The following is a 115,343-nucleotide window of genomic DNA, read 5'->3' as shown; positions in this document are numbered from 1 at the left end:
CTGAATAAAGAACGGGCCGAGAACGCGGCATTAGCCGCCAGGGACTTGCTGGCTCGAGAGCTGCATGATGGCATTGCACAGTCGCTGTTTCTTCTTTCGGTTAAGATGGACCGTGCAGAAATTCGCCAGAAGGGTGCGCAGGAGCAATCAGACTTTAAGGAGATGCGGAAGCTGGTCCATGAGGTCAACAGGTATGCAAGACAGGCTATTGCGAATCTGCGGTTCCCGGCGCAAACAGATGAGAAGCTGTATGAGGATTCTCTAAAATCGAGGATTGAGCATACGGCAAAGGAAGCGTTCCTTCATCCGGTCATCATATGGTCCATTCCTGACGAATCTTTTAACGCCAAGGAAAAGGTGGAGCTGCTCGCATGCATCCGCGAAGCGCTGCTCAATATTCAAAAGCATGCCCACGCAGAACAAGTCTCGGTGACCGGCAGTGGAGATGAATTCGCTTGGACCGTACGGATTGATGATAACGGAAGAGGCACAGAGCTTGATCCTTTTCAGATGAAGGACAGATACGGTCTCCGGATTATGAAAGAACGGGCAGGGGAGCTGCATTGGCAGGTTAATTTTATCTCCTTGCAGCGGGGAAGCAGAGTTGAAATTCGAAAAGGGGCTGATATATCGTGAATAATTTTCGGGTATTGATCGCAGATGATTCGGCACATGCTCGTGAAGCTGTACATGAGATCCTGGCCGCTGATGCCTCGTTTGAGATCATCGGGCTGGCCCAAAGCGGAGAAGAGGCGATTTCCCTGACGGAAAGCCTTATGCCGGATCTAATCCTAATGGATATCCAGATGCAGGGAATTGGCGGGCTGGAGGCGACCCGTCAGATCAAACTGCAGTATCCGTACGTCAAGATTGTCATTATCACCGTCTCAGATGATGCATCACATCTATTTGAGGCTCTAAAACAGGGGGCGCAGGGATATTTGCTTAAAAATTTATCTCCTTCAACCTGGATCGAGTATTTGCGTGCCATTATGAGTGACGAAGCGCCGCTCAGCCGGGAGCTGGCCACGCAAATTCTAAGAGAATTTCCACTGGTGGTGAAAAGTCCGGAGCATCATGAGACACTGACCAACAGGGAGCGGGAAATTTTGAATTGGGTTGCTTCAGGATTGACCAATAAAGAGATTGCTGCAGAGCTGCATATTTCAGATCAGACGGTAAAAAATCATCTCAAGAACATTCTGCAAAAGCTGCATCTTGAGAATCGGGTTCAACTTACACGTTATGCCCTGGAAAAAGGTCTCGTCGGACGAAAGCCGGGCTTGTTTACCAAGCTGTGGAAGGAATAAATCAAAACGACCCCCATTATTTTCTAAGCAGCAAGGACAGGAAGCGTATGCTTTCTGTCCTTTTTTGTCGTCCGCTTATCTGGATGAAATTGTCCATATATGGAAATAATAAGTTCATCGAACAACAGGGGGGAGGCATATGTCCAGGAAGTTACGGCAGCAAAACAAACGATCGAAAGAGGAGCGCCCAGAAACTCAGCAAAACATCCCCCTCTCGCCGGAATTGAAGGAAAACCTGCAAAAAATCAAGGACGATATGGGGAATAGCGAGGATCTGATTATCCGGGAAGTGGAAGAAGAGCATCTAAGGCTTCAAATGGCCTTTGTTTATATAGATGGACTGGTGGATACAACCTCAGTATCAGAGTTCACGATTCAAACGGTACTGGATGAGACCAGCATGCTGACCAGGTCTGAGGAAGAGCCAGGCATTGATGAGCTTATCAAGGATTTTAAGCTAAGGGCATTTTCTGTTGGCGAGATCACGAAAAGCTCTGATTGGGAAAAAATCTATGCGCAGCTTCTCTCAGGCGATACGATTCTTTTTTTGAATGGAAGTGAAGAGGTCATTATCGCGGGTACCCGGGGCGGCGAAAAGCGCTCCGTAACCGAACCTACCTCCCAGACGGTCATCCGCGGACCAAGAGAAGGTTTTACGGAATCGATCCGAACCAATACATCCCTGCTGCGCCGGAAGATCAAGAGCCCCAAACTGTGGCTTGAGGAGATGCAAATCGGTGAAGTGACGAAAACAGAAATTGGCATCATGTATATTCAGGGCATCGTTTCCGAGGAGATTGTAACAGAGGTCCGGAAGCGTCTGTCCAACATTCATATCGATGGCATCCTTGAATCCGGCTATATCGAAGAACTGATTGAGGACACGAATTTCACCGTCTTTCCTACGGTATATCATAGCGAACGCCCTGATGTGATTGCTGCGAATTTACTGGAGGGCCGGGTTGCGATTATGGTGGACGGCACGCCTTTTGCACTGGTTGTACCGAGCACATTTAATATGTTTTTTCAATCTGCAGAGGATTACTATAACCGGTTTGATGTCGGAAGCCTGATCCGGGTGCTCCGTTTCATTTCTTTTTTCATCGGACTTCTCCTGCCATCTTTATATGTGGCGATCATTACATTCCATCAGGAGATGATCCCGACCCCATGGTTGATTAAGCTGGCTGTACAGAGGGAGGGGGTTCCATTCCCCGCATTTGTAGAGGCCGTTATTATGGAGATGGTGTTCGAAATTCTCCGTGAAGCGGGAGTGCGGATGCCAAGAACCGTCGGTAATACGATCTCCATCGTTGGTGGTCTGGTACTCGGTCAAGCCGCTGTTGAGGCAGGGATTGTATCCCCTGCGGTCGTTATTGTTGTCTCCCTGACAGCGATTGCCAGCTTCGTATCACCTGCATATAACATCGGAATCACAGCAAGAATTCTGCGGTTCCTGTTTTTATTTGCTTCATCTTTCATGGGTATTTTTGGCATGGCTTGTTTACTGCTGATTATGCTGCTGCATTTATGCAGTCTAAAATCCGTGAACGTGCCATACATGGCTCCATATGGACCTTCGATTCTCTCAGACATGAAGGATACATTTATTCGTGTTCCCATGAATTTAATGAAAACCAGACCTAAAATGCTCAGTAAAAATAACCCAGTCCGATTCCGTAAAGATAACGACGTGCTGCATCGTGAGACAATGACGGAGAATACCGCAGATGTATCCTCTCCCAAGGGTCAGCCTTCTGATTCGACTGTTGAACACAATAAGAGGGACTCTGGACCATCCGAGCAACCAAAGGAGTGACCTTCACTATGCTGCAGCGTTTATGTCTAGTCATGGCTTCTATTATCATGCTGCTGCCACTGGGCGGTTGCTGGGACAGCAAATATCTGGACGATCTATCTATTGTCGTTGCCATAGGCATCGATGAGGATCCAAAGAATGAGAAGAATATCCGCGTGACCCTCCAGGTAGTCGTTCCTAATCAGGTTTCCGATTCCCAAAGCGGCGGAGGTAAGGAAGGCATACCTGTGACTAACTATATAGGGACGGGTTTATCGCTAATTGATACATTCCAGAATATGTCGGCTCTTACATCAAGGAGGTTCTATTTTTCACATAATCAGGTCATGATTATCGGTGAGGGACTGGCACGTAAAGGCATTAAGGATATGTTCGATATGGTTGACCGTGATCCGGAAATTCGGACGGATTTCGATATGCTGGTTGCTAAGAATGGTAAAGCGGAAGATATTTTAAAAACGATAACTTCCATGGAGAAAATACCCGTTCAGCAAATTTACAGCATGATTAAAACCTATCATCAAAGAGTGGGCGCCATATATCCGGTTACGGTCAGAGAGTTTATTCAGTCCATTCAAAGTGATAAAGAAGACCCGGCTATTCCAAGTATTGAGCTGATCGGGGACGCAAATGAAGCACAAAAAAAATCAAACACGGAGCAAATCGAGCCTGAAAACTTTCTCCGGATGGATTCCATGTCCATTTTTAAGAATGGCAAATTGATTGGCTTTTTAGGTAAGGAAGATTCGAAGGGACTAACCATCGTAAAAAACAAGCTGGAGCGGATGATTATTAGCATCCCGGTAGGCGAAAACCAAAAAGTTTACATAGCGCCAATACACAATCAGACCAAAGTGAAAGCCGTTTTCCACAATCATAAGCCTGTCATCGTGATTAAAGTGGAACATAAAACTTTTGTCCTGGACAACAAGAGCGCCAACGTTCAATTACAGGATAACGATCAAATCCACTGGCTGGAAAAAGAAGCGGAGAAAATTCAACGCAAACTTATTCTCAAAAGCATGTCGAAGCTTCAAGAAATGAAAAGCGATCCAGCCGCTTATGCGAAACACGTGTATCAAGCAAATCCTAAATACTGGAAGAAGAACAAAGATGACTGGGATTCGATCTTTCAAGATATACCTACACGGGTAGATGTGAGCATTACCATCGTCGGAACAGGTATTCGGACCAGATCCTATATTGGTGAGAAATAAAAACAGGGAACATGCCGTGCGACTGGAGGTGGCCGAAGTGAGTTCATGGATTGGCATTGTGATTTCGGCCTTGCTGACAGGGATCATTCAGGGAAATTATTTGCGGCGGAACGGTAAGTCCCAGGATTTTATCTTTGCCACACTAATCCTTGCTGCAGGTGTAGCACTATACTTGCTCCTGCTGTTTGATGCGCCTATTCCAACATTGACGCATTTGATAGACGGGATGCTGGAGCCTCTATATAAACCGGTAGCAAAATGGCTCATGGAAGGGACAGAAAATGGATAAAGCAAAAATTACGTCCGCTCAGTTTGCGATCCTTATGTACATGTATATTTTGGGGGAAGCAGCGATCGTCCAACCGCATACGATAGCAAACATTGCAAGATCAGATGAATGGTTCACCATGGTTCTGTCTATCTTCGTTCAGCTGGGTTTTGGATGGCTTTATATGAAACTGTCATTCACATACCCCGATGAGACCATTATAGAATACAGCCAGCGTATCCTTGGAAAAGGGGCCGGGTGGGTGCTCGGTTTCATTTATTTACTCTTTTTTATTATTCTTGTTGCTTACATTCTGCGTGTGATAAGCGGGTTTCTTGGATCCGTTATCCTCCCCAGATCTCCGCTTGATATCATCGGTTTGGTGTTTATGATTCCAGTGGTGTATGGTGTATTTTTGGGACTGGGCGTGATCGGCAGAGCAACCGAAATACTGCTTCCTATAGCTGTGTTTGTTTTTATAGTATCTTCAATGATGCTTGTTCCGAAAATTGATGTCGACAACCTATTGCCGATTTTTCCGGATGGGATTATGCCTTCGATTAAAGGCCTCTACTCAATTATTGGATTCCCAACCATGGATGTGGTCGTGGTCTTGATGCTGGTGCGTTTTATTGTGGACAAGAAAAAAACAAAAAAATACTTTTATATCACTTCAGCCGCTGCGCCCTTTACCCTAGTAATCATCGCCTTGTATACGATATCGGTTCTCGGAATCGAGGAGACCATACGAGCTCCTTATGTTGTATACGATTTAGCCAAAGAAATTAGAATCGAACGGATCTTTGAACGCGTAGAAGCCTTAGTAGGAATCATTTGGATCAGCACGACTTTTGTTAAAATAACACTCAGCTTTTACGCGGTCACGATCTCAGCAGTTCAGCTATTTAAGCTTACTTCTTATAAATATGCGATCATACCTTTTCTGTTTTTGACCCTGCCTATGTCGAAATGGATTGTAAACAACCCGGCCGAACTTGAGTATTATCTGGGCTATGTATATCCGATCTTCGCATTCTTTCCAAGTTTTCTGTTTCCTGTTCTGCTCCTGGTAATAGGTGCTTTGAAAAATAAAAAGCAAAAAAGCAGCGGGGATGAAGGGCATGGTCAACCAGAAAAGACAAAGAGTCCGTCTACCGAATAATCGGTCAAGAGGGACTCTTTTCATAATTGTTGGTTTTGACTATCCGATAATAATCCGGCCTTCGGGATAATTGTATAGGTCCTTCTTCCGATCGCGGGAGAGGGCATATACCAGTGTCAGCGGGCCAATCCGGCCAAAGAACATCAGACATATAATCCAAACCTTGCCGAGGGCGGACAAATGCGTTGTCATCCCCATGGAAAGACCGGTTGTTCCGAAGGCTGAGGTGGATTCGAACAGAATGGTCATAAAATCCTGATGCTCTGTAATGGACAAAAGCATAGAGAACAAAATAATCAGCAGTAAGGACAGGAGCGTCAGCGTGATGGCTTTGTAGACGACATCCTTGGCAATTCTTTTCCGGAACAGGACTACGTCTTCACGTCCCCGGATCATGGCGTATACCGCACCCAACAGGAGCACAAAGGTCGTGATTTTAATCCCGCCGCCGGTTGAACCCGGAGCAGCCCCCGTAAACATCAGCAGAATTAGCATAAACTGCGTCGATTGACGGAAGGCTCCAATATCCAGAGTGGCAACACCGCCGGAGCGGGTGGTTACCGACTGGAACATGGAAGCAAGAAATTTGCCTCCGGCATGCAGTGGCTTGAGCGTACTTGGATTGCTAAATTCCATAGCGAATATTACAAGTGTGCCAATAACGATGAGCAGCAGGGTTGCCGTAAGAACGACTTTACTATGCAGCGAGAGTTTACGTGTATTCGGAAAGTCAATGAGATCCGATAACACGATAAACCCGATTCCCCCCAGAAAAATGAGCCCCATCATGACAATATTGATGAATGGATCTTGTACAAAAGGCACCATTCCGCTGAAAGGACCGTTTATGGTTCCCATCAGGTCGAACCCGGCATTATTAAACATGGAGATACTATGGAAGATGCCGAAATACGCTGATCTTCCCAACGATAGATGAAGCGAAAAGAAAAAATGAACTGCGAGAAGTAACGCTCCGGCAAGCTCGACCAGCAAGGAATACAGAATTACCTTTTTAACCAGCCGAACCACACCATCGATCGTGCCATGATTAAGAGCCTCTTGCAGAATCAGCCTCTCGCGCAAGGAAATCCGTTTGTTCAGTACCAGGGCAATCAGGGTGGCCATGGTCATAAAGCCGATTCCGCCAATTTGTACAAGCATTACAATGACGACTTGTCCGAAAGCGGAGAATGCTGTCCCTATATCCAAAACGGTCAGCCCGGTTACGCAGGTGGCCGAGGTTGCCGTAAATAAGGCGTTCAGGAAAGGAATCCTTACTCCGGTTACAGAGGATATTGGCAAGGACAAGAGAAAAGTTCCGAGCGTTATGATCAGAAAAAAGCCGATGACCAGAATTTTGGCTGGTGTTAGTATACTTTTGGTAATTTTCTTCGTTTGAATTGTACGTCACCTTCTTCAACAAGCATTCTCCATATTGTACCCAATTATTTGCCGATTGTCTTGGCTGAAGAACGAATGATGAGTTCGGAAGGTAAGATTATTTTTCTGGCTTCAGGTACAGCGCTTCCTTGAATCCGCTCGACCAGCAGCTGAATCCCCATGGCACCGAATTGATATGCAGGCTGGGCAGCGACAGTCAGAAACGGATCAAGTGCGGAGGACAGATCAAGATCATCAAAGCAGACGACCGACATGTCTTCAGGTACGCGGATTCCCCGTTGTCTCAACGCATTAATGACCCCAACAGCCAAAAAGTTGTTTGCCGCAAAAATGGCAGTCGGAGGAGAAGGCTGCTCCAGTAAATGCAGGAGCTGGTCTTCATCTTTATATTCACGGTAGCTTTTATGAATGACGAGCCTATCATCCAGAGCGATTCCGTGGAGCTGGAGTGCTTCGGCATATCCCTGGTAACGTAAACGAGCGGTGGATACATCCAGCGAACCGTTAACGAGAGCGATTCTGCGGTGGCCAAGGCTGATCAGATAATCAACAAGATTACGTGCACCTTGCTTGCTGTCTCCTGAGACGATATCGGATTCAATACCAGGTACTGCCCTGTCCATGATCACAAAAGGAATGTTATGGGCACGTAGCTTCTCTAAATGTTTCAGGGAATGATCCCCTGCAGGGGCAAACAGTACGCCGTCTACACGGGTTGAGAGAATCATGTCTACATAATCCTGCTCCTTGTCGTAATCCTCATCACTGTTGCCGAACAGCAGGCGGTAGCCCAGCTTTTTGGCGCTGTCTTCAGCACCGCGGGCCAGACTTGTATAAAACGGATTGGTAATGTCCGTAATCAGCAGGGACAAAATCTGCGTTTGCTGGAGCACCAGACTGCGTGCATTAGAGTTGGGGATATAGTTAAGCTCTTCCATAACCTTTTTGACCCGTTTGCGTGTTTGTTCACTGATTCGTCCTGTATTGTTGATGACCTTTGAAACCGTCATTGCGGAAACGTTGGCCTTTTCTGCAATATCATAAATGGTAACCATGCATAACCCCTTCTTCTATCTGTATTGTTCTAATCCTAAAGAAAATACGGATTGACAGCAACCGTTTTCATTGCTATTTTAAAGTTATCGATAACCTCATTATACAATAGTTAAGACAAATTAGACTACAGCAACCATGCAGCTCTCATTTTGTGAATATGACGAAAGAACTAATCTTAATGATCATTTTTTCTGAAGCAAAGCGAATGCTGCATTCATTTTAGTATTAGGGTTATCGATAACCCTAATTGAACAGGGCATGATTCCCATCAACTTATTCATGAGGAGGAAGAAACAGTTATGACAACAAAAGACGCTAGATGGAAGCAGGATTTTCCTAAGATCGGCATCCGCCCGACCATAGACGGAAGAAGAAAGGGCGTACGTGAATCGCTTGAAGATATGACAATGAATCTGGCTAAGGCGGTTTCTTCTTTTCTGAGCGAGAATCTCCGTTACCCGGATGGATCCAAAGTAGAGTGCGTGATTGCTGATACTTGTATCGGCGGTGTTGCTGAAGCGGCTGCCTGCGCAGATAAGTTCTCTAAAGCCGGAGTTGGTGTTTCGATTACCGTTACTCCTTGTTGGTGTTATGGTACGGAAACGATGGACATGGACCCGGCTATTCCCAAAGCGGTATGGGGCTTCAACGGTACGGAAAGACCGGGCGCAGTCTATTTGGCTGCTGTATTGTCGGCTCATGCGCAAAAGGGTCTTCCGGCGTTCGGCATCTATGGCAGAGATGTGCAGGATCTGAATGATCCGTCCATTCCTGGGGATGTGCAGGAGAAGCTGCTCCGCTTCGCAAGAGCGGGTATGGCGGCTGCGCTGATGAAAGGCAAATCCTATCTTGCCATTGGCTCCGTTTCTATGGGGATTGCGGGTTCCATGATTGATCCGGATTTCTTCCAGGAATATCTGGGCATGCGGAACGAGTACGTGGATATGTCGGAAATTACACGCCGGGTTGAGGAAGAAATCTATGATCCTGAAGAATATAAGATCGCCATGGCTTGGGTGAAGGAAAACTGCAAGGAAGGCCCGGATAACAATCCGGAAGACATTCAAACCTCGCGCGAGAAGAAAGACAAGGATTGGGAAATGGTTGTGAAGATGACGCAAATCGTCCGTGATTTGATGGTGGGGAACAAGCGTCTTGAAGAGCTCGGCTTTGCTGAGGAAGCAATGGGACATCATGCGATTGTTTCCGGCTTCCAGGGACAACGCCAATGGACGGATCATTTTCCGAACGGTGATTTCCATGAAGCTATCCTGAATTCCTCCTTTGACTGGAACGGCATCCGTGCTCCTTATCTGGTAGCAACGGAAAATGACAGCTTGAACGGGGTATCGATGCTGTTCGGCAACCTGCTGACCAATACAGCCCAAATCTTTGCGGATGTTCGTACTTATTGGAGTCCGGATGCGGTGAAGCGCGTAACAGGTCATGAGCTGACAGGTCCGGGTGAAAACGGACTTCTGCATTTGATCAACTCCGGTCCGGCGGCACTTGATGGCACGGGTGAGCAAATGATAGATGGCAAGCCTGCGATGAAACCATTTTGGGAAATTACCGAGGAGGATGCGAATAACTGCCTGAAGGCAACGTCCTGGCGTCCTGCAGCGGTCGAATATTTCCGCGGCGGCGGTTTCTCCTCTGACTTCCTGACCCGTGGCGGCATGCCTGTCACGATGTCTCGTCTGAATCTCGTGAAGGGGCTTGGACCTGTTCTTCAAATTGCTGAAGGCTACACTGTCGAGCTGCCGGAGGACGTGCACGATAAGCTTGATAAGCGTACGGATCCAACATGGCCTACGACCTGGTTTGCACCAAATCTGACGGGAGAAGGATCCTTCAAGGATGTATACTCCGTTATGGATAACTGGGGTGCAAACCACGGAGCTATCAGCTATGGCCATATCGGCGCGGACTTGATTACACTGGCCTCCATACTCCGGATTCCGGTAAGTATGCACAATGTAAAAGATGAACAAATTTTCCGTCCAAGAGCATGGGGAATGTTCGGAACGAATGATCCGGAAGGTGCAGATTACCGTGCATGCAAGAACTTTGGACCGATGTACAAGTAAACCTGCTAATTGAGGTGATGAAGTGAGTACACAATCATTGCAGATGATGGCGGTGGATTTCGGAGCAAGCAGCGGCAGAGCGGTAACCGGTCATTTTGACGGGGAGCGGCTGTCTATTCAGGAGGTTCACCGTTTTGACAATGAACCGGTTCAGCTGGGCGATAGACTGCATTGGGATTTCCTAAGACTGTTTCATGAGCTCAAGCAGGGAGTTGTGAAGGCCAAGCAGCAGCTTGGCCGCACTCCCGCCTCAATAGCCGTTGATACCTGGGGTGTGGATTATGGTTTGGTTGATCCTAAGGGACGTCTGATCGGCAATCCGTACCATTACCGGGATTTACGGAGTGAAACAGCAATGCAGGAGGCTCTGAAGCTGATTAGCGAGTCTGAACTGTATGCACGAACCGGCATTCAATCTTCCAGTATAAATACGGTGTATCAATTGTTTGCCGAAGAGCATCTGCGGTTCGACCAAAACGCAAGTGATCGGCGGATGCTGTTTATGCCGGATTTATTCCATTACTATCTGTCTGGCGTCATGGCCAGCGAATATACGATTGCCAGTACAAGCGGGCTGCTCGATTCAATGAAGAGAGAATGGAGCACGCCGGTTCTGGATGCGCTCTCGCTTCCTCAATCGCTGTTTAACCCGATTGTCATGCCTGGAACACGGCTTGGTGCGCTTCGTTCAGATATCTGCGGAGAGCTGTCAGTCGATGCTATGCCTGTAATTGCTGCATCCGGTCATGATACGGCTGCTGCCGTCGCCTCGATTCCAGCAACAGACAGCCGTTATGCCTTCATCAGCAGCGGTACCTGGTCGCTGATGGGAATTGAGCTGGATGAGCCGATTTTGACAGAACGCAGCAGGCAGCTTTTATTCAGCAATGAAGGCGGTGCGGAAGGAAAGATCCGAATGCTCAAAAATATCATGGGTCTCTGGCTGCTTCAGGAATGCCGACGTACCTGGGCGATGGAAGGAACGCAGCTCGGTTATGCTGAATTAACGGAAATGGCGCAGCATGCCCCGGTTAATTCAAGCTATGTGGATGCGGGTGATGCAGTATTTTTGCCGCCGGGAGGCATGCCGCAGAGGATTCAGGAATACTGCCGTACCAGTGGGCAGCCGGTGCCGCAGTCGCGTCCGGAAATCATCCGCTGCATCCTTGAGAGTCTGGCGTTTAAATACAGACAGACATTAAGTGAGATCGAAGAGCTGACAGGGGAGCATTTAGAACATATTCACATGGTGGGCGGAGGAATCCAGAACCGCCTGCTTTGCCAGCTGACCGCGAATGTAACTGGTAGAACCGTGATCGCAGGGCCTGTAGAGGCAACCTCCATCGGTAATTTGATGATGCAGGCGAAGGCTCACGGAGAAGTGAAGAATTTGGCGGAGATCCGCGAGGTTGTCCGTCAATCCTTCCCTCCTGAAACTTATGTTCCCGAAGATGCGGATCAATGGGAAGAACGTTACCAGCAGTATTACCAGCGGATTGTGCTTCAGAAAATGAAGAACTAAGAGCGGAGGCATTTGAGTCCGCGTGCAAACAGACGATAGGAGAGTGTATGGAGAGATGACTCAATCACTGGAACAAAAAGTACGGGAAGAACTGACACTGTATGCCCGCAAGACGGTTGCCAAAGGTCTTGTCGTAGGTCCTGGAGGTAATATCAGTGCGAAAGCAGGTGATTTAATGCTGCTGTCGCCAAGCGGTTTTGCCTTGGAGGATATTGAACCACATCAATGGATTCGCGTGGAGATCGAGTCCGGAAAAGTATTAGATACAGAAGTCCGTCCGTCATCGGAGGTACTGATGCATCTGTATGCTTACCGCGAGAATCCGGATATCCAGGCTATTGTGCATACACATCCTGCATATTGCATTGCATTAACGCTGGTTGCTCAGGAGCTGCCGATGTTATTCCCGGACCAGGCTGCTTTGGTGGGCGAAGTAACTTTCGTGCCGTATGTTCTGCCAACCACGGATATGCTGGCTGATGCGGTAGCTGCCAAAGTGGGACAGCATAATTCGATTTTGCTGGAGAATCACGGGCTTGTAACGACAGGGAAAAATCTGCGTGAAGCTTATTACCGTACAGAGGTTGTTGAAGAGAGCGCGAAAATATATCTCGCTGCCAAAGCTGCCGGTACGCCAAAAGCGCTTACGGACGCGGAATACAAAGAGATCCAATCACTCGAAAGTGAAGCATACAGAGTGCAGCTTTTACAAAAATTACAGTGAATTATAATTAAACAGTGCTGAATACTTGACATTATTCTTCTTCATCCTGTAATGTATGGAAAAACAAACTTGAGAGTTTGCTATACACCATGAAAAGCTGTGACCAAGACCCTAAGTTCATTGAACCCCCGTTGTGCTTCAAGAAAAGCAGCCTTCTGCTTGAAGGTTATGTGAACGGTATGAGCTTCCCAAACTTGCGAGCTGCCGGATGAAAGAATCTGCAGATTCGAGTAATCTAGGCCGGGAGAAGCCCGTTATTTTAATTTCAGAATGGCTTCGTGCTGCAATGAACAGGCGAATCTATGAAATACAGGGTAGTACCACGAACACATTCGTCCCTTAAAGGACGGATGTGTTTTTGCATATAAAATCTCATGAATATGGAATTTAAAATGTTTATTTTATTTACATACCTAAGTCAAATCAATCTTTATATAAAGCTGATAACAAACCATAAAAAGCACTATATTTTTTATTGTCTCTTAGGCTTTACAGTGCTAAAATTCTAACAAGCTCAGCGCTATTCTTAAAAATTATAATAGAGAGTAAGCGGATTATCATTTGAAGGGGTGCAGGACATGAAGAAAAAGACTTTTAGCAAGCTGCTGATCAGCTTATTCGCAGTGGCAGTAGTTGCAACGGGATGCTCAAGCGGGGGAAGCAAGGCACCAGAGAAGAAAGTTGTGGAAGGCGTGCCTGATAAGATTGCCAAAGACGATCAGGTCAAAATCATGGTGGTTCGTAAAATTGGCGGAGATGACCATACAGCTCAGTTCCTGGCTGGTGCCAAGCAGGAAGGGACATCCATGGGTTTTGTAGTGGATACATTCTCGGCTAACGGGGATACCGCAAAGTTCCATGACGCGATCTCACAAGCGCTTGAAAAAGATTATGATGGATTTATCATCTCTCATGGTGACGATGCTGCAACGGTTGAAGATGTGAAGAAAATTACGGCTAAAGGGCTTCCGGTTGTAGCGTTTGACTCCAACCCGGACCTCGCGAGTGTGCAAGGCGTGACTCTTACCTCCCAGGATGATGAGAACCTTGCCAAGCTGGCATTGACTCAAATGAATGATGAGCTTAAAGGCCAGGGCAAAATTATTTACCTTTGGGTAGATGGTTTCCCTCCGATGGTACGACGTAACGCCGTTTATAAGGAATTTATGACTGCGAACCCAGGAATTCAGGAAATCGAGCGCTTCGGGATCGCGTCGGCAGATACATCCGTACAAACGCAAAATGCCGTTTCGGCCATGCTTACTAAACATAAAAAAGGTGAAATCAGTGCGATTTTCGCGACTTGGGATGCCTTTGCGATCGGTGCAGCGCGTGCAGTGAAAGAAGCGGGGCGCGATGAAGTTAAAATCTATGGTATCGACGTTTCCAACGCAGATCTTCAGATGATGCAGGAAGACAAGAGTCCATGGGTATCTACCGCCGCCGTAGATCCAAAAGTAATCGGACAAGTTGATGTTCGTATGCTTGCGAAGAAAATCGCCGGTGAAGAAGTACCGCAGACCTATGACCTTGCTGCCACATTGATTACTCAAGACAAGCTGAAGACTTCTGCCGAAAGCGTAAACATGGTTAATCTTGCAAAAGTAATGCCTGGGTGGGGAGTAAGCGATGCTTTTGAGGAACCTTGGATGAAGAGCTTGAAAGAAGCTTACGCCAAATAGGAAAAACAGTCTGGGCTGAATAAGCAAAGCGACAGGTATGGGGAAGTGCTGCATGACGGCACTTCCCATACTTGTGATGAAATCCTTTCTAGAAGGTGAAGAGATGGGCGAAGCCAAGCAAATAAAGCTGCAAATGAAGAAGATTTCCATTGAATTCCCGGGCGTTAAAGCACTGGAAAATGTTGATTTTCTGACGACGACAGGAACTTCACATGCATTGATTGGGGCGAACGGTGCTGGGAAATCCACACTGATGAAGGTTTTGTCCGGCGCATACGGCCATTATACAGGAGAAATTTATATTGATGATGAACCGGTACATATTCGTAATCCGAAGGATGCGAAGGATCTGGGGATTCAGATCGTTTATCAAGAAGTTGATACCGCACTGGTTCCTTATTTAACGGTAGGCGAAAATATTATGCTCGATTATACCGTGAATGATATGGGCAAAAAACAGATTGTCTCTTGGGGGCATATTCATAAACACGCGAAAGAAATTCTGGAGAAGATGAATGTCAAGGTTTCTTCCAAAAAGCTGGTCAGTGAACTGACACTGGCAGAGAAGCAGATGGTGCTGATTGCAAGAGCCATTTCCAAAACCTGCAGGTTTCTTATTCTGGACGAACCGACAGCACCTTTAAGTCATTCGGAGACTGAAGAGTTGTTTCGTATTGTCAGGGATCTCAAACTGGAAAATGTCGGCGTGATTTTCATTTCCCATCGTCTGCCTGAACTGTTCGAAATTTGTGACGATATCACCGTCATGAGAGACGGAGAATTTGTTGTACAAGAGAGCATTCAGGATATGACTCAAAATCAAGTCGTGGAATATATGTTAGGCCGAAAGCTGGGAGATCAATTCCCTAAGATAGACATCCAAAAAGGTGAAACTGTATTTGAAACGAAGAACTTTAGTGACGGAGAAAAAATCAGGGACATCCACATTCATGCCAAAAAAGGCGAAATTATAGGCATAGCAGGCCTGGTAGGAGCAGGAAAAACAGAGTTGTGCAAAGCGCTGTTTGGAATGGGGAAGTCGAACTCCGGTGATGTAACCTTGCATGGAAAGAAGCTGCGCCTGCGTAGTCCGGACGAAGCGGTAAGACAGGGCATTGCACTTGTTCCCGAAGAGAGGCGCAAAGAAGGTGTATGGGTAACTGAATCGGTTACTACCAATATCACTGCCGTCAACCTGAAAAATTTCTGTACGATGAATACATTCTTGAACTTCAAGAAGGAAAACAATGCAGCTCGGGAAGTCATTCAGAACTTGGGGATCAAGACCCCGAGCGAGAATACGAGAGTTCAAAACCTTTCCGGGGGAAATCAGCAAAAGGTAGCCATCGGAAAATGGCTCATGACGGATGCTGACGTGTATATCTTCGATGAACCAACCAAAGGTGTCGATGTTGGAGCAAAGAAAGACATCTTTGAATTGATATTCCAGCTTGCGCAGAGGGGGAAATGTATTATCTACGCTTCCTGCGAATTATCGGAAATGATAGGTATTACAGATCGCGTGTATGTACTTTATGACGGAATGGTTGCCAAAGAACTGCTGACATGCGAAACCAATGAAGAAGAAATATTGTTCTACTCAACGGGAGGAAGGTAAGTATGAATACAGCCAAAACAATCCAAACCTCAAAGACTCCCAAGTCATTTGGATTTTTTGATTTTCTATATAAATATGGCACCCTGATCACGATTGGTCTTCTTATTATCGTCTTTGGGGTGATGTCAGACAGTTTTCTGCAGCCTTCCAACATCGTCAATATTCTCCGTTCCATCTCGATCGTTACGATTATTGCGATTGGGATTACCATTTCCTTGTCCGTAGGCGGATTTGACCTCTCTGTCGGCTCGGTGGCTTCCCTTGCCAACGCACTCGTGATCTCGATGTTCGTGTGGCATGGACAAGGCGTATGGATGAGCATCATTTTGACGATTTTAATCTGTTTATCCGCAGGGATAATCAATTCGTTTATGATCGTCAAGCTGAAAATACAGGATATGCTGCTGACGCTGGCCATGATGTTCGTATTCCAGGGTATTGCTCAAACCTATACCAAGGGAGCAACCCTATCTCAAAACATGATTATGCCGGACGGATCCTTCTCGACGGGAATCATCAGTCCCATCTTTGCGAAGATCGGTCAAGTTCCATGGATTATTATTATCATGCTTGTCGTGGTTGTTATCGTCCATATATTCTTGAAGTATACCAAGCATGGTCGTTATATGTACGTAATAGGGGGGAATATGGAGGCGGCCAAGCTGTCGGGTATCCCTGTCAATAAATACCGCATTGCTGCGTACCTTTTATCTGCGGCTTTCGCTGCAATCGGCGGGATCATGCTGGGTGCCCGCGTCATGACTGCTGAAGTGAATTCGGGAGCCCCTTACTTGATGGATTCCGTAGCCGCAGCCTACATCGGATTCGCAGTACTGGGTGCAGGCAAACCCAATGCGATAGGTACTTTTGTCGGTGCCGTTCTGATCGGTATTTTGCAGAATGGGCTGGTTATGTTGAGCGTTCCTTATTATGCGATGGATATTGTCAAAGGTACGGTGCTAGCCTTCGCACTTGCAATTACTTATTACAAATCTAAATAGTATAGGGGAGTTCGATTCTTATGCGTGAGTACAATGAATATTTCACGATGGACGAAACCGATGTTTTGGATTATGCCGTGACCCGGCTGAACGTCTTTGATCAGGATGCCAAGCTTTCTTGCAAAGAAATTGGTGACGGCAACCTGAACTATGTGTTCCGTATCATTGATTCTGCCAGCGGCAAGTCCATGATTATCAAACAAGCAGGTCCTGTTGCGCGAATCTCGGCAGACATCAAGGTATCCACGGATCGCAACCGGATTGAAAGCGAAATCCTGAAGCTGCAGAATGAGCTGGCTCCGGGGTTGGTTCCACAAATCTATAACTATGATCCGGTGATGAACTGCTGCGTAATGGAAGACTTGTCCGATCATGATATTATGAGAAAAGCACTGCTAGAGCACAGACAATTTCCGCTCTTTGCAGATCATATCTCCACCTTCATGGTGAATACGCTGCTGCTGACATCCGATGTGGTGATGGATCATAAAGCCAAGAAAGATTTGGTGAAAAGCTTCATTAATCCCGATCTTTGCGAAATTTCTGAAGATTTGGTCTACACGGAGCCATTTTATGACTGCCCGCGGAATGATATATTTGAACCCACACGTGAGTTTGCACAATCCTTTTTATGGGATGATGAGGCGCTGCTGCTCGAAACAGCCAAGCTGAAATTTGAATTTATGAACCATGCGCAGTCACTGCTGCATGGGGATCTTCATTCAGGATCTATTTTTATTAAAGAAGATTCAACGAAAATCATAGATCCGGAGTTCGCCTTCTATGGGCCTGCAGGTTATGATATAGGTAATGTGATTGCCCATCTGCTGTTTGCCTATATTAATGCGGACAGTGTGATAGAAAATCCGGCGGCAAAGGAAGCGCAGAAAGCATGGCTGCTTTCCAGCGTGAAGGATGTCATTAACATGTTCCGAGAGAAATTTCTGAAAATGTTCCAGGAAAGGGCAACAGACCGTATGGCACGGATCCCTGGTTTCGATCGATACTATCTGAATCAGATCATTCAGGATACCTCGGCTGTGACGGGATTGGAACTGATCCGCAGAACACTCGGACTGGCTCACGTAAAGGATATTACCAGCATAGCGGATGCCGATACCAGAGCGGATGCAGAGAAGCTGTGCCTGCGGATGGGGAAAGCGTTCATCATGGGGCGCTCAGGCATGTTGACAGGTGAGGATTTCATTCAGGTAGTTGCCAAATATATAGATTCGAGAGAAACAGATCTGTAAGGAGTGGGACTTGCAATGGACAATAATTCGACTGAATTCAAGATGATCCAATCTGTCGTGTTAGATGATGCGAATGATACGCTAATCATTCTGGATCAAACCGTTCTGCCGAATGAGAAGGTGTTCCTGCATTTAAAAGAAATGAAGGATATATGGGATGCTATATATAAACTAAAAGTGCGCGGAGCACCGGCGATCGGAATCGCAGCAGCCTATGGCTTGTATCTGGGTACAAAAGCATCTCAAGCGAAAACCTATGAGGAACTGCACAAAGATTTTGCTGAAGTAAAGTCTTTTCTTGCATCATCAAGACCTACAGCGGTTAATCTGTTCTGGGCGTTGAACCGTATGGAGAGCCGCCTTCTTCAGGAAGCGGGCAAATCCTTAAGCGAAGTGAAGGAAGCGCTGCGTCAGGAAGCTGAATGGATTCGTGAGGAAGATGAGCAGGTGTGTGAGAGCATCGGAAAACATGCGCTGTCTTTGCTGAAAGAAAACTGGGGAATTCTGACCCACTGCAATGCCGGAACGATTGCCACAGCCAAGTATGGCACGGCATTGGCCCCAATATATTTGGGTCAGGAACAAGGGTATAACTTTAAGGTATATGCCGACGAGACCCGTCCACTGCTGCAAGGCGCGCGTCTAACGGCCTGGGAATTACAAGAAGCCGGCGTTGATGTCACGCTGATCTGTGATAACATGTCATCGATCGTGATGAAGGAAGGCAAGGTGCAAGCTGTATTGGTAGGATGTGACCGAGTCGCAGCCAACGGGGACACCGCGAACAAAATCGGAACATCAGGAGTCGCCATCCTGGCGAAGCATTATGGCATCCCGTTCTATGTATGTTCGCCGCTTTCGACGATTGATCTGGAGTGCAAGACCGGAGATGATATCCATATTGAACTGCGTTCGGATGATGAAGTGACCAGCCAGTGGTATGAGAAACCGATGGCTCCAAAGGATGTACATGTGTATAATCCTGCTTTTGATGTGACGGATCACTCCCTGATTACGGCCATTGTTACACAGAACGGTATTGCTTACGCACCATTTGAAGAGAGTCTGCCGAAGATGTTTGACCAAAAATAATATTTCGCAGCTTAACTCAAAAATCCCGCCTTCTCCGTATCGCATAGACGATTTCGGAATAGGCGGGATTTTTGTGAATACTTGACATCATTCTTCATCATCCTGTAAGGTATGGAAAAACAACCTTGAGTTTGTTATAAACGAAAAGCTGTGACCAAGACCCATAGTTCATTGAAAGTCCATCGTGCCCCAGAGAAGAAACCCTTGGCTGTAAGGTTTCGCACATGCTATGAGCTTCCCTATCTTGTGAGCTGCCGGATGAAAGAATCTGCAGATTTGAGTATTCCAGGCCGGGAAAAACCCCGTTAAGTTGACCATGAGGATAGCTATGTACTGCTAAAGGGCAGGCGAGCTGTTGAATAAAGGGTGGTACCACGAACATATTCGTCCCTAGACCGGGGTGGATGTGTTTTTTTTGTATCCGAAAATAAGGGAGATGAGATTTATGAGACAAAAATACATGCTGCTTCCAACACTCCGAGAAGCTCCATCCGAGGCGGAAGCGGTGAGTCATCAGCTGCTGCTACGGGGAGGTTATATAAGGCAGCTGGCTGCGGGAATATACAGCTATTTGCCGCTCGGATATCGTGTTCTGCATAAGCTGGAACAGATCATCCGGCAGGAAATGGGTACCTCCGACTTTGAAGAGCTGCTGATGCCGGCCATGCAGCCCTCCGAGTTGTGGGAGCAATCTGGCAGATATACAGAATACGGGCCGGAGTTGATCCGGCTTGAGGACCGTCATGATCGTGGCTTTGTGCTTGGTCCAACCCATGAGGAGATTATAACCTCGCTTGTGGCAGCAGAAGTGAATACCTATCGAAAGCTGCCGCTGCGGTTATATCAGATTCAGACCAAGTTCCGGGATGAACGTCGTCCCCGTTTTGGTCTCTTAAGGGGCAGGGAATTCCTGATGAAGGATGCCTACTCGTTTGATGCGGATTGGCAGGGTCTGGACGAAGCATATCAATCCATGGTTCAGGCATACCGCCGGATTTTTGAAAGATGCGGTTTGCGGTTTAAGGCAGTCGAGGCCGAGGCCGGTTCTATCGGCGGGGAAGGCGAGACACTTGAATTTATGGCGCTTGCTGATATTGGAGAAGATACAATCGTCACCTGTTCAGCATGTGATTATGCGGCGAATCTGGAAAAGGCGATATTTTATCAACAAGAAAGCCCAGCTTCTATGGATGTAAAGGTTCCGGATATGGAGGAAATATACACTCCAGACATAAGAACCATTGAAGAATTAAGTGCTTTTCTTAACGAGAATTCCCAAGCATTCCTGAAAACCATGGTATATATGGCGGACAACCAGCCGATCGCGGTTGTGGTGCGGGGAGATCATGAGGTCAATGAATTTAAGCTAAAGAATGCACTTGGAGCATCGAATGTCGAGCTGGCCGATCTTCAGACAGTGGAGAAACTGACCGGTGCACCGCATGGCTTTGCGGGACCGGCTGGCCTGGATATCCCTGTCTACTTAGATTTGGGAGCCGCATCTGTCGTTGATGGCATTGCAGGAGCAAACCGAAAGGACTATCATGTTCGCCATATCCATGCTGGCCGAGATTTCAAGGCTTTAAAGACTGGGGACTACCGGAATGCATCAGCAGATGATTGCTGCCCGCATTGCGGACAGAAGCTGCTTTTCAGCCGCGGCATCGAGGTTGGTCATGTCTTCAAGCTTGGAACGAAATACAGCAAATCGCTTGATGCAAAATTTACGAATGCGGACGGCAGGGAAGAGCTGATGATTATGGGCTGCTACGGGATTGGTGTATCTCGCCTGATGTCTGCTGTAGCTGAGCAGTATCAATCGGAGACCGGAATCTTATGGCCGCTTCAATTATCTCCGTTCCAGGTCCATATCATTCCTGTATCCATGAAGAATGAGGTGCAGACGGGACTGGCCGAAGAACTTTACCGGAAGCTCAAGCTTGCAGGAATCGACGTCATTCTGGATGACCGTGATGAGCGTCCTGGTGTGAAATTCAAGGATGCTGATCTGATCGGTGCTCCATTGCGGATCATCGTAGGAAAAGCCGCTGCAGAGGGCCAGGTTGAATGGCTGAACCGCTTGAACGGGAGTGAAAAGGAACAATTGGGCGTTGAAAAGGCCTTGGAGCTCGTCCATGCCATTTGTTCCGCTTCGGAAGCTGGACTATAATTGAAGAAGAACAGGTAATACGGGAGGAAAAACAACATGAAGATCAGATCGGCAGTACGCGAAGATGCGAAGCAAGCAGCTAGATTGCTGTATGATGCCCTGCATGATGTCGCTCATCAGCTGACAGGAGAAGAACGTGAACAGGATGCGGTTCAGGTGCTCGAGCAGTATTTTGCCGCAGACCAAGGGCGTCTTTCTTATCATCAGGCCATTGTCCAGGAAGTCGAGGGTCAGGTTGCTGGCGTGATTATCGCCTACGGCGGAGATGAAATCGCAGAACTGGACCAACCCATTCTGGAGCGGCTGCGCTCCATGAAGAATGATCCGGATCTCAAGCTGGATAAAGAATCGGATGAAGATGAGTTTTATATTGACACATTATCGGTTTCACCGAAATTCAGCGGTAAGGGTATCGGGACCAAGCTGATCCATGCGGCCGAAGAAAGAGCCAAGGAACGCGGCTATAAGAAAAATGCCATGGCTGTTGTGACGGATAACAGCAGAGCCTACTCATTGTATCTTCATCTCGGTTATGCAGTGGACAAAGAAATTATGATTAACGGCCATGTATATTACCATATGGTCAAACAGCTATAAGTCAGCGCTAGAATAGAAAGACCCGATCCCCAGTGGGCCGGGTCTTTCTATTCTAAACAAGGGGGTTGCTTATTCCCAATCCTCTCTTGTGATCGCAAATAGCTGATGATCCTCCCAGACTCCATTGATGCGTAAATACCTTTTGGCGAGTCCTTCACTCCGGAAGCCCGCTTTTTCCAAGACGCGCAGCGAAGGCGTATTTTTAGGCATCACGCCGGCTTGAACGCGGTGAAGACCCAGCTCTTCAAAGGCATACTGGACACAAAGACGTACAGCCTCAGTCATATAACCCTTTCCCTGATGATCCTGACCTATAAAATAGCCAAGGTTTGCATTTTGAAATGGACCGCGGGCGATGCCCGTCAGCGCAGCTCTGCCGACCAGCTCGTTCGAATCGGTTAAGAAAATTCCGAACAAGTGGGATGAGATCAGATCTTTATCACCGAGTCCGGTTTGAATGTCTTTTTCCTGTCCTTCCACCGTAAAATAAGACGCATCGCGGATCGGTTCAAAAGGTTGCAAATACTCATGATTATGGAGTCTGAGATCCAGCAGAGCTTGAGCATGCTCAATATGTAAGTGCTGCAAATAAACTTTTTCGTTCCGGTTATTTTGCATAAACAGTTATCCTCCGATTCTATTAGAATATGCCGGAAGAAAATTATATTCCCTCATTTATAAAATTACAAATCTATTGATTCAGCAGGCCGACCATCATGCTTTCCATGATTTGGGCGTCTACCTCGTCATGCCTTTTTGATAGGATAGAAGAAGTGAATTAGAAATCTTTTATTCTATATAAAAAGAGAGGCATCCCCTTGAAAATAAAAAATAGAGTTTTGACTGTGCTGATGGCGTCTGCACTCCTATTCGGAGCATTCGAAGGCGTTTCTGCGGCAGCTCAATCAACCACATTGCCGTTTGACGATATCGCTGGCAGCTTTGCCAAAAAGGAAATCACAGAACTTGTAAAAGAAGGTGTCGTAGACGGAACGGGCAACCGCAAATTTGAGCCGAAGAAGAATGTGACACGCGCCGAATTTGTAACTATGGCGGATCGATTGCTGAAACTTGCACCGGTAAATGCCGATATGCCATCTTTCGGCGATGTTTCCGCGAAAAGCTGGTATTACGGCTGGGTCGAAGCTGCCATCCAGCTTGGAATCGTGGAGGGTAAGAGCAAAACCCAGTTTATGCCGGCTGCCCGGATTACCAGACAGGAAGCGGCTGTGCTCATTGTACGCGCCCTGAAGGTAGACCCCGGTACCACCACAGGAGGTAACTTGCCGTATGTGGATTCCGGTGAGGTTGCACCCTGGGCAGCTCCTTACGTGCTGGCGGCACGCACGCTTGGTCTAATGGAAGGAGCTGGCGGCAAATTTCGTCCGGCGGATACGATGACCCGGGAAGAAACAGCGGCGGTTCTGGACAGAGTGCTGCAGGATAAAGTATGGTCGAAGGCGATTCACAAGACAACGAATCTTGGCATCCAGGTTGGCTGGCAGAACGGACTCACAACCTCCCAATTTATAGAGAAAATCAAAAGCACCAACGTCAATACGCTGGTTCCCCGTTGGTTTTTCCTGGAGAATGCACAGGTTCCTATTTCAAATCATGCAGACACCAGCCTTTCAACCTGGGCTAAACAAAATAATAAAAAAATATGGGCGATGCTCGGGAATCATTCAGATTCGGCTTTGACGCATCAAATTCTTTCAGATGAAAGCAAACGGAAAACAGTCATTCAGAAGCTGATAAGTTATGTAAAGACCTATGGATTGTCTGGTATCAATATAGATTTTGAAAATGTCAGTCCGGAGGACCGGCTTAACCTCACGGCATTTATTTCGGAGCTTGGTACGAGCCTGCGCAGTGCCGGGGCTGTATTATCCATCGATGTCTCTCCGGATCTGGGAACGGACTGGACGGAAGCCTTCGATTATGAGGCACTTGGGCGTTATACGGATTACGTGGTGTTAATGGGCTATGATGAACACTGGGACGGTGATCCAATTGCTGGATCCGTATCATCGCTGCCTTGGGTTGAATCAGCGACCAACCGTTTGCTTTCTGTGGTTCCAGCCTCTAAGACCATCCTGGCACTACCTTATTATACGCGGGATTGGACCTTGCAATCCGGTGGAGCTGTATCCGAAGAGCTATCTCTGATTCAGCAGGGACAGCGCATTCGTTCCGTTTATTATAACCGGACATGGGATGCAGGGCTTGGACAGTATGTTGTTACTTACACTCGTCAGGGCAGCCAGCATCGAATTTGGGTGGAAGACGGCCGTTCCCTCGGGCTAAAGACGATGATGGCAGCAAAGCGCGGCGTGGCGGGATTTGCCTATTGGTATATCGGAGCAGAAACGCATGATATTTGGGCGAGTTTATACAATGCGACCCGATATTCGTCGTACTAAAGACGTCTCTACAAAAATATAAGTCCATATGCTGTTCGTTACATGCATCTTGCTTATAAAATAAGGCTCCGTCCATTTCAGGACGGGGCCTTATTTTACTAGGAATTGCCGACTTTTATGCGCGAATTTTCATTCTAAAAGGAAGCGTAAACAAAAGTATATTAAAAGTAATCAATTATCTCTTTGAAGCAAGCGATAAGTTACCTAATGTTACAGTAGAGTCATTGAATGATGCTTTCGTTTTTTATGCTGACCCTGGAAAGGAGGAAATGACGTCAAGTGAAATCATGACAAAAGTTTTATTTTAAAAAGGAAATTGTTCATGGGATGTGTAATTCTGCAGTTATTTTTCTTACTCAAGAATTGAAAGGGAGCTGGCCTTGATGAGATTGAATACAAGATGGGGAGCTATTGTAATGAGCGTGGTCCTATTATTGACATGGGTTCCGGCCGCACAAGCAAAAGAACTGGTTCCAACCATACAAGCCATTCAGACTGGAGATCCTGACCCGGCAGATGGCATAGAACTTAAGGATCCGGCAGAGGCCTCACAAGAACCTGAAGGTGAGACAGAGCCGCCAGCGGTGAAGCCGGAAGAAACGGAAGACCCGGAAGATCCGGTAGTGGAAACAGAGGAGCCGCCAGCACAAACGGAAGAATCACCAATGCCGGTAGAAGCAGGTTCGCCGGAGCTTCGCAATCTTGCTGCTGGACTTCATTATGAATGGTCGGAGGAACCGGAAGCGGCACATCCGGATGATGGCAATAAGCTTACAGATGGGATACACGGCGAATTGAATATGTCAGATCCAGCTTGGGTTGGACAGCTTCATAAGAAGACACGGGAAGTCGTGTTCGATTTAGGCGAGAAAAAGTCGGTCGCGAATATTAAAGCTCATTTTCTGCAGGATTATCCGACGAATTCGATCCTTGTACCCCTGACGGTCTCCATGTACGTCTCTGACGACAAAGAAAATTGGGGGCTGCTTTCTAACAATGCTACCCAGCTTCTCTGGGGAGATGGACCACCAAGAGATGAGACCTTTGAGTGGAAAGGAAGCAGGGATGGAATCAAAAGCGGGAATTTGAACGCGCAGATGGCTTATGCCCGTTATGTGAAAGTAACCTTCTCCATGCATCCTACAAATTGGTGCTTCATTGATGAGATCGAAATTTGGGGTACAGACGGAAAGGTTGAAGGGGCGGAATCGGTTCCTGCGGAGCAGCCGGGATTTTTACAGCCGGGAGCAGCAACGGCGGACATTCACAATCTTGGCCTACTTTATAACGGACAATACGCGAATGATAAGGGAACCTGGACAAAGGAGCGGATTATTCCGAACATCAGTTATGTGGATCAGTCCGGAAAACCCACAGATTGGCTCTTTGATGGTATCCTTTATCTCGGAATTACGTCACCATCCGGTCATGATTATGGCGGAAGCGCGAATTTGGAGGATTGGAGATGGTATCTGGATAAAACATTTGCGGAAACAGGCGATATGCAGCAGCTAAATGAAGCGACCAAGGAAGTCGGATCCGAGCTGAATCAGCCTGATCATAAGGAAAAGGTTGTCTTAATGATTCCGGATCCAGGCGAAAGCATCAAAGATTTCGGCGACGTTGATGGTGATGGTGTTTCAGAGAGTTTTAACAATTCAGCAGTCGGAAAAGAGAAAGCGCTTGCAAATAGAGAAAAGGCGGTTCAATGGTGGTTAAGTGAAGTAGAGAAGAGATGGGGGGAAGAGAATTACTCCAATCTTGAACTCGTTGGCATGTACTGGCTGGAAGAACAAATCAGTACGAGTGAGACGGGACCGGATTTGCTACGTTCGGTGAGTACGAAAGTCCATGATATGAATCTGAAATTTTTCTGGATTCCGCACTTTTTGGCGTATAAAAGCTACATGTGGAAGGATGTCGGGTTTGATGCCGTTGCCTTCCAGCCTAACTATTTCTTCGAGGAAATGGGCTATGACCGTCTGGAGGATGCTGCAAATATAGCTAAGCAGTACGGGATGTCCAATGAACTTGAATTTGATGATCGGATGCTGACCGATGGCGTATTCCGCGAGCGTTATATCGATTACTTGAACAGCGGCGTAGAAACAGGTCTTATGCAGAACGGGTTCAAAGCTTACTATCAAGGCAATAATGCCGTACATGATTCAGCAGTGAGCACGGATGCTGCAACGCGTATTATGTATGATTGGTTGTATCAGTTCGTGAACGGGACCTATCAAATCAACAATGCTGCCCCGCCGGAGGCGGTGGTGCATATGAACGGGCAAACGCTCCAAACCGGAGCAACCGTGCCGGATACAGAGCCGGTTCAGTTTGCATGGGAAGTCAAAAATGATGATGGAAGCGGTCTAACTAAAGTAACAGCTACGTTTGATGGTAAGGCTTACACTTCCGGAACCGTTATTGATTTGGCCGGGAAGCCAGGCAAGCATGAACTGATCATCACCGTAGCAGCTGGCAAATCCCAAAAATCCTCGTATGTGATCGAAGCGTCAACCAGTGCTGTAGGTATGAAAACGTTAGTTAACCGCTTTGAGGAAAAGAAACAGTTCAAGAATGCAGAAGCGGCACGCTCACTGAATAATTATTTGGAAATGATGAAACGCTTCGAGGGCGTTGATCAAGCGCAGGTTGTCACCTATTTAAAGGGATTTAATGCGAAGTTGGACCTTATGAACAAGGATATGATGATTTCAGATGAAGCCTACAACACGCTGAAGGAGGAGGTCTATTACCTCGCTGGAAATCTGGCTCAGAATAAAGCTGTGGAGGCATCCTCAGTCGAAGGGTCCAATCCGAATTATGCACCCGGCAAGGCAGTGGATGGATTCCCGTCCACAAGATGGGCGAGTGATTACAAGGATAATACCTGGTACCAGATCGATCTCGGGGAAGTGAAGGAGATGGATTCTGTTAGAATCGATTGGGAATATGCCCGTGCTAAAACATACAGACTCCTCGTATCTGATGATAAGCAAAACTGGACCTCTGTAGTGAAGGATCATGATGGAGTCATTACAGCGCGTGACGGAAAAGAAACGGTTCATTTTGACCCGATCAAAGCGAGATACATGAAATTTCAAGGCATAGAAAGAGCCACGGACTACGGATATTCTTTTTATGAATTTGGCATATACAACCTCTCGGGTGGCGGGGACGTTAAGAACATAGAAGGCATGAAAGCTGTGATTGATGCAGCATCTAAAAAAGTGACCATTGATGGGCTTGTGATGAATGGCGAACTGGCCAAAGTGAATTTACAGGTGCTTGATCCCCAGGGCAAGATTCAACGCGCGGCTCAAACAACGAGTTCAGAAGCCGGAAGCTTCCATTTCGAATTCACACTTACCGGGGATGTAGAGGGAACCTATGTAGCGAATTTGTCCACGGATGATATGAGCATGCCTGTAAAAGTAACGTTTGAATACAAAAGAGTCCCTGCAGGGGGTGACGGCAACGGCGGAAATACTGGAAATAACGGAAATAACGGAAATAACGGAAATAACGGGAACAGCGGTGGGGGAGATGGAAGCAATGGAGTTTCAAACATTCCGGCCGCTTCGGGTTCAGAAGGATTTCAGCTGCAAAAGGATGGTTCAGTGAAGGCTGTATTCAGCTCCAAGCTGGATACGGATGGAAAAACAGCTGTCAGCACTGTAAGTGAGCAGGATATGCGAAAGGCATTGTCACTAGCAAAATCAGATCCTGATGGTAAGCTGAAGGTGACACTTGAGCTTAAGAAAAATGGAGATGCAGCAAAGTATGCAGTGGATCTTCCGGCAGCATTTTTGTCCGGCTATCCTCATTTGATCCTTGAGGTGATCACGCCAAAAGCAGCCGTGCAGCTATCCGGTGAGCTGCTTGCACAATCAACAGGGATCGGCAAGCAGCTGCGACTTGTCATTAGTGAGCGGGAGCGACAATCTTTGGACCAAGCTGCACAAGCTCAAACAGGCAGCAGACCGATCATAGGGCTGGAGATGATGGCGGACGGGAAATCCATTCCATGGAAGAATGAGAAGACACCCATGACGGTCACGATACCGTATTTACCTGCCGGGCGTGAGGACACTTCAAGAATCGGAGTTTTGTCGATGAATGAACAAGGCATAGATTCAAAGATGAAGGGAACAACCTATTCCGAATCCGGCAATTACGTCCGCTTCCAAACAGACCATACAGGTGTATATGCCGTATTTTACGAACAGCCTGCATCGCAGTTTACAGATCTCGACCGCCATGCGTGGGCCAACGAAGCGGTTGAGAAATTGGCTGCTCTAGGCATCGTCAAAGGAACATCGGCGGGGACATTCAGTCCAGCAGAGCAGGTGAGCAGAGCAGACTTTATCTTAATGTTGATTAGAGCGCTAAATTTGAAGGCGGCTGGAGCAGATGCATTCACAGATGTTAAGCCTCAGGACTATTACTATGAGGCTGTAGCTGCAGCGAAGCAGCTCGGCATTGTTACAGGCACGGATGGCGGCAGGTTTGAACCGAGCGTAAAGATTACAAGACAAGATATGATGGTGATGGTAGAACGAGCAGTCCAGGCATTGAAAAAGGCAGAGATCGAAGGAGATCTGGCAGAGATTGATGGCTACAAGGATGCTAACCAAGTATCCACTTATGCCAAAGGCAGTATTGCAGGTATGATCAAGCAGGGTCTGATTCAAGGTGATCATGGAATGATCCATCCAACCAATAAGACGACCCGTGCTGAGGCAGCTGTATTCCTGTACCGGTTATTGAAATTCCTTTCAGAATAACTGCCTGACTGTGGCAGTATTACATCATAAGCAAAAGACGTGTATTGGATTTGCTGATCGTTACCAACGGTCAATCCAAGCACGTCTTTTTGCTTTTGCAAAGGAGGTTTCGTCTTGAAATTAAATATATTAAAAATATATTGAATAATCAGTTCAATTAAAATAGAATATGTATAGGCTGGGATAATAAGGTAAATGGGGGTTCGAGTAAATGCATATTTTGGATATGTCATTCAAAAGAAGTACCTATCAAGTGGAGTTATACAGCTCACTGATATTCGAAAGTGCTCTGGGTATTGCCGCGGTTACGAACGCAAGACTGCATGAATCTATGGACAAACCTGCATCCTACTGGCAGCTGCTTCGGGATTCTGTATCCGGTGAGCTTGCACAGAGGCTGGAATTCTGTGAAAAGCATCAGACGTGGAAGATGTTACTTCAGCTGCTGCATACACATCCGTTTGCTTCAACACAAGAGTTTGTGGATTTTGTCTGGTCTTTGGAGGACTCGCATTTCAAATTTTTAGTACTTCCTTATTTGGAGAGCGGACAGGAAGCAGTTCGGCTCAAGTCGGCACATGGCGATCATGAGGCTGCCGAAGAGTTGATCCGTGCCTGTCAGGGACATCCGTTTTTCCCGGAAATGATTCAGACGGTCACCGGAAATGATGCAAACGTCTTAAAACGCCATCTTACGTCTTTGCTTCAGCTTTGGGATCAGGAAATTACGTTTGCAGAGGCTGAAGAAAAGAAAGGGATTTTGGAACGTGACTTGATCATGAAAAAGAATCTGCTGCGAAGCTGCACGCCTGAAGAGGTGGTTCTGCGGGCTGCTGGAGTCGAGTATAAGCCTGAAGCGGGTGTCAGCCGGGTGCTTTTGATTCCGCATGTGATTTACCGTCCTTGGACGATTGAAGCCAATATGAAGGAGACCCAAATTTTCTATTATCCCGTCAGCGAGGCAAGTCTAACGCCAGAAAATGATCTATATCAGCCTCCCGGCGAGCTTATTCAATTATATAAAGCCTTAGGAGACGATAAAAGGTTGCGTGCGTTAAAGCTCATTTCCGAGCAAGACCGTTCACTCAAGGAACTCACTGAATTGCTGGGTATGGGTAAGACTACCGTACATCATCATCTGGCCATTTTGCGAGGGGCGGGACTGGTCCGTGTAAAAGAGGGCAGCTATTCGTGGAACCAGAGTTCACTGGATCATCATGACCAAGACCTGCATCGCTTCCTGGGTGTGGCATATAAGGAACAATAACTCCCGTATGGAGGTTGAATCGTGAGCAGAACTTGGAGCGGGAATCTTGGATGGCTGTGCGCCGACCAGATGCGCTCGGCCTTTGCTGGAACATTCGGAACGTTTATTCTATCGTGGATGCTGTACGAGTTGACCGGATCCAAAATGGCGATGGGAGGTTTATGGCTCCTCAACATAGCAGGGCAGTGGCTTGTACAGTGGATTGCAGGCCCGTTCATTGACCGGTGGAAACGGGTGACGGTAATGAAAATATCCGATACGATACGCGGAACTGCCTATTTATTTGTCTGGCTGATGTGGATAGCGGGCTATAGAGAAGCATATATTTTATGGATAGGCTCTTTTATGAGTTCCATTCAGATCTACGACGCTGCGGCGGGAGCACTTATCCCCAAGCTGGCGGCTGCCGACCGGCTTGTACGTGTCAATGCAGCCCTCTCGGGCACGGTACAGCTTGTAAGAGTCCTAACACTGCCTGCAGCGGGGATATTGACGGGGATTTTTACCTCTGAAGTATTATTACTGCTGATCATGATGCTTTTTATAGGTGCATGGATATCCGCTGCTTACATACAGGAAAAACCTCAAACTTCCGGGGGACGCCGCACCTGGAAAGGTAGCTTCAAGCAGGGATTACAGATCTATCAACGGAATAAAATCCTATATGGACTCGCGCTTCTCATATCGGTAACCAGCTTTGGCGTTTTCGCGACTCAAGCGATGTACGTTCCGTATGTAACAGGATTGCTGGGCGGTGGCCCGCTTGATTACGGTTTGTTTTCGGCGGCTTTTCCTCTTGGATATGTTCTTGGCAGTATCATTGTCGGCCGCCTGCGTGAACCTGGTGCATATCTGTATGTCATCATGAGTGCTGCGCTGTTTGGCGGTGGAATAACTTATATTCTGCTTGCCATGACAAACCGGATCACGCCTGCACTTGTTATCGAAATGGCGGCAGGAATCATGATGCCATTCTGGAATGTATACAGTAATACGCTGTATTACAGAATCGTCCCGGAAAATGTACTGGGACAAGTTCTTTCAGTCCGTTCCATGCTGACACGGGCAATGACTCCATTTGGCGTGATGTACGGGACATACTGTGCTTCTGCTATTGGATTGCCTGAGCTTTTCATTTCAGTGGGCGTCCTGATCTGCTCGGTTTCAGGTGCAGGGATTTTGATATCAGGCGTAGCAGCAAAAAGGAGCGCCAGACAGACACAATGGATGTTGAAGAATAAACTTGATGGTTGAAGACAAGATATCTGTTAGACAGGTATTTTGATGAAAAGAGGTCTGGTAAATGGATACCGACAACGAGCAGCAGATTCACTACGGAGACGATTATCACTACATACCGGCTACGTCCGTTGCGAGTGGCAAAGGTGTTGAACTCCAAGCAGATGTGTATGCCTTCACCACTCAAATTGTCAATCTCGTGGCTATCGGTTTACCTGGAAAGGATTCATTTGTGCTGGTGGATGCAGGCATGCCCAACTCAGCAGATGAGATCCTAGCCATGACTCGTGATCGTTTTGGACCGCATTCACGGCCCAAAGCCATCATCCTGACACACGCGCATTTTGATCATGTGGGTGGCCTTGTGGATCTGATTCGGGAATGGCAGGTTCCTGTGTACGCTCATACAGAAGAGCTTCCGTATCTGACTGGTGAGAAAAGCTATCCTAAGCCGGATCCGACGGTTGAAGGGGGGATGCTGGCTAAGCTGTCCTTTGCTTTTCCCCATGAGCCGCTGAAGCTCGGTTCATGGGTGCATTCCCTTCCTGATGATGGGAGCGTGCCGGGGCTGCCTGACTTCCGCTGGATGCATACGCCTGGCCATACGCCCGGTCATGTTTCTCTCTTTCGGGAGAAGGATCGGATGCTGATCGCCGGGGATGCTTTTATTACGGTGAGACAAGACCAACTATACAGCGTGCTTACACAGAAAATGGAGATCAGCGGTCCACCTCGTTACTTCACACCGGACTGGGACGCGGCACATGAATCAGTGAAGAAGCTTGAGGCGCTGCGGCCGGCATTTGCCGTCACAGGCCATGGCAGTCCGGTTTCAGGTGAACAGCTGATGGATGGACTTCATATGTTGGCACAACGCTTTGGCGAGCTTGCCGTACCCGATTATGGCAAATATGCACGTCATAAACACTAAAGTCAGGGAAGCATTAGAAGCCTTTGGGAGGCAAGAGCAGCATACTTTCCCATATGGCTTCTTTTTATGGAATATCATTTTTCATCAAGGGGGGATGCTTGGATGTCCGCTAAGACATGGATCATGTATCTGTCGCTGCTGCTTCTAAGTACGCTGTTTGCTATTCTCGTCGATGTATTTACGGTGGTCCGAAGAACAGGTTATTCAGGTAACGGCAATCCCGGCATGCTGCTGCTGTATCCTGGTTGGGCCACGCTGATGATGTTGATGTTGTTCACGTTTGTCATTGCGGTACGGTATTTTGATATCCTGCAGGACTATATTGCAAAGTTGTCATATCATTCACTTATTCCAATCCTGTCCGTAGGCACACTTTTCTTATCTCTCTTCCTGGAGCTTCGTAAAATCAAACTTACACTCGCTTCCCTCCGTCATAACGGCGACGAGGAGTCATTGATCCAGGTTCTTGGCCCCGTAAATATATACACCAACTCACTTTTCTATAACATGTATATTTTATTGTTTTGCTTCTCTTTAGCTACCCTTGGCGGTTGGTGGGTTGTCCAAAAAAGAAAAAATTGATTCCGGATCGAGAAGAATCCTTAACCTCTTATCTATGGATAATCTTTAAAATAGAGTCAAATTCACTTTTCGATAGAAATCTGAAATGGTGAAAATGATTCTTGCAGGAGAGTTAAGCATTTTAGGAGATTAAGGAGGATTATTCTTGAAAATACATAGGTGGACCATGCTAGCGGCGGCTATACTGGCTATTTTGTCCCTGCTTTTATCTGCTTGTTCTTATAACGGTTCTGATCAAACGGCTTCTTCAGGAGAAGCCCGGATCGTGAAAATGACACAGACAGCATCTAACATTACAGCAGATCAACACTTGACCCTTCAAAAAAATTCGCCGGTGCTCATCAATAACCCGGTCAGTAACTACGATATTCCGGTCATTGATTTTGTGACGGATAACACTGGATTTGCTGTTAAAGAGAAGTATGGCGAATCATTGACACTGATCGCGACGAAAGACGGTGGAACGAGCTGGGCCGAAAAGAAACTGCCGGGTCAATTCGTACGTAGTTTGGATTTTATAAATTCCAATACCGGTTGGCTGCTGATTGAAGAAGGATGCTCATTAAAAAATGGCATGACCGCTTGCTCGAAGCTTCGTTTATTAAAGACACAAAATGGCGGCACTGCTTGGACAACCCAGTGGCAGGCCAGTTCAAAAGAGGACCGTACGCATAGCTTCACCAATTTGCGGAGATTGTCTTTCCAAGACTCCAAAAACGGTGTGATGCTGGCGAATGGCAATTTATACGTTACGAGCGACGGAGGTTCCCATTTTAAGGCGACAGCTTTTGGATTAAAGGATTTTACGCCGCTATCTATGAGCTTTCCGAAAGGCCAAACCGGCTATGTTACGGGGAAAGTCGGTAAGGATGCGGGGAAACTCGTAGTACTGAAAACTTCTAACGGAGGCCGTACATGGCAGAAGCAGCTGGAGATAACGGCGAAGGAATCTCCGCTTTCCAGTCTCGGAATTCAATTCATGAATGAGAATACCGGTTGGCTGCTAACGAATGACACGGGGATGATGAGTGGAGAGATTTACCGGACGACCGATGGAGGCAAGCACTGGAAGACAATGAGTACCCAGCGGACAGGGCGCCCAACACCGACAGATATCCAGCTTGCTGATGCGGATATAGGCATGATATCGCTTCATCCGGGTGCAGGTCCGATTGAAGGTGGTATTTGGCTGACGAAGGACGGAGGCAAAAGCTTTACGAGTGTCGCTCCGAATCATGTCACTGCTGTTAATCAGCTGCAAATGCTGTCTGCAGACCATATTTGGGCAGCAGCGGATGATATGAATAAATCCGGGTATCTTCTTCATTCCAGTGACGGAGGGAGAACATGGAAACAGTCCTATCCGAAAGCGTATCCTTTGGCTCAGCCAACAGAGGGTATGTCTCTCGTTGACGCCTATAACGGGTATGCAATCGGTACGCAGCTCGACAGCAATCAGGTATTTCTAGTCGTGGATGATCATCCATTTCCTCAAAACGTAAATTTTGATGATATAGATCATCTTTATTTTGCTGACCTGAAGCATGGATGGGTTACATTTTATCAGGGAATGGCAGAAACGAAGGATGGCGGGCGCAGCTGGACCGTGCTACAATAAATTGTTGTTAGCATTGTACCGGAAAGGAAGCATCATGAGAAAAACTGCACCGATACCTACCGCTTTACCATTAATTATCGGCATCATCGCCGTTTCTTTTTCATCTATTTTTGTAAAATGGTCCTCTGCACCCGCATCCATCCAAGGCATGTACCGGCTTCTGTTTACTGCGCTGCTCATGCTGCCGTTTATCAAGCCGCATCTTGCAGAGCTGAAGTCGCTTCCCTGGAGAAAAATACTGATGCTGTCTGCATCCGGATTTTTCCTGGCGCTGCATTTTTTGCTGTGGATGGGATCACTCAAGCTGACGACCGTGTCGAGCTCGACGATTATTCTGGCGCTGGAGCCTGTGTTTATCGTCATCGGTGCATTCTTTATTTATAAGGAACGCACGTCATCGTTTGCGATGTTCGGCATGGGAGTCGCCATTGTCGGAGCCGTTCTGATCGGTTGGGGAGATATTGGCGTTTCCCGTACCAACCTGATTGGAGATTTACTGTCCGTATTCGGCACATTGGCGGTTTCCGTTCATATGCTGATCGGTCAGAAAATGGTGACGCAGGTATCTTCCTTTGTGTACAGCTTTGTCGTGTTTCTATCTGCTACGATCGTATTTGCTCTATATAACCTGATTGGTGGAATTTCGTTTACGGCATATCCGGGTAAGGATTGGTGGATGTTTTTGCTCTTGGCAATCGTTCCAACGGTTTTTGGACATCTGCTGTTCAACTGGCTGCTGCAGTATGTATCAGCCTCAACCATATCGATGAGTATTTTGGGAGAGCCTGTCGGGGCGAGTATTCTGGCATTTTTGCTGTTGAATGAACAGATGACCTGGTTCCAGATCATCGGCGGTATTTTGGCGATTTCAGGATTAGTCGTGTTCTTGAACGCAAATCGCGTAAAATGGAAGCCCAGAAGAAAACGGACGGCGGAACCATTAAAATCAGTATCTTGATCATATTGTATTTCATTAAAAGGGCATCCTTTGGGGTGTCCTTTTTGCTGTTTCTACGCAAAGAAAAAACGTTCAACAGAAAAAATAGAGGAATGTTTTGTGAAGGATATTAATAGTAATAATTACGAATAACTTGCCAGCTTGCTTGATATATGTTTTAATATGACTTAAACGTAATGATTACGAATAAGAAAAGAGGCTCAATCATCCGTACTTGTATGTGCGTAAACAGCGAAAAGGAAAAGAATATTTTTTTTTGAACTTTTTTAATCGTAATTATTACTATTATAAAATAAGGAGGATACATATGATCCTTTGCACATTACGCGATATTGTCTTTGGGTACGAGAATGAACCTGTTATCAGGAATGTATCAGTGGATATTCATGCCGGAGAATTCATCGCCGTCAGCGGGCCGAATGGTGCGGCCAAAACAACACTTTTAAAGCTGATTCTTGGTCTGATTAAGCCATGGAGCGGCAGCATTCAGTTCACACCGGAATTCAGCGGGAGTTCGGTGGCCTATGTTCCCCAACAGGCTTCTTCTTTTAATTCCGGCTTTCCCAGCAAGGTGATTGAACTAGTACGTTCGGGATGTTATACGGAGCTTGGCTTGTTCCGACGGTTTCATAGGGAGCAGCATGCGCTGGTGGAAGAGATATTGAGAGAGGTTGGTCTATGGGAGCTGCGTAACCGGAAAATCGGGGAATTGTCAGGAGGGCAAAAGCAGCGGGCTTGTATTGCCAGAGCCATGGTTCAGCAGCCTGATTTGCTGGTTTTGGATGAACCTGTGACCGGAATGGATGCGGCAAGCCGGGTTCGCTTTTACGAATGGATGCGGAACTTGGTCAAGACGCAAGGCAAGACGGTGATTATGGTAACCCATGGTTTGGATGAAGCAAGTGATTATCTGGACCGCGTGATTTATTTGGAAGGAAAGGAAGAGACCGACCATGTTTCAATATGATTTTATGCAGCGGGCTTTTTTGGCAGGCGGCCTAATCGCGCTGATTGCTCCGTTACTCGGTGTATACCTGGTTTTACGCAGGCAGTCGTTGATGTCGGATACACTCTCGCATGTCTCGATGGCCGGCGTTGCGCTTGGAACTGTGCTGCATGTGAGTCCTGTCCTGTGCGGTTTTCTGTTTGCCATTATGGGCGGCCTGATGATCGAACAGCTACGGCGGACTTACAAAACATATAGCGAGGTCCCCGTGGCGATCATTATGACTTCGGGTCTGGCACTTGCGATGGTGCTGATGAGCCTGAAAACCACACTGAATAAAAGCTTCAGCTCTTATCTGTTTGGTTCCATTGTAGCCGTAAGCAGCTCCCAGCTCCTCATTATTGCGGCCGTTACATTGATCGGACTTCTTTTCTTTATGTTGCTCCGCAGACCGCTTTACAGCTTGACGTTTGAAGAAGATACCGCAGCGGTGAGTGGGATTCGGGTCAAAATGCTGTCATTTGCTTTTGCGGTGGTGGCAGGCATGATTGTTGCGGCTGCGATGCCGATTGTCGGCGTTCTGCTGGTATCATCCCTCATCGTGTTGCCATCCGCTTTTGCACTCCGCTTTGCTGGGGGCTTTGTCTCTGCTTCCGTTCTTGCGGTTGTCACCGGCATGGCCGGAGTCTTCAGCGGGCTGACGGCATCTTATTATACGGATACGCCCCCGGGAGGAAGCATCGCCCTGATTCTATTGATCATTCTTTTGGCAGGCATCGGTTTACAGCGTGTGTTTAAACTGGCAAAAAAGCGTCGCGCAGGTAAAACAGAAGCTATATTACGTCAACAAACCAACCAAACCATACATGAAGGAGTTTTAAAGTAATGAAAAAATGGATTCCATACGTATCAGCATTAACGATGGTTGTTCTAGCTGCTAATATCACAGGCTGTGGAGCTACTCAAGAGGACAACACACCGGTATCAGAGCCAGCGGCATCGGCTTCAGCTCCAAGTAAGCTTCAAATCGAAACAAGCTTTTACCCGATGCATGAGTTTGCCAGCCAGGTAGCGGGGGATTTGGCGGATGTGCATCTGCTGATACCGCCGGGCGTGGAACCTCATGACTGGGAGCCTACTCCGCAGGATATTGGAAAGATAGAGAAGGCGGATGTTCTAATCTATAACGGTGCAGGGATGGAAGGCTGGGTGGATCAGGTATTGGCCAGCTCGAACAATAAGGGCCTGAACATGGTCGAGGCAAGTAAAGGACTCGAACTCATGGAGAGCAGCGCCGAAGAAGAAGAACACGCGGATGATGAAGCGGGCCATGATCACCATGAAGATGCCCATGAACATGGGGGGCTGGATCCGCATGTGTGGTTATCTCCGAAGCTGGCGATTCAGGAAGTTCGTAATATTGAGGCTGCGTTGATCGCGAAGGCACCGGAACATAAAGATGAGTTTGCCAAGAATGCGGATACTTACGTCGCTAAGCTTGAAGCGCTGGATGCGGACTATCAAAAAGAGCTGGGAAGTACCAAACGTAAAGATTTTATTACCCAGCATGCCGCGTTTGGATATCTGGCCAAAACCTATGGACTAACCCAGGTTCCGATTGCAGGCCTGTCTCCAGAGCAGGAGCCATCTGCGTCGGCCATGACCGAAGTTGTGAAATTTGCCAAGGAACATCAAGTGAAGACAATTTTCTTCGAGACGCTCGTTTCCTCCCAAGTCGCAGATACAATTGCCCGGGAGATCAGTGCATCCACCGCCGTCCTGAATCCGCTTGAAGGCCTTACCGAGGAAGAGCAGGCAAATCATCAGGATTACATCTCTGTCATGCGTACTAATCTGGAGGCATTGAAGAAAGCGTTGAATGAGTAAAACATGAAGGGATTGTGAAAATATGAGTCAAAATAAGATACCGGTTACCGTTCTGAGCGGATATCTCGGTTCAGGCAAAACGACGGTACTCAATCATGTGCTGAATAACCGTGAAGGGATGAAGGTTGCGGTCATCGTAAATGACATGAGCGAGATTAATGTGGACGCTGCGCTCGTACAATCTGGCTCCAGTCTCTCCCGTACCGAAGAGAAGCTTGTAGAAATGTCGAATGGCTGCATATGCTGCACGTTGCGGGATGATCTGCTTCTTGAAGTCAAAAAACTCGCGGAGGAAGGGCGGTTCGATTATATTCTAATTGAATCCACAGGAATCTCCGAGCCGATACCCGTCGCCCAAACCTTCAGCTATATTGATGAGGACTCCGGCATCGATCTGACAAAATTTGCCCGTTTAGACTGCATGGTAACGGTTGTGGATGCATACCGTTTCTGGAAGGACTTCGGATCCGGTGATACGTTGCTGGACCGGGCGGAGGCCTCAGGCGATAACGATGACCGGGATGTCGTGGATCTGCTGATCGATCAGATTGAAACCTGTGATGTTCTGCTTCTGAACAAATGCGACCTCGTGGGAGAAGAAGAGTTGAACCGGCTTGAGGGACTGCTGCGCAAACTTCAGCCTTCGGCAGCATGCATCCGTATTGTGAACGGACAAGTTAAACCATCTCTCATTATGAATACAGGCTTGTTTGATTTTGAAAAAGCAAGCATGTCCGCCGGCTGGATTCAGGAGCTTGAGAAAGAAAACCATACGCCGGAAACCGAGGAATACGGTATCAGCTCATTCGTTTATCGTAAACGGGCGCCATTCCATCCGGGGCGTTTGGCGGAAATGATGTTGGAATGGCCGGAAGAAGTTGTTCGTGCCAAGGGTCTAGTATGGCTGGCGGTTAAAGATGATGTGGCTGCAAGCTTCAGCCAGGCGGGACCCTCCATCCAATTTGGACCTGCTGGGTACTGGCTCGCGGCGATGCCGGAAGCGGAGCAGAAAGAAATATTGGAGTCTGAGCCGGCTCTTCAGCGCAAATGGGACAGTACATGGGGGGATCGGATGAACGAAATTGTCTTGATCGGCATGGATATGGACCGTAAAGCAATGGAAGATCAGTTCGATGCATGTATCCTTACACCGGAAGAGATGAACTCGGACTGGTCCAGATTTCAAAACCCACTGCCATGGATGACAATATAATATTGAAGTAATGTCCATCAGGAATAAAAAGGCTGCCAATATTGGCGGCCTTTTTATGTAAGTTTCATTTCTTTTCATTTTATAATAAGTTAAAATTGTTAAATGACTAATTCCGTTATTCAGCTTCATTATTAATTAGTTGGCTAAGAACGATGGTTCAATGTGTTATACAAATCATAAAAATGACTTCTGGGGGTAATATATATGGCTAAATCCAAAGTTCCTAAGAGACCAACAAGAGATGAGTTTGTCTTAGAAGAGTTGGGAAATCAGTTAACTGAGGCATTTCAGGAGGATTCGGAGATCGTTTTGACGGTTTGGGGTAGGGAAGAGACCGTGCGAGGACAGATAGATTTGATGGACTCCCGGACAGGCAAGGTGCATATCAGACAAGATGGGGCGATCACGAAGGTTCCATTCATGGACATCATGTCCGTAGATTATCCAAGAGATTAATAAGCAATCATATTCTTTTTAATAGCGCTAAGTCGATGATCTCTCTAAATAAACTTTTCAGGCTCCGGGTAAACTAGGGAAAAACCCATGGAGGAAAGCCATGAAAGCAGTGACGTACCAAGGACGTAAAAAGGTTGAAGTGAAGGAAGTCCGGGATCCCGGGCTGGAGAAAAAGGACGATATATTGGTCAAAATCACGACGACTGCGATTTGCGGCTCAGATCTCCATATCTATCATGGTCTGATTCCTGGTATGTACGACAACTATGTCATTGGCCATGAGCCAATGGGCGTCGTAGAAGAAGTTGGTCCGGATGTGACCCGTGTGAAAAAAGGGGACAGGGTCATCATTCCATTCAACGTATCCTGCGGACAGTGCTTTTACTGCCAAAACCAGATGGAAAGCCAGTGTGATAATTCCAATGATGCCAGAGATACGGGCGGGTACTTGGGGTATTCAGAAACCTACGGTGGTTATATGGGGGGACAGGCTGAGCTGCTTCGGGTTCCTTATGGGAATTTTGTTCCCTTTGTCGTGCCGAAAGAAGCGGAGCTGGAGGATGAACAGATTCTCTTTCTATCCGATATCATGCCCACGGCCTTCTGGGGTGTTGACAACGCCGGGGTAAAACCCGGGGACACAGTGGTCATTCTCGGCTGCGGCCCGGTAGGGCTGCTTGCACAGAAGTTCGCTTGGAAGAAAGGCGCAAAGCGTGTCATTGCCGTCGATTATGTGGACTACAGGCTGCAGCATGCCAAAAAATACAACCATGTGGAGACATACAATTTTGAAGCTATGGATGATCTAGACAAATATCTGCTCGAGTTAACCAAAGGTGGTGCTGATGTCGTTATCGATTGTGTGGGTCTGGACGCCAAACGGACGCCGATAGAAAAGGTTGAGACGACACTCAAGCTGCAAGGTGGTTCTCTTGGAGCTTTCGATATGGCCGCTAACATTGTTCGTAAATTCGGTACCATTTCGGTTGTTGGCGTTTATGGATTGAAGTACAATATGTTCCCGTTAGGTCATTTATTCGAGCGGAACATTACGGTTAAAATGGGACAGGCACCTGTCATTCACTACATGCCGGAGCTGTTTAAGATGATTAAAGCCGGTGAAATAGATGCAACAGACATCATTACCCACAGGCTTCCTATATCAGAAGCAGAGCATGCGTATAAAATATTTGACGGTAAGGATGACAACTGTATTAAAGTGGTGTTAAAGCCTTAAACAAACACGAATGTATGCACAAAAGCGGATGACCGTTAAAAAGCGGCCATCCGCTTTTTTCTGTTCACCTGCATAGATCATAGATTTTTCAACTTTTTTGAAGAGATTATTCCATGTTCGCCGCCGGGTCATCCCGATACAATGAAGCTAAATATGAAAACGCTTCCCATACAGCGGAAACAGCAGAAACGGGGGATTAAGGATGAGTGCACTACTGCGGTTGGAAGGGATCGAAAAAAGCTTTCCCGGTGTACATGCATTAAAGCAGTGCAAGCTGGAATTGCTGCCCGGCGAGGTGCATGCATTGGTTGGAGAGAACGGCGCCGGTAAATCTACATTGATGAAAATTGCAACCGGCGTGTACACAAAAGATGCAGGACGGATGGTTTATAAAGGCGAGGAAATTGAACTGCCAAATACCCGTGCGGCAAGAGACCGTGGAATCAGCATGATTCATCAGGAGCTGAACTTACTGCCTCATTTGACAATAGCCCAAAATATTTACCTGGGTCGCGAACCAAGAAAGTTTCGTTGTCTGGTGGATGACCAAGAGATGAATGCCAGAGTCAGCGGTCAGTTTGAAAAGATGAATTTGAAGCTGGATCCCAAAATGCTCGTCTCGGAACTGAGTGTGGCGAAGCAGCAAATGGTGGAAATTGCCAAGGCGCTCTCCTTCCGTTCGGAGGTGCTGATTATGGATGAACCGACGGCGGCCCTGACGGAAACCGAGATTCAGGATTTGTTCAGAATGATTACCCAGCTGAAGCAACAGGGAGTCGGCATTATATACATTTCGCACCGGATGGAAGAACTGCAGCAGATTTCCGACCGAATTACTGTGATGCGGGACGGAGCCTATGTGGATACGATCGATACGAAAAACATGGACGTAGACCAAATTATCCGCATGATGGTTGGCCGGGAGTTGTATGAGACGGAATCCCCCGCATCTGTCAGTCCTCAATCAGAAAAAGTGCTTGAGGTTAAAGGATTGTCCCGGGGCAGGGAACTTCAGAATATTCATTTTAACGTGAAGAAAGGTGAGATTCTTGGCTTCGCCGGATTAATGGGTGCAGGCAGGACGGAGGTAGCCAGAGCGATATTCGGAGCAGATCCAGTGGATCATGGTGAAATCCTCATCCGTGGGAAAAAGGCGAAAATACGCAGTCCACATGATGCAGTACGCCTGGGGATCGGTTATCTGTCTGAGGACCGGAAACGATTCGGCGTTCTGGTAGATATGGATGTGGCCAGCAATATTGCCATTGCTTCGTATAGGCGATACCGGAATATGGCCGGCTGGATGAAGGAGGCACATATCAACCGGACCGCAGAGCATTTAGTCAATACGCTTTCGATTAAGACACCGAGTATTGGGCAAAAGGTCAAGTTTCTTTCCGGAGGCAACCAGCAGAAGGTGGTCATCGGCAAGTGGCTGACCCGGGACTGTGATGTGCTTATCTTTGACGAACCCACTCGGGGGATTGATGTCGGGGCAAAAAGTGAAATCTATAAGCTGCTCGAGACCCTTGCGGCCGAAGGAAAGTCCATTATCATGATATCCTCCGAGCTGCCCGAGATTCTTCGGATGAGTCACCGGATTATCGTGATGTGTGAAGGACGGATTACGGGAGAGCTCAGTGCAGAAGAAGCAACGCAGGAAACGATCATGAAATATGCGACGATGCGGTCGCGGGTCATGTAATACGATTTTTAAGGGGGATTACTCGTGAAGCTTCAACCAACACAGACAGCAGCAGGCGGGCAGCAAGCCAAGAAAACAGGAACCAAAGGAGCTGCGAGGCAGAAGGTGCTTGCCTTTGCGAGTCTGATCCTATTAATTCTGGTTTTCAGCTTGTTGTCAGGCAACTTTTTTCGATTTGATAATTTAGTCGGCATTATGCTGTCGACCGCGGTTATTGGTGTTCTTGCACTGGGGTCCACCTTCGTTATCATTACAGGCGGTATTGATCTTTCAGTAGGTACGGTTATGACGTTTTCCTCAGTGATGGCCGGCGTATTCATCACTTATTGGAATGGGCCGGTATGGCTCGGTGTGATTGGAGGAATCCTTGCAGGTTCTCTATGCGGGCTCGTCAGCGGTTTGATGATCGCCAAAATGAAAATTCCGCCGTTCATCGCTACGCTCGCAGTCATGATGATTACGAAGGGACTTTCGCTAATTATCTCGGGAACGAAGCCCATTTATTTTACCGATAAGCCATTATTCAACCAGCTTACTATGGGCTCTATTCCGGGATTGGAAATTCCAAATGCAGTATGGATATTCTTGATCTCCTCAGTCATTGCGGGCTTTATATTAACGAAAACAATCGTTGGCCGATACAACTTTGCGCTTGGCAGCAATGAGGAAGCAGCCCGTTTATCGGGTGTGAATACCGTATTCTGGAAAGTCGTTATCTATGTCATGACAGGTACTTTCAGCGGGATTGCGGGCATTATGATGGCTTCCCGGCTGAATTCAGCCCAGCCCGCACTCGGCAGCGGCTATGAGCTCGAAGCCATCGCTGCGGTAGTCATCGGTGGAACTTCGCTGAGCGGCGGCATGGGTACCATCCTTGGTACGGTCATCGGGGCATTGATCATGAGTGTATTAACCAATGGTCTTCGGATTCTGTCGGTGGCTCAGGAATGGCAGACCGTCATTGTTGGTCTTGTCATCATCCTTGCGGTGTATATGGATATTTTGCGCCGCCGAAAAAACAAGTCATAAACAAGGTTGGTATCGCCTCCCGGTAGGGAGTTTGCATACGTGTAGAACCAATATTTGAATGAAAACAGGGGGTAAAACATGAAGAAGAAGCAATCGAGAATAATCCTGCTGAGCGGGATGTTGGCAGCTGTTCTGATGCTGAGTGCATGTAACAGTGGAGGCGGGGATAAGGCTGCAAGCTCAGGAAAACCCTATATTCCAGTCATTTCCAAGGGGTTTCAGCATCAGTTCTGGCAGGCGGTTAAATCCGGCGCGGAAAAAGCGGCTAAGGAGTTTGATGTGGAAATCACGTTTGAAGGTCCGGAGACGGAGACACAGGTTGATAAGCAGATCGAGATGCTCCAGACTGCACTTGATAAAAAGCCAAGCGCCATTGCTTTTGCGGCACTGGACAGTAAAGCTGCTGTACCTCTGCTCGAAAAAGCCAAGTCAAACCATATTCCAGTCATCGGATTCGACTCGGGCGTGGACAGTGAAATTCCGGTTGCAACAGCAGCTACCAACAATAAGGCCGCAGCAGCGCTTGCTGCTGACAAAATGGCAGAGTTGATCGGCGGCTCGGGTGAAATTGCACTTGTCGTTCATGACCAGACCAGCCGTACCGGAGTGGACCGCCGTGATGGATTCAAGGAACAGATTGAGAGCAAATACCCGAATATCAAAATTGTCGACATCCAGTATGGCGGTGGTGATCAGCTAAAGTCTACCGACCTGGCGAAGGCAATTATGCAGGCTCATCCAGATCTGAAAGGCTTCTTCGGTGCCAATGAAGGCTCGGCTATCGGCGTTGCCAACGCGGTAAGTGAAATGAAGAAGAGCGGAAAGATCGTCGTCATCGGTTATGACTCCGGCAAACAGCAGACGGATGCCATTCGCAATGGCACGATGGCCGGCGCGATCACACAGGATCCGATCGGCATCGGCTACCAGGCAGTAAAAGCTGCTGTAATGGCCATGAAGGGTGAAAAAGTTGAGAAGGATATCGATACCGGCTTCCACTGGTATGACAAATCCAATATCGATTCAGAAGAAATCAAGCCGCTGCTGTATGAGTAATGCCTAGAAAAGGAAGCTAAGAAAAGGAAGAGAATAGCATAACAGAGGCTGCGCAAAAGTGGCAGTCTCTGTTATGCTATTTACACTTACTGCATGTCTGCTGCTGTATGTCTGAACTGAGGGGGAGCGCATGTGTACAAGGTAATATTGATCGATGATGAAGATGAAGTACGCGAAGGGATCCGTAATAAAATCTCCTGGAAGGACTGCGGCTTCGAGCTGATCGGCGAATACGACAACGGCCTTGACGCTTTGGATGCCATAGATTGCGAACGTCCGGACTTGATCGTTACCGATATATGTATGGCATTTATGGATGGGCTGGAACTGGCTCGTATAGTCAGTGAGCAGTACCGGGATATGAAGGTCGTCATTATTACCGGCTATGAAGATTTTGAATATGCGAAGCAGGCGATTACTTACCGGGTGCAGGAATATCTGCTCAAGCCGATTAATGCCCGTGAATTCACTTCACTTATGCTTCAGATGAAAAATGAACTGGATGCGGAACGTGAACAGCGGCGTAATTTAAGTCAGCTGCGTATTCAGTTGAACGAGAGTCTTCCCCTCCTGCGTGAACGGTTTATGGAAAGGCTAGTATTCACGCGCATCAGCAGAGATATGCTGCAGCGGAAGCTTGATTATTTCCATATCCGTCTGAGTGGACCGTCATATATCGCATTAGTCATCGATATGGGTCAGGCGAGGGGAAAGCGTGAACTGCGGGATGAGCAGGAGCTGCTGCAGTTTGCAGCCTTTAACATTGTTCAGGAACAACTGGAGCAGGATGGAATCGGCATTGCCTTTCGGACAAGGGATGACCGTCTGGCGGTTATTCTTCAAGGGGCCACGGAGCATCTGGAACTCAAAGCGCAGCGGGTGGCGGATCAGGTCAGAAGCAGTCTGGATAAATACATCAGACTCCCTTCTTCGATTGGAATCGGCAGGAAAAGCGATGCGCTGGAGGAAATTTCATCTTCATATCAGGAAGCGCTCTCATCACTTGATTATACGTTTTTACTGGGAGAAGGAAGAGTCATATCCATTCAGGATGTGGAATACGGGCATACCGTTCCCGCGTACACGGCCGATTGGGAGCAGCAGCTCATCAGTTCACTGAAAACAGGCAAAATGAGCCAGGTTTCCAGCGTTTTTCAGTGCTGGTTTCAAGAACTTAAAACCACCGGTGTATCACTAGAACGATGTCACAGCATTCTGTATCAAATTCTGATTGCGATGATGAAGCATGCTGAAGAAACGGGGCTGGGCGATTCCAGTCTGATTCCAGCGGAAGCCTTTTCCAAGGTGGGTACCTTCCATACACTGGATGAAGCCAAGTCCTGGATCGAAGGCATCGGCCGCGATATATTGATCAGCTTGACGGAACACCGCTCTTGCCATATCCGTTCACAGATGGATACGGCAGAAGCCTATATCCGGGCCAATTATCAGGATGAAGGCTTATCGCTGCAGCAGGTCTGCAATCATCTGTTTATGAGCGCCAGCTATTTCAGCGCTCTCTTCAAGCAGCATACGGGCGGGACCTTTGTGGAATATGTAACGAGAATCCGGATGGAAAAAGCTAAAGAGCTGCTTAGAACAACACGCATGAAAAGCTATGAAATTGCCGAAAAAGCAGGCTATAGTGATCCTCAGTACTTCAGCGTCCTCTTCAAACGGAATACCGGCAAAACACCCAAAGAATTCCGGCAGCATCAGCAGGAGAGCATCCGTTGATGAAACTGATGAACCTGTTCAGCCGCCGCAGCATCCATATGAATATTGCGATCGCTTTTTCCTGTCTGATCGTGTGTACAACTGCTATTTTGAGTTTTTCATCGTATCGTTTATCTTCGAACGCCGTGACAAGCAGCTCAATTCAGAAGACATCCCAGCTGGTCGAGCAGGTCAAGGTCAACATTCAGACGTATATTGGAAACATGGAGAGCATCGCGTCACTGGTTATATCCAGTCGTGATGTGATGCGGTTTGTGGATGCTACCCAGCAGGATCGAGATTCGGATGAATCTTTGAAACGGGGGGCAAGCCAGTATTTACGGTCCGTGGTTCAGTCCAGGAAGGATATTGCTTCTATTTTGTATGTGAACAAATCAGGAGATTTTGTCTCCGACCAGTCCCATGCCATCATGAAATCCAAATCGGAATGGACACAGCAGGATTGGTACCGGCTCGCGCTGACGTCTTCGGAAGAGGTTGTATCCCCGTCGCATGTTCAGCATATCTTTGAGGACCAATACCGCTGGGTGGTCTCCATCAGCCGCAAGCTTCCGGAGAGCGACCGATCCCAGGAAGGCGTGCTGCTCGTTGATCTTAATTATAATGTCATCAATGATCTGTGCAGGCAGATTGAGCTTGGTCAGCGTGGATATGTATTCATTGTATCTCCTTCCGGTGATCTGGTTTATCATCCGCAGCAGCAGCTAATTCATTCAGAGCTCAAATCGGAGCAGATGCAAACGGTGCTGGATATGCGTGAGGGCAGCATCAAGCTGGGAAAAGCTGAAGAAAGTAAAATGTATACCGTGGCTACCACATCCTTTGGCTGGAAAATCGTTGCAGTCACTTATCCCGACGAGCTGATTGAGAACAAACATCAGATGCAGACATCTGCTGCACTATGGGGAGTTTTATGCCTGATTGTCGGGTTAACCATTTCCATCATATTATCTTATGCTTTGACCAAGCCGCTAAAAAATCTGGAAATGCATATGAAAAAAGCGGAGCGCGGCAATTTTGATGTCCGTGTTGATATCGAAGGTACCCATGAAATCGGTAAACTTGCGCGTACCTTTAATCTGATGATTTCCCGCATCAAAGAGCTGATGAACCAGATTGTGCAGGAACAGGAGATGAAAAGACGAAGTGAGCTAAAGGCATTGCAATCGCAAATTCAGCCTCATTTTCTCTATAATACGCTGGATTCGATCATCTGGATGGCGGAATCCGGAAAAGTGGATGATGTAGTCGAAATGACGACAGCCCTTTCAAGATTGCTGCGATCAAGTATCAGCAAAGGGGAAGAGCTTGTGCCGGTTTCGGTTGAACTGGATCATATTCGCAGCTATCTGACGATTCAGAGCAGACGTTACAGAAAGAAATTCACCTACTCCATCGATGTGGAGGACAATATTCTTGCGGCTCCGATTCTGAAGCTTGTCCTGCAGCCGATTGTGGAGAACGCGATATACCATGGAATCAAGCCAAACCCCGATCAAGGACATATTCAAATTCTTGGGTGGAGGGAAGCTGATTCAATTCTGCTCACGATTGCGGATGATGGTGCAGGCATGGACCCGGAGAAGCTGCGTACGATTCTAATGGATAAGCCTGGAGTCAGCGGGGGGACAGGCGTAGGCATAGCCAATGTCAATCATCGGATTCAGCTTTATTTTGGACATGAGTATGGTTTGCACTATGAGAGTGAACGTGAGGAAGGAACGACTGTAACTCTGCGTATCCCATATATGGAAGATGAGGTGAAGGATGATGGGGAAAGCGGCAAAATGGACGTTGATTAGCCTGCTTCTGTTCGGAATACTGGCTGTTGGCTGGAGCGGTTACCGGGCAATGTCCCATACCCTTCATCCAAAAAGGCCGTTCATCATCTATATCCCGAAAACCATTGATCCCAGCATTGAATTCTGGGTGGTGATGCAGCAGGGAGTTATGATGGCCGCTAAGGAATTCGGTGCAGACATCAAAATGATGGGCACGGAAACCGAGCTGGATGTAGATGAGCAAATCGATATCGTGGAGGAAGCCATCAGGAGCAAACCCGATGCGATCATGCTGGCTGCCAGTGATTATATCAAACTGGTCCCGGCAGTGCAGCATATCCGTGAAGCGGGAATCCCTCTGATTATGGTCGACTCTAATGTGGAGGGGGAATTATCTAACAGCTTCATTGCTACAGATAATTATGAAGCAGGGAGGATTTCGGCAAGATTGCTCAAGGAACATGTGAAGCCGGCTGAGAAGATTGCTATTGTCAGCTATATTCAGGGAACGGGAACCTCTCTCGACCGGGAAAAGGGCGTCAGAGACGAGCTTAAAGCAAGCGGATATTCCAATATCAGTCATACGATTTTCAGTGAGGGCCAGGTTCAAAAATCATATGAATTAACCCGCGAGCTGCTGATGAAAGAGCCGGATATTAGCGGCATTGTCGCGCTGAATGAGCCTTCAACGGTCGGTGCCGGAAAGGCGATACTGAATTTGGGGCTCCAGTCGAAGGTCACCCTGATCGGCTTCGATAATTCCAACAGCGAGATCAGGCTGATCGACCGGAACGTGATCCAGGCAACGGTGATCCAGCGGCCTTTTAATATGGGATATTTGGCAGTCAAAACAGCCGTCAGCGTTATTAAAGGGCAGAAGGTCGAGAAAATGGTAGATACCGGTTCGAAAGTCATCACCAAATACAATATGTACACCAATGAAAATCAGAAGCTGTTGTTTCCGTTTGAAGATGAGCTGCCTGAAAAATAAGTTCTATATCAAGCCTTCGCAAGCCAGATAGTCCATAGATCCTTCTCGATGATCGGGCCGGATCTTCCTATTTTTTCTGATATATACGATATAAGCTCTTCCAGCTCGGTATCCGAGCATTCATGCAAAATCGAGCGTCCTGTTCGGCGGTGCAGATCCTTCAATAACGCCTCAGGTTGGTCGTAAACAGCCCGTAACTCTTCCAGCTTCAATTCCTGAATATCATGAAATCCGCTGATCTGCATCGCCGTTTTTACTTCCTCTGAGGGATGTCTTCTGGAAATCTCTATGTCAGCAAGGCGAGGGTATTTTTCGGAAAAGAAACCGCGGATATGAGTTGATGAACCGGGCTGCAGGCAATCCTCCGGTGTTCGGTCCTGTACGATAAGTGTTCCACCAGGCTTTAAAATCCGGTGCGCTTCGGCAAAGCATGCGGGCAAATTATTCAGATGATGAATCAGCGCTCTTTCCAGCACGGCATCGTATTGCCCGGAAAGAAGACCAGTCTGGTAAGCGTCCCCCTGAATCCAGGACACCGCATCCATATTCGCGAGATTACTCTCTGCTCCTTTCAGCATTTCAGCTGAATAATCAACCCCAGTGACATGCTCAGCCCCAAGTGTTAGCAAAGCGCGCGTATAAATTCCTCCCCCACAGCCAATATCCACAGCTTGTTTACCTTTCAAATTCAAATGTTTGGATATAAGCTCCAGCCAGGATGAATCCGCAGTCCGTGTCGTGTAAGAGGAACGGTTGCTTGGATCATGAAAGTTCATAGGCATAATATGCTCTCCTTTTTAAGTTTCATATAATGAAACTCGGTTTTGTTAAACGAGATGACTTATTCGTATTATAGATGATCAATAGAGTGATTGGCTATATTTTTGTGGAAATTGGAGACGACGGTCGGAAGAATGTATGATCCGCTACCAGAGCTCTCCATACGAACAAGTAATATAAATTTCCGGACGTTATAAATTCTTTATAATTGCCCTCTAATATAAATCGCAGGAGGGGATTAAACATGAAAGTACTGGAAATTGAACAGATTACCAAAAAAGCCGGACGGCGGACGCTTGTTGGCGACATGTCCTTCGATATTATGCAGGGTGATGTATGCGGCTTTGTCGGCCCCAATGGTGCGGGAAAGACAACGCTGATCCGAATGATTACAGGCCTGATTAGACCCGGGGAAGGAAAAATAAGAATTGAAGGTTTTGATGTGCAGCGGGACCGGATGAAGGCGCTCGGGCAAGTAGGCGCGATTGTGGAATCTCCGATCTTTTTTCCATATATGTCCGGGAGAGATAACCTGCGCAATCTGGTAAAGCTGCATCCCAATATATCAAAAGAGAAGCGGGCCTCGCGCGTGGATGAGGTACTGCGGATTGTGGGTCTGGAGGGACGCGGAAAGGATAAGGTCAAAACCTATTCGCTCGGAATGAAGCAGCGCCTTGGCATTGCCCAGGCACTTCTCGGTGATCCCAAGCTCATCATCCTGGATGAACCCGCCAATGGACTGGATCCCATGGGCATTCGCGAGCTGCGGAATCTGATTCTAGAGTTGAATGAGAAGCATGGCATAACCTTTTTCGTATCCAGCCATTTACTTGATGAACTTCAGCGGATATGCAGCCGGTTTGTCATCATCAAAGAAGGCAGGCTTGTATGGCAGGGGACGCAGGAGCAGTGGCAGCAAATTGCCGGCAGCCGCAGCCTGGAGGATCATTTTGTGGAGATGATGACTTCATGATAGCCTTGCTGCACAGTGAATGGGAACGCTTATGGAAGCGGAAGATTGCCTGGATTTTTCTCATCGCAATACCTTTGATTATCCTTGCGACATCCAAATATTACATCGGTCATAATTTGGTGAGGCCACCAGGGGGCCCTGAACATACAACCGCGGAGAATTTTCCGGTCATGGCTATGATCGAGCAATTAATAGTCGTGTTTAATGTGCTGGTGCTGGTGCTTCTGACCTTGTCATTTACGGAGGAATACCGCTCGGGACAACTTCGTATGATCATGTTACGGTCATACAGCAGCACACAGCTGTTTTGGGCAAAATGGATTGCGTTCGCACTTTTAATGGCCCTGTTTTTCATCATTTATTTACTCTTCGCTGTTATGGCAGGATACACATTCTTCAAATCTTCACCCCAGCAGATTCTGTTTTACTACGATCATACCGTACCCAGTGGAGACATGATCCTGTATACACTCCGTTACTATGGCATGGCATACGCCACTGTAATGGGTACAGCTTCGGTATTCATTGCCATTGGGGTCATATCGCGGTCTTCGACTGCGGCCATTGGCCTCGGCATGGGCTATTTACTCTGCTCATTGGCATTTCCATTGATATATGAGATGTCCAACCGCGTACTTGGACTGGGTCTGCCGGCTGTTCTTAAATATCTGTCTCTTACAGAGATACAATTCAGCGGTATCGCCGTTATGCTGTCCAATGCAAAGGCTCTGCAAAGCTTGCATCTGGGCCTATGGATGATATGCATCCTTGTCGTCTATGCAGCATTTTTTATGGCAATCGCCCGTCTGATCTTTACCAAATCGGACCGCTGGATATAAGGAGGAAAATGAGATGCTTCAGCTTATGCAAAGCGACTGGCAGCGTATGTGGAAACGCAAAAAAACTTTTGTCAGCCTGCTGATCTTTGTATGTATTGTTTTGCTTGACTGCTTGTTTTTAGGAATGCAAAGTCTGGGGGCATTTGATAATGTCTCGACCGTGCCGCTGACGGCTCAAAATTTTTCATTGTTTTTGTTAAAAGAAGTATCCTTTTTTCTGGTGCTCATTATTGGCCCTATTCTGATGATCGACAGCTTCAACGGGGAGTATCACAGCGGCCAGCTGAGGCTGGTTCTGATTCGGCCCATTTCGATCATGCGAATGTTTGCCGCAAAGTGGATCAATCTGGCTGTGATCATGGGAATATTTCTGGTTGTAACCTTTGGAGTAGGGGAAGTATTTGGACATTTGGTTAAGCCCAGTGTGGACTCCGTTGTATTTCTGAATCCGGACCGTCCATACAATCCTGCCGGAGCGTTCATGTACTGCCTGCAATCATACGGGCTCTTCATGCTGATTTTGCTTGCGCAATTAAGCGTGACGGGATTGATATGCACCCTGCTGCCAAGCCCGATCATTTGTTATCTCGGCTGGGTAGGAGTAGCGGTGGGTTCGATGTATGTTTCCAATACGTTCAGCTTCTTGCTGTTTGGTATATCCACGATCTTTGAATGGATGGCCGGAACTTACACGCATGCTTTTCTTTTACCGGTTTTTGTTTGTGTCATTCTTGGTTTTTCCATTACAATGTTGTGGTGGAAGCGAAGAAACTGGGTGAGATAAACCTACAGCAGGAGAGTTGATTATGCAGGAAAAGATATTGATCGTTGACGATGAAGCCGATATCGTATCACTTATGGAACAGGCTATGACAGCCGCGGGGTATCAGGTATGTACCGCTTCAGACGGGACACAAGCAATAGATATGCTATCACAAGCGCCGGATATTATTATTCTCGATGTAATGATGCCGGGAATGAATGGCTTTGAGTTATGCCAGATGATCCGGGAGGAAGTGGATTGTCCGATCCTGTTCGTAAGCGCAAGGCAGACAGAAGCTGATCGCATCCAAGGCTTGTCCATTGGCGGGGATGACTATATCACGAAACCCTTCAGCCTGCGTGAGCTTAAAGCAAGGGTAGCGGCACATCTGCGGGGAAACCGAAGAGTGCGGGAAAGCTCAAGTGAGCGTTCCCTGCTTCGCTACGGAATCCTACGGATAGATCTCAAAGGCAGAGAGGTGCATGTAAATCAATCTGTTGTCCCGATGACAGCAAAGGAGTTCGATATTATTGAATTGCTTGCGCTGCATCCCGGACAAGTGTTTTCCAAAGAGCAAATTTACGACCGGATATGGGGACTTGAAGCCATCGGCGATACCAGTACGGTGACGGAACACATCAAGAAAATCCGTGCTAAGCTGGCAAGTCAGGTTCCCGGCAGCAGCTATATATCCACATTATGGGGGGTTGGCTACAAATGGGAAAGATCGGATTCATAGAACGTCTGCCCCTCAAAAGACAGCTGATTCTTACCTTCGTGTGGATTATGCTCCTCAGCGTCGTCTGCTCGATCATTACGATAGGTATCGGCATGTGGTGGCTGTCGAAAAGCAGTTGGATACAGCCTGCCAATACATATGAAAGCCAGCTTCCCGAAATAGCTCAATATGTTCGCTCACAGCATGCCTTGATCTTGAATCCGGATAATCGGGCTGAACTGGAAAAGAGAGTACCGGCGGAAGGTATTCAGTATCAAGTCGTTAATGTAGATGGAAAGCCGCTATATGGAACGCTCCGTGAACAGAAAATACCAACACGGGAGGACCTAATCAACGGATTGAACAAAACGGTTTCCGAAGGATCATCCATGGGTTTTGGCGGGCGCTTTCTGAAGATCGTTCCTATTACATCGGCAGAAGGGGATTTGAAAGGGGCAATCCTTTTCCAATATAAGCTTGAAGTATCAGGAAAAAGCGGTTCAGGGTTTAACTGGGCCAATCTTGCGATAATTCTGATCTTTTTGGTATCGCCCTTTTTCTACATCGCGATTTTCACTTATTTGTTTGCAGCCAAATTCGGCAGAAGAATTGCAAGACCGGTTCATGAGCTCATAGAGGCTTCGCAGCGGATTCGCAACCAGGATCTCGATTTTACGGTGAGCTACAAGGCGGATAATGAGCTGGGGATGCTGACAGAATCCTTTGAAAATATGCGCGGTGCTCTTAAAAGCTCCTTGCTGAGGGAGTGGAAGCTGGAGCAGGAACGAAGGGATATGATGGACGCCATTGCACATGATTTCCGGACGCCGATGACGATTATTCAGGGGAATGTGGAGCTGCTGGCGGATACACCGGACATGACACGCAGCAGGGCCGAACTACATCTGAAAGTCATCGAGGACAACATTCAACGGGTAAACCGGCTGATTCAGGATGTGCAGATTGCTTCTGAGAAAGATATGGAGTATTTTCCACTCCGGGGCGAGGAGGTCATTCTGGAGGATTTTCTTCGTGACAAAGAGCGCGAGGTTGGTTACATCTGCCACTCCCATCAGGCTGAATATTCCTTTGCATATGAGGTTTTAACGGTGGATCCCATGAAGACGGTGTACATGGATGTGCAGCGGGTCAGCCAGGTTCTGGATAATTTGATTGCCAACAGCATCCGCTATCTGCCTTCTGAGGCTGGTTGGCTTGGAGTAAGGGTTCAAAGGCAATCCTCAGCGCTGCAATTCGAAATTTGTGATAATGGGCCTGGTTTTAAGGATCAGGATATGCGCCATCTGTTTGAAAAGTTTTACAAAGGAGAGAAAGGGCAAACCGGTCTAGGACTTTATACGGCAAAAATTATTGCCGAGAAACATGGAGGGAGCATCCGGGCACTTAACCGCAAGGAAGGCGGGGCCTGCATGGTCTTTACGATTCGAACAGACGCTTCCGGGTTGAGTGATGTGCATTTTTAAACCAAAACGTAACCCGCCTGTAACTTTCATCGATACCAATTCTACTAAAATATATCTGTAAATATATAACAGCGAAACGTTGGGAGAATGAACGATGAAAAAACGACTCAAGATTATGATAGCTGCTTGCTCCGCATTTGTGCTGCTATCTGGTTCCGCCTTGGCTGTAACGGCCGGTCCCCGAATTTTTATTAACAAAGCAGAGTTTGCGACTACGTTTTTGAAGGTGAAAATGGAGAATGGAACTGCGATGGTTTCTCTCCGTGCGATTGTGGAGCAGCTAAAAGGGGAAGTTACATATAAAGATAACAGCCTCTATGTTTCTTTACCCGAAGCCAGCCACTTATCCCATCAGGTAAACGGCTTCCAAACTGCGCTGCAAGCGGAAACGCCTGAGGAAGCTGCGAATACCTGGATACGCGGGGTTCAGAAAAGAAGCGGTCCATTGCAGTATACCGTTATGACACCTGCAATGCAGCAGAGCACCAAACAGGAATTCGAAGATAATTTCTGGGTTACAGGCGGTTCCAGTCCGCATATGGGTAAGGTTACGAAAATGGATACCAAACAGTTGTCGCCTGACAAAGTGCAGATCTCATTCGATTACCCCCTTATTGCTTCAGGTGAGGCTATAGATTCGGGCAAAGCTTCCCTGATCATTGAAAAGGGGAGCGGCAGTGCCAATGATTATTGGGCCATCTCGGAGATCTATCTAAAAGATCTTGGAGATACCGGACTTATGATCGGCGCCAAGGAATTGAAAGACGTGAAGTAAAGATGATGAACAGCGAAAGCCAGGATACGTGTATCTTGGCTTTGTTATCATGCGAAAAAAATCAGGGGAATCATATCATATACCACTTATACCGCTGGATATTCGTTACATCAGGCTCGATATCTTTGGCGTCGAAATGTTCTGCGGAATAATCTCAGCGGTATTTCATACCATTTTTCATGAATATTTTTTTCCTTGTTCGATTGATGGATCAGCAGTGCTTCTTGTTCTCTTTTGATTTTCTCAGCATTTTTGCGATCGGCCTGATCGTACTCAAGCAGCTTTTCAAACGTATATAGCTGTAGCATGGTTTCTCCCTCGCTTCATCCTCTATTTGTTTCCAATTATGAGCTATTCAAAAAGGTCTAAAAAGTGTATACTTGCGAAAATGATTTTCCCCTTTTACGCGCAAAAGCTATGGAAGGAGGGTAGATACATGTTATTACATGAACAATATCTCATGCTGTACAACCGGTTTTCCGATGGAAGTGACAGCAGGAGACCAATTGAAGTCACCTTGGATGATCTGTCTTCAGCGCTGTTTTGTACCGTGCGGAATGCGAAGCTGATTTTGCGAAAGCTTGTTGAAGAGAAGCTGATTGAATGGCTCCCTGGCAGGGGGAGAGGGAATTATTCGCAAATTACATTCAATGAAGCCAAAGAGGATCTTCTGGTTGATCTGTCTGTTGGGTTGGCCAAAAATGGTGAATATAAGCAAGCCTTTGAGCTGCTCAGCGGCTATGGACAGGATACCTTTGCGAAGGATAAGTTTCTTGACTGGCTGAACGGACATTTCGGATACAAAAAAGAGGAAGGGATGGAAGGATTGCCTGCAAGCGATACGTTGATCTTTCCTGTGCTTCATTCTCCCCGAACGCTTGACCCCGCCGAAGCCAACTATGCGTTCGATACGCATCTGCAGCGGCAAATCTTCGACCGTCTGTTATCATTCGATGAACAGCTCGGCCGGATTGTCCCTGGAATTGCCCACCACTGGAATTCTGACAAGGATGCAACCGAATGGACCTTTTACCTGCGCAAAGGCGTCCGTTTCCATCATGGTCAGGAGCTCACATCCAAAGATGTACTTTTCACTTTTGAACGCCTGCGTCTGGATACACAGAATCAGTGGCTTTTACGGGAAGTCCAGCAGATTGAAGCCCTGGGACCGCGTGTGGTGCGCATCCGGCTCCGCAAACCCAACCGGATATTCGACAGATTTATGTGCTCTGTGGCGGCATCGATCCTTCCCTACGGATTGGCAGGGCAAGATGAAAGTGTCTTTTGGAGCCTTCCGATCGGTACCGGACCGTTCAGCGTCGTGTCCTATTCGAAGCATCGAATGGAGCTTGCCGCCCATACCCATTATCATCAGGGCCGTCCTTATTTGGATGGGGTTGAAATTGTCATTATGCCTGAAGATTGTGATCCGGAATCCATTGGTTATCCTGCGGTATTGCACACTTGGGATCGATTCAGGCAAGAAGAACAGGACTCGAATGCAGATGGAAGAGGGACTTCTGAAAAATTACGGCAGGCCTGCACCTTGCTGTCCTGGAATGTGAACCGAAAGGGTCCACAGCAGTCTGAAGCCTTCCGCAGGGCCGTCCGGATGATTATCCATCCTGGAGAAATGATTGCTGAACTGGGCGGAGCCCGCATACTTCCTGCATTTGGCTTTCGGCCTGATGAGAGTCATACCCGGGTCATTAACCCGATCCGTCCCGAACGCGTCAGGGCAGCACTGAAGGAAGCGGCGTATGATGGAACAGTCATGCATTTTTCGGTGTACGATAAGTACAGGGAGGATGCGGAGTGGATCCAATCACGTCTGGCGGATTGGGGAATCCGAACGGAAATACAAAATTATAAAACATGGGCAGAGGCTGATTTCACCTTAACAAGTATTGTCTTGGCCGAGGACGAGGTTTGTGAAATCGAGACCTATGAGAATCGGAGCAGCGTACTGAAGAAGTATTTGGATGAAGAGCGCCTAAGCTGGATCACAGCAAGGATCGATGACGCGTTAAGTGCGGATTCGGTTGAGACGAGGCGCATGATTTTGCGGGAGATCGAGCAATATCTTCGTAGTGAGGCATCGGTGATATTTTTGCACCACCGTCAGCTCAATACGTTTTTGCATCCGTTTGTACGGGGAATCAGTCTGAATGCGCTGGGCTGGATCGATTTTAAAGATGTATGGCTCGAAAAGCATGATTAAATTGAATATCGTGGATAAGGCCGCCGGAGACAGGCGGTTTTTTTGTGCTGAAATGATTGAATTGAGTCTATGGATATATATGGCGAACAAAGAGCGTATGTATGGATTATTTATCATTCATTTCAGAGGGGGAATGGCACGATGATGATTTTCGTGCTTGGAGCAGACGGAGGAAGTGAAGAACGGATAACAATCCGTTCCATTGCTGAGTTACTTCCCTCCTTCAGGATAATCACGGTTTCTCCCGGACAGAGTCACATCATGAACGATACCACTCCATTCACCTTGGATCAGGTTTGCATGACCATTAGAGCGGGAAGCCGATTGTATCCAGGTATTGAACAACGTATAGAGGAATCCATTTTTCAACTGGAACAGGTACCTTATCCATGGATACATTTGGTTCCTGCTCAAGAGGTAATGTCATTCCAATCTCGGTTTCGGCCTGGTGAGGCAGGACCCGTTCTGTGGAATCTCCGGATAATGGAAGGATTGGGAATTGATTTTCCTGTAACTGCAGCGTTACCTTCCGACAGCTTACTGGAGTGGTTTCTCATGCATCAAATGAGCAAATCCCTTCCCGGAATGTCTCTGGAAACGTCAAATTGGGCTCCATCCCCATATAAATTCCTGAATTGGCAGCGCAGAGAGAAGGAGTGGGGGAAGCTTGCCCCGATTGCCTGCCCTGCACCGGGTTCTATAGAAGTTCCGGTGGAAGGAATTGATCCTGTGGTTACGATCGTCCTCGCTGTGTTTAATGAACCGGAATATTTGCAGTGGGTCGTCCAAAGCGTAAGAATCCAAACCTCAGCATCCTGGGAGTTGATTATGATTGACGATGGATCAACGGATGACACGCCCTATTTCATGGAGAAGCTCGCGTCCGAAGACACGGCCCGGATTCATATTTTAAAGCATGACTCCAATCAGGGAAAGGCAGCGGCATTAAATACAGCTCTTCGGCTTGCTCATGCTCCTTGGTTGCTGGAATTGGACGCAGATGACTGGCTGGAACCAAACTGCATAGAGGAAATATCAAAAATATTGTCATCTCTAGATCCTGATACCTCGCTTCTATATGGAAATCATGCTGAATGGAAGCAGGAGAGCGTTGGAAAGCTTTCGTTCCGTGGGGTATCCAGAAATCCGGCATCTCTGGATACCAAATCATTATTGATAACAGGAGCACCGCTCGCTCCGAGAATATTTCGGACAGAAGCACTGCGGAAACTGGGCGGATGGAAAACCAATGATCCTGCCGGTGGACGATTGTATGAGGATATGCTGATGATCGTGAGGATGCTGCGGCATGGGAGCTCTTTTTATCTAAACAGGTGTTTATATAACCGCCGCATTCGAGTTAACAGCATTACAAGGACGCATCAAGAGCAATATTTGAAATGGAGTGCATGGATAATAGAGACGTATCAACTTTGATCATGAATATACAAATTCCACACTTAAATGACATGGTGTAAAATACTTCACAAATTAGACGAATGGGTGTATACTTTCGTTGTAATCGATTACAACCATCAGGATATAAATCATAGAGAGGAAGATTGAATATGGGACGTTTAACAGGGAAAGTGGCTATTATTACAGGTGCAGCTAATGGTATGGGGGCTGCAGAAGCCAAATTGTTCGCAAGTGAAGGGGCAAAGGTGGTAGCTACCGATCTTAAAGAGGATGCTTTGAACGAGGTAATACAGGAGATTACAAACAGCGGTGGCGAAGCCATCGGCGTTAAACATAACGTAGCCTCGGAAGCCGAATGGAAGCAGATTGTTGAAGATACGGTCAAGCAATTCGGCAAAGTCGATATTCTCGTCAATAATGCAGGTGTATCCACGACGATGACCATTGCCAATCTGGAAATGGAGCAGTGGAATAAGGTGCTTGATATCAATCTGAACGGCTGCATGCTGGGGATGAAATACGCTATTCCGGAAATGCAAAAGAACGGATCCGGTTCGGTCATTAATATTTCCTCGATCGGCGGTATTGTTGGTATGGCGGGCTCCAGTGCTTATACGGCTGCCAAAGGGGCGCTTCGGGCGATAACAAAAGGTGCGGCAGTGGAATTCGCGAAGGAAAGCGTACGTGTGAACTCGGTACATCCCGGAATTATCGAAACACCAATGACAGCACCCAGCTTTCAGGATGCAACGCCATATTACAAGACATTCACGCAGCTCCCTTATTTCGGTAAACCGGAAGATGTCGCTTATGGCGTATTGTTCCTGGCTTCCGATGAATCCCGCTTTATGACAGGTGCAGAGCTGGTAATTGATGGCGGCTGGACAGCCCTGTAATATTTTAAAATTAAGAAATAGCAGCCTATCTCGCCACATGGTGAAATCATAAATCAGAATACAAAAAGGCCCTGATCGGTAAAATCCGTCAGGGCTGTTTTTTATGGCTTCGTCTTTTCATAGGGTCTTACGCGGTAAGGTCCCATGATGGAGAGATTCATCAGCATCTCGGCCATATCTTTTTCCGGGTAAGGCATCTGATTCTCCACCCACCAGATGATTAACTCCAGGTATGCCGACTCCACGTACTTGATCACCACATCCCGGCGTGCAGACAGATTGGAGTCATCCGGTTCGGTCATATTAATTCCCTCGGAGATGAAGTTATGCAGCACATCCAGCAAACCTGAGGTGAAGGCTGGTATCCGGTTGTTAACAAGCAGGGCCTGATACTGGCAAAAGTGTTCGCTGACATGCTCAAACATCCGGATGAAGATAGGATGCGTCTTACCGCTGTGGAAATCAAAATGCAGCGTATCATCATTTTTGTTCTGAATCGACTCACTCAGCTCATTCAGGAGATCGGTGATACACTGATGAACCAAATCCTGTTTATCATTAAAATGCAGATAGAAAGTTGCGCGTTTCACAGTTGCCCTGTCCGCTATATCCTGCACGGTAACCTGTTCATAGCCGCGTTCCTCCAAGAGGTCGAACAATGCATTCTTGAGCAGCCGCTGCGTCCGTACGATCCGTGGATCTATTCGTTGTTGATGGGAAGTCATTCTTTATTCCTCCAAACATCCTGCTGTATAGCTTGAACGTATCAGTTAGCCCTGATATTGGCTCGTCTATAACATAGTTTAACCATCATATAACGGAATAGAGAACGGATCAATGCGACGAAGGGCTGAAGATATAAGAGACAAGGGAAGCGACATTTAAAACTTAAAGATTTGAATGGTTTTCTGAAGCTGGAATACGGCTTGTCTCATGGCTTCAGTTTCATCCACGACGGCTTCGATGGATTTCATCTGTTCATTCATGGAAGCAGAGACCTGTTCGGTTCCGGCGGAGGATTCCTCGGTAATAGCCGAAATATTCTGGATGGCGCCAGAAATCTTCTGAGCGCTTTCGAGCATCAGATCACTTTCGTTTGAGAAAGCATTAATCTGCTCGGTTATGTATTGGACACTTTCCACGATATGCGAGAAGATTTGCTCCGCCTCACGGATCATATCATTTTGCAGGCGCACGACTTCCTCGTTGACCTGGATATTCTCAATGGCCTGGTGGATGCCGAGCTCAATGCTCTTCACCAGTCCGAATACTTCCTGGGTAGACGCCGTGGATTCTTCTGCGAGCTTGCGGACCTCCTGAGCTACCACAGCAAAGCCTCTGCCGTGCTCGCCGGCTCTTGCAGCTTCGATGGATGCATTAAGGGAGAGCAAGTTGGTTTGCTCAGCCAATTCCGAAATGGTTTTGGTGATCTTGTTGATGCCGTATGCGTTTTTGGAGAGGGCATCGATGGTCTTGGCAACATTCTCTGTGGCTTCCACGTTTTTACGCATGCCTTCGGCCTGTTTATCAACGGATTGTCGGCCTTTTTCTACAAAGCTCAGTGTCAATTCCGATTGCTTTTTCATTTCTTTGGTAGAGTGGGCGTAGTTTCCTACCTTTAATTCAATGTCCTGGATCGATTCGGTCATGCCAGCGACGTCTTCTGAAATTTCATTTGCACCGATGGCCAGCTCATTGGAAGCGGATGCGACGGATGCCATGACTGTTTTCAGTTCCTGGTTCTTGTCTGCAATGCCGCGGCTTGCTTCAATTACTTTGCGTGTAATACCAGATGCGTCGGTTAAAATTTTCTTCAGCTTGTCTACCATGCTGTTAAACGAGCGGCTGACATCACCCATGGAACCGGATTCATCGACACGATTAGTAAAGTCGCCTTTGGCAATTCCTGCGGTTACGTTTGCGATGCTTTCAAATGAAGATGTAAGCGTTCTCTCAACAAACCGAGCAAGAGGGTAGGTTAGGGCAGCCAGCACGACCACAAAAACCACACCGATGATGATCTTGCCAATCAGAATGAAAATAATGAGGGCTGGCAGAGCGAACAAGGCGGCAACCAGATAACACCCGGCAATGACCCTTTGGGACATCGGAAGATTTTTCAACCACGACATAGGAAAATAGGCCTCCTTAATATGTACTATTTCTACCATATTATAGCACTGACCCGGAGAAATGGTCTATAAACGTTTACAAAATAAGCTAAAATAGATGAATCTTTTGACATGATTCGATATTCCTTCATTATAAATAGAAAAAAGCTGCCGCATCGTGCGACAGCCCAATGACATAAACCTGTCATGCAAACAAATAACGTCGTCGCCCGATCTGTGAAGCAATGCCGCCTTCCTGCATAAATGATTGTTGAAATGCATCCGGATTCACCTCTGCATTACCTGCTTCAAACTGGGATAAATAGAGAAAATCAGGATAGATTACTTGATCGGTCAAGTAAGCCGAGGTACTGCTTCCCGGAATGCGGTGTCTGTTCAGCTTGGAGATAATGGACTGAGAAGACACAATGCCGATTCCGTGGCCGTAATATAAATCTTCTTCAAGCTTGATTGTATTTTCACCCTGCCATTCAATTTGAGCGGGGTTCACATCCGGATTTTTGAAATAGAGAACATCACCCGGAAACGACTGCGGTGCCCCGTGTTTTTCAATCAGGCGTAAATCACTGTCATAATGCCAGTCATACAGCAGCAAATCGGCGAACATCCGGTTAAAATCCTTCTCCTGAATGGAATCCAGAACACCCTTATACAGGACAATGACAATCGCAGTTGCGCATTCAAAGCCGTAAAGTGATCCATTGGCAAAGATATCACGAATTCCTTCCGCCGGAGTTACGTTTTCCCTCAGTTCAAATCCGCCTTTGTTGTTCAGGTTCCAATACTGTTCATTGCAATGGGAATGCTCAAAGGTTTCGAACTGTACGCCACTCCTCTTAAGTGCTTTGGCCGCCTCCACAATAGCCGTTCTGAGCTTTAGTTCAAACTTCAGATGTGCCAATGAGACATAACGGTAGGTAGTAGGACTGTTTTTCTTGGAAAAATAAATCTTTTGCCATAGGGAAGGCCAGGTTCCTACCTCAAGCACAGCCTCCTGATCACCGATCCATATCACTTCTGGTTCACGCTCCTTTCACAGCCTAAGTAGAGCATATGACTCACATAGCCTAAGAAATGTCAGATGAACGCATCTTTTGGATGTTCATTCGGGTAGAGACAGCAATTAAGGTTGCCATGGGGAGGGTTCTCATATAATATTTTGTGAGGCACTACTGATTATTAGGAACAGACTGGAGTAAACATAATGAAGAAATTCAAAAAGTTTTATGTCGAGCTGACCAGCCGCTGCAATCTGGCCTGCACCTTTTGCCCGCCAACACACAGGGCTACCAACTATATTACGATTGAACAATTTACCCATACGCTTGATGAGATCAAGCCGTATACAGACTATATTTATTTTCATGTAAAAGGTGAACCGCTGCTCCATCCCCATATTGACCAGCTGCTGGACATTGCACATGAGAAAGGCTTTAAAGTGAATGTTACGTCCAATGGGACTCTGCTGCATAAAGCAGGACCCAAGCTCATGAATAAGCCAGCTCTCCGGCAGATGAACTTCTCCCTGCACAGCTTTGACGGGCATGAAGGCTCCAAGGACAAGGATTTATACATCGCCAAGGTACTGAACTTCGTTAAGGAAGCAGTGGCACAGTCGAACCTGATCGTATCGCTCCGTCTGTGGAATTTGGATATGAATAATGCAACGAATCTGGAGCGCAGCCGCAACCGTGAAATGCTGGAGTACGTCGAGAAAGAATTTGATCTGGATTATAAGATCGATGAGATGGTCGAGCCTGGTAAAGGAATCAAGATCGCGGACCGGATCTTCATTAATATGGATCATGAATTTGAATGGCCTGATTTGAATGCGGAAGAGGATTTTGGACCAGGGTTCTGCCATGGACTTCGCAATCAGGCCGGCGTGCTGGTAGATGGTACCGTTATCCCATGCTGTCTGGATGGGGAAGGGGTCATCAATTTGGGTAATATTTATAAGAATTCTTTTACGGATATTATTGAAGGCGAACGCGCAGCGAATATCGTTGACGGTTTTTCAAGACGGGAAGTAGTGGAAGAGCTATGCCGGAAATGCGGGTACCGGAAACGGTTTAATCATAAGGCCAACGGGTTTGCAGCCGATCCGGAAGCCGTGACACAATAACAATCGAGGGAGGCGTTGCGTGATGAATCATTCGTTTATTCTACAGGCGGAATGGGACGGAGGACGGAACAGCGAGGGCAGAATTGAAGCCGGGCAGCTGAGAACCGCCATATCCATCCCCAAGGAGATGGGCGGACCGGGCATCGGCACGAATCCGGATGAAATGCTCCTGGGTGCTGCAGCGACCTGTTATCTGATTACCCTGGCGGCGATGATGGAGCGGGGCCGTCTGCCTGTCGAAAAGCTGTCGCTGGAGTCGGAAGGCATCGTGGATGTCACCAACAATATTTTTACGTATGTCAGCATTACCCATAAACCCTATATCCGACTGAAGCCGGAAGCTTCGGAAAAGGATATGGAGCATGCACGCAAGCTGGCGGAAAAGGCAGAAGGCTCCTGCATGATCTCCCGCGCGATTGCCGGGAACGTAGCATTATCCACCTTCCCGCGCATCGAAAAGTCTGGCGGCGGCGAAGCCTGAATCCATATTTGTTGAATGAGACCGTACAGCCTTGTGCTGTGCGGTTTTTTGTCATACTGGCATACTGAACCACGACTGCCAGCAAATAGCTCTGTGGTGGCTCTTTCTTCCGTTGAGTCTTTATGCAAAGATAGTATACGGAGGGATTGCGATATGTTCACCGATTTTAAAATCATTGAAGGCCGGCCGTTAACGGTTCAGGTTAAAGAATATTTGAAGCAGTGGATTACCAAAGGCAAGGGTAGAGTGGATCAGAAGCTACCATCAACGCGGGAGCTTAGCACAACGCTGGGTATCAGCCGCAATACACTGGTGACGGTATATTCAGAGCTTGAAGAGGAAGGATTTATTTATACCGTTCATTCCAAAGGGAGCTTTGTCTCCCGCGTTGGCATTGCCTCCGTCCCATCCTGGTCGATGGATTGGAAGCAGCGTCTGAATACGACGGCGCAGCAAGCAAACGAATATGATCTGATGAAACGTGATTTGCGCGGTGAAAAAGGAATGATCAACTTTGCCAGCATTGCGCCGGATGAGAAACTGTTCGATCTGGCCAACGTGAAGCGCGCGTTTCTGGACCGGATGTCGCTGGAGGGGGAAATACTGCTGAATTACGGCTATGCCAAAGGCTACAAGCCCCTGATTCAATATTTGACGGGATATATGGAAGCCAAGGGCGTGGATATGGAAGGCAAGGATATTCTGATTACGAACGGATTTACGGAAGCATACGATATCATCTTGTCGTCACTTGAGGTGCCCCAAAAACATATCCTCTGTGAGAATCCCACACATCATACGGCGATTAAAATTTCAAAATTACACGGCTACGACATTACCGGGATCGCAATGGATCAGGACGGCGTAAGGCTGGACGAATTTGAGCAGGCGCTGCGGGATCAGGAGTTTGGGCTTGCATATCTTACGCCTTCGTATCACAATCCGACCGGTATTGTCATGTCGGCTGAGAAAAGGGTCGAGGTTCTGCGTCTCCTTGCTGAACACCGGATTCCGCTGATTGAAGACGGCTTTAACGAGGAACTGCGATATTCAGGCTCACATATGGCACCCCTGGCTGCTTTTGGCGGAGAGGGCAACAGCATCATTTACCTGGGCAGTTTTTCCAAAATCCTCTTTCCTGGTATCCGTATCGGCTGGATTACAGCGGACCGGGAACTGATCGATGCACTGGTCAGCGTAAAACGTGCCCGCAATATTCACACATCCACTTTAGATCAAGCGGTATTGTACCAATATTTCCATAATGGAAATTTCGAGAAATATCTGAAAAGGGCAAAATCGGAATACAAACGCAAGCATGAGCTGGCCGTTCAGTACTGTACCGATTACATTCCCTGCAAACGACTGACCGGATCCGGGGGACTGCATCTGTTTATGGAGCTGGAAGATGGTTGCAATGCAAGGGAGATACTCAGCGAGTGCTATGAGCAGGGGGTTGTTTATACAGCCGGGGATGTGTTTTTTACCGATGGCGGAGGTTCCAATACCCTTCGGCTCGGCTTTTCACGAGTGAGCGATGATGAGCTGCTGAGGGGCATTCAAATTATCGGCAGAGCGGTCAAAAAGAGAATGGAGGCATAACAATGAAGGTTGGCGTAATCATGGGCGGCGTCTCATCGGAACGAGAAGTGTCGCTGGCGACAGGCAGGGAAATGATGGCGCATCTGGATCGAGCCAAATATGAAGTGATTCCGATTGATATTAAGCGGAAACAGGATCTCTTGGAACAGGCGCAAGGAATCGATATCGCTCTGCTCGCGCTTCATGGCAGTTTTGGCGAAGACGGAACGATTCAGGGAACACTCGAGACCATGGGAATCCCGTATACAGGATGTTCACTTCTTTCAAGCGGTTTATGCATGGATAAGGATCTGAGCAAAAGATTGCTGCGTTACGAGGGCCTCCATACACCGGATTGGACGGTACTGCGCAGCATGGATGAGTTTCGCGATGGACGATTAACCTCCTTCGGATATCCATTGGTAGTCAAACCAAATGCAGGCGGATCAAGTATTGGAGTCACACTCGTCAGAAATGAAGAGAGCTTGCTTGAAGCAGTGAGTACAGCTTTTTCCTTTGGCGAGGAGGTTATGGTCGAAGAGTATATTCGCGGCGAGGAAATCACCTGCAGCATGCTGAACGGTGAGCATCTGCCGATTGTATCGATTAAGCCGAACGCGGAATTTTTTGATTATACGTCGAAATATGAACCGGGAGAGAGCGAAGAGCAGATTGTTACTTTTGAAAGGGAAACCGCAGAGCGCGTTCAGCAAGCAGCCGAAAAAAGCTACTTCGCCATGAAATGCTCTGTTTATGCCCGGATAGATATCATGCTGAAGGATGGAATACCTTATATCCTCGAAGTTAATACACTGCCCGGAATGACCCGGACCAGTCTGCTTCCGCGGAGCGCGCAGGCGGCGGGAATAACATTTGCCGGACTTCTCGATGCAATTATTGAGGGATCGCTTGCTGTTAGGACCACTAGGGCTTAATGAGCCCCTCTCTCCCATAGTACTCACACTGCTCCTCCTCTGGATGCCCCTGATCGACTCTTTTTGAACTCTGCTAATAAAATAATCCCCCCAATCACGATCATTAGCCTGCTGAAAAGACCAGTGAAAAAGAGGACCTCTTCAGAGAAGAAGTCCTCTTTTGACCATTGTGTATAAGTGCAGATTCAGTTATTTATTATAGCCTAATTCTAGGGCAATCAGGTCTGCTAGCGCTTTACCCCCCTGCGGTTTCAAATGGACACCATCCGGCTCAAAATAAGACTTGCCGCTGCTTGCGGCGTGCCAGTCGAGCAGTGCGACATTGGGATAAGCGGAAGCCGCCTTTTTGATAGAGGTATTGACGACATTTTCCCAGCTGCGAGGAACCCTGGTATTGACCAGCACAACTCTGCGTACATCTTGAAGGGAATCCAGAAGCGACATCAGCTGTTTGCTGCTGAAAGGCCCGTTTGTTCCGAGTTCAATGACGACCTGGTCGCCAAGCTTTCCTTCTGAACGTAAGCGGGAGATCAATTCAGGCGCTTCCGTCATCTGTCTGCCGATTTTTCCATCGATGACAGCTTCAGGAATCCGTTTCTGCAGAAAGGGCTGTGCATCCAGCATGACAGAATCGCCAATAGCCGTGACTGGTATAGAGCTCTTGCCGGATATGGCAGCATCGGTTGTATCGGTTTTCTTGCCCGAAGAATCATGAGATGATTCTGGTTTATCGTGCTTACTTGGCGTTTCGGATTTTTCTGACGGAATGGATTTGTCAGTTCCATCTGTTTTGTCCGTTTGCAGTGATGATTTTTGGGTGTCAGCTGGCGGTCCAGCATTAGTTACAGGTGGAGACGGTTTACCGTCAGACTGGGACTGGGAATCTTCTTGTTTCGGCATCTCCTTCATTTGTGGAGGCTTGACAGCCGTTGCCGCGTTATCCGAATTTCCTACATTCACAGAAGGTATCTCAGGAGCGAAGACCGGTGTGGATTCCTGCTGCAGGATCGAAGCATTCACCGGAGTCTGCATCGCAAAGCCGGCACATGATACCATAACAAGAACCAGTACCGAACCGAATGTAAGCCAGCCCTTGAGCGGGACCCGAGACAGATTTACATTTCCCTTGCGAAATTTCCCCCATAGTCTGCCAATCAATCCGCCACGAATCGGTTCCTCGATATATTTGTAGGAAAGGGAAGCAAGGAAAACGCTCGCCGCTGATTGCAGAAGCGCCCGCCATACAGCAGGATCTGAATTAGTTCCGGCCGTAAGTACAATTACAGGGTAATGCCATATGTATATGCTGTATGAGCGGACGCCCAGCCATCTTAGAGGCTTCATCCCTAGCAATCTACCTACCAGGCAGGCCGGATGGGCGGCTGATGCGATGATCAGAGCAGTCATGAGCGATAAAAGCAGAAAACCGCCAGGATACAGGAAAGATTCATATTCATTCGTATTCCACACCATGATGAACAGGGATGCCAGACCAAGGATTCCAATGCCATTAAGATAAAGCCGCGTTTTGATGGTTGTTTGGGTAGACAGCTTTCGACTGGGCCAGATGATACTGAGGGCAGCGCCGATCAACAGCGAAAAGGCCCGTGTATCCGTTCCGTAATAAACCCGGCTTGGATCACTGTCCGGATTATACAGCATCAGCATCGATAATGCGGATAGAGCTGCGGCTGTAAGAATAAGCAGAAAGACCGGGCCGCGTCGCTTCATCATTTTCATTCCGAGCAGGAGCAGGATCGGCCAGAGCAGATAGAATTGCTCCTCCACTGCCAGTGACCACATATGGCCCAGTGGAGAGATGGGACCGAACTTTTCGAAATATGAAACCTGATGAAAAATAAGATACCAGTTGTTGACATAGAAAAGCGAAGAAATAACATCTCCTCGCAGGACGGACATCAATGAAGGGTTAAAAAGAGTGACCCAAGCCATGACAGCTGCCATCATGACCAGCATGGCTGGAAGCAGTCTTCTACAGCGGCGAATCCAAAACGCCTTGAGGTCGATGGACTGGTTGCGGCTCCACTCCGCGGTTAACAAATCTGTAATCAGATAGCCGGATAATACAAAAAAGATATTGACCCCAAGCAGGCCTCCCGGAGCCCAATTGACGTTCAAATGATACAAGACGACAAAAAACACGGCCAAGGTCCGCAGTCCGTCAAGTCCCGGCATATAGCGCTTATGGTTATAAAGTTGATTAGACATATAGACAAACCCTGCTTTCGGAACAGGCTGTGCCCGGTGAGGAACCAATGAAGTATGTAGATATTCTCTTTTCACTTATGTTCATTTCCTTGATGCCTCCGTACAAGATGATGTTGTCAATGAAGTGGTTCACAGGTACTAACATTATCACATGGATATCTGGTTAAAGTTACAAAATGATTGCTTTCAATTCACATTTTGTTCATTATGAAGTTAATACCAATAAATTCTAATTATGAGGGAGAACCGTTGATGGAAATTAAAAAATTTAGCGATTTTTCTGCAGCAGAGCTTTCCGAATTGTGGAATGAAGGATTTAAAGGATATGCGTCGGATATGAGGATGAACGTGGACACATTTGTGAGACGGATTCCTGAGAATCATTTGTCCTTGGAATCTTCGATTGCCCTATGCGATAACGGCAAACCGATCGGATTTGTAATGAACGGCTTCCGCACGGTGGATGGGCGGCTGACTGCCTGGAACGGCGGCACGGGCATTATACCTGAATATAGGGGTAAGGGTCATGGTAAACAGCTCATTGGTGCAGCTCTGGACGTATACAGGGAAAAAGGCGCCGAGGTTGCCCTGCTTGAGGCGTTAAGCGAAAATGAGCCTGCGATCAAGCTGTATTCCAAAATGGGTTACGAGCATATCGACAACCTGAGATATTATGAGCAAAAAGATGGCTTTAATCCTGGAGTATTCGCTACAGGTGCCGTCCATACATATCATTTCCGTTTTGGCTTACCTCAAGATATACAGCGTTTGAACCTTCATGTTGGTCATATGCCATGGCAGACACAGTGGGAGAATATTGTAAACGGTGAATCGGTCATTGCGATGGACGATCACGGTCAGGTTGCCGGTTATGCTCTTTATAAAAGAATTTTTGATGCGCAAGGAGAGCATATTTCGACCTCGCTATACCAATGCCGGACGGTGAACACTGCAGAAGAAGAGGTTCCTGAAGTGTTGAAAGCACTGTTGACTCAAGTGTATGTGCCTCTGGATAAAAAAGTCTTGCGGCGTACAGTAAATCTTCCGTTATCCGAGCAGCAGCTTGTACGTATTTTGGAAGAGAGCGGTTTTAAGCCGATCGTAAATCAGGTTCATATGAAATACATGGTGAATGTTTAACACAAAAATATGGAAAATAAACTAATAATAGTATAGACTATCTTTGAAATATGAAAGGCGGTGCTTCAAAACGATGCATTTAGTCGGAACTTTAGCATCGGAAGGATTGCAGGGTGCTGGAACTGGCATTACGGCTGGAGCCCGATTCCGAAGAAACCCGTGCTATGCTGGATCAGCTTTTGTCAAACGCTAGATTAGAATGATGCAAAATTTGCATGAACATAAGCCATGGATGTATTATTGTCCATGGCTTTCTTATTCCCGTGCGATAAAAGAAGAATAAATCAATGAAAGAAGGTGCCCAGGCTGGAACTGTATTTTAAAGATAACTTCTTCAATGCCGGCTATACGGAAATTATGAATGCAAAGCAGGAGCATGCCGGAAGTCTCGATTTGAAAAGCGCATTTGGCTCTTCGCTGAATGTGAACAATGCAGAAGGGGCTTTGGTATGTAGCGGTAGCTTCCGTCTTTTATCCAACAAATGGGATATTAAGGCGGCGGATGGCAGCCAGCTGGGGGTACTGAGACATCGGCTCAGCTTTTTCTCCAAGAAATTTGAATATGAAACCGAAGATAGAGGAACCTATGAAATCTTTTCCCCTGCATTTTCCAAGGAGTACAGCATCACGGATGAATATGGAACCGCAGTAGCACAGTTTGATAAAATCAACGGATGGTTTGAATCCGGCGCATTTTGTTTGCGGAATGGATCTGAACATCTCGATATCTATGAATTAGTAGCTGTTGTTATGGGCGTACATGAAACGAATAAAAGAGAATCGAATACCCATCATGCCAACATGCCGTAACATCATTTTTTAGGTGAAGCGGAGTCTTCATTTGAAAAGGAATGGACTTCAGACGCTTGTTTTGCAGTCCTCCTCCTGTTATGATATGTGCGTGTTGAAATCGGTTACAATTGAATTACACCATATTAGGGGGAAGTTTCATGGCAAACACAAGTATCATTTTGCGTGTAGAACTTAATCATGAGAAGGCCACCTTTGGGGATGTGGCTGCCGCAATCAGCAATGCGGGGGGCGATATCACTTCCATCGACGTCATCAGACCGGGTAAAGATTATTCCGTGAGGGATATCACTGTAGAAGTAGCGGACACAGAAGAGAACAAAGTGGTCGAATCACTTAAACAGCATGAAGGCATTAAGCTGATTAACGTTTCGGACCGGACATTCCTCGTCCATCTGGGCGGTAAAATCAAGATTCAACCAACATTGCCGATTAAAAACCGGGATGACTTGTCCCGCGTATATACGCCTGGAGTTGCTAAGGTCTGCACCGCCATTCACGAAAATCCCGAAAAAGCCTACTCGTTGACAATCAAGCGAAATACCGTCGCGGTTGTCAGTGATGGAACGGCGGTCCTCGGACTAGGAGACATTGGTCCGTATGCGGCTGCTCCCGTGATGGAAGGCAAAGCGATGCTGTTCAAGCAGCTTGCCGACGTGGATGCTTTTCCAATATGCCTGGATACGCATGATACGGAGGAATTGATCAGGACGATCAAGGCGATGAGTCCGATATTCGGCGGTATCAATCTGGAGGATATCAGCTCGCCCCGCTGCTTTGAAATTGAGAGAAGGCTGACGGAAGAGCTGGAGATCCCTGTATTTCACGATGATCAGCATGGCACAGCGGTTGTCGTTATCGCTGGCTTGCTGAATGCGTTAAAGGTTGTGAACAAACGCATTGAAAACATTCGTGTCGTCGTGAACGGGATCGGCGCAGCAGGTGTATCCATCTGTAAGATGCTGCTGAGTGCAGGTGTGACCAAGCTTGTCCCTGTAGATCGCGAAGGCGCGATTATCAGAGGCGGAGAGTATTCGCATCCGATGTGGCAGTGGCTGGCAGAACAGCCACAAGTTGAATCCGCAGAAGGATCACTTAAAGAATTGATCAAAGGTGCGGATGTATTCATCGGCGTATCCCGAGGGAATTTGCTGAACGGAGAGGATATCAGGGGTATGGGACCCGATCCGATTGTGTTCGCAATGGCTAATCCGCTACCGGAAGTATCACCGGAAGAGGCGATTCCTCACGCAAGAGTTTACGCGACAGGACGCAGCGACTACCCGAACCAGATTAACAATGTCCTGGTATTCCCGGGCTTGTTCCGAGGCGCATTGGACTGCAGAGCGCGCTGCATCAACGAACCGATGAAGCTGGCTGCCGCACGCGCTATCGCTTCGGTGGTCACCGGCGGAGAGTTGAATGAGCTCTACATTATTCCAAGTATATTCAATGAACAGGTTGTTATAGAAGTGCGTAAAGCTGTGGTACAGGCCGCCATTCTGACAGGCGTTGCCAGAAGAATTCCAAAGGATTTCCGTTAGGATAAATATTCTCTGTTGGACAAAGAAAAGAGGCTGTCTCATAAGTGGAATTTCCACGATAGGGACAGCCCTTCTTCATTTTAGAGAACGCAAAAACTCAGCAAGGCAGCGATTCTTCCTTTTTATGATTTTAAAAGGATTGTAAATACGATTCCCGTTTAAACAACGGTCCGTTCGCGGAACGTCTTCACCAAACGCTTACGTATATCCTAATCAAAATAAAGGGCTATCCCAGGCAGCCATTCCATGGCTTTTGGGATAGCCCTTTGTTTCCGCTTCATTAGGGAAGCATGAGCGCTTGGGGATCGATATGAGGGACGAGTCCTTCATCAGCTGCACGACTCAGCAAAGATGTAATAGCGGCATATCCGTCATCTCCCAGATTCGCTGTGAAGCTGTTGACGTACAAATCAATGTGAGCGTCAGCCACCTTTGGATCCATTTCCTGTGCATGGCTGAGGACATACTCCCGTGAATCATCAGGATGTGCCCAAGCATATTCTACAGACGCGCGTGCCCACCCCGAGATAGCTTTCAAATCAAGTGTCCTTTTCGCAACGATAGCTCCAAGTGGAATAGGAAGGCCGGTGTCCTGCTCCCACCAGCTGCCAAGATCGGTCATCAGCTGCAGTCCGTAATCGGGATATGTAAATCTGGCTTCGTGAATGACAAGACCGGCATCGATCTGCCCGTCGCGAACAGCAGGCATGATCTGATCGAATGGCATGACCACGATCTCACCTACGCCTCCCGGAACATTTTGAGCAGCCCACAGCCGGAACAGAAGATATGCCGTTGAGCGTTCGCTAGGAACGGCAACACGTCGTCCGGATAATGCGGAAGGATCTTGTGGAATATGATCTCCCCCTGCTGCAAGCACAAGCGGACCGCAGCCTCTGCCGAGAGCTCCACCGCAGGGCAGCAGTACGTAGCGGTCCAGAACCCAAGGCAGAGCCGCATAGGAAATTTTAAGGACATCGAAGTCGCTTTCATCTTGAGCTGCCAGATGGTTGGTAATATCAATATCGGCATAGGTAACGTCCAGCTCGGGAGCATCGGGAATTAAGCCGTGCGTCCACGCATGGAATACAAAGGTGTCATTGGGACATGGGGAAAATGCGATTTTCATTCTGTGATTACCCTCCTTAAGATAGCGCCTGCGGCTTCAAGTGCAGCAAATGCTTCTTTCATACGCCAGGCCGCCCGGTCTCGCGGTCCCACGGCGTTGGAAATAGTGCGGATCTCGAGCACAGGCAGATTCCACAGCTTGGCTGCAGTCGCAACACCGAAGCCTTCCATGCCTTCGGCTGTCGCATCATGGATTCTTGTAGTTAAGGCTGCTGTTCTCTCCGCAGAGCCTGTTCCTGTGGTAACGGTCAGGATGGAGCCCCGGTTTGCATTGATCCCGGTGGACGACATCACGTCTATAAATGCTTGTACCAAGGCGGGCTCGGGCATGATAACAGAGCTGCCGAATCCGAGCTCGTCCACGCTAAGAAATCCGTCCGGGGTTTCTGCGCCCAGATCAGCCGCAATAATCCGGTCTGCGATAACGGTAGAACCTACGTCCGCTTTTCCCGGGAAACCGCCGCCGATGCCTGCACTGATGACGAGTCCATAGTCGGACGCAGAGAGCTCCGCCGCAGTCCGTGCCGCCGCAGATGCAGGGCCGAATCCAGCGAGCTTTACATCAAAAATTTTCGAATCGCCGATCCCGCGAAGCATGGCCTGCTGCTCTGCTTCTACAGCCGTCATAATGAGTACACGTCCGGACAAAAGGGTATCTTTTACAGTTACCCTGCTATGAAGCACTGTGTCCATATCTGATTTCATGCAGACCCCCCTCTCGCATAATCCGTGTTCAACTCGAATTAGTATATTGCCCGTATTAGTAAGGCCTCAATATATAACCTTATCCTGATCGGGGCATCATGTAAAGTGTTAGAGGAGATCGATCCGGTATAGAGGCAGCGTTTGACAAGGTAAACTCTGAGGGTGAATAATGAAAAGTACGATCACAACAAGTCTTGCCAAACCAGTCCATCGTACTGAAGGAGGAAACGAAATGCCAACAGAACAGGAAATCAAGACAGCAATGCAATCGTATATCGACAGTTTTAATCAGGATAACTTAGAGGGAATACTTTCGCTTTTTGCTGAAGAAGCCACTGTAGAGGATCCTGCGGGTACGGCCCCGGTTCAAGGGAAAGCCGCTATCACGGAATTTTACCGGAAGGTTGTCAACGGGAATACCCGAATCCACCGGCAGGAGCCGATCAGGGCCTCACACGGAAATTCGGGTGCAATGGCGTTACATATAGAGACTCAGGTAGATGGCTCCGCGTTTATTTTTCATATCATCGAGGTCATGACATTTAATGAAAATGGACTCATCACCAGCATGACAGCATACTGGGGACGGAGCGATATGGAGAAAAAGTAGGACTTGTTTACATTTTATAGGTGTTGGAGTGGTCAATTTTCACCGTAACCTTCACGTTACCCATCTCCAGATCAGGGAGCAGCGGACCACCGCTGCTTTTTTGTTTCCACAACTTGTAATGATAACGGTAGAGCCATTCTTCGAATCCATACAGATCAATGCCTTTCTTTTGGGTCTTGGTGAAGTTTTCAAGAATGTCACGCGTCAGCTTCTGCTCCGCAGCCATTTTCATCTGCTGTTCATCCATTCCCTTTTTCCAGGCGGACTCGGTAATATTCGCATGGACGGTTACTGTGACATCAAACGCTAGTTTGCCTTTCTTTTGATTCAACTGATAAGCAGAATTGGCGTGATGCATACTCAGCGATGAAGGTGCGCCTTTGCTTGAGTCCAAATTAAGCGGAAAACGATTTATAGAGCTGAACTTGACTATTCTGGCACCGCTTAACTCTTCTTGGCTGACCCAACCTTTATTGACTCCTTGTTGAATAACAAATACACCATTAAGCACCATCATGGAATTGTCTTTATCATTGGTCTTCCAATGCTTTGTCGTGATGGAGATATCAGGAAGCATGATTGCAGTAGCCGGCTCACGTACAGCGTTCATCAGCTTTTGCAGACGAATGGGCTCCACAGCAGAATATTGTTTGTATACTTCTTTTGGTTCGAACATCAATAGCTTAAGCGGTGATTGATTGAATGTGGTTTCCGCATTGAAAATGTCCTCGATGGGCATCTTGGTAGCAAAAACCCAAGGCGTATAACGAATATCTCTTGATCGCAGCATTTCTTCGAAAATATCGGTTAAATTCTGCAACGCGGATTCGGTTAAAACAATGGATTTCACATGAGTCCATAATGTTTGATGCTGCGATGAAGGGTACATATCATTGAAGGCCAAAGAAACGGTGGGACCTTCTCCCCTACCTACCCAAGAGGTTGCTTTCTTGCTACCGGCGCCGCTTTCACTCGTTACTACCGAGCTGAAATCCGAGAGCTTGCCGTAGATTACGTATTTGTCCTTTACGTAATCAACACCAACGGCCGTAATAATGTTCATATCCTGAACAGCTTTCTGATCCCAGCAGCCGGTCAACACAGCCGTACAAAAGAGTAGCAAAATCATGCCTTGTATGCCCTTCATTTCTCTATTCGCTTCCTTTTCGGGTAGGGTCTTGGGTGCGCAGTACCTTCGGACGGCGAAACATATCTTTTATGGGTTTTCGTAACAGCCCTTCCCATGCATCACGGTTAATATACGGTGAGATAGGAGCCAGGTATGGAACTCCATAGCATTCCAGTGTAGCAAGATGCAAAACAAGCGAAAACAAGGCAATAAAGAAGCCAAACATCCCCAAAAATGAAGAGAGCATAAGGACATACAGTCTGATGATAGCCGTTGTCCCTGCCAATACCTGATTGACCAGCGTGAAGGTAGCGATAATGGTGACCGCAACCATTACGATCATTGTGGGAGAGGTAATGCCCGCGCGAATGGCTGCATCACCGACGATCAAACCGCCGACGACAGTGATGGTCTGCCCGACTGATTTGGGAAGTCTAATGCCTGCTTCATGAAATACCTCGAATAGAAAAAGCATCATAAAGGTTTCCATAGAAATGGAAAACGGTAATCCCGATCTTGAGTTCATAATGGTAGCAAGCAGCGGGGTAGGGACTTGTTCGATATTAAAGCTTGTCAGGGCAATGTAGAAGCCAGGTAAAAAGAGTGCTATCACAAGGCCTGCCAAACGCATAATTCGTTGAATTGAAACGATATGAAAAGGCATGTTTGTATCTTCCGGCGACTTAATTAGGGATGACAAGGTGATGGGAGCTATGATAGCCATGGGAGAGCCGTCAAATATGACCGCAAATCTGCCGCTTAAGATACTGTCCGCCACATAATCCGGTCTGCCGACATAATCAGTTAAAGGAAAAATGCTCTTGAGATCTCCCTGAACCAGATCCTCAATTTGGGATGTGCCTATGATGGCATCCCCTTCATAGCTATTCAAACGGCTTCGGATTTCAGTTACTATATCCTGATTAATTATATCTTTAATGTAGAGAAGAGAGACTTTGGTCTGCCCGCGTTCGGAGAGCACAAAATTTTCCACGCAAAATGATTGCGATCTTAGGCGTTTTCGAACCAAGGCTACGTTGGTGGTGAGGGATTCGGTAAATCCGTCATGAGGTCCTTTGATGGAGGACTCGGTGGATGACTCTTCCGGAGACCGGTTGGGCTGGTCGCTGACATCCATGGTAAAGAAAGCGTGGATTTCTTGGAAATAGACAACAAGCATTCCTGCGAACACCTTAATATCAAGTTCCTTCAGGAGCTGATCGGCCTTAAGCCGGGTAAGGGGAATGTACTGGCAATCCTCGATGTCCGAGGCGCTTGAGAATCCCGTTTTTCCGTACATTCTTTCAAGTCTGGGCAGCACAAACTGGTTGATTTGCCCGGTATTGGACATGCCATCACAGTAAATCAGCAGAATGGTCTGTCTATTTGCGGAGTCGCCTACATAAAAGGGGTGAAGGACCACATCTTGGCACTCTGCATAATATTGTTCCAGGAAGACTTTATCAATTGTTTCATTATTGTTGGCGAATGGCTGCGACTGGCTTTCAAGTGCCATGATCCTCCTGCACCTTCTTTCTGGATGAGATGTAAGCCAAGATGAACAGAACGCAAGTAATCAGGGCCAAGAAGATAAAGGAGGCCGGGAAATAGTAATTTTTCATAAACCTGAGGAAATGAATATCATCAGGTCCAAACATGTTTAAGAAGTAAAGCACGAGCACCAGTGCAAAATAAGTTAATATCCGGATTCTCTTTATTTTAATATCCCAAATATCCACTATTAAATACAAAGCAATTGAAATGCGGATGAACGCGCCTGACAGCCATTGATAAATGGAAAAGAAATCTGTTTGTGCGATGTATTTGCCCAGTGTCGCAACCCGCCATTCTTCATAAGCAGGATAACGCTGTCTTTCTGCCTCCATAGGATCGAATATGGTGATTGCTCCAACTAGCGGCCCCAGAGTCAACCCGATCAATACAAGAGCGAGCAGAAGCAGCTGCCATGCTTTGGCGGGTTTATCAAGCTTGGGCTGAATGAAAAGGTAAATGAATATCTCAAACGAGCCGGAGCAGGCATACATCACACCCGTACCTACATTGCCCCAACCATTTTCAAGTACAGGAAACAGCTGAGTGAAATCTTTGTACTGGACATTGACGAACATAATGAAAAAACCCAGCACGACCACGAGAGGCAGAAGGATACCCGAAGCGTTGGCAATGGCCTTAAATCCTTTGATTACCGCATAAAAGCACAAGGCCAGCAGAATAAGGGAGGTAACGAGAACCGGAGTCGCAGATAAGAAGGTGATTTTCGCCCAGTTGGTGGTATCAAAGAGTGTATAGAAACATATGGAAAACATAAAAATACACATTAGAGTCTTAAAGATCACAGCTGCCGTCACACCAAATTGATCCTTCAGCCACACCTCGATTTTTCTGTCTTTCATTTGTTTGGCTATAAAATAAATCATTCCGGAAACAACATCAGCGGCAATATGGAAATTAGAACGGAAATCCAGGAGTCCCTGCGTGACGTTTGTAGCAGGAGAGGGATGATGAACACATGGTTCATGATTCCTATCGAAAGTAAAATGATCATAATGCCTTGAGAAAGCAGGGGTTTACGTGAATTCATGGGTGTCACCTCGGAAATATTTTACATTCAGTAATGATCATTATTGACCCGGAACATGTGACGGATACTCGTTCCGTCGGATCTGCAGCCTTTTATTTAAAATAAATCCGTTTACATACTCTGTAAGCTCGTATGAAATGACACATGGCGTTATGCCGGGCGATATATTAGAATAGATAGGTCTACGTGAAAAAAGATAAAAACAAAGGATTTATGAAACCCTCAAAATGAAGTTGAAAGTGAGAAGGATCCATGATGTTGAATAACCGGATGACATTTGAAAATTTATGCATGCGAAATGAACCCCTTGCCAATCATTCCTCTTATCAAATTGGCGGAAAGGCGAACTTTTTTGCTATGCCGGAAACCGTAGAAGAGCTGCTTACACTACTTCAGGGATGCAGAACGCATGGACTGGACTATTTTATTTGCGGAATGGGCTCTAATTTGTTGTTTCCGGATAATCCGCGGGAGGACACTCTCTATATTTCCTTGAAAAAATTTGTATACTGGGACATTCAGCCGTCCAAATGGTTTATATCCTCAGGAACACCCATGTCCATGCTGTCGATCAGCGGACTCCTGTTCAACATTCCAGGCTATGAATTTACGTATCTTCTGCCTGGAGGTCTAGGAGCGGGTATATTCATGAACGCCAAGTACAATCACCATCAGATCAGCGATATTATCAAGACGGTTTATTATGTGGACTTATCCGACCCGTCTCTTTCCATGCAATCCATCGATGTTTCCCAGTGCAAGTACGGTTATAAGCAGTCCATCTTCCAGATGAATCCTTGGCTAGTGTTGGGGGCCGATATGCTGGCGGTTCCGGATGCGCAGCAAATCGCTGCGGGCAATGAACTGCTGAAGCGCTGGAAAGCAAAGGAAGGAATGTCCACATTGGCATCATTCTATTCGTATATGGATGCTGAAGCTTCGGCATTGACGAAGCAGGGATTGATGATTCCCTCCGACATGACTGATATCGCTAAGTACCGTAACGGCAAGCGGCATTTTGAATATCCTTCCTGCGGCTCGGTGTTCAAAAACAATTATGATTATGGCGTGCCGGTCGGTGCGCTTGTAGACCGCTTGAATTTGAAGGGCAAGGAGTATGGCGGTGCCATGATATCCCCTTATCACGGGAATATGATTATTAACCATAATCATGCCACGGCTGAGGAAATCCAATATTTAATGAACACGATTATTGAAGGCGTGAATACGGCGTTTGGTTTTGAACCGGAGCCAGAAGTTGTCGTGGTTAAATAGGCGGAACAGAACAACGTATATTTGCTTGAAAAAGAAACCTTTCCTACTTGGAGAAGGTTTCTTTTTGTTTCAACAGGTTTAAATATCCATGAACTTTAAAACAAAGTATTGCAACAGAGAAGATTGGAATATATAATAAAAAAGTAAGTAAATAGATTATTGGAGGTAACTATAAAAATGTCTAACGAATTTTTCTCCGCACTCAAAGGAAGACGTTCCATATATGGAATCAGCAAGGATATCACTGTATCTGATGAAAAAATCCAGGAAATCGTGAATGAAGCTGTAAAACACACACCATCCTCATTCAACTCTCAAAGCGCACGTGTTGTCGTTCTTTTGGGCGAACAGCATGACAAACTGTGGAACATTACAGAAAAGACACTGAAAGCTGTCGTTCCAGCTGAAAACTTTGCACCGACAGCCGAGAAAATGGGCGCTTTCCGCAATGGATATGGTACTGTATTATTCTTCGAGGACAATTCCGTTATCGAAGGTCTTCAATCCCAATTCGAGACCTACAAGGATAACTTCCCTGTATGGTCCCTGCAATCCTCCGGCATGCTTCAACTGGTGATCTGGACTGCACTGGAAGCAGAAGGTCTGGGAGCAAGCCTGCAGCACTACAATCCGCTGATTGACCAACAAGTTGCAGCTGAATGGAACCTGCCTGCAAGCTGGAAACTGCTCGCTCAAATGCCTTTCGGTAAAGTGGAAGCGCCAGCAGGCGAGAAACAATTCCAACCGCTTGAAGATCGCATCAAAGTTTTTAAATAAGGAATTTGCCGGTAACCAGTTGTCATTTGACTCTATGGATACCTTACGGAGCGCCTGGTTTATCAGGCGCTTTTTTTGCTGTATTCATTCATATTTGGGAGAAAAATGACAGAATCTCTCGAGCATAGTAAAATGATTAAGGGTAATAACATACAATTCATGACATGCTGAAAATTAATGTCGGGAGAGGATAATGACCATGTCGGACGAAAAATCCAATCGGGATTCGCAGAGTGATCAGGTACATACCGGAGAATTACTGAATGCACTCATGGCTTTGAAAAAGGGCGATTTTTCATATCGAATGCCCTATGACCAAACAGGGATTGCCGGCAAAGTTGCAGATACATTCAATGAAATTATGGAAATGCAGGAGAACCTGGTAAACGAAATACAAACCGTATCCAAAGTGGTAGGCAAAGAAGGTAAGCTTACTCGCCGGTTCTCACATAAAAATACAGGCGGTTCATGGCAGCAATCCGTCGAATCATTAAACGGCCTTATTACAGATCTAATTCAGCCTACCAGTGAAATGGTAAGAGTTATCAATGCTGTTGCGCAGGGTGATTTATCACAGACGGTCGAGCTTGAATTTGAGGGGAGACCGCTGACTGGAGAGTATAAAAAATCAGCCAACAACATCAATAAAATGGTTAACCAGCTCAGTAATTTCGCCTCAGAAGTTACTCGTGTAGCACGGGAAGTAGGTACAGAGGGCATTCTCGGCGGCCAGGCCGATGTTAAGGGTGTCTCGGGTACATGGAAGGATTTGACAGAAAGCGTCAATAACATGGCGGCGAATTTAACAAATCAGGTCCGCAGTATTGCACAGGTAACCACAGCCGTGGCGAAAGGGGATCTGACCAAACAGATTACGGTTAATGCCAGCGGCGAGATTCTGGAGCTCAAGAACACGATCAACACGATGGTGGATCAGCTGTCCACATTTGCTTCTGAAGTGACGCGTATGGCCAGAGAAGTTGGTACGGAAGGCAAGCTCGGCGGTCAAGCGAATGTTAGAGGCGTCTCTGGCACATGGAAAGACTTGACCGACAGCGTCAATGACATGGCCTCTAATCTTACGGATCAGGTGCGGAATATTGCTGTCGTTACAACAGCCGTGGCGAACGGGGATTTATCGAAAAAAATAACCGCTGATGTACAGGGCGAGCTGCTCGAGCTCAAAAACACGATCAACACGATGGTGGATCAGCTGAGCAATTTTGCATCCGAAGTAACCCGGGTTGCGCAGGAGGTTTCTGCAGAAGGGAAGCTCGGGGGTCAGGCGGATGTTAAAGGGGTATCAGGAACCTGGAAGTTCCTTACAGACAGTGTGAATATTATGGCGGGCACCCTGACCGATCAGGTCCGCAATATCGCGGAAGTAACGACAGCCGTGGCGAAAGGCGATTTATCGAAGCATATTACGGTAGACGCCAAGGGCGAGATCTTAGAGATGAAGAACACCATTAATACGATGGTGGATCAGCTGAGTACGTTTGCCTCTGAAGTGACGCGCGTGGCGCGGGAGGTTGGCACACTGGGCATGCTCGGCGGGCAGGCGCAGGTTAAAGGAGTCGCTGGTACATGGCGTGATCTGACGGAGAGCGTCAATTACATGGCTTCGAATCTAACGAATCAGGTGCGGAATATTGCAGTCGTAACGACGGCTGTCGCGAATGGCGATTTGTCCAAAAAAATTACAGCCGATGTACAAGGCGAAATTCTGGAACTTAAGATTACCATCAATACAATGGTGGACCAGCTCAGTACATTTGCATCCGAGGTTACGCGGGTAGCGCATGAAGTCGGTACCGAGGGCAAGCTGGGAGGACAAGCGCAGGTTAAAGGCGTCGGAGGAACCTGGAAGGATCTGACGGAAGGCGTTAATAACATGGCCCGCAACCTGACGGATCAGGTGCGGAATATCGCAGATGTGACGACAGCTGTAGCCAAGGGCGATCTATCCAAAAAGATTACCGTTGACGTTAAGGGTGAGCTCCTTGAGCTGAAGAACACGATGAATACCATGGTGGATCAGCTCAGCATGTTTGCTTCCGAAGTGACACGTGTTGCACGCGAGGTGGGCACAGAAGGAAAACTTGGCGCACAAGCAGATGTAAAGGATGTGTCCGGTACTTGGAAGGATCTTACCGATACCGTTAATAATATGACTCGTAATCTGACCATTCAGATGAGAAATATTGCCGGAGTAACGACGGCCGTAGCCAACGGAGATTTGTCCAAGAAAATTACGGTTGAAGTGAGAGGCGAGCTGTTGGAGCTGAAAAATACCGTTAACACCATGGTGGATCAGCTGAATTCCTTTGCGTCCGAAGTTATCCGTGTGGCCCGCGAGGTAGGAACGGACGGTAAGCTCGGAGGACAAGCCCAGGTGCTCGGAGTAGCGGGGATCTGGAAGGACTTAACCGATAACGTAAACGGAATGGCGAACAATCTGACCGATCAGGTGCGCGGCATTGCGAAAGTCGTCACCGCGGTGGCGAATGGTAACCTGAAGCAGAACCTTACGGTCGAGGCGAAGGGTGAGATTGCCGAACTTGCGGATACGATGAACAATATGATCGAGACACTGGCGACGTTCGCAGAGCAGGTGACAACCGTATCCAGGGAGGTTGGTGCGGAAGGCAAGCTGGGCGGACAGGCAAGCGTACCTGGTGCCGCGGGTACATGGCGCGATCTGACCGATAATGTTAACTACATGGCGAGTACGCTAACCACGCAGGTCCGGGCTATTACGAACGTCGCCACGGCAGTTACGAATGGTGATTTGTCGCGTACTATTGATGTGGCAGCGGCAGGCGAAGTGGCTTCTCTGAAAGATAATGTGAATGAAATGATCCGTAATCTAAAAGAAACCACACGGATCAATACAGATCAGGATTGGCTGAAAACCAATCTGGCGAAGTTCTCCCGTCTGCTTCAAGGACAGAGGGATCTAAATGCAATTACCCGTATGATATTAAGCGAGCTGGCACCGCTTGTTTCCATGCAGCATGGCGTATTCTACATCAATGAGCCAGTGAATGGCGAGCCAGTATTGACGTTATTTGCAAGTTACGCCTACCAGAACCGGAAGCATCTCTCGAACCGTTTCCGGGCAGGAGAGGGACTTGTCGGACAATGCTTGATTGAGAAGCAGCGGATATTGTTATCCAATGTGCCTAATGATTACGTCGTTATATCATCAGGACTGGGTGAAGCCGTACCTCTCAATATTGTGCTGCTGCCAATTGTGTTCGAAGAGCAGGTGCTGGGTGTACTCGAGCTTGCCTCCTTCCGGGCTTTCAATGATATTGATTTGGCATTCCTTGACCAGTTGACGGAATCCATTGGTATTGTGGTGAACACAATGCAGGCCAACCGCCGGACCGAAGAGCTGCTGAAGCAATCGCAGTCTTTAACGGAAGAGCTTCAGAAACAGCAGTTGGAGCTGCAGCACACGAATGATGAGCTTGAAGACAAGGCCAAGATGCTTGTGATTCAAAAGGCTGAGGTGGAGAGCAAAAATAACGAAGTGGAGATCGCCAAGAAATTCCTGGAAGAAAAGGCTGAGCAGCTGGCCTTGACCTCAAGATATAAATCCGAGTTTTTGGCGAACATGTCGCATGAGCTTAGAACGCCGCTGAATTCCCTGCTTCTGCTTGCTGAACAGCTGGCAGATAATCCGGATGCCAATTTGACGGATCACCAGGTTAAATTCGCCAAGACGATTCAAGACTCCGGCATTGAGCTTCTGAATCTGATTAATGACATATTGGATTTGTCTAAAATCGAATCGGGTACCGTATCTCCGGATTACAGCGAGATTTCCATGCAGACATTGATGGATGGTCTGGACCGCTCGTTCCGCCACATGGTTGATGACAGCCGACTTGAATTTGGCATCAAGATTGATAAAAATGTGCCCGAAGTAATCGTAACGGATCAGAAGAGACTGCAGCAGATTCTTAAAAACCTTCTCTCCAATGCTTTTAAATTTACGGAAGAAGGCCAGATTCAGGTACATTTGCGGACGGCCGACGATGGTTGGAATACCGAAAATAAACTGCTTAATGAGGCTGCTGCTGTACTCTGTTTCTCGGTTAGTGACACAGGCATCGGCATTCCTGAAGAAAAGCAGCAGATTATCTTTGAAGCGTTTCAACAAGCAGACGGAAGCACGAACCGGGAATATGGCGGAACAGGACTTGGTCTTGCCATATCCCGGGAAATTGCGGCTATGCTGGGCGGAGAGCTGACACTATACAGTGTTGTTGGCAAAGGCAGCATCTTCAATTTGTATTTGCCTATCGATACTGAGGTACCGCTGAAAGAAGAGCCTGTCAAGTATGTTCCTGAAGTCATTGATGTGACGCCGCCGGAACAGAAGCTCTCCTTTACGCGGAAGAGTGACCATATTAACGATGATCGTGATCGGATTGAACCGGGTGACAGAGTGTTTTTAATTGTCGAGGATGATATCAAATTCAATGAGATTTTGCTTGATATTCTCCACAAAAGAAATATTAAGGCGGTCATTACGACCAAAGGCTCAAATGCGCTTGAACTGGCGCGCAAGTACAACCCTCTGGCGATTACGCTGGATCTGCGGCTCGGAGATATGGATGGGTGGATGGTTATCGAGCATTTGAAAAACGATATCCATATCCGTCATATTCCGGTTTGTGTCATCACCGTAGAAGAAGATGAGATCGAGCTGATGCAAAAAGGGGTATACGATTATATTTGCAAGCCTGTAACGAATGAAGAGCTTGAAAATACGCTTGATAAGCTGAACCACTTCGCGGATCAAACGGTTCACCGGCTCCTGATTGCGATGGCGGATGAAGGGCGCCGCAATGAATCCATGGAGCTGATTGGCAGCACGGATGTAGAAATCTCTGCTGTGAATTCTGCAGAGGAAGTTCTTGCGGAGCTGAAGCAAAATGATTATGACTGTGTTTTGGTGGATAATGATCTGAAGGATATGGATGTTCTGCATCTGATCCGGGAGATGATCCGCATGCCTAAGAACAAGCATGTACCAATCGTCTTGAACCGCAGCTGCAAGTGGAGCCATTCGGAGGAGGATGAGCTGGAGGAACTGAAGAAATCAGCCGTTCTCAAAGAAGTCAAAACTGCTGTTCAAATGTTGGATGAGACAAGTATATTCCTGCACCGCCAGTCTGAGAATCTCTCGGAGGAATCACGTGCCATCATCATGAAGCTGTATCAGTCCGATGATATGATCAAATTCAAGAAAGTTCTTGTTGTCGATGATGACATCCGAAATGTGTTCGCGCTGACGACCATTCTCGAGCGCCATAATATGATGGTCATTCCGGCTGAGAACGGATATGAGGCAATCAGGCTGCTGGAAGAAACAGCGGATATTGAGATTGTGCTGATGGACATCATGATGCCGGTGATGGATGGATACGAGACCACACGGGCAATTCGTGAAAAACCGGAGTTCAAGGATCTTCCGATCATCGCATTGACGGCAAAGGCGATGAAAGGGGATCGTGAGGAATGTCTGGAAGCAGGAGCCTCCGACTATATTACCAAACCGGTAAACAGTGCGCAGCTGCTGTCCATGATTCGCAGCTGGCTTGGAACAGAACCGGAACCGGGAGAACCGCGAGCCGGTTCTGAAACGGATTAAGATTTCGGCTATTAGAGTTAAAGAGGTACGCTTGGCGGCAGCAGCCGAACGAAGCGTACCTCTTTTTTGTCGACCGATTCCGTACTTTCTTGGCCCCTTTTCAGTTTCTGTAAATGTTTTGCGTATAGCCATAATGGTTAGACTCATAATAGGCAAGTTATAACGACAAAAACAATGGAAGAAGGGTTTATGATGAGTGAGAAACTGAATTCGGTAAGGGAATGGCTGGAAAAGCATGTGCAGGAAACGATCCTGATCCGCAAGGAGGAGCAGGAAGATCTGGATGAGACCAAGGTGAAAATTGAAGGGGTTGAATATAAGGAGAGCGTCCCTACGATTGATGACTATGCCGAGGGAAGTTCACTGATATTGCATGGTCCTGGCAGTGTTTTGAATGAGCAGGGTGAAATTCCTCTGCCGCAAAATACATTCCAGATTTACGTGGACGGATTGTCCGAATGTGATGTTGAAGAGGAGCGTCTGACCATCGAAACGGACCGGGCTAAGTATCTTATTTCTGTAATATCATAATTTTAATATATTAAAACTTTGTCATATGGGTGAGAACGTGGTAAAGTAGGAAATGACCTTATGACTGAATTTGATTTGTAGTCATGCATACGAAGCATGGTGTTAGATGGGAGGGGAAAAGCATAGGAACGGTGGATCGTAGAAAACAGGTGCTCGAAGCAGCTTCGAGATCATTTGCTTTGTTTGGCTACAAAGCGACGACGATGGAGCAGGTGGCCAAAATCGCGAATGTGGGAAAAGGAACCATTTATACGTTTTTTGATACCAAGGAACAGCTTTTTGATGAAATATTGCGTGGTGTCATATCTGAAATGAAAACCATCATCCAGCGGGAAGTTGATCATAATAAAACGTTTTTTGATAATCTGTTCCGCGTATTGGACTCTCTCCTGGAATTCCGAAGCGAGCACGAACTCCTCATGAAGCTGTCCCAGGAAGTCCGGGACTTTGGTACACCTCAATCTCAGGAAGCGATGAATCAGGTAGAAAGCGTCATTCTGACATATATCGAAAAAGAGATCCGGCATGCCATTGCACAGCGTGAGCTGCGTGATTGTGATCCATGCATCGTTTCTTTTTTAATGTTTAAAATGTACGTTGCATTGACATCTGAATGGAATAAGAATCACGAACCCCTGACAAAAGATCAGATCAAAGAGCATATTCGCCTCTTTTTGGAGGATGGTCTCGCTGTTCACTCTTAAAACCGCATGGCATGAGACTCAACATAACGAAGAAACCGCCAAACCAATCGATTATATGCGAAAAGCTTCGAACGGCTAAAACTTTCGAAGCTGCTTTCGTTTGCGTATGTATGACCAAATGAAGAAATCAGTCAGAGATATTTAGAGAGATTCTAACAACTTTAAAAAAGGGGGACTATCACTTACATGAATGCAATATCCGTGTTTTTCAAAGATCTAGGAGCGGCATTGAAAAACCCGAAAGTGCTGATCCCCGTGATCGCCGTTATGTTCATTCCGATTATGTACAGCGGTGTTTATCTGGCAGCCTTTTGGGATCCATACGGTCATTTGGACCGTTTGCCTGTAGCTGTAGTTAACAAGGACAGCGGTGCCGAGTTTAAAGGCAAAGAGCTGCATATTGGTTCGGATTTGGTTGATGAGCTGAAGAAGAACAAAGATTTCGGTTGGGAATTTGTTAGCGAGCTGGATGCGGAAAAAGGAATTAAGGACAACCGCTATTATATGAAAATTACGATTCCTGAAAACTTCTCCAGTGAAGCAACAACGCTGATGGATGATCAACCTCATCCTGCAACGATTCAATATGAGCCTAACGGCGATTACAACTTTATCGCTTCCCAAATCGGGAATACTGCAATCAAGGATATTAAAGCAAAAGTGTCCGCAAAAGTGACAGAATCCTATACGGAGAGCCTGCTGGACAATTTCGAAGACGTATCCAGCGGTCTCGCCGATGCGGGCGAAGGTGCTGGTAAAATTCATAACGGCAGCAGTGATCTGGATGAAGGTGCCGTTAAACTGAAAGAGAACCTGAATAAGCTGGCTGAAGGTACACTGGAAGCGAAAGACGGTATGGCACCGCTCGCAAAAGGTGCGGGCGACCTGAGCAAAGGTGCGGGTCAACTGACCCAAGGCTCTAGCCAATTGGCAAGCGGACTGGAACAATTGAATGCAGCTGAAGGTAAGCTGATCAGTGGTGCACAGCAGGCTCAGCAGGGTGGACAGCAGCTTTACACTGGACTCCAAGGTTCGCTGGGTGGAGCCAAGAAGCTGAATGCGGGTCTGCAAAGCTCAGAGCAGGGGGCAAGCAAGCTGGAAGCTGGTTTAAAATCCTCCGAGCAGGGCAGCGCGGATCTCTCCTCCGGATTGCAATCTTCGCTTGATGGTACGACAAAGGTCTCTGAAGGAGCGAAGGGAGTTGCTGACGGTCTTCAGCAGTTTGCCAAATCGAGTCCTGAGCTCGCGGATAATCCGCAATTTCAGAAGCTGATCGCAGCCAGTCAGGCTGTAGCTGAAGGAAGTGCCAAGGTTGCAGCTGGCCAGCAGAAGCTATCCGAGGGCGCAGAGTCCTTGCATGGAGCGCAGAAGCAGCTGCTTGACGGTGCGACTGAGCTGCATAGCGGTCAACAGCAGCTGCTTGAAGGCAGTGGGCAGCTGGTTCAGGGACAAGAGCAGCTGGTTCAAGGCGCATCGAAGCTGAATGAAGGACAGTCCACATTGACAGCAGGACTGACAACGTTTGGCGAGAAGCTGAATGAAGCTGCAGGCGGAAGCAAAGCGCTGGTCACAGGCTCGCAGCAGCTCTTGAATGGTACATCCCGGTTGTCTGGCGGAGTCAGCAAGCTGTCAGGTGGCTTGACCACTTTAGCTGATGGCTCGCAAAAGCTGAATACGGGTGCGAGTGATCTCGAGAAGGGAATCACGAAGCTGGATGACGGTTCGAAAGAGCTGCAAACCAAACTGAGCGATGCGGCAGATAAAACCTCTGAACTGAAAAAGACAGACGCATTGGTTAAGATGTTTGCTAAACCGGTTGATTCCGAAGAGAATGAATCCCGTAAGATTCCAAACTACGGTACCGGTCTCACACCTTATTTCATGTCTTTGGGATTGTTCGTCGGAGCGTTGATTTCGACGCTGGTCATCTCGCTGAAGGGAACAACGGTAGAGGGCGCTTCCGGATTCAGCCGGTTCGTCAGCCGTGCTCTTTCTTTCGCAGGAATGAGCTTGTTCCAATCACTCATGGCTGCAGCTATCATTTTGTTTGGACTTGGGCTTAAGGTACAAAGCGTACCCTTATTCTTCCTCTTCACCTTCATCACAAGTTTGACATTTATGTTTATTGTGCAGGCCGTCGTAACCTGGCTTGATATGCCTGGACGATTCCTTATTATTATTTTGCTTATACTGCAGCTGACCACCAGTGCGGGCACGTTCCCGCTGGAGCTGATCCCGGATTGGCTGAAACCTCTTAATCCTTGGCTGCCGATGTCGCATAGCGTACTTGGTTATAAAGCGATTATTTCAAGCGGTGATTTCGATCTCGCGTGGAGACAGGCAGGCATTTTGGGTATTGATGCGGTGATCTTCCTTGCACTTACATTGGTATACTTTGTATGGCGTGGTCGTCCGAAGAAACAGGCGGTTCAAACTCCGGCTGAAGCAGTATAAAGGGAAATTGTAGTCCTGATCCTTAAGCCGGATCAGGACTTTTTCCGAATATCAGGGTATAATAGAGAGATCAGACAGGAATGAGGGATTAGATGATTACAATTAAGTCAAGATCACAGATTGATCACATGAAAGAAGCGGGGGCTATTCTTGCAGCATGCCATCGCGAAATTAAAAAGCTGATTGTTCCTGGAATTACAACTATAGAAATCGATCGTTTCGCTGAACAGTTCATTCGTAAAAACGGAGCCACACCAGAACAAAAGGGATATAACGGATTTCCTTTTGCCACTTGTACATCGGTGAACGATGTTATTTGTCATGGCTTCCCAGGGAAAACAGCTCTCAAGGACGGGGACATTGTTACCGTGGATATGGTTGTTAACCTGAACGGTTGGCTGGCTGACTCTGCGTGGTCTTATACCGTCGGGAATGTTTCCGAGCAAGCTCAACATCTTCTGGATGTCACGAAAGAGTCATTGTATAAAGGGATTGAGATGGCTGTGATCGGTAACCGGATTGGAGATATTTCTCATGCGATTCAGGTATATGCCGAATCTGAAGGCTTCTCGGTTGTACGTGAATTTATTGGGCACGGAATCGGCAAGGATATGCATGAAGAGCCGCAGGTTCCGCACTATGGACCGCCGAATGTTGGACCACGCCTGAAGGAAGGCATGGTCATTACGATAGAGCCTATGCTGAATACAGGAACTTACCGTAGTAAAATGGACAGTGACGGATGGACTGCCAGAACGATGGACGGCGGACTTTCTGCACAATACGAGCATACGCTTGCGATTACGGCGAATGGTCCCGAGATTTTGACAGCACAGTAATAACAAAATAAATCGAAAAAAGAGAGGCTCATCATGCAGCCTCTCTTTTTTCATGCCGCTTACAAATTAATTCAGCGAAACAGCCACGAACGCAATTATCGCGCCTATAATGGTTACTGCATAAATCGATGTAAGCTTGGCGATGTTGTTTTTGGTTTTCTTTTCATAATTGGGATTTTTCTTTTTGTTTTCTGCTGAAAAGCCAACCAAAAACGTCGTGATCAACGCTAAAATGGCTACCCCTATTACAAGACCATACATCAACATACATGATCACCTTCCTTAAGGCAGTGACGATCAAGCAAATCACTTCTATTTTACCATGGGATAGGTGTCTATTGCACTCTCTGTTTGTATTTCCCCGAGCTGTCAATCTTCACTCTCACATCAATCGATTTAATGGAGTCTTTTTCGAGGATAAACGGTCTCGAACGATGAAGCTCATGCCATTTCTTCGGATATTTACGGTAGAACTTTTCGTCCAGCAAAAATACGTCGGCCTTTTTTTGCAGACCACTTTTATAGCTTCTCTTAATTTCGTTTTCGACAGCTATGCTCGCCATCTTCTCCATGGTTTTTTGCGGAGTGTCTTTGATCAGCTCATCGATGTATGCATTGATGGACACGCGGATCTTATATCGGACCTTGTTCTTTTCCATGACAGGCTTGATATACAAATGCGGCTTTACCAGAATTAGCGAGGCTATAGGTCGCCCCTGATCCGGAATATTGATGGGGGATCGCTCCAACTGGCGTTGAATCCAGCGCGTGCCCTTGAGTTCATCTTCAGTCAAATGTCCGCGGTATTCCTTGTTTTGAAAAAAATAAGCACCATTGATCTGGAACATGGGACGATGCTCTGTATCCTCAAACCAGCTTTTGCTCTCAATCTCCAGCGAAGGAATCATGGCAAGTCCGCTGGGCTCGTTCATCTGTGCAATGATCTTGAATCCATATACCGGCAGAATAAAGGATCTTTGCGAATAAATTTGCTGCGGTGAATCCATGACGGTTTCCAATGGGGAAAGGTTCAGGATTGATTTTTGGGTTAATACATCTTTCAAAGGCTCTTTCGTTCCGTACATTAATATATTGTAGCGAATTTCACGGTAGCGGTTCAGCATTTCATAAATTTCCATCATGCCATGCTTCATGGTACTCTCCGTTAAAACCACAGACTTCATATGCCCCCAAAATACTCTTAGCTGGGAGGTTGAATACATGGTAGTCAGTGATTCTGTTACGGTTCGCCCTTCTCCTGTTCCGACCCATATGGGTACCGGTTTTCCAACTTCTGCATTTTCCGTTTTGGCTACGTTGGTAAAATTTAATATCTGAGCATAGCTCTTGAATTTACCGTCTTCATAATCAATGCCGAGAGTAGTTACATAAGCCATATTCTGTATATCTTTGGAGTTCCAGCAGCCAGGGACCAGCATCAGTAAAACCAGGCAAATACAAATTTGTCCTATTTTTCTCATGTTGGATTCTCTCCTTGATGATCGGAATCAACCGTATCCAGAAAAGTTGGTTTATTACGCATCAGCTTCCAGGGAGCACGCAAAATGGATTTAAGGACATCCTTTGGCATTATCGGAGATATTGGTGCCAGATAAGGGATTCCAAAAGTCCGAAGTCTTGCCATGTATGCCAAAAGAAGAATCAATCCGAGGATCATGCCATACATACCGAGAATGGAGGATACAAAAAACAGCCCGAACCGGATGACGCTCACTACGGCGCTTAAAGTTTGATTCACTAAGGTGGCTCCCATAACTGCAGTAATGGCTCCTACAACGACGGAGGAGGGGGAGACCAAGCCTGCACGTATGGCTGCATCACCTATAATTAAACCTCCGATAACCGTCAAGGTTTGACCGATGGAACTCGGAAGCCTGACACCTGCTTCCCGGAATATTTCCAGGAGAAGCAGCAGCAAGAATAATTCCATCTGGCCGGATAGAGGGAGACCTAGCCTGGCAGTGGATATCGTCGCCATAAGCCGAAAAGGAATCTGATCCTGATGAAATGCCGCCAAGGCCACCCAGAAAGAAGGTAATAGAATCGACAATATCAGGCTTAAGCCGCGGATGAGTCTCACAAAGGAGACATAAATATAATTGAAGTGAACATCCTCGGGGGATTTCATCAGTAGTGCAAGCGAACCCGGGCCGATCAAGACCATCGGGTTGCCATCAATAACGATAACGAACCGGCCGCTTAACAAACAGGTGATGACGTAATCCGGACGGCCCGTAAAATCAAGAAGCGGAAAGAGCGAATACTTTGAATCGGATAATAATTCTTCCAGCTGATTGATGGTATAAAGCCCGTCAATATCGATCTTCGAAAGACGTTTACGCACCTCTTCAAGGACTTTTGGAGAGATCATATCATCGAAATACATTAAGCCCACTTTGGTTCTTGTGCGCCTTCCCATAATTGACTCTTCACAGCAAAGAGAATTGCTTCGGATACGTTTGCGAATCAGCGCGACATTTGTAACGTAATCTTCCGTAAAACCGTCCTTCGGACCCTTAATGGATATCTCTACCGTCGACTCTTCAGGTGCGCGTTTGGGAACGTTACTGATATCCATCGAATACAACTCATTCGTGTGGGGAAAGAACAGCACGAGTCCTCCTTGAAAGACGGTATCCTCTAATGCTTGAGACGATACAGGCTCTTCTAATAACACCAAGGGGAGCCGACCATAAAGCTCGTTATTCTGCCGAATACGATATCCCGTCTGCTGATACAATTTCTCCAGCTCAGGGAGAACAACGAGGCTAATCTGGTTAGAATCAGCTAGCCCACTTGCATAGGCCAGTACTACATCCGAAGAGACTGAATTTTGTTCCATCCGGTAATTCCGGATGATTACATCTGAGCTTTTGGAAAACACGGTTTTTATTTTTTGTAATGTCCATATATCATGATTGGAATTCGATCCGGTTGAGGTCATGCGGCCCCCTCCTTATTTTTTTGGGGTAAAAATGAGACGCCGAGCCATATCAAAGAAAGGAATAAGCTTGTAAACACCGTAATGGGAAAATAATAATTGTACATCGTTTGATAGTATGCATTCTGACTTATAGGAAACATGGCAATCAGAATATAACTGAACGTGACCGCGAGAATAAAGCGATTCGCCATGACCCTGTTTTTGAAGGGAAGCATCTCGACGAGCAAAAATTGGGACAGACTGATTCGTACAGAAGCACCTGCAAGCCACTGATATACAGAGAGAAAATCAACATGCTCTATGTATTCTCCGATTTTGACGAGTCTCCATTGTTCATAAGGAGATTCCATTTGCTTCGCAGCTTCCTCAGGACCGAATTCTGTGATTCCACCAACGATCGGGCCCAGGGTAATAAAGGAAATAATCAAGCCATAGACGACAAGCTGCCATGGTTTTACTTTTGATTCGATCCGGTGCTGCATCATCAATATAACGAGAATCTCAACAAAACCTCCACCGACGTACAGCATCCCATGAATCGGAGGGACGATGCCATGCTCTAACAATGGTGTCAGCATACTGTAATTTTTCTCCGACGAATTGGCTACACTGACAAAAAAACCTAAAATGACAACAACCGGTAGTAAAATTCCTGCCCCGATGGCGATCGATTTAATGCCAAGCTTCGCCATATAAAAGCATACAAGCGCCAGTGTTCCGATTAAAACAACCTTGGGAGTCGCCGGAAGATAGTTGCTAATCGTCCAGCTAGAGGTATGGTACAGCGTGATGCCTCCGATCAGGTAGAGATGAAGAAGCATCGGGGCAACTAATATCCAGGAAATCACCGGATTTGTACGTTCCGCTAACCATGGCTGGAGTTTTTTTTGTCCGCTTCTTTTCATGAATAGGGCAAGCATCAAGGTCCATGGAACAAGGAGGACCGTAGTGAATATAACTGAGATCCAGGCATCTCTCCCTGAGGCATCCAGTACCATGGGATTTATGACAACATGGCTGGTCAGACCGTTCATCAGCATAAGAAGCATGCAAATCTGGGGTTTGCTGACCTTGGTTATATTTTGCATGGGAGTTCAATCACCCGCTCTATAGAATGTTTGTTGGCATCTTTTGTATTCTGCCATTTTTCATCCAGAAATATGTAAGAGATAGGAAACGGAATGGGGAATGGAAGAAGAAGCGAGAAATAAGGACAAGGCGGAATCCACCGGGTACACGAACGCAGATCAATCGATAGTCAACTTGAACAACAGCTGCCTGCTTTCGGATCATTTCACATTCTGAAGCAACGAAACAAACTGTTATAAAAAAACACCATGTGAAAAATTCATAATAGTAAATGAAAATGAACCCTGTTACTGATCCCTGCCATCATCATAACCACGTATCTACATTTTGAAAAAGAGAGTCCAAAACGAAAATAGCAAAAAATCAAGATATACAAATTAGTTTTTTTGAAAATTTAAACAAGAAAAAGGCAGGGCTGCTTGATAACAGCACTGCCTAACTCGCTCAATATCTTATTCCTTATTCAGGAGCTCTTCTCCGGCGATACCCGGGTTAGTCATTTGATAAGGATCAAGGATGAGGTTAAGTTCTTCTTCGGTCAATACATTGTACAGAAGGCATAACTCGCGCACGGGTTTGCCGGTAGTAATGGCTTCACGGGCAATGCGTGAAACGACTTCGTAACCCAGATGCGGATTAAGCGCAGTAATGATGCCGACACTGTTCTCAACGTATTCCCGGCAGCGTTCTACATTAGCCTGAATGCCCACTATGCAATGCTCGCGGAATACACGGAATCCGTTATTCATAATCTCCAGGGATTGCAGCAAGTTATACACGAGCACAGGCTCCATGACATTCAGCTCCAGCTGTCCCGCCTCAGAAGCCAGGCAGATCGTGTTGTCATTTCCGATGACCTGGAACGCGATCTGGTTAATAACCTCGCACATTACCGGATTGACTTTACCCGGCATAATCGAAGAGCCAGGTTGTCTTGAAGGCAGCGTCAGCTCGCCAAGTCCTGCTCTCGGACCTGATGCCATAAGACGGATATCGTTTGCCACCTTGGACATATTCATCATGCAAATTTTCAGTGCGGCGGATACTTCGGTATAGGCGTCCGTATTTTGCGTCGCGTCCACAAGATGATCTGCCGGCTTGATTGGGAAGCCGCTAAGTTCAGCCAGGACTTCAGCTACATGCTCGATATACCGGATGTCTGCATTAAGTCCTGTTCCGACAGCTGTGGCCCCCATATTAATGTGAAGCAGGTTGTTTTTGGTCGCACGAAGACGCTGAATATCTCGATCCAGTACACGCGCATACGCTTGAAATTCTTGCCCCAAACGGATGGGAACGGCATCCTGAAGATGAGTACGTCCCATTTTAATCACAGAATCGAATTCTTCGGCTTTATCTTGGAAAGCTTGACGCAGGTCGATCATGGTTGCGAGCAGCTTTTCGATCATCGTTAGTGTAGCCAGGTGAACCGCCGACGGGAAAGAATCATTCGTCGATTGTGCCATATTGACATGATTATTCGGGCTGATATCGGCGTAACTGCCTTTTTCTTTGCCAATCAGCTCAAGGGCACGGTTCGCAATTACTTCATTGGTGTTCATATTAATAGACGTGCCTGCACCGCCTTGGATCGGATCGACAATGAATTGATCCAGCCATTTGCCATTGATGATCTCATCGGCGGCTTGCACGATCGCATCGCCTTTGGAGGGGAGCAGCCGTTTAATCTCCATATTAGCGATGGCGGCACCCTTTTTAACCATGGCCATGGCCCGGATCAATTCTGGATGAATCCTTTGACCGGTAATCGGGAAATTTTCCGCTGCACGCATCGTTTGAATTCCGTAGTAAGCTTCTGCGGGTACTTCTTTGGTGCCGAGAAAGTCTTTTTCTAATCTCATGAATACATTCCTCCGAGTTTTGTGAACTGGAAATTAAGAGTCAGATGAGAACGCTTTATTATATCGGACCCGCTACCATTATACGGGTTAATAATAGGAACTGCTAGTCCTATGTCATTAGAGAATGAAAAAAAGGCGGAATTGTCCACCGGTGAAATACAGTTGTACCGTTGAGAGCGATTAACCATGTAAAAGAGTACCCTGAATAAGGGGGAATAATACAAAAAGAGGCCCTCCGCGGAAGCGGAGTACCTCTTTTGCGTGGTTATTAAATGGAGTTAAGAACCTTTACATCCGGATTCAGATCCGCTTCGTAATCCACACCCTCGGTCTCAAAACCGAAGAGCTGGAAGAACTCGCGCCGGTATCCTTCAAGATCCGTCAGTTCATAGATATTGTCTGAGGTAACGCTGTCCCATAGCTTAACCACTTCAGCCTGCACATCATCACGGAGCTCCCAATCATCAATGCGGATTCGTCCAGACTCGTCTACAGGCGTTTCTCCGTCAGTATACAGACGTTCAGTGAACAAACGGTAGGTTTGCTCGATGCAGCCTTCGTGAATGCCTTTTTCCTTCATGATTTTATAGAGGGAAGAAATGTAAAGGGGCACGACCGGTATGGCAGAGCTGGATTGCGTCACTAATCCTTTGCTTACGACAACATAAGCCCGTCCGCCGGTAGATCTTAAAAGCTCGTTCATTTTCAGAGCGGTTGCTTCAAGATGGTCCTTTGCCCGGCCAATAGATCCTTCACGGTATATCGCTTGGGTGATTTCAGATCCTATGTAAGAATAAGAGATGGTCGTAACATTTTCCGAGAGAACCTCTGCACCGCGCAGTGCTTGGATCCAGTCTTCCCAGTCATCTCCGCCCATAACGGCAACCGTGTCATGGATTTCTTTTTCTGTAGCTGGCTCCAGCGTGATCTCGGTTACCTCGCCTGTATGAAAATTGACCGTCTTGTTCGTGTATGAATTCCCAATAGGCTTGAGGACAGAGTTATACACTTCGCCAGTTTCGGCATCGGTTTTGCGGGCAGAAGCTACGCTATAGATGACCAGATCTACTTTGCCGAGTTCTTCCTTAATCAGTTTGATGGTTTTTTCCTTTGTTTCCTTGGAGAATGCGTCACCTGTTACGCTGAAGGATTTAAGACCGGCTTCCTGAGCAGCGAGTTCAAACGCCGCAGAATTGTACCAACCAGCTGATGCTGTGCGTTTTTCAGAGCCGCTGCTTGGGCGATAGACGCCAACGGTGTTGGCATGCGCTCCGAAAGCCGCAGTTATTCTTGCTGCAAGCCCATATCCTGTGGAGGCGCCGATAACCAGCACGTTTTTCGGACCCTGAATCTCAGGCTTGGACTGCACATAGTCAATTTGTTCCTGAACCTGTGCGGCGCATCCTGCAGGATGCGAGGTGGTGCAGATGAATCCGCGTGTTCTCGGTTTAATAATCATATTTTACATTTCCTCTCTTCCAATAAAAGAATACATCATGAGACTAAAAGGAATACTCCTTCCTATTGTATCAATTTTTTGAGAAACGACAAACCTACAGGAGAATTGTTCTTGATAAATAACATGGTTAGCGTGCGCACATTTGACATTGATAATCATTATCAATTAAAATGAATAGGAATAAGTGAACTGATTGCTCACATCATACATATAGAAGGAGGCGGCTGGGAATGTTTATTCAGCTCCGAAAAATAGTGGTCGTGACAGGAAACGCCGATCAGGTGGTAGCAAGATTTAGCAAGGAGAGTCCCTTGAACAGTATGGAAGGATTAATCGATAAAACGGTTATGGTCTCCAAAATCAGCAGGGAAGAAGAGGAAGTTGTCGTTATGATCCGCTGGGAATCACGTGATGCCTGGAAGAACTGGGAGAAGAGCGACGCGCATTTGCAGGGACATCGTGATAAAAAAGGGCAAGAGCCTCCAGCATATATAATCAGCACGAAGGTAAGTATGTATGAAGTCCAAAGCGTTACTCAAGGGAAAGCTTTTTCAAATTAACTTTCCTTAAATTAACGCAGCAATGGAAGATCCCAGGCATGAGCACTCATGTAATTTCAGATTCTTTTATTTGTTATTGTATATCTTGAATATGTAAAAGAAAAACGGCGCTAACCCGTTCAATTCCGGTTAACGCCGTTTATATTACTTAGATTCATTCCCGTGAATTTCACGGATACTTCTGCCACTGGTAAAAGCATGTACAGTTCTCAGCCGGTCTATGGTCTGAAAACCGTATTTTTGATAGATCTTTTCTACGGATTCATTGATCGGAAAGACCCACAGTTTCTGGTGTCCATGTTCCATAGCTTCTTTCTGGATAAATCGGATGAGTTCACCAACCAAACCCTTTCCGCGATATGCTTCCCGTGTTGCCACGCTTTCTATTCTGGCCTGATTGTGATGTCTCATCAAGCATGCCGTTGAAGCGGGAATTCCATCATGCCTCAGCAGATAATGGGTGAAGGAGGGATGATTAAACTGCGTCATAAACGTCTTTTCGACGACTTCTCTGCCGCCGAACTCCTTGATGCCGCATTCGATATCCAGTGCATCCTGAACATTCGCTTGTGTCACAGTCTCTATGGTATTTCCCGTACCCAGTGACATGTCGGACAACTGCCTGTTCCATAGCTGCACGGGACTGATCAGTTCCTCCTGCTGAAAAAGGTTGTCGGTGAGCACGCGGATAAGCTCCTGCTGCAGCTCCAGGTTGTAAATATAGAATCTGGGTACAATCCCTCGGGATTTATAAAAGGAAACGACCTCATCGATGATCTGCTGCGGATGTTCGCTTGCTTCACTAATATGGGCATGATTTGCATCATAATAATTGGCCTGCTGTTCATTGAAGTACAGGGATCCCCATGATCTTTGAATGCGGGTCGAAAAAGTTTCGAGATAAGCAGCGTCTAGCTCCAAGATCTCTTGGAATAAATCCATAACGTAAACACCCCCTGGTGATATGAAGGTTAAGCGGCCTCCCCCGACTTCTTTCTTCCATACACGCGATATAAGACAAATCCGAAGAGCATTCCGATAAACGACATAACGGAAATGGTCAGATACATCGTTTTACCCCCAAAGGCTTGGTACAGAGCACCCCCGGCGAAGGAAGCCAAAATACCGGAAACACCGAAGAACAGCAATGCGAGTACGGTTTGTCCAGTGGCTCTCCATTCCACGGGAACGATGCTGTACAGATACTGGATCGCGGCTGTGTAGAACACCGGGAACGTCAAAATCTGCAGAAGCTGTATATATGCCATCCAGTTCGGATCGGTTATCCACGCGGAAATGAAGAAGCGGATAAAATAGAACGCGCCGGCAATGGAAATGATCGCGAGCTCCTTATTTTTGCGAAGCCACCAGAAGCTTAAGGAAAAGACCAGAATCTCGCTTCCCGCTGCCAGAAACCATGCCAATCCCAGGAGATCCGGCTTGCCTCCCAAATCTTTAATGTACAAGCCCAGATACGTATCGTTCATTCTCGCAGGAACGGAACTGATAAAGACCAGAACGAGAAACAGCAGCGTTTCTTTGTTGCGCAGGAAGTTCTTGAGGCTGTTCATGGTTACCGGTTTGCCCGAGACCGGTGCGTCAGGCATCAAAAAAGTCACAATTAGGCTGATAATGCCAAGTCCGGCAAAGGTGTATCCCAGACTGTGCGCACCATAATTTGTCATCAGATACCCTGCGAGCAGAGACATGACCGCATAACCCAAAGCACCGAATGTCCGAAGTGAGCCGTAGCTGATCCCGGCGGATTCCGCTACGCGGAAGTTCAGGCTTTCCGTCAACGGATCGATTGGCATCAGGAAGAAATACGTCAGCATGACAAATACGATATTCAAGGCATAGTTGCTTGTGCTGTACAACAAATAACCGGTAACGGTAGTACATATTACAAGGATGATGAGTACTTTGCGGATCGTCCGCGTCCGGTCACTGATCATACCCCATAGTGGTTGGGCAATCAGGGTTATAAAACCGCCGATCCCGATGATCATGCCGATTTGCGTCTCGTTCAGACCCTGTTCGCTGAAATATAGAGGCAGGAACGGAATGAACATCGAGAGAAGCGCAAAGAAAAGAAAATTAAAAGATTTTACGGTTACAGAAGATCTCATTGATTGTTCATATCCTTCTCTCCAAGATGAATGAAAACAGCAGCCTTGCTATTTTACCATAGGAACGGATGTTATGGTGCGTCAGAGGAAAGACAAAGCATCAACTATTTTCAGCGGATCATGGCCGTTTAATTGAGATGTGGATTTTATGGTACACTATGAAAAGAAATTCATAGAACCTTAAAAGCAAGGAGATCGGAACAATGAAATTGGTATCTTGGAATGTGAACGGCCTTAGAGCCTGTGTAAATAAAGGATTTAACGATTATTTCAAAGAAATGGATGCAGATATATTTTGCGTGCAGGAGACGAAGCTTCAAGATGGGCAAATTTGCCTGGATTATGGCGAGGAATATGCCCAGTATTGGAACTATGCACAGAAAAAAGGATATTCCGGTACAGCGGTCTTTACCAGATTGAAGCCTCTATCGGTCTACTATGGAATGGAAGAAAATGAGGAAGCGGAAGGCCGTCTGGTCACACTGGAATTTGATCACTTTTATCTGGTGAATGTCTATACTCCCAATGCCAGAAGAGATCTGTCGCGGCTGGAACTCAGAATGGAATGGGAAGAACGCTTCCGCAGCTATGTCACGCAGCTGGATGCCAAGAAGCCGGTGATTATTTGCGGTGATCTGAACGTGGCCCATCAGGAAATTGACCTGAAGAATTGGAAGTCTAACGTGGGTAACTCCGGTTTCACCCATGAGGAGCGCGGTAAAATGACGGAGCTTCTGGGTGCGGGATTTGTGGACTCATTCAGACATTTCTATCCGGAGCGGAATGATGCATTTAGCTGGTGGTCGTTTATGCCGAAGGTAAGAGAACGGAATGTCGGATGGCGTATCGATTATTTTCTTGTTTCGCAGCGGCTCGTGCCTGCACTAACCGATGCCCGGATTGACTCGCAGACGATGGGCAGTGACCATTGTCCGGTAATTTTGGAGCTGGATGAAGCAAAGCTGGTTTAATTTTGAAGCAAGCGACAAAAAGGACTGCTCTCACAGCCATTTGCTGTAGGAACAGTCCTTTGTTATTCTGGTCTATCAGATCATTGAAGCCCAGATCCCATTCCGGAACACCGGTTCAATGGTGCCATCCGGCAGTTCACCGTCAATCTCTAGCTCCGGGGAGCCAACCATGAAGTCGACATGGGTCAGGCTGACGTTGGCACCGCGTGCCAGCAGGTCTGCCTTGCTAAGCTTGGTTCCACCTTCGATGTTTACCGGATAGGAACTGCCGAGGGCAAAGTGACAGGAAGCATTTTCGTCAATGCCAGTATTGAAGAATACCCGCTTCATTCGGGAAATTGGCGAGTCAAAAGGCACGAGGGCCATTTCACCGAGATACGATGCTCCTTCATCCGTCTCAAGCAGCGAAGTCAAATGCTCGCGTCCGGAGGCTGCGTCATATTCAATGACTTTACCTTCCTTGAATGTCAGCTTGATACCTTCCACCAGCCGTCCATTCAGATTAAGAGGAAGCGTGCTTGTAACGGTACCATTCACACCGCTGCGATGTGGCATCGTGTAGATTTCCTCCGTTGGCATGTTAGCGACAAAATAGTTGCCTTCTTCGTTATGATCACCGCCGCCAAGCCATAGATAGCCTTCCGGCATTTCGACATGCAGATCGGTTCCAGGAGCGCGGTAGTGCAAAGCCTTGTAGCGTTTGTTGTTCATGAACTCCTGCTTCTGCTTAAGTGTTTGAATATGGTCCTGCCATGCGGCAACCGGATCATTATCCTCCGTTACCCGGTTCATCTGGAACACAGCCTCCCACATGGCCGGAACCCGCTGCTCTTCCGGAAGATCAGCAAATACCTTGTCTGCCCAGGCTTTCGTTGGGGCTTTGATAAGCGACCAAGTCACTTTATTGCTGCGTACATAAGCTTGATACTTCTCACGAGCGACCGCAGCAGCTTTGACCGCAGTGGATACTTTTGAAGAATCAATACCGCGGAATAGCTCCGGATCCGGCACTTTGATATGTAATACCGCACCGCCGCCTTCAGCTAACTGTTCCATGGTGTCCGCTTGCCATTTTGGATAGTATCCAAATGAGTCGTCAGGAGCCTTTTCATAGCGGATTCGCGTTATTTTTTCATCATCCCAATCCACCTGTACGAATTTGGCACCGGCTTCATAGGCTTTGGACACAACATGGCGCGTGAAATCTGCAGTTTCCAGTGGCGATTGTACAAGCAGTACCTGCCCCGGCTGAATGTTCACGCCTACTTTAATAACCAGTTCAGCGTATTTTTCTAGCATGTGATTGAAATCTTTCATTGCGATTTGTCCTCCGGTTTCTTTTGAAATCTCTTGAAGAATATAGAACCTGATTTTCTATTCAATTATAACCTGAAATGAAAATCGGTGCTTTTGGAGTTACCGAGAACAACATATCAGCTTTTGATCGCACCAGCAGCGATGTCTGAAATGAACTGCTTGCTGACAAACAGAAACATTATAATGAGCGGGATAACGGCCAACAGCGTGCCTGCAATCACGAGAGCGTAATCCGTTGTATAAATGCCATTCAGTGAAGCAAGGGCAACCTGCAGTGTGAATTTCCGTTCATCATTGAGTATGATCAGCGGCCACAGATAGTCATTCCATGCCCCGATAAAAGTAAATGCTCCAAGGAAGGATAAAGCAGGTCTCAGGATCGGCAGCGAAATGTTCCAGTACAACCGGAAAAATCCACAGCCGTCCATTTTGCCGGCGTCAAGCAGTTCGGACGGAACGGATTCTTCAGCGTACTGCCTGATCCAAAATATGCCGAACGCGTTTGCCATGCCGGGTATAATCAGCGCCTTGAACGATCCCACCCATCCGAATTTGGCCATGATGACAAAAGAAGGAACCAGGGAGAGCTGGGCGGGTGCCATCATGGTAGCCAGAAGAAGAACGAAAAGCCACTTTTTGCCGGGGAATGTAAATTTGGCGAAAGTATAGCCTGCCAGCGAATCAAAAAACAATACCAGAATCGTAATTGCAGAAGCAACAAACAACGTGTTGAACAGGGTCCGGAAAAAGTTGATGCTCTCGAACACCCGGGAAATATTATCGAACAAATGTGTCCCAAACCATAATTTGGGCGGAAAGCTGTAAATTTCAGGCGTGGTGCGTGTTGCCATGACGGCAAGCCAATAAAAAGGAAAGATGGATACAATGAGTCCCGCGATCAGTCCCGCGTATAGTAAAACGTTTTTGCTTCGTACCATACGAATCCCTCCCGATATGTATTGAACATTACATCGTTCCTTTTCCCTGAACCATTTTCCAGTTGAATAAGGAGAAGAGGGCAATCAGAACGAACATCCCCCAGCCGACAGCCGATCCATAACCGAAATAGTTATTGATGAAGGCTTCGCGGTACAAATAGAGGACGATGGTTAATCCTCCGCCGTTGACTCCCCCGTCGTTGCCGACAAGAACCTGCGGTTCGGTGAATATCTGCATGCCGCCAATGGTGGATGTAATGACGGTAAAGAGTATGATGGGACGAAGATTGGGAAGCGTGATGCGGAAAAATGACTGAATACCCGACGCGCCATCGATTTTAGCTGCCTCATACAGTACGGTCGGAATGCTCTGCAGACCTGCAAGATAGATGACGGCATTATATCCAACCCAGCGCCAGATCACCATAAAGGAAACAGCCAACTGGATGCCCCAGGTATGATTAAGCCACTCGACCGGATCGAGACCAAACAAAGTGAAGATGTAATTCAAAAGTCCGTAATTATTGGAAAAGACAGTACTGAACACGATGGATACGGCGACAAGTGAGGTGACGTTCGGCAGAAAATAACCTATCCGGAAAAAGGTACGGAATTTCACGAAGGAAGCATTGAGCAGAAAAGCTACAACAAGTGCCGAGAAGAGCATCGGAATCGTGGAATAGATCCAGATGAGCAGTGTGTTGCCCACGGCCTTCCAAAACTCCGGATCGGTCAGCATAAACCGGTAGTTATTCACTCCATTGAAGGTCATTACACCGATTCCATCCCATCTTTGAAAGGACAGATACATGGAAAAGAGAATCGGAAACAGGCCGAACACGGCAAACAGAAGATAGAATGGTGAGATTGCCAAATATTCTTTGCGGTGCTTCCATAGTTCCGAAGACAGCTTGCGTTTGGTAGCGGCAGGATATGGCGTGCGCGGCTCCAGTGGTTGGCGTAGCGGTTCTCCCATACATTTCAACCTCCCCGGTTGGTGTGATTGTCTGATAAGGGTTTATTAGCGAAGCAGTTCTTTTTTTACTCGTTTCAGAGCGGCAGCCCAAGCTGTGTTTGGATCCTTGCCCAGGGCTACGGATTGCAGCTCGCGAGTTACAATACCGTTCAAATTCGCATATTTGCTTCCAAAGTACGCTGGTTTAACATTCCGGGCTGATTCGGTAAAAATCTCTCCCGTGCTTTGACCGCCGAAAAAGTCCTCCTTCTCTTTCATAACCGGTGCATCCAGCGCTTGGGTAGCCGACGGGAAGAGGTTGATATCTTTAAAGGCTGTGACCTGATTCTCCGGATTCATCAGCCATTTCATGACTTCGAAAGATTCCTTGGGATGCTTGCTTGTTTTCATAATCGCAAGAAAGGATCCGCCATTATTGCCATCACCGCCTGGAGCTCTGGCAACCCGCCATTTGCCGGCTGTATCAGGAGCTGCATCCATCAGGATTTGCTTGCACCATACAGCTCCAACGAAGGAGGCGATTTTTCCGTTATTCATCGCTGCATTCCACTCGGACGTGAATGAGTTAGCGTTAGCGATCAACCCCATTTGTGAAGCCTGCACCGCTAGATCCCATGCCTTTTTCATGGATGAATCTGAACTTTCGCCGATGAAATCATCTTTTTTGTCAAAATAAATTTTGTCTGACTGAGCGTTGATTTGCGTATAGATGCCGCCGATATTATCGGTCAGCTTCACCTTGTTTCCAAGTGACTGCTGCAGCTTTTCACCGGCCTTGAAATAATCCTCCCAGGTGCCCATTTGTTTATGGACTTCTTCGGGATCGGTAGGGAGTCCGGCCTGGCTGAACAGATCCTCACGGTAAAACAAAGCGGTAGGGCCCGTATCAATCGGCATAGCGATCATTTTTCCTTCCGGGGTTACACCGAACTGCCATTTCCAGTCCAGATAATCCGGCTCGATATCTTTTGCGCCAAGCTCATAAAGATCATAGAAGCGGTCTGCACTCGGGAACAGCTCGGTAACCCAGTCGTTAAAGGCTACAATATCGGGACCGTTGCTGCCTGCGGCCAAGGTCGTCTTGAGCTTGGATTTGAAATCACCGCCGATTTTTTGGGCATTGATCCGTACATCTGGAAATTGTTTTTGCACGGCCTGAATAAGTTTGTCATCAAGTCCGCGATTCCAATACCACAATGTAAGCGTTTTCTGGTTTGGGTTTGATGAATTGCTGGAGCATCCACTTACCATGAACACGACAATCAACAGCCAGAAGATGTACATGCGGGTTTTTCCCATCCACTTTGCCTCCATTCTTGTTTCAGCAGGTTGACTAAAATCCTATCCACACTTCCTAAATTATGTATAATGGTAATTATTAATCGCTTTTTTTTTATTTGAAACGCCGTTAATTTCTCAGTAAAGCCACTTAAAAACTAAGGGAGAGTGGATGTATGCAGAATACAGATGTATCTCTGCCGAGAAAATCCCCTGAAGAATTGGGGATTTCTTCAAAAAACGTTATCGGGTTTCTGGATGGTTTGAAAGCGCATCACATTGAACTGCACAGCTTTATGTTTCTGCGGCATGGGAATGTGGCTGCGGAAGGCTGGTGGAGTCCCTACGCTCCTGAGCTTCCCCATATGCTGTTCTCGCTCAGCAAGAGCTTCACGTCGACGGCGATCGGCATGGCTGTGCATGAAGGGATTTTGACGCTGGATGATCAGGTCATTTCTTTCTTCCCGGAAGATCTGCCTGAGGAAGTGTCTCATCATCTCGCTGCCATGCAAATTCGCCATCTTCTCATGATGGGCACCGGCCATGACAGAGATACGATGGATGCTCTACATGAGGCAGTGGACGGCAACTGGGCCAAGGCTTTTCTGAGTTTGCCTGTCGACCATGAACCCGGAACTCATTTTCTTTATAATACGGGTGCTACCTATATGCTATCAGCAATTTTACAGAAGGCATCCGGGCAAAATTTATTGCAATTTTTGCATAATCGTTTGTTTGAGCCGCTTGGCATTCAACATCCAACCTGGGAAACCTGTCCGCGCGGCATACATACAGGAGGCTTCGGCCTGAACATCACAACGGAGGACATTGCCAAGTTCGGACAATTGTATTTGCAAAAGGGAATGTGGCAGGGACAACGGATCATTGAAGAGCAGTGGATAGATGAAGCCACAAGCAAGCAGATTTCCAATGGTGATGGGGGAGACAGTGACTGGGCTCAAGGTTATGGTTACCAATTCTGGCGCTGCCGCCATGGTGTGTACCGTGGAGACGGGGCCTTCGGTCAATTCTGTATTGTCTTGCCGGAACATGATGCTGTGATAGCCATGACATCAGGAACCAATGATCTCCAAGGCGTTTTGAATGTTGTGTGGGAGCATCTATTGGATGCATTTCTCCCAGAACCGGTGGACGCGGACGAATGGTCAGGTGAACTGAAAGAGCGTCTGGAGCAGCTTCATTTGGAGCCTCCTCAGGTTGTACTGGATTCATTACGGGAAGCGCAAATCAGCGGAAGAACTTATAAGCTTGAAGAGAACGAACTCAAAATTGACAACCTGAGCATTGAGTTCGATGAGGATGCAGCCGTCCTGACGTTGCAGGGGTTTGATGGCGAACATGAGCTGAAGCTTGGTCGACATCGTTGGATGATCGGACAATCGCAGCTTTTCAACCGTCAGGATGGATATTTCGCAGGAAGCTTCACCTGGAGAACGACCGAGGTTCTGCTCCTCACGATTCGGGGAATCGAAACACCATTCTGTTTATCACTTGAAGCACGATATCAGGATGAAGATACCTTAGAGATTCAACAAGGGATCAACGTGTCCTTCGGTCCCACGGAAGGCAAGCCTATTCTGGGAAGGGCTTCAATAGAGTAAACGGATCTTTTGATTAGGAATATCAGAATAGAGCCCATTCGCTGCTAGGCGATTGGGCTCTTCCCGTTGATGATGTTGTTACCTGGTTATACGAAGTTATCCATTTTCGGATTGAAACCTATTTTGGTGCTCCATCGTCTAAAAAGGAAGGAGGTGATCTTGGAAAATGAATAAAAGCAAAGTGAAGATCTGCTCTTTTCTGATGACGGTCCTGTTAGTCTTGTCATTGGCAGCATGTGAGAGCCAATCAAAAGAGAACTCCAGTCCCCCGGAACAAGATAAGTCTGTGAGTCAAGATCCTGTGAAACCTGAAGAGGAAACAGTCATCAAAGTGGAATCAGGCAGCTTCACGGGATTAGCGGATTCACACACCGTTGAAATTATCGTTGAGGGTAAGCCGATGTCTTTTCAATTTGGCGAAGAGTTGAAGCAGGCCATAGAACAAATCAAACCCGATCAACAAGTCGAATTTAAATATGAAGAAAAAGCCATCGAAGGCGATGCCGCGTTGAAGCAGCTCATTTTAACCGAAATCACCAAAAATGATGAGAAGAAATCGGATGATAAAAGCAGCGGGGATAAAACGCTTCCCGATGAGAAAAAGCTGGATGTCACGCTTGAAGGTGAAAAGGAGCAGCGTAATGCTAAGTTGGTGCGCGGAGACGGGTATGCAATGTATATGTTTGAACAGTTCGCGTTTGATAAGGAGAAGAATCTGTTGTATATGAATGTAGATCCTCGCTTCAAGGTACGCATTGAGAAGCTACCAGCTGATTTTAATCAAGATGACCTGATGCTGGAGGGTAAGGCTGAACTCAGAAGGTATGGTAAGGTTACTCGTTTGAAAGAAAGCGGCATAGTGGGTACCATGAAGGGTTCAAGACTGTTCTTAATGGTGCAGGATACAACAGGGACATATGAATATATCGTCAAGGAACTGGACGGTAACGGCTACATTTTCCATGTGGATATACCGCAGGGCGAAGCCGCCGAGGGTTTCGCACCTCTGGCTTTCGCTACCTTGAATACGATTAAGAACCAATAATTTGGGATGATTCCGGTTACTCAAGTCTGATGCCAAAAAAGCTGTTTTGGGCGCAATGCCCAAGACGGCTTTTTTTGTTTTTTTGCCTGTGAAATAGGACTGAATAAAGCCTTTTAACATTTCATTCCAAAATATTTAATTTTCCTTTAATGAACTTTTCAGCCTGTATTAAGCACCTATTCAGCTTGTTTTAAATGAAGGATGGTACGATCATCTCATTCAAGGGAAGGGAGAATGAAGATGAATGAATAAGGTGACTAAGAACGTATTAATCATCTGCAGCTGCGTCGTTGTGATAGGAGCGGGAGGGACTTATTTTGTCCAGAAAAGCTCGGCGAAGCCCAAGACGGAAACAGCGACGATTACATACGAAGTCAAAAAGGGCAATTTATCGAAAACGGTTACCTCCTCGGGCAATGTGGAGGCGTCAGATTCCGTCAACTTATCCTTCAGCGGAAAATCCAAAGTTACCAAGGTAAACGTGAATGCAGGAGACAAAGTTCAAAAAGGCCAGCTGCTTGCCGAGATGGATGCAACGGCACTTCAAAATGCGCTCTTGTCTGCACAGGCCAACTATGACAGTGCGGCTGCGAAGCTTAAAAGCTTGGAAGATGGAACGGATTCCAGTACAATTGCCGATCAAAAATACCAGGTGTCCAAGGCCAAAGCGGATCTAAGCAGCGCGGAGACTGATCTGACTAATGCCAAGAAACTGGCTAATCCCACTTATGTACAGCAGCAGGTAGACAAGGCCAAAACAGCAGTTGTGAATGCTCAAACGAAGCTCGATGAAGTCAAACAAGGAACGGATCAATCGCAAGTTTTATTCGCACAGGTGGCGCTCGAGAATGCACAAAATGCATATAAACAGGCAGCGTCACAGCAAAGCAGTGGCCAAGATTCTCCGCAATCCTCTGTGACTGCGGCCCAAAGCAAGGTTGATAACGCTAAACGGACTTACGATCAAGCGGTCGAGCAGCTGAGCAAGCTTCAAAAGGGACCGGAGGAAAGTGATCTCGCGATGGCCAAAGCAAATGTCGCGCAAGCACAGGCTTCTCTGAGTGATGCGAAGGCCAATATCGAAGGGGCCAAAATTTTCGCTCCTTATAATGGGATGATTTCAGCGGTGAACATCAAAGCCGGCGAATATCCGACAGGGGATAGTACGGCGGTTTCCATGTTTTCCACTGAAGGAAGCTATAAAATATCGGCTTCTATTGATGACACCGACATTACGGACGTAAAAGTTGGACAGGAAGCGAACATCACCTTTGACGCACTTACGGGTGTGACCTTAAAAGGCAAAGTGACCAGCAAAGCCGTGCTTGGTGAAATTCAAAGCAGTGGTCTCGTGACCTTTCCGGTGACAGTGGAGATTACTCCGGGACAGGAAAATACGGATAAATTAATTCCAGGACTCAGCGCAACGATTGCGGTTATAACAGATGGCAAGAAGGATGTGCTGAGCGTACCGGACGCGGCGATCAAATCCTTTGGCGGCAGAAAAATCGTGATGGTTGATAATAACGGTACAACGGAACAAAAGGAAATCACCACCGGACTTGATGATGGAGCCAGCACGGAGGTGATGTCAGGCCTATCGGAGGGCGATAAAGTCAGCATTACGATGACCACGACTTCAACGAACAAATCATCTTCCTCATCCATGATGCAAGGGGGATTCGGCGGCTTCGGCGGCTTTAGCGGCGGACAAATGCAGGGCGGCAGAGAACAGTTTAACCGCACTGGGGGTACAGGCACGCGGCAAAGCAGCACCGGTAACGGAGGTGGCCGGTAGTGATCACCTTTGATAACGTGGATAAAATTTATGCTTCCGGAGAAATGAGGGTTCATGCTTTAAAAGGCGTAACCCTGCATATTGAGGAACGGGAGTTTGTATCCATCATGGGTCCGTCTGGCTCTGGAAAATCAACCATGATGAATGTGATAGGTTGCCTGGACAAACCGAGCTCGGGTATGTACACGCTGGATGGAACGGTTATCGGAACCGCAACGGCCAAGCAGCTCTCAGAGGTTCGCAATCAAAAAATCGGTTTTGTATTTCAGAACTTCAATCTTTTGAAGCGGACCTCCGCGATTGAAAATGTGGAGCTCCCAATGCTGTATGCCGGAAAAAGCAAGAAACAGCGGCGGGAACGTGCGGAGTACTGCCTTGAGCTGGTGGGGCTGAAGGATCGGATGCACCATAAACCAAACGAGCTGTCAGGAGGACAGCAGCAGCGTGTGGCTATAGCCCGTGCATTGTCCAATGATCCATCTATTATTTTAGCGGATGAACCTACTGGAAATTTGGATTCTGCATCCTCAGAAGAGATTATGGGCATTTTCAAGCAGCTGAATAACAACGGAAATACGATTGTTCTCGTCACGCATGAACCGGAGATCGCAGCACACACCAATCGAATCATCTGGTTCAGGGATGGGAAAATCGAATCGGACCGGCTGAATACGGGACGTGTGTCTGTATGAATATAGGTGAACTGCTGAAGCTGTCCTTTCGAAGTTTGCAATCCAATCTGCTCCGTTCGTTTTTAACCATGCTCGGTATTATGATCGGGGTGGCAACGGTCATTGCGATGATATCCATCGGGCAAGGAACCAATAATCAGGTAACCAGTCAAATCCAGAGCCTCGGTTCCAATCTGATTACGGTGACCGCCTCTTCCTCGGGACAATCCGGAGCGGGCGGCGGCAGTGAGGGAACGCTCACTCTTTCGGATGCGGAACCCATCTCGAAGATCAACACGGTGAAATATGTGGCTCCAGTCATGCAGGCGAATACGTCGTTTAAGAATGGGGCAAATATTACGTCCACAAGCATCATTGGTACAACGCCAAGCTATGCAGACATTAAGTCCTGGGAGACGGATATCGGGCGCTTCTTTACAGAGGACGAAGTTACGGACAAAGCTAAGGTGGTTGTGCTGGGGGCTTCGACAGCTGAAAATTTGTTCGGGAAAGCAGGTTTTGATGCGATAGGAAGTATCGTCAAAATCAACAATATCCCTTTTCGTGTGATTGGCGTATTGAAGTCCAAGGGTTCGTCAGGCACGACAGATCTGGATGATACGGCGATCTCTCCGATTACCACGGTTCAGGCGAGGTTCCAAGCAGGCGGCTCCAAGAATGCGATCCGGCAAATTCTGGTGGAGGCCAAGTCTCCAAGTACAATTCAAAGCACCATGGCATTGATGGAATATACGATGCGCCAAAGCCACAAGCTGGGAAGCGGTGAGGATGACTTCAAGGTGCAAAGCCAGGAGGATGTTCTGTCTTCCGCCGAAAGCGTCACGAAGACATTAACGCTATTCCTGGGCGGCGTGGCGGCCATTTCTCTGTTGGTCGGCGGGATCGGCATTATGAACATCATGCTGGTGTCTGTCACAGAGCGTACCCGTGAAATCGGAACCCGCAAAGCTATCGGAGCTAAGGAAGGTACCATCCTCTCCCAGTTTCTCGTTGAATCTGTTACGCTGGCCATTCTGGGCGGTATCATTGGCGTTTTACTCGGATTTGGAGGTTCCAAGCTGGTAGGCAATATGATGAGCATCAAGACAGCGATCTCCATGAATTCAGTTTTATTGGCCGTTGGCTTCTCGGCTTGCATCGGGATTATATTCGGTGTGTTCCCCGCGAGAAAAGCAGCCAAGCTGGACCCGATCGAAGCTCTGCGGTATGAATGATTTAACAAGAAAAAGAGCCTATGCAGGCTCTTTTTCTGTTTCTTCAGAAGGGGTTTTCCACAGGACGACTTGACGGGTCTTGCTGAACTTCTCGTAGAACAGCATCGGATCTTTTTTAAACAAATGGATCACCAGGTGAATGAAGAACCAGGCATTCATGATGAAGACGACGATTCCCAGGAAAAGTCTGCCGATCTCCGGTATATTGTCCAGCGAGCCGGCCAGCAGGCGGTTAAGACCGAAAAATACCCAGTACAATAATCCATAGCGCTTAAACAGGGCGGCCAGTGTAATTCGGTCTCCCATCTTCGTCAACCGGATACGCACCACCCATTTTCCGGGTGTAAGTCCATCCGTAAACCAGGGAATTAATATGAAGTAAATCCCTGTGGCCACCCAAAATGAAGCGGGAATATGCAGTACATAACACATGGCCATCAGAATCGGCCAGATCAGGGAATCGATCAGAAAAGCGATGGCCCTGCGCGTGTATGTGACTCTTTTGGTAGATACGTTAACATCCTCATCAAGCTTTTCGATTCGTGGCAGAAGACCCGACAGCCATTCCGCAGCCAGGTACCCGCAAATGCCGCCCAGCGTGTTCATAATCAAATCATCGACGTCAAAGACACGGTAGGCATGGTCGTATAATCCATAGATCCCGGTTAGCTGAGTAACCTCGAAAAAGAGGGACAACAGGAATGAAAACAGGATCGAGCGGACCCAGCCCGTACGGAAATAATAACGAAGTACCATACCGAAAGGAACCGTGAGTATTATATTGAATATGACCTGCAGAAATGCGCGTTCTTTCAGGAGATGCAGATATGTTGAAGGATCTTCTCCAATGACGGAGGTTTCCTTCAAAATATCATTGATGAAATTAAGAGGCAGCAGCTGCATAGCCCCCGACGTTAGTGCCGGGTTATGCCGTGTTGCGGGCAGCGGGAGAATGACCAGGAAAAATGCATTAAGCAAATAGAGCAGGAACAGGTACAGCACAAATGTGCGGACCTTATTAATATAACCGTATTTACGGTATTGAACGATTAAAAACGGCAGGGTAAACAAGAGAGCCGCAAAGGGAAAAGACATAAAGGCATAGGAAATGGGAAACAGATAGGAATGAAGCATCATCACACCGCCATTCTTGTAACATGGATTATGACTGGCTTATAACAGCCGAGTATGATCATAACATATTCATGGTTTGATCATGTTTAAATTTAGTTTAAATTTTTGCATCGGCCAAGCATGCTTTATATTCACAAATAAGCACAATAGGTTATACTGAAAAATACATTTGTAAAAATACATAGTCATCACGGATGAT

94 protein-coding genes (1 of these 94 running past the window's edge) are annotated in these 115,343 nt (G+C 47.1%); 67 read left to right on the top strand and 27 right to left on the bottom strand.

Annotated elements, in window-relative coordinates; genetic code table 11:
* From KJS65_RS11030 to KJS65_RS11005, 6 genes are all read left to right on the top strand, one after another.
* Positions 1–636, top strand: the 3' portion of a protein-coding gene (locus KJS65_RS11030) for a sensor histidine kinase (RefSeq protein ID WP_213649859.1). Its footprint begins 201 nt before the window's first position; 636 of the gene's 837 nt are visible here — the last part of the coding sequence; the start codon falls outside the window, past its left edge; the stop codon is at positions 634–636.
* The gene (locus KJS65_RS11025; protein ID WP_213649858.1) at positions 633–1,310 is read left to right on the top strand and encodes a response regulator; all 678 of its coding nucleotides are present in this window, start codon (positions 633–635) and stop codon (positions 1,308–1,310) included. Before KJS65_RS11030 ends, KJS65_RS11025 begins: the two co-directional genes overlap by 4 nt.
* Positions 1,311–1,449: 139 nt before the next feature.
* On the top strand, positions 1,450–3,129 hold the full coding sequence (locus KJS65_RS11020; protein ID WP_213649857.1) for a spore germination protein: 1,680 nt from the start codon (positions 1,450–1,452) through the stop codon (positions 3,127–3,129).
* A gap of 8 nt (positions 3,130–3,137) precedes the next feature.
* Complete coding sequence (locus tag KJS65_RS11015; RefSeq protein WP_213649856.1) at positions 3,138–4,346, top strand: Ger(x)C family spore germination protein; 1,209 nt, start codon at positions 3,138–3,140, stop codon at positions 4,344–4,346.
* 37 nt (positions 4,347–4,383) lie between these two features.
* Complete coding sequence (locus tag KJS65_RS11010; protein WP_213649855.1) at positions 4,384–4,635, top strand: hypothetical protein; 252 nt, start codon at positions 4,384–4,386, stop codon at positions 4,633–4,635.
* Positions 4,628–5,776: a GerAB/ArcD/ProY family transporter gene (locus KJS65_RS11005; RefSeq protein WP_213649854.1), complete on the top strand. Its 1,149-nt coding sequence runs from the start codon at positions 4,628–4,630 to the stop codon at positions 5,774–5,776. The genes KJS65_RS11010 and KJS65_RS11005 overlap by 8 nt, the downstream gene beginning before the upstream one ends.
* 39 nt (positions 5,777–5,815) lie before the next feature.
* On the opposite strand, the gene KJS65_RS11000 is transcribed toward KJS65_RS11005, so the two are convergent.
* Together KJS65_RS11000 and KJS65_RS10995 are read right to left on the bottom strand one after the other, a co-directional pair.
* Positions 5,816–7,177, bottom strand: coding sequence for a TrkH family potassium uptake protein (locus tag KJS65_RS11000; RefSeq protein WP_213650761.1), 1,362 nt, complete (start codon positions 7,175–7,177; stop codon positions 5,816–5,818).
* 44 nt (positions 7,178–7,221) lie between these two features.
* Positions 7,222–8,232: a LacI family DNA-binding transcriptional regulator gene (locus tag KJS65_RS10995; RefSeq protein ID WP_213649853.1), complete on the bottom strand. Its 1,011-nt coding sequence runs from the start codon at positions 8,230–8,232 to the stop codon at positions 7,222–7,224.
* A 300-nt stretch (positions 8,233–8,532) separates the two neighbouring features.
* Here KJS65_RS10995 and KJS65_RS10990 point away from each other — a divergent pair, with 300 nt between their 5' ends.
* The 10 genes from KJS65_RS10990 (at position 8,533) to KJS65_RS10945 (ending at position 21,982) form a co-directional block, all read left to right on the top strand.
* A complete protein-coding gene (locus KJS65_RS10990; RefSeq protein ID WP_213649852.1) occupies positions 8,533–10,323 on the top strand; it encodes an L-fucose isomerase in 1,791 nt (596 codons plus the stop codon).
* A 22-nt stretch (positions 10,324–10,345) separates the two neighbouring features.
* Positions 10,346–11,845 carry a rhamnulokinase gene (locus KJS65_RS10985; RefSeq protein WP_244864481.1) on the top strand — a complete coding sequence of 500 codons (1,500 nt, stop codon included), beginning with the start codon at positions 10,346–10,348 and terminating at the stop codon, positions 11,843–11,845.
* Between the two features lie 55 nt (positions 11,846–11,900).
* Positions 11,901–12,569, top strand: coding sequence for a class II aldolase/adducin family protein (locus KJS65_RS10980; RefSeq protein WP_213649851.1), 669 nt, complete (start codon positions 11,901–11,903; stop codon positions 12,567–12,569).
* A 578-nt stretch (positions 12,570–13,147) separates the two neighbouring features.
* A complete protein-coding gene (locus KJS65_RS10975; RefSeq protein ID WP_213649850.1) occupies positions 13,148–14,251 on the top strand; it encodes a sugar ABC transporter substrate-binding protein in 1,104 nt (367 codons plus the stop codon).
* Between the two features lie 103 nt (positions 14,252–14,354).
* Positions 14,355–15,869, top strand: a complete 1,515-nt coding sequence (locus tag KJS65_RS10970) for a sugar ABC transporter ATP-binding protein (protein WP_213650759.1) — start codon at positions 14,355–14,357, stop codon at positions 15,867–15,869.
* Positions 15,870–15,871: 2 nt separating this feature from the next.
* Entirely contained in the window at positions 15,872–16,870 is a 999-nt protein-coding gene (locus KJS65_RS10965) for an ABC transporter permease (protein WP_213649849.1), read from the top strand.
* Between the two features lie 20 nt (positions 16,871–16,890).
* Positions 16,891–18,123, top strand: coding sequence for an S-methyl-5-thioribose kinase (gene mtnK, locus KJS65_RS10960; protein WP_213649848.1), 1,233 nt, complete (start codon positions 16,891–16,893; stop codon positions 18,121–18,123).
* Between the two features lie 15 nt (positions 18,124–18,138).
* Positions 18,139–19,215, top strand: a complete 1,077-nt coding sequence (mtnA, locus tag KJS65_RS10955; RefSeq protein ID WP_213649847.1) for an S-methyl-5-thioribose-1-phosphate isomerase — start codon at positions 18,139–18,141, stop codon at positions 19,213–19,215.
* A gap of 445 nt (positions 19,216–19,660) precedes the next feature.
* Complete coding sequence (locus KJS65_RS10950; RefSeq protein WP_213649846.1) at positions 19,661–21,385, top strand: proline--tRNA ligase; 1,725 nt, start codon at positions 19,661–19,663, stop codon at positions 21,383–21,385.
* 36 nt (positions 21,386–21,421) lie between these two features.
* Positions 21,422–21,982: a GNAT family N-acetyltransferase gene (locus tag KJS65_RS10945; RefSeq protein ID WP_213649845.1), complete on the top strand. Its 561-nt coding sequence runs from the start codon at positions 21,422–21,424 to the stop codon at positions 21,980–21,982.
* A gap of 69 nt (positions 21,983–22,051) precedes the next feature.
* On the opposite strand, the gene KJS65_RS10940 is transcribed toward KJS65_RS10945, so the two are convergent.
* Positions 22,052–22,600: a GNAT family N-acetyltransferase gene (locus KJS65_RS10940; protein WP_213649844.1), complete on the bottom strand. Its 549-nt coding sequence runs from the start codon at positions 22,598–22,600 to the stop codon at positions 22,052–22,054.
* 200 nt (positions 22,601–22,800) lie between these two features.
* On the opposite strand from KJS65_RS10940, the gene KJS65_RS10935 reads away from it, so the two are divergent.
* The 20 genes from KJS65_RS10935 to KJS65_RS10840 all read left to right on the top strand — a co-directional run bounded on the left by KJS65_RS10935 (position 22,801) and on the right by KJS65_RS10840 (position 49,828).
* Positions 22,801–24,405, top strand: coding sequence for an S-layer homology domain-containing protein (locus KJS65_RS10935; protein WP_244864480.1), 1,605 nt, complete (start codon positions 22,801–22,803; stop codon positions 24,403–24,405).
* Between the two features lie 383 nt (positions 24,406–24,788).
* Positions 24,789–29,195 (top strand): DUF4855 domain-containing protein, encoded by a 4,407-nt coding sequence (locus KJS65_RS10930; RefSeq protein WP_213649843.1) that lies wholly within the window; start codon positions 24,789–24,791, stop codon positions 29,193–29,195.
* Between the two features lie 211 nt (positions 29,196–29,406).
* Positions 29,407–30,462 carry an ArsR/SmtB family transcription factor gene (locus KJS65_RS10925; protein ID WP_213649842.1) on the top strand — a complete coding sequence of 352 codons (1,056 nt, stop codon included), beginning with the start codon at positions 29,407–29,409 and terminating at the stop codon, positions 30,460–30,462.
* A gap of 21 nt (positions 30,463–30,483) precedes the next feature.
* Positions 30,484–31,716 carry an MFS transporter gene (locus KJS65_RS10920; RefSeq protein WP_213649841.1) on the top strand — a complete coding sequence of 411 codons (1,233 nt, stop codon included), beginning with the start codon at positions 30,484–30,486 and terminating at the stop codon, positions 31,714–31,716.
* Positions 31,717–31,765: 49 nt separating this feature from the next.
* Positions 31,766–32,632 (top strand): MBL fold metallo-hydrolase, encoded by an 867-nt coding sequence (locus KJS65_RS10915; RefSeq protein ID WP_213649840.1) that lies wholly within the window; start codon positions 31,766–31,768, stop codon positions 32,630–32,632.
* Between the two features lie 102 nt (positions 32,633–32,734).
* Entirely contained in the window at positions 32,735–33,214 is a 480-nt protein-coding gene (locus tag KJS65_RS10910; protein ID WP_213649839.1) for a hypothetical protein, read from the top strand.
* 145 nt (positions 33,215–33,359) lie between these two features.
* The gene (locus tag KJS65_RS10905) at positions 33,360–34,832 is read left to right on the top strand and encodes a WD40/YVTN/BNR-like repeat-containing protein (RefSeq protein WP_213649838.1); all 1,473 of its coding nucleotides are present in this window, start codon (positions 33,360–33,362) and stop codon (positions 34,830–34,832) included.
* 34 nt (positions 34,833–34,866) lie between these two features.
* Positions 34,867–35,790, top strand: a complete 924-nt coding sequence (locus KJS65_RS10900; RefSeq protein WP_213649837.1) for a DMT family transporter — start codon at positions 34,867–34,869, stop codon at positions 35,788–35,790.
* A 307-nt stretch (positions 35,791–36,097) separates the two neighbouring features.
* On the top strand, positions 36,098–36,757 hold the full coding sequence (locus KJS65_RS10895) for a metal ABC transporter ATP-binding protein (protein ID WP_213649836.1): 660 nt from the start codon (positions 36,098–36,100) through the stop codon (positions 36,755–36,757).
* Positions 36,744–37,622, top strand: coding sequence for a metal ABC transporter permease (locus tag KJS65_RS10890; protein ID WP_213649835.1), 879 nt, complete (start codon positions 36,744–36,746; stop codon positions 37,620–37,622). The genes KJS65_RS10895 and KJS65_RS10890 overlap by 14 nt, the downstream gene beginning before the upstream one ends.
* Complete coding sequence (locus tag KJS65_RS10885; RefSeq protein WP_213649834.1) at positions 37,622–38,623, top strand: metal ABC transporter substrate-binding protein; 1,002 nt, start codon at positions 37,622–37,624, stop codon at positions 38,621–38,623. Before KJS65_RS10890 ends, KJS65_RS10885 begins: the two co-directional genes overlap by 1 nt.
* Positions 38,624–38,645: 22 nt before the next feature.
* Positions 38,646–39,836: a GTP-binding protein gene (locus tag KJS65_RS10880; protein ID WP_213649833.1), complete on the top strand. Its 1,191-nt coding sequence runs from the start codon at positions 38,646–38,648 to the stop codon at positions 39,834–39,836.
* A 204-nt stretch (positions 39,837–40,040) separates the two neighbouring features.
* Entirely contained in the window at positions 40,041–40,292 is a 252-nt protein-coding gene (locus tag KJS65_RS10875; RefSeq protein ID WP_213649832.1) for a YolD-like family protein, read from the top strand.
* Positions 40,293–40,392: 100 nt separating this feature from the next.
* Positions 40,393–41,529 (top strand): zinc-dependent alcohol dehydrogenase, encoded by a 1,137-nt coding sequence (locus KJS65_RS10870; RefSeq protein WP_213649831.1) that lies wholly within the window; start codon positions 40,393–40,395, stop codon positions 41,527–41,529.
* A gap of 202 nt (positions 41,530–41,731) precedes the next feature.
* Positions 41,732–43,234 carry a sugar ABC transporter ATP-binding protein gene (locus KJS65_RS10865; RefSeq protein WP_213649830.1) on the top strand — a complete coding sequence of 501 codons (1,503 nt, stop codon included), beginning with the start codon at positions 41,732–41,734 and terminating at the stop codon, positions 43,232–43,234.
* Between the two features lie 24 nt (positions 43,235–43,258).
* Positions 43,259–44,263 (top strand): ABC transporter permease, encoded by a 1,005-nt coding sequence (locus tag KJS65_RS10860; RefSeq protein WP_213649829.1) that lies wholly within the window; start codon positions 43,259–43,261, stop codon positions 44,261–44,263.
* 78 nt (positions 44,264–44,341) lie between these two features.
* Positions 44,342–45,319: an ABC transporter substrate-binding protein gene (locus KJS65_RS10855; RefSeq protein WP_213649828.1), complete on the top strand. Its 978-nt coding sequence runs from the start codon at positions 44,342–44,344 to the stop codon at positions 45,317–45,319.
* 132 nt (positions 45,320–45,451) lie between these two features.
* Positions 45,452–47,056 carry a helix-turn-helix domain-containing protein gene (locus KJS65_RS10850; protein ID WP_213649827.1) on the top strand — a complete coding sequence of 535 codons (1,605 nt, stop codon included), beginning with the start codon at positions 45,452–45,454 and terminating at the stop codon, positions 47,054–47,056.
* A complete protein-coding gene (locus KJS65_RS10845; protein WP_213649826.1) occupies positions 47,056–48,858 on the top strand; it encodes a cache domain-containing sensor histidine kinase in 1,803 nt (600 codons plus the stop codon). The genes KJS65_RS10850 and KJS65_RS10845 overlap by 1 nt, the downstream gene beginning before the upstream one ends.
* Positions 48,824–49,828, top strand: a complete 1,005-nt coding sequence (locus KJS65_RS10840) for a substrate-binding domain-containing protein (RefSeq protein WP_244864479.1) — start codon at positions 48,824–48,826, stop codon at positions 49,826–49,828. Before KJS65_RS10845 ends, KJS65_RS10840 begins: the two co-directional genes overlap by 35 nt.
* Positions 49,829–49,836: 8 nt before the next feature.
* Here the strand turns inward: KJS65_RS10840 and KJS65_RS10835 are convergent, their stop codons facing one another.
* Entirely contained in the window at positions 49,837–50,610 is a 774-nt protein-coding gene (locus tag KJS65_RS10835; protein ID WP_213649825.1) for a class I SAM-dependent methyltransferase, read from the bottom strand.
* Positions 50,611–50,852: 242 nt separating this feature from the next.
* On the opposite strand from KJS65_RS10835, the gene KJS65_RS10830 reads away from it, so the two are divergent.
* The 6 genes from KJS65_RS10830 to KJS65_RS10805 all read left to right on the top strand — a co-directional run bounded on the left by KJS65_RS10830 (position 50,853) and on the right by KJS65_RS10805 (position 56,160).
* Positions 50,853–51,581 (top strand): ABC transporter ATP-binding protein, encoded by a 729-nt coding sequence (locus KJS65_RS10830; RefSeq protein WP_213649824.1) that lies wholly within the window; start codon positions 50,853–50,855, stop codon positions 51,579–51,581.
* The gene (locus KJS65_RS10825) at positions 51,578–52,420 is read left to right on the top strand and encodes an ABC transporter permease (protein WP_213649823.1); all 843 of its coding nucleotides are present in this window, start codon (positions 51,578–51,580) and stop codon (positions 52,418–52,420) included. The genes KJS65_RS10830 and KJS65_RS10825 overlap by 4 nt, the downstream gene beginning before the upstream one ends.
* Positions 52,421–52,433: 13 nt before the next feature.
* Complete coding sequence (locus KJS65_RS10820) at positions 52,434–53,204, top strand: ABC transporter permease (RefSeq protein WP_213649822.1); 771 nt, start codon at positions 52,434–52,436, stop codon at positions 53,202–53,204.
* A gap of 22 nt (positions 53,205–53,226) precedes the next feature.
* Positions 53,227–53,922 carry a response regulator transcription factor gene (locus tag KJS65_RS10815; protein ID WP_213649821.1) on the top strand — a complete coding sequence of 232 codons (696 nt, stop codon included), beginning with the start codon at positions 53,227–53,229 and terminating at the stop codon, positions 53,920–53,922.
* Entirely contained in the window at positions 53,901–55,385 is a 1,485-nt protein-coding gene (locus tag KJS65_RS10810; protein ID WP_213649820.1) for a HAMP domain-containing sensor histidine kinase, read from the top strand. Before KJS65_RS10815 ends, KJS65_RS10810 begins: the two co-directional genes overlap by 22 nt.
* A gap of 94 nt (positions 55,386–55,479) precedes the next feature.
* On the top strand, positions 55,480–56,160 hold the full coding sequence (locus KJS65_RS10805) for a hypothetical protein (protein WP_213649819.1): 681 nt from the start codon (positions 55,480–55,482) through the stop codon (positions 56,158–56,160).
* A 110-nt stretch (positions 56,161–56,270) separates the two neighbouring features.
* On the opposite strand, the gene KJS65_RS10800 is transcribed toward KJS65_RS10805, so the two are convergent.
* A complete protein-coding gene (locus KJS65_RS10800) occupies positions 56,271–56,468 on the bottom strand; it encodes a hypothetical protein (RefSeq protein WP_213649818.1) in 198 nt (65 codons plus the stop codon).
* A 128-nt stretch (positions 56,469–56,596) separates the two neighbouring features.
* On the opposite strand from KJS65_RS10800, the gene KJS65_RS10795 reads away from it, so the two are divergent.
* From KJS65_RS10795 to KJS65_RS10785, 3 genes are all read left to right on the top strand, one after another.
* Positions 56,597–58,381, top strand: a complete 1,785-nt coding sequence (locus KJS65_RS10795) for an SgrR family transcriptional regulator (RefSeq protein WP_213649817.1) — start codon at positions 56,597–56,599, stop codon at positions 58,379–58,381.
* 141 nt (positions 58,382–58,522) lie between these two features.
* Entirely contained in the window at positions 58,523–59,818 is a 1,296-nt protein-coding gene (locus KJS65_RS10790) for a glycosyltransferase family 2 protein (protein WP_213649816.1), read from the top strand.
* A gap of 131 nt (positions 59,819–59,949) precedes the next feature.
* Complete coding sequence (locus KJS65_RS10785; protein WP_213649815.1) at positions 59,950–60,696, top strand: SDR family NAD(P)-dependent oxidoreductase; 747 nt, start codon at positions 59,950–59,952, stop codon at positions 60,694–60,696.
* A gap of 101 nt (positions 60,697–60,797) precedes the next feature.
* Here the strand turns inward: KJS65_RS10785 and KJS65_RS10780 are convergent, their stop codons facing one another.
* The 3 genes from KJS65_RS10780 to KJS65_RS10770 all read right to left on the bottom strand — a co-directional run bounded on the left by KJS65_RS10780 (position 60,798) and on the right by KJS65_RS10770 (position 63,843).
* Positions 60,798–61,421, bottom strand: coding sequence for a TetR/AcrR family transcriptional regulator (locus KJS65_RS10780; RefSeq protein WP_213649814.1), 624 nt, complete (start codon positions 61,419–61,421; stop codon positions 60,798–60,800).
* 156 nt (positions 61,422–61,577) lie between these two features.
* Complete coding sequence (locus KJS65_RS10775; RefSeq protein ID WP_213649813.1) at positions 61,578–62,828, bottom strand: methyl-accepting chemotaxis protein; 1,251 nt, start codon at positions 62,826–62,828, stop codon at positions 61,578–61,580.
* Positions 62,829–63,012: 184 nt separating this feature from the next.
* A complete protein-coding gene (locus tag KJS65_RS10770) occupies positions 63,013–63,843 on the bottom strand; it encodes a protein-glutamine gamma-glutamyltransferase (protein WP_244864478.1) in 831 nt (276 codons plus the stop codon).
* A 189-nt stretch (positions 63,844–64,032) separates the two neighbouring features.
* Here KJS65_RS10770 and KJS65_RS10765 point away from each other — a divergent pair, with 189 nt between their 5' ends.
* From KJS65_RS10765 to KJS65_RS10750, 4 genes are all read left to right on the top strand, one after another.
* The gene (locus KJS65_RS10765; RefSeq protein WP_213649812.1) at positions 64,033–64,953 is read left to right on the top strand and encodes a radical SAM/SPASM domain-containing protein; all 921 of its coding nucleotides are present in this window, start codon (positions 64,033–64,035) and stop codon (positions 64,951–64,953) included.
* 22 nt (positions 64,954–64,975) lie between these two features.
* Positions 64,976–65,434, top strand: a complete 459-nt coding sequence (locus KJS65_RS10760) for an OsmC family protein (protein ID WP_213649811.1) — start codon at positions 64,976–64,978, stop codon at positions 65,432–65,434.
* 153 nt (positions 65,435–65,587) lie between these two features.
* Positions 65,588–67,036 carry a MocR-like pyridoxine biosynthesis transcription factor PdxR gene (gene pdxR / locus KJS65_RS10755; RefSeq protein ID WP_213649810.1) on the top strand — a complete coding sequence of 483 codons (1,449 nt, stop codon included), beginning with the start codon at positions 65,588–65,590 and terminating at the stop codon, positions 67,034–67,036.
* A gap of 2 nt (positions 67,037–67,038) precedes the next feature.
* The gene (locus KJS65_RS10750) at positions 67,039–67,950 is read left to right on the top strand and encodes a D-alanine--D-alanine ligase (protein ID WP_213649809.1); all 912 of its coding nucleotides are present in this window, start codon (positions 67,039–67,041) and stop codon (positions 67,948–67,950) included.
* A gap of 189 nt (positions 67,951–68,139) precedes the next feature.
* Here KJS65_RS10750 and KJS65_RS10745 read toward each other — a convergent pair whose 3' ends face one another.
* The gene (locus KJS65_RS10745) at positions 68,140–70,179 is read right to left on the bottom strand and encodes an acyltransferase family protein (RefSeq protein ID WP_213649808.1); all 2,040 of its coding nucleotides are present in this window, start codon (positions 70,177–70,179) and stop codon (positions 68,140–68,142) included.
* 252 nt (positions 70,180–70,431) lie between these two features.
* Between KJS65_RS10745 and KJS65_RS10740 the strand changes: the two genes are divergently transcribed.
* From KJS65_RS10740 to KJS65_RS10730, 3 genes are all read left to right on the top strand, one after another.
* A complete protein-coding gene (locus KJS65_RS10740; RefSeq protein ID WP_213649807.1) occupies positions 70,432–71,319 on the top strand; it encodes a GNAT family N-acetyltransferase in 888 nt (295 codons plus the stop codon).
* A 297-nt stretch (positions 71,320–71,616) separates the two neighbouring features.
* Positions 71,617–72,129, top strand: coding sequence for a hypothetical protein (locus KJS65_RS10735; protein WP_306432972.1), 513 nt, complete (start codon positions 71,617–71,619; stop codon positions 72,127–72,129).
* Positions 72,130–72,269: 140 nt separating this feature from the next.
* Positions 72,270–73,673: an NAD-dependent malic enzyme gene (locus KJS65_RS10730; RefSeq protein ID WP_213649806.1), complete on the top strand. Its 1,404-nt coding sequence runs from the start codon at positions 72,270–72,272 to the stop codon at positions 73,671–73,673.
* 280 nt (positions 73,674–73,953) lie between these two features.
* Here KJS65_RS10730 and KJS65_RS10725 read toward each other — a convergent pair whose 3' ends face one another.
* On the bottom strand, positions 73,954–74,802 hold the full coding sequence (locus tag KJS65_RS10725; protein ID WP_213649805.1) for a 1,4-dihydroxy-6-naphtoate synthase: 849 nt from the start codon (positions 74,800–74,802) through the stop codon (positions 73,954–73,956).
* On the bottom strand, positions 74,799–75,506 hold the full coding sequence (locus KJS65_RS10720; RefSeq protein WP_244864477.1) for a futalosine hydrolase: 708 nt from the start codon (positions 75,504–75,506) through the stop codon (positions 74,799–74,801). Before KJS65_RS10720 ends, KJS65_RS10725 begins: the two co-directional genes overlap by 4 nt.
* Positions 75,507–75,738: 232 nt before the next feature.
* Here KJS65_RS10720 and KJS65_RS10715 point away from each other — a divergent pair, with 232 nt between their 5' ends.
* The gene (locus KJS65_RS10715) at positions 75,739–76,116 is read left to right on the top strand and encodes a nuclear transport factor 2 family protein (protein ID WP_213649804.1); all 378 of its coding nucleotides are present in this window, start codon (positions 75,739–75,741) and stop codon (positions 76,114–76,116) included.
* 7 nt (positions 76,117–76,123) lie between these two features.
* On the opposite strand, the gene KJS65_RS10710 is transcribed toward KJS65_RS10715, so the two are convergent.
* From KJS65_RS10710 to KJS65_RS10700, 3 genes are read right to left on the bottom strand one after another with little or no spacing between them, the layout of a single operon-like run.
* Positions 76,124–77,263, bottom strand: a complete 1,140-nt coding sequence (locus KJS65_RS10710; protein ID WP_213649803.1) for a Ger(x)C family spore germination protein — start codon at positions 77,261–77,263, stop codon at positions 76,124–76,126.
* Positions 77,264–77,267: 4 nt separating this feature from the next.
* Positions 77,268–78,761, bottom strand: coding sequence for a spore germination protein (locus KJS65_RS10705; protein WP_213649802.1), 1,494 nt, complete (start codon positions 78,759–78,761; stop codon positions 77,268–77,270).
* Positions 78,751–79,683, bottom strand: a complete 933-nt coding sequence (locus KJS65_RS10700) for an endospore germination permease (protein ID WP_213649801.1) — start codon at positions 79,681–79,683, stop codon at positions 78,751–78,753. The genes KJS65_RS10705 and KJS65_RS10700 overlap by 11 nt, the downstream gene beginning before the upstream one ends.
* A gap of 416 nt (positions 79,684–80,099) precedes the next feature.
* On the opposite strand from KJS65_RS10700, the gene KJS65_RS10695 reads away from it, so the two are divergent.
* The 7 genes from KJS65_RS10695 (at position 80,100) to map (ending at position 92,095) form a co-directional block, all read left to right on the top strand.
* Complete coding sequence (locus KJS65_RS10695) at positions 80,100–81,122, top strand: UDP-N-acetylmuramate dehydrogenase (RefSeq protein WP_244864476.1); 1,023 nt, start codon at positions 80,100–80,102, stop codon at positions 81,120–81,122.
* Between the two features lie 177 nt (positions 81,123–81,299).
* Positions 81,300–81,899 carry a nitroreductase family protein gene (locus tag KJS65_RS10690; RefSeq protein ID WP_213649800.1) on the top strand — a complete coding sequence of 200 codons (600 nt, stop codon included), beginning with the start codon at positions 81,300–81,302 and terminating at the stop codon, positions 81,897–81,899.
* Between the two features lie 199 nt (positions 81,900–82,098).
* A complete protein-coding gene (locus KJS65_RS10685; protein WP_213649799.1) occupies positions 82,099–87,567 on the top strand; it encodes a HAMP domain-containing protein in 5,469 nt (1,822 codons plus the stop codon).
* 189 nt (positions 87,568–87,756) lie between these two features.
* Positions 87,757–88,098, top strand: coding sequence for a protein YmzB (gene ymzB, locus KJS65_RS10680; RefSeq protein ID WP_213649798.1), 342 nt, complete (start codon positions 87,757–87,759; stop codon positions 88,096–88,098).
* A gap of 122 nt (positions 88,099–88,220) precedes the next feature.
* Positions 88,221–88,802, top strand: a complete 582-nt coding sequence (locus KJS65_RS10675) for a TetR/AcrR family transcriptional regulator (RefSeq protein ID WP_213650752.1) — start codon at positions 88,221–88,223, stop codon at positions 88,800–88,802.
* Positions 88,803–88,988: 186 nt separating this feature from the next.
* On the top strand, positions 88,989–91,256 hold the full coding sequence (locus KJS65_RS10670) for a YhgE/Pip family protein (protein WP_213649797.1): 2,268 nt from the start codon (positions 88,989–88,991) through the stop codon (positions 91,254–91,256).
* Between the two features lie 92 nt (positions 91,257–91,348).
* Entirely contained in the window at positions 91,349–92,095 is a 747-nt protein-coding gene (map, locus tag KJS65_RS10665; protein ID WP_213649796.1) for a type I methionyl aminopeptidase, read from the top strand.
* Between the two features lie 66 nt (positions 92,096–92,161).
* On the opposite strand, the gene KJS65_RS10660 is transcribed toward map, so the two are convergent.
* The 6 genes from KJS65_RS10660 to fabV all read right to left on the bottom strand — a co-directional run bounded on the left by KJS65_RS10660 (position 92,162) and on the right by fabV (position 99,470).
* Positions 92,162–92,362: a hypothetical protein gene (locus tag KJS65_RS10660; RefSeq protein WP_244864475.1), complete on the bottom strand. Its 201-nt coding sequence runs from the start codon at positions 92,360–92,362 to the stop codon at positions 92,162–92,164.
* Positions 92,363–92,430: 68 nt separating this feature from the next.
* Positions 92,431–93,576, bottom strand: a complete 1,146-nt coding sequence (locus KJS65_RS10655; protein ID WP_213649795.1) for a Ger(x)C family spore germination protein — start codon at positions 93,574–93,576, stop codon at positions 92,431–92,433.
* Positions 93,573–95,060, bottom strand: a complete 1,488-nt coding sequence (locus tag KJS65_RS10650; RefSeq protein WP_213649794.1) for a spore germination protein — start codon at positions 95,058–95,060, stop codon at positions 93,573–93,575. The genes KJS65_RS10655 and KJS65_RS10650 overlap by 4 nt, the downstream gene beginning before the upstream one ends.
* Entirely contained in the window at positions 95,057–96,148 is a 1,092-nt protein-coding gene (locus KJS65_RS10645; RefSeq protein WP_213649793.1) for a GerAB/ArcD/ProY family transporter, read from the bottom strand. The genes KJS65_RS10650 and KJS65_RS10645 overlap by 4 nt, the downstream gene beginning before the upstream one ends.
* Before the next feature lie 453 nt (positions 96,149–96,601).
* Positions 96,602–98,011 (bottom strand): aspartate ammonia-lyase, encoded by a 1,410-nt coding sequence (gene aspA / locus KJS65_RS10640; protein WP_213649792.1) that lies wholly within the window; start codon positions 98,009–98,011, stop codon positions 96,602–96,604.
* Between the two features lie 268 nt (positions 98,012–98,279).
* Complete coding sequence (gene fabV, locus KJS65_RS10635; RefSeq protein WP_213649791.1) at positions 98,280–99,470, bottom strand: enoyl-ACP reductase FabV; 1,191 nt, start codon at positions 99,468–99,470, stop codon at positions 98,280–98,282.
* 230 nt (positions 99,471–99,700) lie between these two features.
* Here fabV and KJS65_RS10630 point away from each other — a divergent pair, with 230 nt between their 5' ends.
* On the top strand, positions 99,701–100,030 hold the full coding sequence (locus KJS65_RS10630; RefSeq protein ID WP_213649790.1) for an antibiotic biosynthesis monooxygenase: 330 nt from the start codon (positions 99,701–99,703) through the stop codon (positions 100,028–100,030).
* A 144-nt stretch (positions 100,031–100,174) separates the two neighbouring features.
* On the opposite strand, the gene KJS65_RS10625 is transcribed toward KJS65_RS10630, so the two are convergent.
* Both KJS65_RS10625 and KJS65_RS10620 read right to left on the bottom strand, forming a co-directional pair.
* On the bottom strand, positions 100,175–100,972 hold the full coding sequence (locus KJS65_RS10625; RefSeq protein ID WP_213649789.1) for a GNAT family N-acetyltransferase: 798 nt from the start codon (positions 100,970–100,972) through the stop codon (positions 100,175–100,177).
* 29 nt (positions 100,973–101,001) lie between these two features.
* The gene (locus KJS65_RS10620; protein ID WP_213649788.1) at positions 101,002–102,159 is read right to left on the bottom strand and encodes an MFS transporter; all 1,158 of its coding nucleotides are present in this window, start codon (positions 102,157–102,159) and stop codon (positions 101,002–101,004) included.
* A gap of 203 nt (positions 102,160–102,362) precedes the next feature.
* On the opposite strand from KJS65_RS10620, the gene KJS65_RS10615 reads away from it, so the two are divergent.
* Positions 102,363–103,130 (top strand): exodeoxyribonuclease III, encoded by a 768-nt coding sequence (locus tag KJS65_RS10615; protein WP_213649787.1) that lies wholly within the window; start codon positions 102,363–102,365, stop codon positions 103,128–103,130.
* 75 nt (positions 103,131–103,205) lie between these two features.
* On the opposite strand, the gene KJS65_RS10610 is transcribed toward KJS65_RS10615, so the two are convergent.
* The 4 genes from KJS65_RS10610 to KJS65_RS10595 all read right to left on the bottom strand — a co-directional run bounded on the left by KJS65_RS10610 (position 103,206) and on the right by KJS65_RS10595 (position 107,660).
* Positions 103,206–104,447, bottom strand: coding sequence for an aminopeptidase (locus KJS65_RS10610; RefSeq protein ID WP_213649786.1), 1,242 nt, complete (start codon positions 104,445–104,447; stop codon positions 103,206–103,208).
* A 116-nt stretch (positions 104,448–104,563) separates the two neighbouring features.
* On the bottom strand, positions 104,564–105,385 hold the full coding sequence (locus KJS65_RS10605) for a carbohydrate ABC transporter permease (RefSeq protein ID WP_213649785.1): 822 nt from the start codon (positions 105,383–105,385) through the stop codon (positions 104,564–104,566).
* A 28-nt stretch (positions 105,386–105,413) separates the two neighbouring features.
* The gene (locus KJS65_RS10600; RefSeq protein WP_213649784.1) at positions 105,414–106,361 is read right to left on the bottom strand and encodes a carbohydrate ABC transporter permease; all 948 of its coding nucleotides are present in this window, start codon (positions 106,359–106,361) and stop codon (positions 105,414–105,416) included.
* A gap of 45 nt (positions 106,362–106,406) precedes the next feature.
* Positions 106,407–107,660, bottom strand: coding sequence for an ABC transporter substrate-binding protein (locus KJS65_RS10595; RefSeq protein ID WP_213649783.1), 1,254 nt, complete (start codon positions 107,658–107,660; stop codon positions 106,407–106,409).
* Positions 107,661–107,815: 155 nt separating this feature from the next.
* Here KJS65_RS10595 and KJS65_RS10590 point away from each other — a divergent pair, with 155 nt between their 5' ends.
* The 5 genes from KJS65_RS10590 to KJS65_RS10570 all read left to right on the top strand — a co-directional run bounded on the left by KJS65_RS10590 (position 107,816) and on the right by KJS65_RS10570 (position 114,010).
* Positions 107,816–109,261 carry a serine hydrolase domain-containing protein gene (locus KJS65_RS10590; protein ID WP_213649782.1) on the top strand — a complete coding sequence of 482 codons (1,446 nt, stop codon included), beginning with the start codon at positions 107,816–107,818 and terminating at the stop codon, positions 109,259–109,261.
* Between the two features lie 166 nt (positions 109,262–109,427).
* Positions 109,428–110,306 (top strand): hypothetical protein, encoded by an 879-nt coding sequence (locus KJS65_RS10585; protein WP_213649781.1) that lies wholly within the window; start codon positions 109,428–109,430, stop codon positions 110,304–110,306.
* A gap of 244 nt (positions 110,307–110,550) precedes the next feature.
* Positions 110,551–112,104, top strand: coding sequence for an efflux RND transporter periplasmic adaptor subunit (locus tag KJS65_RS10580; protein WP_213649780.1), 1,554 nt, complete (start codon positions 110,551–110,553; stop codon positions 112,102–112,104).
* 44 nt (positions 112,105–112,148) lie between these two features.
* Positions 112,149–112,796, top strand: coding sequence for an ABC transporter ATP-binding protein (locus KJS65_RS10575; RefSeq protein ID WP_213650751.1), 648 nt, complete (start codon positions 112,149–112,151; stop codon positions 112,794–112,796).
* On the top strand, positions 112,793–114,010 hold the full coding sequence (locus KJS65_RS10570) for an ABC transporter permease (RefSeq protein ID WP_213649779.1): 1,218 nt from the start codon (positions 112,793–112,795) through the stop codon (positions 114,008–114,010). Before KJS65_RS10575 ends, KJS65_RS10570 begins: the two co-directional genes overlap by 4 nt.
* 18 nt (positions 114,011–114,028) lie before the next feature.
* On the opposite strand, the gene KJS65_RS10565 is transcribed toward KJS65_RS10570, so the two are convergent.
* On the bottom strand, positions 114,029–115,144 hold the full coding sequence (locus KJS65_RS10565; RefSeq protein WP_213650750.1) for a VanZ family protein: 1,116 nt from the start codon (positions 115,142–115,144) through the stop codon (positions 114,029–114,031).
* Between the last annotated feature and the right edge of the window lie 199 nt (positions 115,145–115,343).

It is taken from the genome of Paenibacillus sp. J23TS9 (genome assembly GCF_018403225.1).
GTDB lineage: Bacteria > Bacillota > Bacilli > Paenibacillales > Paenibacillaceae > Paenibacillus_AQ.
This window is presented reverse-complemented; position numbering and strand designations above follow the sequence as displayed.

Excerpts from the sequence above, each read along its gene's own strand:
- KJS65_RS10750 (WP_213649809.1), top strand. The coding sequence starts at position 67,039 with ATGAAGGTTGGCGTAATCATGGGCGGCGTCTCATCGGAACGAGAAGTG.
- KJS65_RS10630 (WP_213649790.1), top strand. The coding sequence starts at position 99,701 with ATGTTTATTCAGCTCCGAAAAATAGTGGTCGTGACAGGAAACGCCGAT.
- KJS65_RS10580 (WP_213649780.1), top strand. The coding sequence starts at position 110,551 with ATGAATAAGGTGACTAAGAACGTATTAATCATCTGCAGCTGCGTCGTT.
- KJS65_RS10915 (WP_213649840.1), top strand. The coding sequence starts at position 31,766 with ATGGATACCGACAACGAGCAGCAGATTCACTACGGAGACGATTATCAC.
- KJS65_RS10570 (WP_213649779.1), top strand. The coding sequence starts at position 112,793 with ATGAATATAGGTGAACTGCTGAAGCTGTCCTTTCGAAGTTTGCAATCC.
- KJS65_RS10890 (WP_213649835.1), top strand. The coding sequence starts at position 36,744 with ATGTTTCAATATGATTTTATGCAGCGGGCTTTTTTGGCAGGCGGCCTA.
- KJS65_RS11015 (WP_213649856.1), top strand. The coding sequence starts at position 3,138 with ATGCTGCAGCGTTTATGTCTAGTCATGGCTTCTATTATCATGCTGCTG.
- KJS65_RS10835 (WP_213649825.1), bottom strand. The coding sequence starts at position 50,610 with ATGCCTATGAACTTTCATGATCCAAGCAACCGTTCCTCTTACACGACA.
- KJS65_RS10590 (WP_213649782.1), top strand. The coding sequence starts at position 107,816 with ATGCAGAATACAGATGTATCTCTGCCGAGAAAATCCCCTGAAGAATTG.
- KJS65_RS10840 (WP_244864479.1), top strand. The coding sequence starts at position 48,824 with ATGATGGGGAAAGCGGCAAAATGGACGTTGATTAGCCTGCTTCTGTTC.
- KJS65_RS10660 (WP_244864475.1), bottom strand. The coding sequence starts at position 92,362 with ATGTTGATGTATGGTCTTGTAATAGGGGTAGCCATTTTAGCGTTGATC.
- KJS65_RS10745 (WP_213649808.1), bottom strand. The coding sequence starts at position 70,179 with ATGTCTAATCAACTTTATAACCATAAGCGCTATATGCCGGGACTTGAC.
- KJS65_RS10670 (WP_213649797.1), top strand. The coding sequence starts at position 88,989 with ATGAATGCAATATCCGTGTTTTTCAAAGATCTAGGAGCGGCATTGAAA.
- KJS65_RS10655 (WP_213649795.1), bottom strand. The coding sequence starts at position 93,576 with ATGAGAAAAATAGGACAAATTTGTATTTGCCTGGTTTTACTGATGCTG.
- fabV (WP_213649791.1), bottom strand. The coding sequence starts at position 99,470 with ATGATTATTAAACCGAGAACACGCGGATTCATCTGCACCACCTCGCAT.
- KJS65_RS10700 (WP_213649801.1), bottom strand. The coding sequence starts at position 79,683 with ATGATTTATTTTATAGCCAAACAAATGAAAGACAGAAAAATCGAGGTG.
- KJS65_RS10795 (WP_213649817.1), top strand. The coding sequence starts at position 56,597 with ATGTTATTACATGAACAATATCTCATGCTGTACAACCGGTTTTCCGAT.
- KJS65_RS10965 (WP_213649849.1), top strand. The coding sequence starts at position 15,872 with ATGAATACAGCCAAAACAATCCAAACCTCAAAGACTCCCAAGTCATTT.
- KJS65_RS10610 (WP_213649786.1), bottom strand. The coding sequence starts at position 104,447 with ATGAAAGATTTCAATCACATGCTAGAAAAATACGCTGAACTGGTTATT.
- KJS65_RS10685 (WP_213649799.1), top strand. The coding sequence starts at position 82,099 with ATGTCGGACGAAAAATCCAATCGGGATTCGCAGAGTGATCAGGTACAT.
- KJS65_RS10815 (WP_213649821.1), top strand. The coding sequence starts at position 53,227 with ATGCAGGAAAAGATATTGATCGTTGACGATGAAGCCGATATCGTATCA.
- KJS65_RS10820 (WP_213649822.1), top strand. The coding sequence starts at position 52,434 with ATGCTTCAGCTTATGCAAAGCGACTGGCAGCGTATGTGGAAACGCAAA.
- KJS65_RS10695 (WP_244864476.1), top strand. The coding sequence starts at position 80,100 with ATGATGTTGAATAACCGGATGACATTTGAAAATTTATGCATGCGAAAT.
- KJS65_RS10900 (WP_213649837.1), top strand. The coding sequence starts at position 34,867 with ATGAGAAAAACTGCACCGATACCTACCGCTTTACCATTAATTATCGGC.
- KJS65_RS10715 (WP_213649804.1), top strand. The coding sequence starts at position 75,739 with ATGCCAACAGAACAGGAAATCAAGACAGCAATGCAATCGTATATCGAC.
- map (WP_213649796.1), top strand. The coding sequence starts at position 91,349 with ATGATTACAATTAAGTCAAGATCACAGATTGATCACATGAAAGAAGCG.
- KJS65_RS10910 (WP_213649839.1), top strand. The coding sequence starts at position 32,735 with ATGTCCGCTAAGACATGGATCATGTATCTGTCGCTGCTGCTTCTAAGT.
- KJS65_RS10785 (WP_213649815.1), top strand. The coding sequence starts at position 59,950 with ATGGGACGTTTAACAGGGAAAGTGGCTATTATTACAGGTGCAGCTAAT.
- KJS65_RS10810 (WP_213649820.1), top strand. The coding sequence starts at position 53,901 with ATGGGAAAGATCGGATTCATAGAACGTCTGCCCCTCAAAAGACAGCTG.
- KJS65_RS10595 (WP_213649783.1), bottom strand. The coding sequence starts at position 107,660 with ATGGGAAAAACCCGCATGTACATCTTCTGGCTGTTGATTGTCGTGTTC.
- KJS65_RS10825 (WP_213649823.1), top strand. The coding sequence starts at position 51,578 with ATGATAGCCTTGCTGCACAGTGAATGGGAACGCTTATGGAAGCGGAAG.
- KJS65_RS10950 (WP_213649846.1), top strand. The coding sequence starts at position 19,661 with ATGAGACAAAAATACATGCTGCTTCCAACACTCCGAGAAGCTCCATCC.
- KJS65_RS10940 (WP_213649844.1), bottom strand. The coding sequence starts at position 22,600 with ATGCAAAATAACCGGAACGAAAAAGTTTATTTGCAGCACTTACATATT.
- KJS65_RS10980 (WP_213649851.1), top strand. The coding sequence starts at position 11,901 with ATGACTCAATCACTGGAACAAAAAGTACGGGAAGAACTGACACTGTAT.
- KJS65_RS10945 (WP_213649845.1), top strand. The coding sequence starts at position 21,422 with ATGAAGATCAGATCGGCAGTACGCGAAGATGCGAAGCAAGCAGCTAGA.
- KJS65_RS10620 (WP_213649788.1), bottom strand. The coding sequence starts at position 102,159 with ATGAGATCTTCTGTAACCGTAAAATCTTTTAATTTTCTTTTCTTTGCG.
- KJS65_RS10790 (WP_213649816.1), top strand. The coding sequence starts at position 58,523 with ATGATGATTTTCGTGCTTGGAGCAGACGGAGGAAGTGAAGAACGGATA.
- KJS65_RS10725 (WP_213649805.1), bottom strand. The coding sequence starts at position 74,802 with ATGAAAATCGCATTTTCCCCATGTCCCAATGACACCTTTGTATTCCAT.
- KJS65_RS10845 (WP_213649826.1), top strand. The coding sequence starts at position 47,056 with ATGAAACTGATGAACCTGTTCAGCCGCCGCAGCATCCATATGAATATT.
- KJS65_RS10730 (WP_213649806.1), top strand. The coding sequence starts at position 72,270 with ATGGCAAACACAAGTATCATTTTGCGTGTAGAACTTAATCATGAGAAG.
- KJS65_RS10605 (WP_213649785.1), bottom strand. The coding sequence starts at position 105,385 with ATGGTACGAAGCAAAAACGTTTTACTATACGCGGGACTGATCGCGGGA.
- KJS65_RS10990 (WP_213649852.1), top strand. The coding sequence starts at position 8,533 with ATGACAACAAAAGACGCTAGATGGAAGCAGGATTTTCCTAAGATCGGC.
- pdxR (WP_213649810.1), top strand. The coding sequence starts at position 65,588 with ATGTTCACCGATTTTAAAATCATTGAAGGCCGGCCGTTAACGGTTCAG.
- KJS65_RS10880 (WP_213649833.1), top strand. The coding sequence starts at position 38,646 with ATGAGTCAAAATAAGATACCGGTTACCGTTCTGAGCGGATATCTCGGT.
- KJS65_RS10875 (WP_213649832.1), top strand. The coding sequence starts at position 40,041 with ATGGCTAAATCCAAAGTTCCTAAGAGACCAACAAGAGATGAGTTTGTC.
- KJS65_RS10805 (WP_213649819.1), top strand. The coding sequence starts at position 55,480 with ATGAAAAAACGACTCAAGATTATGATAGCTGCTTGCTCCGCATTTGTG.
- KJS65_RS10865 (WP_213649830.1), top strand. The coding sequence starts at position 41,732 with ATGAGTGCACTACTGCGGTTGGAAGGGATCGAAAAAAGCTTTCCCGGT.
- KJS65_RS10565 (WP_213650750.1), bottom strand. The coding sequence starts at position 115,144 with ATGCTTCATTCCTATCTGTTTCCCATTTCCTATGCCTTTATGTCTTTT.
- KJS65_RS10645 (WP_213649793.1), bottom strand. The coding sequence starts at position 96,148 with ATGCAAAATATAACCAAGGTCAGCAAACCCCAGATTTGCATGCTTCTT.
- KJS65_RS11020 (WP_213649857.1), top strand. The coding sequence starts at position 1,450 with ATGTCCAGGAAGTTACGGCAGCAAAACAAACGATCGAAAGAGGAGCGC.
- KJS65_RS10710 (WP_213649803.1), bottom strand. The coding sequence starts at position 77,263 with ATGAAGGGCATACAAGGCATGATTTTGCTACTCTTTTGTACGGCTGTG.
- KJS65_RS10995 (WP_213649853.1), bottom strand. The coding sequence starts at position 8,232 with ATGGTTACCATTTATGATATTGCAGAAAAGGCCAACGTTTCCGCAATG.
- KJS65_RS10625 (WP_213649789.1), bottom strand. The coding sequence starts at position 100,972 with ATGGATTTATTCCAAGAGATCTTGGAGCTAGACGCTGCTTATCTCGAA.
- KJS65_RS10765 (WP_213649812.1), top strand. The coding sequence starts at position 64,033 with ATGAAGAAATTCAAAAAGTTTTATGTCGAGCTGACCAGCCGCTGCAAT.
- KJS65_RS10780 (WP_213649814.1), bottom strand. The coding sequence starts at position 61,421 with ATGACTTCCCATCAACAACGAATAGATCCACGGATCGTACGGACGCAG.
- KJS65_RS10575 (WP_213650751.1), top strand. The coding sequence starts at position 112,149 with ATGAGGGTTCATGCTTTAAAAGGCGTAACCCTGCATATTGAGGAACGG.
- KJS65_RS10720 (WP_244864477.1), bottom strand. The coding sequence starts at position 75,506 with ATGAAATCAGATATGGACACAGTGCTTCATAGCAGGGTAACTGTAAAA.
- KJS65_RS10800 (WP_213649818.1), bottom strand. The coding sequence starts at position 56,468 with ATGCTACAGCTATATACGTTTGAAAAGCTGCTTGAGTACGATCAGGCC.
- KJS65_RS10895 (WP_213649836.1), top strand. The coding sequence starts at position 36,098 with ATGATCCTTTGCACATTACGCGATATTGTCTTTGGGTACGAGAATGAA.
- KJS65_RS10975 (WP_213649850.1), top strand. The coding sequence starts at position 13,148 with ATGAAGAAAAAGACTTTTAGCAAGCTGCTGATCAGCTTATTCGCAGTG.
- KJS65_RS10740 (WP_213649807.1), top strand. The coding sequence starts at position 70,432 with ATGGAAATTAAAAAATTTAGCGATTTTTCTGCAGCAGAGCTTTCCGAA.
- KJS65_RS10760 (WP_213649811.1), top strand. The coding sequence starts at position 64,976 with ATGAATCATTCGTTTATTCTACAGGCGGAATGGGACGGAGGACGGAAC.
- mtnA (WP_213649847.1), top strand. The coding sequence starts at position 18,139 with ATGGACAATAATTCGACTGAATTCAAGATGATCCAATCTGTCGTGTTA.
- KJS65_RS11005 (WP_213649854.1), top strand. The coding sequence starts at position 4,628 with ATGGATAAAGCAAAAATTACGTCCGCTCAGTTTGCGATCCTTATGTAC.
- KJS65_RS10970 (WP_213650759.1), top strand. The coding sequence starts at position 14,355 with ATGGGCGAAGCCAAGCAAATAAAGCTGCAAATGAAGAAGATTTCCATT.
- aspA (WP_213649792.1), bottom strand. The coding sequence starts at position 98,011 with ATGAGATTAGAAAAAGACTTTCTCGGCACCAAAGAAGTACCCGCAGAA.
- KJS65_RS10885 (WP_213649834.1), top strand. The coding sequence starts at position 37,622 with ATGAAAAAATGGATTCCATACGTATCAGCATTAACGATGGTTGTTCTA.
- KJS65_RS10930 (WP_213649843.1), top strand. The coding sequence starts at position 24,789 with ATGAGATTGAATACAAGATGGGGAGCTATTGTAATGAGCGTGGTCCTA.
- mtnK (WP_213649848.1), top strand. The coding sequence starts at position 16,891 with ATGCGTGAGTACAATGAATATTTCACGATGGACGAAACCGATGTTTTG.
- KJS65_RS10690 (WP_213649800.1), top strand. The coding sequence starts at position 81,300 with ATGTCTAACGAATTTTTCTCCGCACTCAAAGGAAGACGTTCCATATAT.
- KJS65_RS10600 (WP_213649784.1), bottom strand. The coding sequence starts at position 106,361 with ATGGGAGAACCGCTACGCCAACCACTGGAGCCGCGCACGCCATATCCT.
- KJS65_RS10650 (WP_213649794.1), bottom strand. The coding sequence starts at position 95,060 with ATGACCTCAACCGGATCGAATTCCAATCATGATATATGGACATTACAA.
- KJS65_RS10775 (WP_213649813.1), bottom strand. The coding sequence starts at position 62,828 with ATGTCGTGGTTGAAAAATCTTCCGATGTCCCAAAGGGTCATTGCCGGG.
- KJS65_RS10830 (WP_213649824.1), top strand. The coding sequence starts at position 50,853 with ATGAAAGTACTGGAAATTGAACAGATTACCAAAAAAGCCGGACGGCGG.
- KJS65_RS10870 (WP_213649831.1), top strand. The coding sequence starts at position 40,393 with ATGAAAGCAGTGACGTACCAAGGACGTAAAAAGGTTGAAGTGAAGGAA.
- KJS65_RS10585 (WP_213649781.1), top strand. The coding sequence starts at position 109,428 with ATGAATAAAAGCAAAGTGAAGATCTGCTCTTTTCTGATGACGGTCCTG.
- ymzB (WP_213649798.1), top strand. The coding sequence starts at position 87,757 with ATGATGAGTGAGAAACTGAATTCGGTAAGGGAATGGCTGGAAAAGCAT.
- KJS65_RS10855 (WP_213649828.1), top strand. The coding sequence starts at position 44,342 with ATGAAGAAGAAGCAATCGAGAATAATCCTGCTGAGCGGGATGTTGGCA.
- KJS65_RS10925 (WP_213649842.1), top strand. The coding sequence starts at position 29,407 with ATGCATATTTTGGATATGTCATTCAAAAGAAGTACCTATCAAGTGGAG.
- KJS65_RS10615 (WP_213649787.1), top strand. The coding sequence starts at position 102,363 with ATGAAATTGGTATCTTGGAATGTGAACGGCCTTAGAGCCTGTGTAAAT.
- KJS65_RS10705 (WP_213649802.1), bottom strand. The coding sequence starts at position 78,761 with ATGGCACTTGAAAGCCAGTCGCAGCCATTCGCCAACAATAATGAAACA.